Origin of the sequence: Rhodococcus sp. HNM0563 (assembly GCF_012726195.1) — a bacterium.
Classification (GTDB): Bacteria; Actinomycetota; Actinomycetes; order Mycobacteriales; family Mycobacteriaceae; genus Rhodococcus.
In genome coordinates, this window is the sequence record NZ_JAASAF010000014.1 from 1 (window position 1) to 91,319 (window position 91,319).

General features: G+C 64.5%; 81 protein-coding genes and 1 pseudogene. 36 read left to right on the forward strand and 46 right to left on the reverse strand.

Going from position 1 to position 91,319, the window contains the following annotated elements; genetic code table 11:
- Nucleotides 1-21: 21 nt before the first annotated feature.
- A complete protein-coding gene (locus HCA61_RS24450) occupies nt 22-678 on the forward strand; it encodes a CoA transferase subunit B (RefSeq protein WP_169690789.1) in 657 nt (218 codons plus the stop codon).
- Nucleotides 679-741: 63 nt separating this feature from the next.
- On the opposite strand, the gene HCA61_RS24455 is transcribed toward HCA61_RS24450, so the two are convergent.
- From HCA61_RS24455 to HCA61_RS24465, 3 genes are all read right to left on the reverse strand, one after another.
- Nucleotides 742-960, reverse strand: a complete 219-nt coding sequence (locus HCA61_RS24455; RefSeq protein ID WP_169690790.1) for a helix-turn-helix transcriptional regulator — start codon at nt 958-960, stop codon at nt 742-744.
- Nucleotides 960-1,592, reverse strand: a complete 633-nt coding sequence (locus HCA61_RS24460; protein WP_169690791.1) for a hypothetical protein — start codon at nt 1,590-1,592, stop codon at nt 960-962. The genes HCA61_RS24455 and HCA61_RS24460 overlap by 1 nt, the downstream gene beginning before the upstream one ends.
- Nucleotides 1,593-1,777: 185 nt before the next feature.
- Nucleotides 1,778-2,506: an MOSC N-terminal beta barrel domain-containing protein gene (locus HCA61_RS24465; protein WP_169690792.1), complete on the reverse strand. Its 729-nt coding sequence runs from the start codon at nt 2,504-2,506 to the stop codon at nt 1,778-1,780.
- A 58-nt stretch (nt 2,507-2,564) separates the two neighbouring features.
- On the opposite strand from HCA61_RS24465, the gene HCA61_RS24470 reads away from it, so the two are divergent.
- Together HCA61_RS24470 and HCA61_RS24475 are read left to right on the forward strand one after the other, a co-directional pair.
- Nucleotides 2,565-3,563, forward strand: a complete 999-nt coding sequence (locus HCA61_RS24470) for an LLM class F420-dependent oxidoreductase (RefSeq protein WP_169690793.1) — start codon at nt 2,565-2,567, stop codon at nt 3,561-3,563.
- A 90-nt stretch (nt 3,564-3,653) separates the two neighbouring features.
- The gene (locus HCA61_RS24475; RefSeq protein WP_169690794.1) at nt 3,654-4,550 is read left to right on the forward strand and encodes an alpha/beta hydrolase; all 897 of its coding nucleotides are present in this window, start codon (nt 3,654-3,656) and stop codon (nt 4,548-4,550) included.
- A 15-nt stretch (nt 4,551-4,565) separates the two neighbouring features.
- On the opposite strand, the gene HCA61_RS24480 is transcribed toward HCA61_RS24475, so the two are convergent.
- Nucleotides 4,566-5,747 carry an MFS transporter gene (locus tag HCA61_RS24480; protein WP_169690795.1) on the reverse strand — a complete coding sequence of 394 codons (1,182 nt, stop codon included), beginning with the start codon at nt 5,745-5,747 and terminating at the stop codon, nt 4,566-4,568.
- A 141-nt stretch (nt 5,748-5,888) separates the two neighbouring features.
- On the opposite strand from HCA61_RS24480, the gene HCA61_RS24485 reads away from it, so the two are divergent.
- The gene (locus HCA61_RS24485) at nt 5,889-7,268 is read left to right on the forward strand and encodes an amidase (protein WP_346777642.1); all 1,380 of its coding nucleotides are present in this window, start codon (nt 5,889-5,891) and stop codon (nt 7,266-7,268) included.
- A 12-nt stretch (nt 7,269-7,280) separates the two neighbouring features.
- Here the strand turns inward: HCA61_RS24485 and HCA61_RS24490 are convergent, their stop codons facing one another.
- Nucleotides 7,281-8,468 carry a CoA transferase gene (locus HCA61_RS24490; protein WP_169690796.1) on the reverse strand — a complete coding sequence of 396 codons (1,188 nt, stop codon included), beginning with the start codon at nt 8,466-8,468 and terminating at the stop codon, nt 7,281-7,283.
- A 284-nt stretch (nt 8,469-8,752) separates the two neighbouring features.
- On the opposite strand from HCA61_RS24490, the gene HCA61_RS24495 reads away from it, so the two are divergent.
- The 12 genes and pseudogenes from HCA61_RS24495 to HCA61_RS24550 all read left to right on the forward strand — a co-directional run.
- Nucleotides 8,753-10,372 (forward strand): helix-turn-helix domain-containing protein, encoded by a 1,620-nt coding sequence (locus HCA61_RS24495; protein ID WP_169690859.1) that lies wholly within the window; start codon nt 8,753-8,755, stop codon nt 10,370-10,372.
- A 163-nt stretch (nt 10,373-10,535) separates the two neighbouring features.
- Complete coding sequence (locus HCA61_RS24500; protein ID WP_169690797.1) at nt 10,536-11,975, forward strand: solute carrier family 23 protein; 1,440 nt, start codon at nt 10,536-10,538, stop codon at nt 11,973-11,975.
- An 87-nt stretch (nt 11,976-12,062) separates the two neighbouring features.
- The gene (locus HCA61_RS24505) at nt 12,063-12,977 is read left to right on the forward strand and encodes an FAD binding domain-containing protein (RefSeq protein ID WP_169690798.1); all 915 of its coding nucleotides are present in this window, start codon (nt 12,063-12,065) and stop codon (nt 12,975-12,977) included.
- Nucleotides 12,974-13,648 (forward strand): (2Fe-2S)-binding protein, encoded by a 675-nt coding sequence (locus HCA61_RS24510; protein WP_169690799.1) that lies wholly within the window; start codon nt 12,974-12,976, stop codon nt 13,646-13,648. The genes HCA61_RS24505 and HCA61_RS24510 overlap by 4 nt, the downstream gene beginning before the upstream one ends.
- Nucleotides 13,645-16,155: an aerobic carbon-monoxide dehydrogenase large subunit gene (gene cutA / locus HCA61_RS24515; RefSeq protein ID WP_169690800.1), complete on the forward strand. Its 2,511-nt coding sequence runs from the start codon at nt 13,645-13,647 to the stop codon at nt 16,153-16,155. The genes HCA61_RS24510 and cutA overlap by 4 nt, the downstream gene beginning before the upstream one ends.
- The gene (locus tag HCA61_RS24520) at nt 16,152-16,832 is read left to right on the forward strand and encodes a carbon monoxide dehydrogenase subunit G (RefSeq protein WP_169690801.1); all 681 of its coding nucleotides are present in this window, start codon (nt 16,152-16,154) and stop codon (nt 16,830-16,832) included. The genes cutA and HCA61_RS24520 overlap by 4 nt, the downstream gene beginning before the upstream one ends.
- Before the next feature lie 197 nt (nt 16,833-17,029).
- Nucleotides 17,030-19,132: a hydantoinase/oxoprolinase family protein gene (locus HCA61_RS24525; protein ID WP_169690802.1), complete on the forward strand. Its 2,103-nt coding sequence runs from the start codon at nt 17,030-17,032 to the stop codon at nt 19,130-19,132.
- Complete coding sequence (locus tag HCA61_RS24530; protein ID WP_169690803.1) at nt 19,129-21,081, forward strand: hydantoinase B/oxoprolinase family protein; 1,953 nt, start codon at nt 19,129-19,131, stop codon at nt 21,079-21,081. The genes HCA61_RS24525 and HCA61_RS24530 overlap by 4 nt, the downstream gene beginning before the upstream one ends.
- A 3-nt stretch (nt 21,082-21,084) precedes the next feature.
- Entirely contained in the window at nt 21,085-21,930 is an 846-nt protein-coding gene (locus tag HCA61_RS24535) for an NmrA family NAD(P)-binding protein (RefSeq protein ID WP_169690804.1), read from the forward strand.
- Nucleotides 21,931-22,008: 78 nt separating this feature from the next.
- Nucleotides 22,009-22,788, forward strand: coding sequence for an enoyl-CoA hydratase (locus HCA61_RS24540; protein WP_206040564.1), 780 nt, complete (start codon nt 22,009-22,011; stop codon nt 22,786-22,788).
- A gap of 66 nt (nt 22,789-22,854) precedes the next feature.
- Entirely contained in the window at nt 22,855-24,369 is a 1,515-nt protein-coding gene (locus HCA61_RS24545; protein WP_169690806.1) for an acyl-CoA synthetase, read from the forward strand.
- A 58-nt stretch (nt 24,370-24,427) separates the two neighbouring features.
- Nucleotides 24,428-24,982, forward strand: a pseudogene (locus HCA61_RS24550) (acyl-CoA dehydrogenase family protein); the annotation flags it as partial.
- A gap of 3 nt (nt 24,983-24,985) precedes the next feature.
- Here HCA61_RS24550 and HCA61_RS24555 read toward each other — a convergent pair.
- Nucleotides 24,986-25,462 carry a MarR family winged helix-turn-helix transcriptional regulator gene (locus tag HCA61_RS24555; protein WP_169690807.1) on the reverse strand — a complete coding sequence of 159 codons (477 nt, stop codon included), beginning with the start codon at nt 25,460-25,462 and terminating at the stop codon, nt 24,986-24,988.
- A 58-nt stretch (nt 25,463-25,520) separates the two neighbouring features.
- The gene (locus tag HCA61_RS24560) at nt 25,521-26,426 is read right to left on the reverse strand and encodes a DNA-3-methyladenine glycosylase 2 family protein (RefSeq protein WP_169690860.1); all 906 of its coding nucleotides are present in this window, start codon (nt 26,424-26,426) and stop codon (nt 25,521-25,523) included.
- Between the two features lie 91 nt (nt 26,427-26,517).
- Here HCA61_RS24560 and HCA61_RS24565 point away from each other — a divergent pair, with 91 nt between their 5' ends.
- Nucleotides 26,518-27,042, forward strand: coding sequence for a ribonuclease H (locus HCA61_RS24565; protein WP_169690808.1), 525 nt, complete (start codon nt 26,518-26,520; stop codon nt 27,040-27,042).
- Between the two features lie 18 nt (nt 27,043-27,060).
- Here HCA61_RS24565 and HCA61_RS24570 read toward each other — a convergent pair whose 3' ends face one another.
- The 9 genes from HCA61_RS24570 to HCA61_RS24610 all read right to left on the reverse strand — a co-directional run bounded on the left by HCA61_RS24570 (nt 27,061) and on the right by HCA61_RS24610 (nt 36,358).
- Nucleotides 27,061-27,816 carry an ATP-binding cassette domain-containing protein gene (locus tag HCA61_RS24570; protein ID WP_169690809.1) on the reverse strand — a complete coding sequence of 252 codons (756 nt, stop codon included), beginning with the start codon at nt 27,814-27,816 and terminating at the stop codon, nt 27,061-27,063.
- Nucleotides 27,813-28,880 (reverse strand): iron chelate uptake ABC transporter family permease subunit, encoded by a 1,068-nt coding sequence (locus HCA61_RS24575; RefSeq protein WP_169690810.1) that lies wholly within the window; start codon nt 28,878-28,880, stop codon nt 27,813-27,815. Before HCA61_RS24575 ends, HCA61_RS24570 begins: the two co-directional genes overlap by 4 nt.
- Nucleotides 28,873-29,853, reverse strand: a complete 981-nt coding sequence (locus HCA61_RS24580; RefSeq protein WP_169690811.1) for an iron chelate uptake ABC transporter family permease subunit — start codon at nt 29,851-29,853, stop codon at nt 28,873-28,875. The genes HCA61_RS24575 and HCA61_RS24580 overlap by 8 nt, the downstream gene beginning before the upstream one ends.
- A gap of 76 nt (nt 29,854-29,929) precedes the next feature.
- Nucleotides 29,930-30,934, reverse strand: a complete 1,005-nt coding sequence (locus HCA61_RS24585) for an ABC transporter substrate-binding protein (RefSeq protein ID WP_169690812.1) — start codon at nt 30,932-30,934, stop codon at nt 29,930-29,932.
- Nucleotides 30,935-31,069: 135 nt separating this feature from the next.
- Nucleotides 31,070-32,626, reverse strand: coding sequence for a long-chain fatty acid--CoA ligase (locus tag HCA61_RS24590; RefSeq protein WP_169690861.1), 1,557 nt, complete (start codon nt 32,624-32,626; stop codon nt 31,070-31,072).
- 39 nt (nt 32,627-32,665) lie between these two features.
- On the reverse strand, nt 32,666-33,250 hold the full coding sequence (locus HCA61_RS24595) for an alpha/beta fold hydrolase (RefSeq protein ID WP_169690813.1): 585 nt from the start codon (nt 33,248-33,250) through the stop codon (nt 32,666-32,668).
- A gap of 79 nt (nt 33,251-33,329) precedes the next feature.
- Nucleotides 33,330-34,382, reverse strand: a complete 1,053-nt coding sequence (locus HCA61_RS24600; protein WP_169690814.1) for a 3-keto-5-aminohexanoate cleavage protein — start codon at nt 34,380-34,382, stop codon at nt 33,330-33,332.
- A 56-nt stretch (nt 34,383-34,438) separates the two neighbouring features.
- Nucleotides 34,439-35,287, reverse strand: coding sequence for a TauD/TfdA family dioxygenase (locus HCA61_RS24605; RefSeq protein WP_169690862.1), 849 nt, complete (start codon nt 35,285-35,287; stop codon nt 34,439-34,441).
- Nucleotides 35,288-35,383: 96 nt separating this feature from the next.
- Nucleotides 35,384-36,358 (reverse strand): quinone oxidoreductase, encoded by a 975-nt coding sequence (locus tag HCA61_RS24610; protein ID WP_169690815.1) that lies wholly within the window; start codon nt 36,356-36,358, stop codon nt 35,384-35,386.
- 199 nt (nt 36,359-36,557) lie between these two features.
- Here HCA61_RS24610 and HCA61_RS24615 point away from each other — a divergent pair, with 199 nt between their 5' ends.
- The 4 genes from HCA61_RS24615 (at nt 36,558) to HCA61_RS24630 (ending at nt 40,497) form a co-directional block, all read left to right on the forward strand.
- Complete coding sequence (locus tag HCA61_RS24615; RefSeq protein ID WP_169690816.1) at nt 36,558-37,568, forward strand: AraC family transcriptional regulator; 1,011 nt, start codon at nt 36,558-36,560, stop codon at nt 37,566-37,568.
- A gap of 186 nt (nt 37,569-37,754) precedes the next feature.
- Nucleotides 37,755-38,102, forward strand: a complete 348-nt coding sequence (locus HCA61_RS24620; RefSeq protein WP_169690863.1) for a carboxymuconolactone decarboxylase family protein — start codon at nt 37,755-37,757, stop codon at nt 38,100-38,102.
- A 29-nt stretch (nt 38,103-38,131) separates the two neighbouring features.
- The gene (locus tag HCA61_RS24625; protein ID WP_169690817.1) at nt 38,132-39,505 is read left to right on the forward strand and encodes an MFS transporter; all 1,374 of its coding nucleotides are present in this window, start codon (nt 38,132-38,134) and stop codon (nt 39,503-39,505) included.
- A gap of 116 nt (nt 39,506-39,621) precedes the next feature.
- Entirely contained in the window at nt 39,622-40,497 is an 876-nt protein-coding gene (locus HCA61_RS24630; RefSeq protein WP_169690818.1) for an amidohydrolase family protein, read from the forward strand.
- Between the two features lie 105 nt (nt 40,498-40,602).
- Here the strand turns inward: HCA61_RS24630 and HCA61_RS24635 are convergent, their stop codons facing one another.
- The gene (locus HCA61_RS24635) at nt 40,603-42,267 is read right to left on the reverse strand and encodes a class I adenylate-forming enzyme family protein (RefSeq protein WP_169690819.1); all 1,665 of its coding nucleotides are present in this window, start codon (nt 42,265-42,267) and stop codon (nt 40,603-40,605) included.
- 261 nt (nt 42,268-42,528) lie between these two features.
- Between HCA61_RS24635 and HCA61_RS24640 the strand changes: the two genes are divergently transcribed.
- The 5 genes from HCA61_RS24640 (at nt 42,529) to HCA61_RS24660 (ending at nt 48,088) form a co-directional block, all read left to right on the forward strand.
- A complete protein-coding gene (locus HCA61_RS24640) occupies nt 42,529-43,953 on the forward strand; it encodes an ABC transporter substrate-binding protein (RefSeq protein WP_169690820.1) in 1,425 nt (474 codons plus the stop codon).
- Between the two features lie 62 nt (nt 43,954-44,015).
- The gene (locus HCA61_RS24645) at nt 44,016-46,286 is read left to right on the forward strand and encodes an ABC transporter permease (protein ID WP_169690821.1); all 2,271 of its coding nucleotides are present in this window, start codon (nt 44,016-44,018) and stop codon (nt 46,284-46,286) included.
- The gene (locus HCA61_RS24650) at nt 46,279-47,022 is read left to right on the forward strand and encodes an ABC transporter ATP-binding protein (protein ID WP_169690822.1); all 744 of its coding nucleotides are present in this window, start codon (nt 46,279-46,281) and stop codon (nt 47,020-47,022) included. The genes HCA61_RS24645 and HCA61_RS24650 overlap by 8 nt, the downstream gene beginning before the upstream one ends.
- A complete protein-coding gene (locus HCA61_RS24655) occupies nt 47,019-47,723 on the forward strand; it encodes an ABC transporter ATP-binding protein (RefSeq protein WP_169690823.1) in 705 nt (234 codons plus the stop codon). Before HCA61_RS24650 ends, HCA61_RS24655 begins: the two co-directional genes overlap by 4 nt.
- Nucleotides 47,720-48,088 carry a hypothetical protein gene (locus HCA61_RS24660; protein ID WP_169690824.1) on the forward strand — a complete coding sequence of 123 codons (369 nt, stop codon included), beginning with the start codon at nt 47,720-47,722 and terminating at the stop codon, nt 48,086-48,088. Before HCA61_RS24655 ends, HCA61_RS24660 begins: the two co-directional genes overlap by 4 nt.
- 20 nt (nt 48,089-48,108) lie before the next feature.
- On the opposite strand, the gene HCA61_RS24665 is transcribed toward HCA61_RS24660, so the two are convergent.
- The 12 genes from HCA61_RS24665 to HCA61_RS24720 all read right to left on the reverse strand — a co-directional run bounded on the left by HCA61_RS24665 (nt 48,109) and on the right by HCA61_RS24720 (nt 61,088).
- Complete coding sequence (locus HCA61_RS24665) at nt 48,109-49,287, reverse strand: AI-2E family transporter (protein WP_169690825.1); 1,179 nt, start codon at nt 49,285-49,287, stop codon at nt 48,109-48,111.
- 26 nt (nt 49,288-49,313) lie between these two features.
- Nucleotides 49,314-49,802 (reverse strand): DUF1269 domain-containing protein, encoded by a 489-nt coding sequence (locus HCA61_RS24670; RefSeq protein WP_054712398.1) that lies wholly within the window; start codon nt 49,800-49,802, stop codon nt 49,314-49,316.
- A gap of 104 nt (nt 49,803-49,906) precedes the next feature.
- The gene (locus HCA61_RS24675; protein ID WP_169690826.1) at nt 49,907-51,622 is read right to left on the reverse strand and encodes a SulP family inorganic anion transporter; all 1,716 of its coding nucleotides are present in this window, start codon (nt 51,620-51,622) and stop codon (nt 49,907-49,909) included.
- Nucleotides 51,622-52,275, reverse strand: coding sequence for a GAP family protein (locus HCA61_RS24680; RefSeq protein ID WP_169690827.1), 654 nt, complete (start codon nt 52,273-52,275; stop codon nt 51,622-51,624). The genes HCA61_RS24675 and HCA61_RS24680 overlap by 1 nt, the downstream gene beginning before the upstream one ends.
- A 56-nt stretch (nt 52,276-52,331) precedes the next feature.
- Nucleotides 52,332-52,649, reverse strand: coding sequence for an SHOCT domain-containing protein (locus HCA61_RS24685; protein WP_169690828.1), 318 nt, complete (start codon nt 52,647-52,649; stop codon nt 52,332-52,334).
- Between the two features lie 14 nt (nt 52,650-52,663).
- The gene (locus HCA61_RS24690) at nt 52,664-53,086 is read right to left on the reverse strand and encodes a DUF6325 family protein (RefSeq protein WP_169690829.1); all 423 of its coding nucleotides are present in this window, start codon (nt 53,084-53,086) and stop codon (nt 52,664-52,666) included.
- Nucleotides 53,083-55,005, reverse strand: coding sequence for a glycosyltransferase (locus HCA61_RS24695; RefSeq protein WP_169690830.1), 1,923 nt, complete (start codon nt 55,003-55,005; stop codon nt 53,083-53,085). Before HCA61_RS24695 ends, HCA61_RS24690 begins: the two co-directional genes overlap by 4 nt.
- Entirely contained in the window at nt 55,002-56,927 is a 1,926-nt protein-coding gene (locus HCA61_RS24700) for a hypothetical protein (protein WP_169690831.1), read from the reverse strand. The genes HCA61_RS24695 and HCA61_RS24700 overlap by 4 nt, the downstream gene beginning before the upstream one ends.
- Before the next feature lie 126 nt (nt 56,928-57,053).
- Nucleotides 57,054-58,343, reverse strand: a complete 1,290-nt coding sequence (locus HCA61_RS24705) for an NAD-dependent epimerase/dehydratase family protein (protein ID WP_169690832.1) — start codon at nt 58,341-58,343, stop codon at nt 57,054-57,056.
- An 80-nt stretch (nt 58,344-58,423) separates the two neighbouring features.
- Nucleotides 58,424-60,322, reverse strand: a complete 1,899-nt coding sequence (locus HCA61_RS24710) for an alkyl sulfatase dimerization domain-containing protein (protein ID WP_169690833.1) — start codon at nt 60,320-60,322, stop codon at nt 58,424-58,426.
- Between the two features lie 66 nt (nt 60,323-60,388).
- On the reverse strand, nt 60,389-60,841 hold the full coding sequence (locus HCA61_RS24715; protein ID WP_054712409.1) for a DUF6069 family protein: 453 nt from the start codon (nt 60,839-60,841) through the stop codon (nt 60,389-60,391).
- Between the two features lie 19 nt (nt 60,842-60,860).
- The gene (locus HCA61_RS24720) at nt 60,861-61,088 is read right to left on the reverse strand and encodes a hypothetical protein (RefSeq protein WP_054712439.1); all 228 of its coding nucleotides are present in this window, start codon (nt 61,086-61,088) and stop codon (nt 60,861-60,863) included.
- A 178-nt stretch (nt 61,089-61,266) separates the two neighbouring features.
- Between HCA61_RS24720 and HCA61_RS24725 the strand changes: the two genes are divergently transcribed.
- Entirely contained in the window at nt 61,267-61,665 is a 399-nt protein-coding gene (locus HCA61_RS24725; RefSeq protein WP_169690834.1) for a hypothetical protein, read from the forward strand.
- 39 nt (nt 61,666-61,704) lie between these two features.
- Here HCA61_RS24725 and HCA61_RS24730 read toward each other — a convergent pair whose 3' ends face one another.
- Nucleotides 61,705-64,323: a LuxR C-terminal-related transcriptional regulator gene (locus HCA61_RS24730; RefSeq protein ID WP_169690835.1), complete on the reverse strand. Its 2,619-nt coding sequence runs from the start codon at nt 64,321-64,323 to the stop codon at nt 61,705-61,707.
- Between the two features lie 221 nt (nt 64,324-64,544).
- On the opposite strand from HCA61_RS24730, the gene HCA61_RS24735 reads away from it, so the two are divergent.
- Complete coding sequence (locus HCA61_RS24735) at nt 64,545-65,162, forward strand: SulP family inorganic anion transporter (RefSeq protein ID WP_247274053.1); 618 nt, start codon at nt 64,545-64,547, stop codon at nt 65,160-65,162.
- A 30-nt stretch (nt 65,163-65,192) separates the two neighbouring features.
- Nucleotides 65,193-66,158, forward strand: a complete 966-nt coding sequence (locus tag HCA61_RS24740) for a TIGR00341 family protein (RefSeq protein WP_169690837.1) — start codon at nt 65,193-65,195, stop codon at nt 66,156-66,158.
- A 66-nt stretch (nt 66,159-66,224) separates the two neighbouring features.
- Here the strand turns inward: HCA61_RS24740 and HCA61_RS24745 are convergent, their stop codons facing one another.
- Nucleotides 66,225-67,538: a bifunctional o-acetylhomoserine/o-acetylserine sulfhydrylase gene (locus HCA61_RS24745; protein ID WP_169690838.1), complete on the reverse strand. Its 1,314-nt coding sequence runs from the start codon at nt 67,536-67,538 to the stop codon at nt 66,225-66,227.
- 473 nt (nt 67,539-68,011) lie between these two features.
- Between HCA61_RS24745 and HCA61_RS24750 the strand changes: the two genes are divergently transcribed.
- Nucleotides 68,012-68,782, forward strand: a complete 771-nt coding sequence (locus HCA61_RS24750) for an IclR family transcriptional regulator (RefSeq protein ID WP_240960118.1) — start codon at nt 68,012-68,014, stop codon at nt 68,780-68,782.
- On the opposite strand, the gene HCA61_RS24755 is transcribed toward HCA61_RS24750, so the two are convergent.
- The 8 genes from HCA61_RS24755 to HCA61_RS24790 all read right to left on the reverse strand — a co-directional run bounded on the left by HCA61_RS24755 (nt 68,761) and on the right by HCA61_RS24790 (nt 77,453).
- The gene (locus HCA61_RS24755; protein WP_169690839.1) at nt 68,761-69,423 is read right to left on the reverse strand and encodes a TetR/AcrR family transcriptional regulator; all 663 of its coding nucleotides are present in this window, start codon (nt 69,421-69,423) and stop codon (nt 68,761-68,763) included. The two genes, HCA61_RS24750 and HCA61_RS24755, sit on opposite strands and share 22 nt — an antisense overlap.
- A gap of 29 nt (nt 69,424-69,452) precedes the next feature.
- Nucleotides 69,453-70,601, reverse strand: a complete 1,149-nt coding sequence (locus HCA61_RS24760) for an acyl-CoA dehydrogenase family protein (protein WP_169690840.1) — start codon at nt 70,599-70,601, stop codon at nt 69,453-69,455.
- Nucleotides 70,598-72,268, reverse strand: coding sequence for an AMP-binding protein (locus HCA61_RS24765; protein ID WP_169690841.1), 1,671 nt, complete (start codon nt 72,266-72,268; stop codon nt 70,598-70,600). Before HCA61_RS24765 ends, HCA61_RS24760 begins: the two co-directional genes overlap by 4 nt.
- A gap of 30 nt (nt 72,269-72,298) precedes the next feature.
- Nucleotides 72,299-73,030 (reverse strand): SDR family oxidoreductase, encoded by a 732-nt coding sequence (locus tag HCA61_RS24770; RefSeq protein ID WP_169690842.1) that lies wholly within the window; start codon nt 73,028-73,030, stop codon nt 72,299-72,301.
- Between the two features lie 31 nt (nt 73,031-73,061).
- On the reverse strand, nt 73,062-73,856 hold the full coding sequence (locus HCA61_RS24775) for an enoyl-CoA hydratase-related protein (RefSeq protein ID WP_169690843.1): 795 nt from the start codon (nt 73,854-73,856) through the stop codon (nt 73,062-73,064).
- A gap of 171 nt (nt 73,857-74,027) precedes the next feature.
- Nucleotides 74,028-74,804: an SDR family oxidoreductase gene (locus HCA61_RS24780; RefSeq protein WP_169690844.1), complete on the reverse strand. Its 777-nt coding sequence runs from the start codon at nt 74,802-74,804 to the stop codon at nt 74,028-74,030.
- 66 nt (nt 74,805-74,870) lie between these two features.
- The gene (locus tag HCA61_RS24785; RefSeq protein WP_169690845.1) at nt 74,871-75,803 is read right to left on the reverse strand and encodes a diiron oxygenase; all 933 of its coding nucleotides are present in this window, start codon (nt 75,801-75,803) and stop codon (nt 74,871-74,873) included.
- 123 nt (nt 75,804-75,926) lie between these two features.
- Complete coding sequence (locus tag HCA61_RS24790) at nt 75,927-77,453, reverse strand: MFS transporter (RefSeq protein WP_247274058.1); 1,527 nt, start codon at nt 77,451-77,453, stop codon at nt 75,927-75,929.
- Nucleotides 77,454-77,588: 135 nt separating this feature from the next.
- Between HCA61_RS24790 and HCA61_RS24795 the strand changes: the two genes are divergently transcribed.
- Complete coding sequence (locus HCA61_RS24795; protein WP_169690846.1) at nt 77,589-78,236, forward strand: TetR/AcrR family transcriptional regulator; 648 nt, start codon at nt 77,589-77,591, stop codon at nt 78,234-78,236.
- A gap of 14 nt (nt 78,237-78,250) precedes the next feature.
- Here HCA61_RS24795 and HCA61_RS24800 read toward each other — a convergent pair whose 3' ends face one another.
- Nucleotides 78,251-79,303: an adenylate/guanylate cyclase domain-containing protein gene (locus HCA61_RS24800; RefSeq protein ID WP_169690847.1), complete on the reverse strand. Its 1,053-nt coding sequence runs from the start codon at nt 79,301-79,303 to the stop codon at nt 78,251-78,253.
- A gap of 140 nt (nt 79,304-79,443) precedes the next feature.
- On the opposite strand from HCA61_RS24800, the gene HCA61_RS24805 reads away from it, so the two are divergent.
- The gene (locus tag HCA61_RS24805; RefSeq protein ID WP_169690848.1) at nt 79,444-80,229 is read left to right on the forward strand and encodes a DUF6319 family protein; all 786 of its coding nucleotides are present in this window, start codon (nt 79,444-79,446) and stop codon (nt 80,227-80,229) included.
- An 82-nt stretch (nt 80,230-80,311) separates the two neighbouring features.
- Nucleotides 80,312-80,974, forward strand: a complete 663-nt coding sequence (locus HCA61_RS24810) for a serine protease (protein ID WP_169690866.1) — start codon at nt 80,312-80,314, stop codon at nt 80,972-80,974.
- Nucleotides 80,975-80,981: 7 nt separating this feature from the next.
- Here HCA61_RS24810 and ilvD read toward each other — a convergent pair whose 3' ends face one another.
- On the reverse strand, nt 80,982-82,700 hold the full coding sequence (gene ilvD, locus HCA61_RS24815; protein ID WP_169690849.1) for a dihydroxy-acid dehydratase: 1,719 nt from the start codon (nt 82,698-82,700) through the stop codon (nt 80,982-80,984).
- Nucleotides 82,697-83,269 (reverse strand): TIGR03086 family metal-binding protein, encoded by a 573-nt coding sequence (locus HCA61_RS24820; RefSeq protein ID WP_169690850.1) that lies wholly within the window; start codon nt 83,267-83,269, stop codon nt 82,697-82,699. The genes ilvD and HCA61_RS24820 overlap by 4 nt, the downstream gene beginning before the upstream one ends.
- A 134-nt stretch (nt 83,270-83,403) precedes the next feature.
- Between HCA61_RS24820 and HCA61_RS24825 the strand changes: the two genes are divergently transcribed.
- The 3 genes from HCA61_RS24825 to HCA61_RS24835 are packed head-to-tail and all read left to right on the forward strand — an operon-like array spanning nt 83,404 to nt 86,456.
- Nucleotides 83,404-84,399 carry an aldo/keto reductase gene (locus tag HCA61_RS24825; RefSeq protein WP_169690851.1) on the forward strand — a complete coding sequence of 332 codons (996 nt, stop codon included), beginning with the start codon at nt 83,404-83,406 and terminating at the stop codon, nt 84,397-84,399.
- Between the two features lie 40 nt (nt 84,400-84,439).
- Entirely contained in the window at nt 84,440-85,780 is a 1,341-nt protein-coding gene (locus tag HCA61_RS24830; RefSeq protein WP_169690852.1) for an MFS transporter, read from the forward strand.
- Entirely contained in the window at nt 85,755-86,456 is a 702-nt protein-coding gene (locus HCA61_RS24835) for a GTP pyrophosphokinase family protein (protein ID WP_169690853.1), read from the forward strand. The genes HCA61_RS24830 and HCA61_RS24835 overlap by 26 nt, the downstream gene beginning before the upstream one ends.
- Here HCA61_RS24835 and HCA61_RS24840 read toward each other — a convergent pair whose 3' ends face one another.
- From HCA61_RS24840 to HCA61_RS24855, 4 genes are all read right to left on the reverse strand, one after another.
- On the reverse strand, nt 86,457-88,922 hold the full coding sequence (locus HCA61_RS24840; RefSeq protein ID WP_169690854.1) for an ATP-dependent Clp protease ATP-binding subunit: 2,466 nt from the start codon (nt 88,920-88,922) through the stop codon (nt 86,457-86,459).
- Nucleotides 88,923-89,114: 192 nt separating this feature from the next.
- On the reverse strand, nt 89,115-90,035 hold the full coding sequence (locus tag HCA61_RS24845; RefSeq protein WP_169690855.1) for a hypothetical protein: 921 nt from the start codon (nt 90,033-90,035) through the stop codon (nt 89,115-89,117).
- On the reverse strand, nt 90,036-90,593 hold the full coding sequence (locus HCA61_RS24850) for an LpqN/LpqT family lipoprotein (protein ID WP_169690856.1): 558 nt from the start codon (nt 90,591-90,593) through the stop codon (nt 90,036-90,038).
- Entirely contained in the window at nt 90,590-91,096 is a 507-nt protein-coding gene (locus HCA61_RS24855) for a hypothetical protein (RefSeq protein ID WP_169690857.1), read from the reverse strand. Before HCA61_RS24855 ends, HCA61_RS24850 begins: the two co-directional genes overlap by 4 nt.
- Nucleotides 91,097-91,319: the final 223 nt, after the last annotated feature.

The window sequence follows — 91,319 nt, forward strand, 5'->3', positions numbered from 1 at the left end:
CGCCGGAAAGGGAGCGTGAGCATGAGCACCAGTGTGGACACCGCCGAGACCGTCGGGTGGTCGCGTACCGAGATGGCAGCGCGTGCCGCGCAGGAACTGTCTCCGGGTGAGTACGTCAACCTCGGCATCGGTTTGCCGACTCTGATCCCGAACTACCTGCCCGAGGGTGTGCGAGTGACGTTGCATTCGGAGAACGGCATCCTTGGCACGGGCCGGTATCCGACGGACGAGGAGATCGATCCTGATCTGATCAATGCCGGTAAGGAGACGGTGACGGTCAATCCGGGTGCGGCGTTCTTCGATTCCGCGTTGAGCTTCGGCATGATCCGTGGCGGCCACATCGACACGGCTGTGCTCGGTGGCATGGAGGTCTCGCAGACCGGTGATCTGGCGAACTGGATGGTGCCGGGCAAGATGGTCAAGGGTATGGGCGGTGCGATGGATCTGGTGCACGGTGCCCGCAAGGTGATCGTGTTGATGGAGCACACCGACAAGCAGGGCAACCCGAAGATCGTGGAGAAGTGTTCGCTTCCGTTGACGGGTGAGGGTGTGGTGCAGCGGATCGTCACGAATCTTGCCGTCATCGACGTGACAGACAATGGTCTGGCCCTGCGTGAGTGCGCGCCGGGTGTGACCGAAGAGCAGGTCCGCGCAGCAACAGGAGCGCTTCTGGCTTGACAGCCGGACCACCAGCGATACCCGGGACCCACAAGGACCCGGGTATCGCTGTTTTTTGGACGGTCAGTCGACCGAGAGAATATCTCCCACAGAACAATTCAGAACTCGGCACAGTGCTGTCAGAGTCGAGAACCGGATGGCGCGAGCACGACCGTTCTTCAACACCGACAGGTTCACGACGCTCACCCCCACCTCGTCGGCCAACTGCGCCAACGTCATACCTCGGTCGGCGAGCAGTGTGTCGAGGTGGCAGCGGACGGCATGCTCTGTTTCGGGTGGCATCAGACGAGACCCTCGTTGTCGCGGGCCATCCGGCTTCCGATGCGCAGGGCGATGGCCACCGCCGAGAGAGCCATGCAGAACACGTAGCCGTACCAGAATTCAGGCCCGAGTCCTGCGAAGTCGAGCATCTCCCGAGCCTCCACATCCCGCAGCAGCATATTGGTGCCGAGAGTTCGGGGTATCTGAGGAACGAGGATCGCGGCGATTCCGGTGACGGACGCGATCCAGACGAGTCGAACCGCGAGGCGGTCGAACAACCGGCCCCGCACGAAGCGCGCAACCATCCACGTCAGCAGCGCCAGTATGGCCAGATAGCCGAGCGTCTGCAGTCCCTCTGCGCTGCGGAGGAATCCGACGGTGACGGGGGAGAGTGTGCCCGTCGATACCTCGATGGTCGAGGGTGACCCCAGTTGCATCCCGACGCCGTCGAGCGAGGTCAATGTCCGAGGCTCGTCGAACTCGACGCGGGCTGTGACGATCCCGGAGTTCAGTTCGTGGAGAAGTCGGGTGACGTAGGTGAAGAGGACGACGCCGCCGGTGAGGGCGAAGACCGCGATCGACGCCCACAGGTCGCGACGATCCTTCTTCGATGTGTCGGTCGGTGTGATCGGTCCGGTGTCGGTCGTGTCCATGTCGTCTCCCGCGCCTCGTGGGGTTCATATCGATTATCGATGCATCGATAATCGTTATACGCATCGATAAACGATATGTCCAGGGGTTCGGGTTCGGCGGTGTCCGGAACTTTCCTCCGATAGTCCGGGTTTCCGCAGGTCATCGACCCGTCGAAACCCGTGGAACCGGAGGAAAGTTGTCGGCCTCAGATTGTGTCGACCGGGTCGCCGCAGTGGATGGCCCCCGGCGCACTGACCTGGGCATACACGCCGACGCACGGTGCTTCCTTCCCACCCTCACGGGTCAGCACGCGATTGCGCGACATGACGGTTCGCAGCATCTCGCGTCGAGCCGGGATCTCTTGGTGATCGAGCGTCACCATCACGCACCGATCCGTGCGCTTGTTCGGTTCGATGACGACGTCACCGAGCGCGAGCTGAACACCTAACCAGTCGTTCTCCACGAACCCGTCCATGCCCTCGGTGTCGACGACGATCGTCGGCCGGAACCGGCGAACCGCAACCTCGATCGGATCGCCTGTGTCCAGCGCATTCACCGACGACGAGGTGACCACATGCAGGGGAGCGGCATCGTAGGAGCGGGTTCTGGCTTCGAGCCGCACCGGATGCCCGGTCAGATCCGACAACATCTCATCGACGCCCGGGTCGTCGCCTCTCATCACGATGCCGTCGGGGAACGTCAGCTCCAGCGATGCCGGGTCGCGCGGGTCGGTGTCGTCCGTCAGACGCGCACCGCACGTCAGCAGCACCCCGAATCGACGGAACTTCTTCGCAGTCGCCACGACTCCGGACTCGGCGTCGACGACCGCCCACACGTGATCGCCGCGAAGGCCGTCGGCTTCGATGGTCGCCGTTGTCAGCTGCTCGCCGCCGAACGACTTGACCGGATACCGCCACAACTGACCAATGCGCACAAATCCCCAGCATACGGATGCTGTGTGACCCGCGGGAACGTGCTCTAGGGTGACGGCCATGACGGATACCGAGCAAGCGAACGAAGCGACGGGGCGTGCCACACGACGGTGGGGGCTGACCGTTCCCCTCGACGGCATCCCCCTGGCCGATCAGCGGAGTCTCATCGAAGAACTTCCCGACCTCGGTTACACCGACGTGTGGTCGTCCGAAGCGAATGTGGCCGACGCTTTCACACCGCTCGCACTCGCAAGTGCGTGGGCGCCCACGTTGCGACTCGGTACCGCCATCGTTCCCGTCTACACCCGAGGCCCGGCCACACTCGCGATGTCGGCTGCGACCCTGGCTTCCGCTGCTCCGGGCCGGTTCGTGCTCGGCGTCGGTACATCGTCGAACGTGATCGTCGAGAAATGGAACGGCATCCCTTTCGACGAGCCCTACAAGCGCGCCCGCGACACACTGCGTTTCTTGAGGTCGGCATTGGCCGGTGACAAGGTGACCCAGCAATACGACACCTTCTCGGTCGACGGGTTCCGCGCCGGTATGGTCGCGGACCCCGTTCCGCCCGTGTTGCTCGCGGCACTGCGACCGGGGATGCTGCGGCTCGCCGGACGGGAAGCCGACGGGGCGATCGTCAACTGGTTGTCGGCGGACGACGTACGCACTGTCGCGCCGTACGTCCACGAAGGCGGTGGCGGCAAGGAGATCGTCGCCCGGATCTTCGTGCTACCCGGATACGACACCGATACCGCCCGTGCGATAGGCCGGCGCATGATCGCCGCATACATGAACGTGCCCGTCTACCGGGCGTTCCACGAATTCCTCGGACGGTCCGACGAGTTCGCAGGCATGTGGAGATTGTGGGCGGAAGGCGATCGTAAGGCCGCGCTCGACGCGATCCCGGACAGCGTCGTCGACGATCTCATCGTGCACGGGCATCCGGATGCATGCCGTGAGCACATCGAGCGGTACACGGAGGCGGGGGTGACGACGCCGGCGATCCTGCTCGTCGCGCCCGGCGATCCGACGCCGATGGTGAGGGCCCTCGCACCGCGCTGACGCCCTGCGGGTAGTCACGATCCGGTTGCGGCGGTTAACGGAAGGGAACGCGGAGACGAATAATCGGGCAGGTCGCTGCAAGGAGTGTTCATGCCCGATTCACCTTCCCGGTTCACCGTCGCGGCCGACGACGGTGTGCCGCTCGTCGCGTATGTGGATGGTCCGGCCGATGCCGCGCTCACTGTCGTGTTCGTCCACGGCCATTGCCAGGACTCGTCGTGCTGGGACGGTGTCGGAGACCGATTGGGTGCGCCCGGAATCCGGACCGTGAGCTACGACCAGCGTGGCCACGGCCGCTCCGGGATCGGCGACGTCGAGTCGTTCACCTTCGACCAGTTGGCGCGCGACCTCGACTCGGTGCTTCGTGCGCTGGTGCCGCGTGGTCCCGTGGTGCTGGCCGGATACTCGATGGGCGGCATGGTGTCGCTGGCCTATGCCCGGCTGCACCCCGGTTCGATCGGGGGCCGGATCGTCGGTTTTGCGTTGGTGTCGACTGCCGCCGGCGGGCTCGCCGAAAACGGTGTGGGCCGGTACCTGACGCATCCTGCTGCGTCTTTCCTGCACCGCGCAGTACTGCGCGCGCCACGAACCATGGAACGGTCGAAGCGCGCAGGCGGCGCGGTGTGCACGATGCTCGGGCGTCGCCGTCCGGCGGAATCGTGGCTTCGCATGCTCGGAATGGTGCTGGCGAACGAGACATCGGTCGTCACCTGGTCGCGGCTGCTGGCGGCGTTCGCGGTGCTCGACGAATTCGACGCGATCGGCGCGCTCACCGGCGTCCCCGTCGTTGTGGCGGCGGGAACGGCGGATCGGTTCGTGCCCATCACCCATTCGGAAATGATCGCCTCACACTTACCCGGAGCCGAGTTGGTCCGGATCCCCGGTGCGGGGCACCGCGTGCTCTCGGAGAGCGCGGGGGCGGTGGCCGGGGCTCTCGACAACCTGCTCGAGCGGGTTCGCAACGCTACACTCTCTGCCGCAGGTTGACGTGGGAGGACGACTTCACGTCCGTGCTTCGACGGGGGATCCCGTTGCGGCATGTATCCGCCCGATGGCCAGGCCCGCACACATCAACGCGGCAGCTGCGGCGAAGCACGCACCGAATCCCAGGTGCGGGGCAGCGAGCGAGATGACGAACGGCACCGCGAAACCGAGATAGATCAGGCAGTAGAAGACCGCCACGCTCTGCGCCAGCTCGTCGGCCGGAGCGATGTGCTCCACTGCGACGAGGCCTGAGATCAGCAGGATGCCGTAACCCGCGCCGAGCAGAACAGCTGCGGCGACGATCACCACAACCGACCACGGCCCGTCGGTGTATGCGGTACCGGCGCCCGCGGCGAATCCCAGTACGCCGATCCCGACCCCGATCCGCACCCCGAGACTCTCGTCATGTCGGGCTATGCGCCGCGCCAAGGGCTGGATCAATGCGCCGGTGAGCAGAGTGAGCGCGGCGATCGTGCCGGTGAATGCAATGGATACCTCGCTCACGGTGTCGGATACGAGCGGCGGAAGCGTCACGAAGGAGACCGTGGCACATCCGAACACCCACGGAGCCCACGGCACCACACCCCACCGGAACCGCGGGTTCGACAAGATGGACAACCGCCACGAACCCTGCACCGTGCGCGGCACGTGGTCGTCGGGAACCGACCACACCAGCACCAGGGCCACTGCCATGAGGGCGATGTGCACGACATAAGCCAGCAATTCGGGCGCGGGCAGCCATTGCGCGATGAGCCCGGCGAACAGCGCTCCGCAGCCGAAGCCTGCCGACAGCGATACCGCGGCGCGACGTGCTCCCACCCCCGCACCTGCGTCAGCGCTGAGCTCCTTCATCCAGGCGGTGCCCGCGCCGAACGCCATCCCCGATGCAAGGCCGGCGAGGACCCGGCCCAGATACAGCAACAGCGGTAACTCGGCGCCGAGAAGCAGTACCACCGACGACGCGATGCTCACCGGGACCATCGCGAGGATCACCGGACGTCGGCCGATCCGATCGGCGACCCGGCCGAAGTACAGCAGCGCGGGAATCAGCCCCAGGATGTAGGAGCCCAGCATGGCGGTGAACGAGCCACTGCCCAGACCCAGATGCTCGCGGTAGACGAGCTGCATCGGAGCGAACTGATTGGCGCCCCAGCTCACCGCGAACACGGCGAACGACAGACGAGCCCACGGCACAAACATGGACCGATCCTGTCAGGTGCCTCGCCGCGCTGACGTATCAACTGTTCACAGTGCGACCGTCGCGATCCTGTGGACACTGGACGTTGGCGGCCCGGCCGACCCGCACCTAGCGTTCACGTCCATCGGAACGAAGGAGGATGCGTGGAGACGAGCGGTCGTGTGACGGCGGGTACCTGGGTCGGAGCGGACGCCCACACGATTGCCTGTGCAGTGCGCCGGCGAGAGACCTCGGCACGTGCAGTCGTCGAGGAGCATCTCGCGCACATCGAGGACCGCAATCCGAGGCTGAACGCACTTGTCACCGTTGCCGCCGAGCAGGCCCGGCGCGACGCAGATGTACTCGACGACCGGATCGCGCGCGGTGAGCGGACCGGCCCGCTGTCCGGGGTCCCATTCACCGCGAAAGACCTGATCACCACAGCCGGGGTCCGCACCACGGCAGGGTCGCGCGCTCTCGCGCAGAATGTGCCCTGCGCCGACGCGCCGGCTGTCGCGGCGATGAAGGCGGCGGGGGCCGTTCTGATCGGGAAGACCAACACCCCGGAGTTCGGTACGTCCGGTCTCACCGACAACGAGTTGTTCGGACCGACGGTGAATCCGTTGGGAACCGCTGATCTGCCGCGTTCCCCGGGCGGGTCGAGTGGCGGGGAAGCAGCCGCGATCGCCTCGGGCATGAGCGTGCTCGGGCTGGGCACGGATTTCGGTGGATCGGTACGGTGGCCCGCGCACTGCACAGGGCTGACCTCGATCCGCCCGACCGCAGGTCGGGTATCCGGGGACGGTCAGTACCCCGGTGTGCGGTCCGGCGATCATGTGCTGGCGAATCCCCACACGGTCCACGGGCTGCTCCAGACCATCGGCCCGATGGCGCGCAGCCTGAACGACGCCGCCCTCGTGCTGCGGACGGTGTCGACGCCGCACGTCGCGTGGCTCGATCCGGCGACGGTCGACGTCGGCGAACTCGACATCACCTGGGCGCCGGGCGAGGGCACCGTGCCGGTCGCCGCAGACATCGTGGCGGCAGTGGAGGAGACGGCAGGCCGGCTTCGTGCTCGCCGCTACCGCGGATCGGCGCTGCGTGACGGCAACGACCTGTTCGGCCGGCTGCGTGCAACGCAGACACACGCCGACATCAGGGCCCTCGCCACGCCGGACGAGTTCGGCGCAAGCATCCGGGCGATGCTGTCGACCGCCGAGACCTCACCGAGCCTCGACGTCGAAGAACTGTGGGCGGCGCGCACGCGCTTCGTGCACCGGTTGCTCGCCGAGATGGGCGATCTGCTCGTGCTTCCGGTCGCATCCATCGGTGCTCCCCTCCTCGGCCGTGACCGGTTCGACGTCGACGTTCGTTCCCTCACGTGGCAGGAGGCGCTGGCGAGCTGCCGCACGATCAGCGTCGCAGGCTTCCCGTCGGTGGTGGTGCCGGTGGGACAGACGAGCGACGGCATGCCGATCGGTGTGCAGCTCGTCGCCCGCCCATTCCACGAACACGTTGCGCTGGCAGCGGCAGCGACACTGTGAGGAGGCCCCGGATCAGATGACCCCGGATCGGTGCAGGGATTCGAGCTGGTCACCGGAGACCCCGAACTCGGCGAGCACCGCGTCGGTGTCTTGCCCCAGGGTCATCGGCGGGGCGTTCCGAATCGGCAGCGTTTCGGAATCGACCCAGAACGGTCCGCGAATCAGGGGCATTTCCTTACCGTCGGGGGTGGGCACGTTCTGAACCATGTTCAGTGCCTGCACTTGCGGATCTGCGAACGCCTGATCGACGGAATGAACTGGACCACAAGGTATTCCGGCTTCCCGCATGGCCGATACCCAGTCGGCTGCCGTTTTTTGTGTCAGTAGTTCGAGCAGTTCCTTCGTGAGCCTGTCGCGGTGCTCGAGGCGGGACTTGCCGGTGGCGTACTCGGGGCGCGCCGCGAGATCGGGGTCGCCGAGTACCGAGCAGAGAGCTTCCCAATGCTTGTCGGAACCGGTTGCGATGATGATCGGATAGTCGGCGGTGTCGAAGCAGCCGTACGGGGTGATGGTCGGGTGGGTATTGCCGTTGGCTTCGGAAACCCTTCCCGTGCTGAGATAGTCCTGCGCCTGAAAGGTCATGATCGACAAGGCCGATTCGATCAGTGAGGTCTGTACATGGTGGCCCTCGCCGTCGCGCGACCGCGCGACGAGCGCGGCTGTGATACCCAGTGCCGCATAGATTCCCGACACCGTATCGATGATGGGTATGCCCACTCGCATGGGTGTGTTGTCACCTGAGCCGGTGACGGACATGAGTCCTGACATGCCCTGCGCGACCTGATCGAGTCCCGGCGCGAACTGGTCGGGTCCGGTGGGCCCGAAGCCGCTGACGCTCATCACGATCACGCCGGGGTTGTCGCGTCGAAGTGATTCCTGGTCGAGCCCCATCGCGGCAAGGACTCCGGGCCGGAAGTTCTCGACGACCACGTCGACGTCGGAAGCCATACGGCGCAGCAGTTCACGCCCTTCGTCGGTCCGCATGTCGAGCGCCACAGAGCGTTTGCTCCGGTTGACCGATGCGAAGTACAGGCTGTCGGATCCGTCGAACGGAGGCCACTGGCGCGAACTGTCGCCCCCGCTGATGGATTCGACCTTGATGATGTCGGCGCCGAAGTCGGCGAGCAGTGACGTGCACAGGGGGCCGGCGAGGGCTCGGGACAGATCGAGAACGCGGACGCCGTGGAGTAGAGGCTTCATCGTCACGACGATGGTCGAGAGGGATGCCTCACCGCGACGGCGACAATGTACAAGTGGGCGCGTACGATTTCGGCGCAATCTGTGGCTGGTGTTCCGAAGGTCGGCGTCTAACGTCGAGGATCGACCACGCTCTTGTCGGGTGTCGGTGTTGACGGCCCCGTCCCGGGGAATCTATGGTCATGGTCTCGCGCCCGGCGGGATGGACGACTGGCAGGTGAGCGGGTGTTGCTGTGATGGTGCGGAAGACGAATGCCTCCCAGAACGGCGACTCCGGCGCCCATCGGATGACCGTCGACCCCCCTTCGTTCGCCGACGTCGTTTCATCGGGACTGCTGGTCGACCCGACGGTGATCGCGGGCGACCCGGCGACCGCACGCGACATCACCGCTGTCGCCGTGATGAAGCTTCCGGAGATCGGGCCGTGGTTGCGTCCGAACCAGCTTCTCGTCACCTCGACCACGGTGCTCGCGCGCCTCGCAGGAACTATCGGCGATTTCACGGCGCGGTTGGGCCGGAACAAGATCGCAGGCCTCGTGGTTCGGCTCGACGAAGGCTGTGAGCTTCCGGGCGGCATCGCGGATGATGTCGCCTTTCCGATAGTGACGACCTCGGACGACATCGTCGCCGGCCACGAGTTCGCTCAGGGTCTCGCAGAGATGGCGAAAACGCAGGTCGATTCCGTCCTGAGAGCCGATCATCTGCGCCGAGGGCTCCTCGAGATCGTGATGGCGGGAGGGGGATACAAGGCGCTGGCCGATGGTGTCGCGCAGAGCCTCGGCGGTGCGGTACTGATCACCACGCCGGACGGCCGCCAGACCTGCCGTGCCGGAGCCGACGCGGACTTCTGCTGGCTGGCATCGACTGCTGCCCTGGACTCGACGGGCCGGGTCCGCACGGATGCCCTCGACGGCGGGCTCGGGTTGCACCGCTTCGACGACGAGTACGTGGCGATCGCAGCGATCTCGGCGAACGGCATCGACCACGGCCGTCTCGTACTGTTCTGTCCGGGACGCACTCTCGCGAGTGAGGATCTGTACCTCGTCGAGCAGGCCGCGACGGTATGTGCGCTTGTGGTGAGCAGGGAACTGGCAGTCTCCGCAGTCGAGGAGAAACACCGCGCCAACTTCGTCCGCGACTTGTTGCGCGGGCGCGGTGGCGACCCCGAGCAGGTCATCGTGCACGCGCAGATGTTCGGCTGGAATCTCGACCGGAACATCGTGGTGGTCGCGGTCGAACCGGACGTCCTGGACGACGATGCGTCGGCTGCGCCCGCGCGCCTGCCTGTCATCGAGCGGCAGGCGAGGGCGTTCGTCGGCGCTGTCGCCGGACGTGATCCAGGAGCGGCCGTGACCGCGCTCGCGACGGAGATCGTGATCGTCATGGGTGAAAGCAGCGACACCATGACGCTCGTCCACGAACTCGTTGCCCAGGTGCGCGGTGCCGGAGGCGGTGGCCGTCTGCCGTTCGGAGTGGGGGTCTCGCGGGCGGCGTCGTCGACGGCCGACCTGCCCGCGCTCTACAGTCAGGCCAGGACCGCGCTCGAGGTGGGGCGCAAGATAACCGGTGCGTGGGCCGTCACCCACTTCGACGATCTCGGTGTATATCGGCTGCTCAGTCTCGTCGAGGACACCGACGAACTCGAGTCGTTCGCGCGGGAGACGCTCAAAGACCTCACCGACGAGACCGCAGAGGCGCAGGACATGCGTCGCACCCTCGAAGTGTTGCTCGCGACGAACATCAACATCGCAGAAACCGCGCGCCAGTTACATTTTCATTACAACACGTTACGCTATCGGGTCGCGAAGCTCGAGAAGATGTTGGGCCCGTTCACCGCGCATCCCGAGCTGCGTCTCGACCTCTCGCTCGCCCTCAAGATCATCGCGATGCGCGGGATCAATTCCTGATATTGCCAATATCTGCCGTCTCGCACTGGCAGATTGTTCCCATCCTCGAACGTCCCCACTCAATTAACGTTTGCGCCTATCCGGGTGCATGTGTGAGCGGCAACACAACCGTAACAATCCACGTCGACTCTCTTGGCACCACACTCTGCCTGAAAGGTCCGCCATGGCCATATGGACGTTGCACGGAGACGGAAAGACAATCGAACCGGGAGGGGTGGTCGCACCGAACGAAAGGCTGAACTGGGGCCGCACCATCGGGCTCGGCGGTCAGCACGTGGTGTCGATGTTCGGTGCGACCTTCGTCTTCCCGATCATCATGGGCCTCAATCCGCAGCTTGCGGTGATGCTTTCAGGGTTCTGTACGTTGTTCTTCCTACTCGTCGTCAAGGGCCGCATCCCCAGCTATCTCGGGACCTCGGCGGCGTTCGTCGGCGGCATCGCGGCGATCCACGCGCAGGGCGGCACCAGTGCGGAAGTGACGGGCGCGATCATGGTGTCGGGTCTGGTGCTCGCGGCGATCGGCGTCGCGATCCACTTCCTCGGCGGTTCGGTGGTGTTCAAGGTTCTGCCGCCGGTCGTCACCGGCGCGGTCGTCATGCTCATCGGATTCAATCTGGCTCCGGTCGTGGCGGGCACTTATTGGCCGCAGGATCAGTGGGTGGCGCTGATCGTCATGATCGTGCTCGTCATTTCCAGCGTCGTCCTCCGCGGTTTCCTCGGCCGGGTCGCGATCTTCCTGTCGTTGTTGTTCGGCTACGCGCTGTCGTGGGTGCTCGACCTGGTCACCGGACCGATCACCTCGTACGACGCGACTGCCGACGCGGTGACCGAGCACTTCCGGGTCAACTGGGACGGTGTCGCGTCGGCATCGTGGTTCGGGCTGCCGCCGTTCACCGACGAAGCGAACGGCATCGTCGGCATCCACGCGCCGTCGTTCAGCCTCACGTTCATCGTGCTCGTCCTGCCCGGGGTGATCGCCCTGATCGCGGAGAACGCCGGCCACGTCAAGGCCGTCGCGGAGATCACGAAGACCGACCTCGATCCGATGATGGGGCGCGCGCTCGCCGCGGACGGCCTCGCCACCGCCATGGCAACGGGCGTCGGCGGCTCGCCGACCACCACCTATGCGGAAAACATCGGTGTCATGGCAGCGACGAGGGTGTACTCGACCGCCGCCTACGCCGCGGCAGGCGTGATCGCGCTGCTGCTCGGGTTCTCCCCGAAGTTCGGTGCCGTCATCTCGGCGACACCGGGTGGAGTACTGGGCGGGATCACCGTCGTTCTCTACGGCATCATCGGCCTGCTCGGTGCCAAGATCTGGAAGGAGAACGGTGTGGACTTCGGTAATCCGATCAACCTCATGCCTGTCGCCGCGGGCCTGATCATCGCGATCGGCGACACGTCACTGCAGTTCACCGACACCTTCTCGCTAAGCGGCATCGCGCTCGGCACCATCGTCGTCATCGTGCTCTACCACGTGTGCCGCGCGATCGCGCCGAAGGACAACTCCGATGACACCGATGACGGTATGGGCCTGCATCGCGAACCGGACGCAGATCCGGACGGCGGCACCGCGAGGAGCCGAGTCGAACAGCCGGCGTGACCACTATTACTTTTGACAGAGCGAGAGCGTGAGCGTTGTCACTTCTTCACGACACGCCGATCACACGATGCGGGCAGGATCTACAGAATGAAACCGTCGCCACTCACTTATCACCGGCCCCGGTCGATCGACGAGGCCTGCGAAATCCTTGCGCGGGTTGCCCCTGAGGGCAAGGTGCTCGCCGGTGGTCAGTCGCTGGTTCCGCTGCTGTCGATGCGGCTGGCCGCGCCCGCACACGTCGTGGACATCGGGTCCATACCGCGCTTCGCCGCGGTGACGGCTTCGCCGGAGCTCGGTGTCACCTTCGACGCCCTGGCGACACACAGCGTGCTCGAAGCCGACCCGGGGGCGGCGGCAGTGCAGCCGCTCCTCGGCCGTGCGCTGCGCCTGGTTGCGCACCCGACCATCCGTAACCGCGGCACCACGGTGGGGTCCATCGTCCACGCCGATCCTTCCGCGGAGATGCCGGCCGTGCTGGCGTTGCTGGGTGGCACACTCACGGCACGATCGGTGCGCGGGGTCCGGGAGATCAAGGCCGACGCCCTGTTCGCCGGTCCGCTCGAATCGACTCTCGAGCCCGACGAGATCGCGACAAGCGTCACGGTGCCACCTGCCCGCCCCGGCGTCGGCACCGCGATCGACGAGATCGCCCGCCGCCACGGCGATTACGCCCTCGTTGGGGTGGTGGCACAGGTGGAGATCCAAGACGGCCTCGTCGTGGGGGCTCGGATGACCTATGTGTCGGCGGGGGAACTCGGACAGGTTGTCGACTACAGCGACACCCTGCGCGGAGCATCGGCAACGGACGACCGCGATCCCCAGTGGCAGCAACTCGCGGAGGTCGCACGCGAGACCGTCGAGACCGACGCCGATATCCACGCGACCGCCCGCTACCGGTCGCAGCTGGTCGCGGCACTGACCGCACGAGTCGGCTTCGCCGCCGCGCAGGACGCCGCACACGACGGGATCAGAATGCCGATGCCGACAGGAGGAATGTCATGACGAGCACGATGCCGCGTGGAAGCCGAGGCCGCGCGCCGGAACGCACACTCGACGAACAGGTGAGCGAGCTGGAGGCCGAGACCGGCGAACAACATGTCGCTGTGACGTTCACGCTGAACTCGGTGACACAGACGGTCGTGCTGCCGTCGCGGACGCTCGCCTCCGACGCGATCCGGCACCATCTGCGCCAGACCGGCACCCACGTCGGATGCGAGCACGGCGTGTGCGGAGCGTGCACGGTCCTGCTCGACGGCAAGCCCGTGCGCTCGTGCCTCGTGTTCGCGGCGAGCCTCGAAGGCCGTTCGGTGACGACGGTCGAAGGACTCGTCGAACCCGACGGCACGCTGCACCCCGTGCAACAGGCGTTCATCGACTGCCACGGCCTGCAATGCGGCTTCTGCACACCGGGTTTCGTCACCACCATCGCCGCGTACCTCGAGGAGAATCCCTCGCCCTCCCGGGAAGAGGCGACCGAGGCGATCGCGGGCAACCTCTGCCGGTGCACGGGATACCAGAATATTCGGGCAGCGGTGCTACGCGCCGCGGAGATCACCAGGGAACGCGCAGGCGGCTCACCGCTCGGACCGGACGACGACGCGGCGCGCGCGTCACTCGACGACAAGGTCCGCGGCACCACCGGCCCCGTAGGCGGAAAGGCAGGACGAGCATGACGAGCACCACCGACGCTTCGACCGGCACGGCCCCGGACCTGGCGCCGCACGGCGTCGACAGTGTCGGGGAGTCGGGTAGGTTGTTCGGCACCCCGATCCCGCGCAGTGAGGACCGCCGACTGCTCAGTGGCGAGGGCAGGTACCTCGACGATCTGGGGCGAGGCGCCCTCATCGCAGCGTTCGTCAGGTCACCGCACGCCCATGCCCGTATCACCGACATCGACATCGATGCCGCCCTCGAGGTGCCCGGGGTGCACGCGATCTACACATACGACGATCTCGTCGACGACGGACCACAGATGGCGGAGAATCTGCCGCTGCTGATTCCGCATCCGGCGATCACCGCCCCTCGCAACGGGTATCCGCTCGCGAAGGACGAAGTCAATCATGTCGGCGAAGCCATCGCGATGGTGGTCGCCGACAACCGATACATCGCCGAGGACGCGTGCGCCCTCATCGACGTCACCTACGAGACTCTGCCCGAGGTAGTGGGCATCGACGTGTCCCGCCGCGCCGAGCGCAGCGTCCACCCCGATGTGCCCGACAACGTCGCCGCACACCTGCAACACGGATTCGGCGACGTCGACGCAGAACTCGCAGCCGCACCGCACCGTCTGACGCTGAACCTCGAGATCGAGCGATCGGCCTCGATGCCGATGGAAGGCAAAGGTGTCTACGCGCGCTGGGACGACGACGAGAAGGCCCTGACCTTCTGGACTTCCACACAGACTTCGACTTCCGCCCGCGCCGCGATCGCCGCGCGGCTCGGCATGGCGCACAACAAGGTGCATTGCATCGCCCCCGACGTCGGCGGCGGCTTCGGTGTGAAGATCGTGCACCCGTGGCCCGAAGAGGTGATGGTGACGTGGGCTGCTCGCAGGCTCGGCCAGGCAGGCATCTCCAACGAGGTGAAATGGGTCGAAGACCGTCGTGAACACTTCATCTCGAGCGCGCACGAGCGCGGACAGCTGCACGAGGTGACCGTCGGGTTCGATGACGAGGGACGGCTCTTGGCCTTCGATTTTTCCATCTGGCACGACAACGGTGCCTACCTCCCGTACGGCATCATCGTCATCCTCAACACCTCCACTCAGGTTCTCGGCCCGTACAAGCCGAAATCGTTCCGGGTGGATGCCTATTCGCTGTACACCAACACGGTCATCGTCACTCCCTATCGAGGTGCGGGCCGGCCGCAGGGTGTGTTCGCGATGGAACGATCGATGGATGCGATCGCGAAATACCTGGGCAAGGACGTCATCGCGGTGCGGGAGGCCAACCTCATCCGACCCGAGGAGATGCCGTACGACTTCCATCTCACCTTCCAGGACGGCCGCCCGCTCATCTACGACACCGGCAACTACCAGGCCGGCATCGACAAACTCAAGGAACTCATCGACTGGGACGGCTTCGCCGAGTACAAGTTGAAGGCGAAGGCCGAAGGACGCACCGTCGGAATCGGTATCGGCGCCTACGTCGAAGGAACCGGCCCCGGGCCGTACGAGGGCGCGCATGTGCTCGTCGAGACGTCGGGCAAGGTGAAGGCTGCGACCGGCCTGACCACCCAAGGCCAGGGCCACCAGACGTCGTTCGCGCAGATCGTCGCCGACGATCTCGGCGTTGCCGTGTCGGATGTCGAGATCGTGACCGGTGACACTCGCCGGTTCGGATATGCGGTAGGCACGTTCGCGTCGCGCGGCGCGGTGATGTCCGGTTCGGCGTTCCACGTTGCGGCGCAGATGGTTGCCGAGAAGGCGAAGAAGATCGCCGCCGAGCACTTGCACATCGACCCGGCGAAACTCGAGTTGCGCGGCGGGCACGTGTGCGTCCTCGGCACCGAACCCGGGGCGGAGGGCACATCGATCCCGCTCGGAGTGGTCGCGGTGCTGTCCAATCCGTTGCGTTACGCGTTCGACGACGCTTCCCGGCAGGCAACAGGTTTCGCCAAGGCCGATACCGACATGACGGTGCCTCCCGTCCGCGAAGGAGAGCAGCCCGGACTCGAGGCCACCGGGTACTATTCGCCGCCCACCTCGACGTTCGCGTCGGGTATACATGCGGCGATCGTCGAAACCGACCCCGTCACCGCGGAGATCCATGTGCGGAAGTATGCGGTGGTACACGACTGCGGCAACGTGATCAACCCACGGATCGTCGAAGGTCAGGTGATCGGCGCAGTGGCTCAGGGAATCGGCGGCGCACTGTACGAGCGGATCGTCTACGACGAGCACGGCCAGATGCTCAACGCGTCCTACATGGACTTCCTGATGCCGTTCGTCACCGAGATGCCCGACTCCCTCGAGATGGATCACACGGTGACTCCGTCCGCACTCAACCCCCTCGGGATGAAGGGCGCGGGGGAAGCGGGCGTGATCCCGACGTCGGCCGTCATCGCCGCCGCGATCGAGGATGCGGAGGGCATCCCGATCACGTCCATGCCGATTTCCCCCTCGGAGTTGTTCGAGCTGCGTCTGATTCACGCGGCAACCCGGAGCAAGGAGAACGAATGAGAATCGCCGGTACCGCGCAACTGTTGGCACCGCCGGAGGTCGTGTACGACAGCCTGCAGGACGGCCGTGTTCTCGCGGCCACCATCCCCGGTGTGCAGTCGCTCGAACAGGTCAGCGACAACCACTACAAGCTGTCCATCACCGCGGGGGTGGCGTCGATCAAGGGCACCTACGACGGTGAAGTCGTTCTGTCCCAGCAGAACAGGCCCGACTCGTTCGTGATGACCGCATCGGGTTCGGGTGCGCCGGGAACGGTCAAGGCCGATGTGACGGTCAGACTCGAAGAGCGCGACGGCGGCACCGTCCTGAGTTACGACGCCGATGCAGTGGTGGGCGGCATGGTCGGTGGCGTGGGCCAGCGGATGATCACCGGTGTCGCGAAGAAGATGGCGGGGGTGTTTTTCAACGGCATCGACGGAGTGATCGCCAACGGCATCCCGGAACCCGCAGCGGGCGGATCCGTTGCCGATACCGCGCCCGCCGGAACCGTGAGCGCAGGCGCCGAGAGCGTAGGAGCGGCGGTTGCCGCGGCCGGGGGCGCCCCGATGCCGGTGGCTGCCGCGTCGCAGCACACGGACGCCGGTACGCCGGTTGCCACTGTCCTGGTCTCGGCCGCGGTGGGTGCGGGTATCGCGCTCGCCGGTGTCGTGCTGGGCGGGATTCTCGCCCGAAGGTAGGGCTGTGCGACACGAACGGAAAACGGCACCCCGGGCCCGCTGGCCCGGGGTGCCGTCGTCTGTACAGCGGCCGATGCAGAACCCCCCAACAAGCCGGAGAGAGTTCGGCGAAATGTGACAAAGAAACAGCGTCGCGCAGCGGGTGGAATGGCAACAAGCGTCAGGGAAGAACCGGCGAGACGAACCCAGGAGGAAGCGTGGGATCCAGGAAGATTCGGGTCGGTATCGATACCGGCGGAACATTCACCGACATCGTGGCAGTGGACGACGAGTCCGGTGCGATCGTCACGACGAAAACCCCGTCGACCCCGGCGGACCCGGCGGTGGGATTTCTCGCCGGCATCGAGAAGGTGCTCGCGAAACTCGGCGAGACCGGCGACGCGATCGGAGCCGTCAGCCACGGCACCACCGTTGCGACCAACAAACTGCTCGAAGGTAAGGTCGGCCACCTCGGATTCATCACCACCGAGGGCTACGAACACGTACTCGAGATCGCCCGCCAGTCCGTCCCCGACGGCTACGGCAACTCCTATTTCTGGGTCAAGCCCGACCGCATCGTGCCTGCCGACCGGGTCAAGACCGTCGGAGGTCGACTCAACTTCGAAGGCAAGGAAATCCGACCGCTCGACGAGGACGATGTCCGTGCCGCAGCCCGGTTCTTCCGGGAGAGTGACGTGCGCACCATCGGCGTGTGCCTGATGCACTCGTACGCGAACCCGGACCACGAGCGCCGCGTTCAGGAAATTCTGCTCGACGAGTATCCCGAGGCGACGGTGAGCATCTCGAGCGAGGTGCTGCGCGAGTACCGTGAGTACGAGCGGTCCATCACGACGCTTGTCGATGCCTCCGTCAAGCCCAATATCCGCAGCTACGTCGGCAACATCGCGAATCGCCTGCGCGAGTTCTCCTCGCTCGGCGGCGAATCACGCGACATCCCGTTCTACGTGATGAAATCGAATGGCGGTGTGCTGTCGGCGAAAGAGGTTGTGAATCAGCCGATCACAACCGTCCTGTCCGGTCCCGCTGCCGGTGCGCTCGGAGCGGCGCTCATCGCGGGTGTCGCGGGAGTCGATCAGGTGCTCACATGCGACGGCGGCGGCACCTCCACCGACGTCACCGTGGTGGTCGGCGGCGAGCCCGCTCTGACCACCGAGGGCCGGGTCGGCGTGTACCCGTCGAAGATCCCGATGATCGACGTGGTCACCGTCGGTGCCGGTGGCGGTTCGATCGCGTGGATGACTCCGGAAGGCACCCTCCGTGTCGGCCCGCAGTCGGCAGGCGCCGATCCCGGCCCGTTGTGCTACGGAAAGGGTGGCGACGAGCCGACCATCACCGACGCACACGTGTTGCTCGGCCGCATCCCGCCCCACCTGCTCGGCGGCGAGATCCCCCTCGACACCGAACTCGCCCGCAAGGGTGTCGAAGAGCTCGCCCACCGGCTCGGGCTCGAATTCGAAGCCTGCGCCACGGGCATCCTCGAAGTATCGGCGTGGAACCAGGCCAATGCGTTGCGGCAGGTCACCGTCAAGCGGGGGCTCGACGTCCGGGACTTCACGCTCGTCACCTTCGGCGGTTCCGGATCGTTGCTCGCGTGCCGCCTCATCGACATCCTCGGTCTCAAGGATGTCCTGGTCCCGCTCAACCCCGGCAACGTCTCGGCGTTCGGCCTGCTCACTGTCGACGTCCGTAACGACTACGTGCAGACGCACGTGAGCAGGCACGACCGGCTGCGGGTCGCTGAGCTGCAGACCGGACTGGACGCGCTTGCGGTGGAGGCCGAGCGCGCGCTCGCCGACGAGGGGTTTGCTCCCGACGAGCGTCGCTACGCACGCTCGGCAGACCTCCGGTACCTCGGACAGGCCTTCGAGGTGCGGGTACCACTCGGCGACGGACCGGTCACCCAGGAACTGATGGACGAGGCAGCCGCACGGTTCCACGAGGCCCACCGAGAACTCTACGGATACGACTTCTGCGGCGATCCACACCAGCATGTCGAGTGGGTCAATCTCCGGGTCAGTGGTATCGGGCCCATCAAGCGTCCCGAACTGAAGGAGATCGCCGCAGGCCGCGGCGCCGACGTCGCGATCACAGGCACCCGCGAGGCGTACTTCGACGAGTGGGTCACCACCGCGGTGTACGACCGGACCCTGCTCGGCGCAGGCGACGAGCTGGACGGGCCAGCCGTGATCGAGGAGTTCAGCTCCACCATTCCCGTCCACCCCGGATTCCGCGCGCGCGTCGACGCGTTCGGGAACATCCGCATCACCAAGACGTCCGATTCGAACGGAGCGAACCGATGACCGCGATCCTCGATTCCGCCGCAGCTCAGGCGGCGAAACCCTATCGGCTGACCGACGCCGGGGGAGCGGCACCCGATCCGGTGCTCGTGGAGATCGTCGCCGGCTACCTCGCGAGTGTCGAGATGGAAGTGGAGACCTCCATCTCGCGGACTTCACGGTCGCCGATGATCCGCGACGCCCACGACTTCCGCGCGGGAATCCACGACCGGAACCTTCGCAAGCTCACCGGCCGTTCGTATTCGGCGCTCGTGCACCCCGTCGCGCGCGACTTTCCGCTCGACACCATGAAGCCCGGCGACGTGTTCTTCCACAACGACGTCTACCTGTCCGAAGGTGGCATCGGCCATCTGCCGGACCTGTGCGTCACGGTGCCGGTGTTCGCAACCCGCCCCGGTGACACGGAACCGACGGTCGTTGCATTCGTGCAGGCGTTCGGCCACCACGACGACATCGGCGGTTGCTGCCCGGGATCGATGCCGTCGGGTGCCACGACGGTGTTCGAAGAGGGACTGATGGTTCCCCCGATCAAGTTGTGGGACCAGGGCGTTCCCAATGAGGCAGCACTGCGCATCATGACCCGCAACTCACGGACACCCGACGCGCTGGCCGCGGACCTCGACGCGGAATGTTCCGCGTGCCTCATGGGCGCGCGACGGCTTACGGAGTTGTTCGAGCGGTACGGTGTGGAGACCGTGGAGTCCTGCTTCGACGCGATGATGGACGCGACGACGGAGACCTACCGACGCGAGATCCTCAGCAAGATCCCGAAGGGTGAGTACACCTGGGAGGATTACGCCGAGCACGACGGTGTCGACGAGCCGATGCTGCACGTGCAGCGGATCACTCTGACGAAGACGGGGCCGGAGGACGAGGGCGGGGAGCGCCTGATCCTCGATTTCACCGGCACCGGCCCGCAGGCCAAGGGCCCGATCAACCACTGCGGCGACTACGCCGACGGCAACTTCCTCATCAAGTGGCTGGCTCCGATTCTCCGCAACCTGGCAGACACCCCGGAACGCATGGCCGAGCTCGACGTCAACGAGGGTGTCGTGCCGTTGATCGAGATGAAGTTCCCGGAGAAGGGCACGCTCATCACGCCGATCTTCCCGGCACCCACCAACGCGCGCACGTTCGTGATTCTGCGCCTGCTCGGTGTGCTGGCCGGTGTGGTCGCCAAGGCAGTCGACGGCAACATGCCTGCCGACCAGGAGACCATCCGCTACACCGGTGTGTACGGCGAAGATTTCGAGGGACACTCCTACCTCATGCGTGAGGTCCTGGGTGGTGGCTCGGGTGGACGTAACTATGCGGACGGTGAGGACACCATCCACGTTGTGCCCGACTCGCGCAATCTGCCGACGGAATTCACCGAGAGCCGGTTCCCGTTCATCGTCGAGAAGCTCGGCCTGGCAATCGATTCCGGTGGCGCGGGACGGTACCGCGGCGGCCTGGGGTACGAGAAGCACATCCGGATGCTCAAGGACGCTCACTTCATGTCCATCGCCGACCGATCGATTCTCTCGTGCTGGGGCGTCAAGGGCGGCAAGGCAGGACGACCGTTCTCCGTCGTCCTGAATCCGGGTACCCCCGACGAACGCGAATTCGACGCGCTCACCGATGCCGAGCCCATCAAGGCGGGCGAGGTGGTCCGAATCCGCACCACCGGTGGTGGCGGCTGGGGCGATCCGCTCGACCGTCCCGTCGACGAAGTGGTCCGAGATGTGCTGTGGCGCAAGGTCTCGGTGGACGGCGCACGGGACGACTACGGTGTGGTGCTGAAGGAGACTTCGGTCGACGCGCCGGTCGCGGACGTCACGGCAACTGATGCCTTGCGTGAACGGATGCGCTCGGAGCGCGCTACGGAGGAGCCGTTCTTCGATCGTGGCCCCGGCTACGAAAGGCTCTCCGGGGGAGCCAAGTTCGCCGAGTACGACTTCATCGGGAACTGACCCGTGGTTGCCCTCGAGTACCGCGATCCGGAGCTCCGCGGCACCGATCTGGCAGTGATCGGTGCCGCCGGGAAGACGGGAACCGCCGTCGTGGCAGCCCTCGAGGGGCAGGCGTCCGTACGCCGGGTGGTGCATACCGCCCGGCGTACGGACGATCGGGCCGTCGACCTCGAGACCGGAGCCGGCCTCAGCGAGGCCCTTTCGGGATGCCGTGGTGTGTATTTCATCGCCCCCAACGTGCATCCCGATGAGCCGGCGTTGTTGCGCCGGGTGCTCGCGGCTGCTGTGGAGGAGGGTGTCGACCACGTCGTCTATCACTCCGTTGCGTGGCCGTATTCGCCCGGGATGCCGCACCATCTGGACAAGGCAGGTTGCGAGGACATGCTGCACACGTTCGGCGGCGTGCGGTGGACGGTGTTGCAACCGTGCGCGTACGCGGAGAACTTCGCCGCGGTGCTCGAGGGGTCGGTGCGCACACTCGAGGTGCCGTACGACCCGGATGCACGGTTCTCGTTCGTCGCACTCGCAGACGTGGCGGCGGCTGCAGCCCGTGTCCTCGGCGAGGGCGCCGACGTCCACCACGGTGCTACCTATGAGCTCGGTGGTCCGGAGTTGCTCAGCGTTCGACAGTTGTGTCGTCGAGCGCGTAGGTCGGTGATGGTATCGCAGGTGTCGGTCGCCGACTGGATGGAGCGCCACGGGCGCGGACTCACCGGCGACGCGCGTGCACGCCTGGCCGCGATGTTCGACTTCTACGACCGGCACGGATTCGTTGCCGGTAGCGCGCAGTTGCACGCGCTTCTCGGCCGTCCACCTGCTCGGATCGGTGAGTCGGCCGCAGTGAAGTGATGCCCCGGAGCGGTGCGGTGGTGTAGTAAGGGGACTGTGACGGATCCCCATGCGAACGGCAGCTCAGCCGATGAGTCCCTGCCCGCGTCCGTGCTCATCGCGGTCGCCGAGTCCTCCAACATCGGTGTGCTCACCCTCAACCGCCCGGACCAGCGGAATCCGCTGTCGGTGGCAACCATGCGGGAGGTGACGCTGGGCCTGCGGGCGTTGTCTGCGGAATCCGCGGTCCGGGTGATCGTGGTCCGGGCGGAGGGGCCGGTGTTCTCTGCCGGACACAACCTGCGAGAGATGATCGGCCGGACCTTGGAGGAGGAGCGGGCTGTCTTCGACACGTGCACCGAAATGATGCAGACAGTGCAGGCGATCCCGCAGCCCGTGATCGCCTCGGTGCAGGGCACGGCGGTCGCGGCGGGGTGTCAGCTGGTAGCGGCATGCGATCTCGCAATTGCGTCGTCCGCCGCGGTGTTCGGCACGCCGGGTGTGAAGATCGGACTCTTCTGCTCGACGCCGATGGTGGCGGTGAGCCGGGCGATCGGGCGCAAGCGTGCGCTGCAGATGTTGCTCACGGGCGAAACGATCAATGCGCACACCGCCGCAGACTGGGGTCTGGTGAACTTCGTCGTCGACCCGGAAGAACTGGAGATCGAGACGGCGACGCTTGCGGCGAAGATCGTCGGCGCGTCTCCCGCGACGGTCAAGATCGGCAAGGAGGCGTTCTACCGCCAGATCGATCTGCCCCAGGACAAAGCCTACGAGGCGATGGGCGAGACGATGGCCCAGAACGCGATGATCTGCGATGCGCAGGAAGGCATGACGGCCTTCGTGGAGAAGCGGACCCCGGTGTGGCAGGGCCGTTGAGAGGCTTCGGCACCCGGTCGATCCTGGGTCTGGACCGATTGTTGGACGTCCTATAACCTCGTCGATATGAGTCCCGATCCTCGCTCGAGCACTGTCGATGCCATCGTCCGCCGCTCTGCCGGACGCTTCCCCGATCGTGTCGCGTTGCGGTTCGAGGCCCGCACCGTCACCTACCGCGAACTCGACGACGCGGTGTCCCGCGCTGCTGCACACCTGCTGTCGTTCGGTCTCGGCCCGGGCGATCGGGTTGCTGCATACGGCACCAACTCCGACGCCTACGTCATCGGGTATCTCGCCGTCGCGCGTGCAGGGCTCGTGCACGTGCCGATCAACTACGCGCTCCGGGGTGAAGAGTTGGTCTATCTGCTCGGGCAGTCGGGTGCGCGGGCGATACTCGTCGACCCGGCGCTCCGGGAGAACATCGACGCGGTGCGCTCGGATGTGCCTGCCGAGATCGTCCTGCCCCTGCGCGACGAAGACGGGTCGCTGCTCGCCATCGCTGCAACCGGCGACGTCCCCGCTGTCGATTCCGCTGCGGCCGACACCGATCTCGTGCAGCTCCTCTACACCTCGGGCACCACATCGAAGCCCAAGGGCGCCATGATGACTCATCGCGCGCTCGTGTTCGAATACACCTCCTCGATCGTCGCGCTCGATCTCGCAGCCGACGACAATCCGCTCATCTGCATGCCGCTCTACCATTCGGCGGCGATGCACGTGTTCATGCTCCCGTATCTCGCGATCGGCGCAACGATCCGCTTGTTGCCTGCCCCCGACATTCCGCAGGTGCTGCGCCTGGTGGAGGAAGAATCGATCGGGTCGCTGTTCCTCGCACCGACCGTGTGGGTGCCGCTCGCCAATCACCCCGACCTCGATACCCGCGACCTGTCGTCGCTGCGTAAGGCGCAGTACGGTGCGTCGATCATGCCTGTCACGGTGCTGAACCGACTACGCGAGCGCTACCCGGACCTGGCGTTCTACAACTGCTTCGGCCAATCCGAGATCGGCCCGCTCGCGTGTGTGCTGCGCCCCGAGGAGCACGAGGAGCGACCGTCGTCGTGCGGAAAAGCGATCCTGTTCGTCGAGACCCGCGTGGTCGATGCCGAGGGCAACGATGTTCCCGACGGGGAATCGGGTGAGGTGTTGTACCGGTCGCCGCAGCTGTGCATCGGCTACTGGGACAATCCCGAGGCGACGGCAGAAGCGTTCCGCGACGGATGGTTCCACTCCGGCGACCTCGTCACGCGCGACGCCGAAGGATTCATCACGGTGGTCGACCGCATCAAGGATGTCATCAACACCGGCGGCATTCTGGTTGCCTCGCGCGAGGTCGAAGACGCGATCTACACGCACAACGCGGTCGCCGAAGTTGCAGTGATCGGAACGCCGGACGAGAAGTGGATCGAGGCCGTGACCGCGGTGGTCGTGCTCAAAGATGGAGAGACCGTCACCGAAAGCGAACTCATCGATCACGTGAAGCAGCGTCTGGCGCCCTTCAAGGTGCCCAAGGCGGTTCGGTTCGTCGAGACCCTGCCGCGAAACCAGAGCGGCAAGCTTCTCAAGCGCGAGCTGCGTTCGTAATTAGCCGAATGTCACCTTCGGTCACTTCAACTAGCCGAAGGTGACGTTCGGCCACACGGTGGGCCGCGTGCTCGACAAGGTCGGCCAGCACGCGGCCGACACCTCCGAGTTGTCGTTCGTCGATGTACGAGTGCCGGTATCGAACCTGCTCGGTGAGTCCGAAGGTCTCGGATTCGGCCAGCTCATGGCGCAGCTCGTGCAGGAGCGGCTCATCATCGGCGCGCAGGCCGCAGGTGCGATGGAACGCGCGGTCGAGGAGACCGTCCGTTACACCAAGTTGCGGGAGGCCTTCGGGCACAGTCTGTTCGAGTTTCAGAACACCGCATTCGAACTCGCCGAGTGTCAGACCATCGCGCGCACCAGCCGGGTCTTCCTCGACTACTGCATCGAGAAGCACTTGCGATCGGAGTTGGATGCGTCCGATGCTGCCATGGTCAAGTACTGGCTCACCGACAAGCAGTGCGAAGTGATCGACCGGTGCGTGCAGCTACACGGTGGCTACGGGTACATGCGCGAGTATCTGATCGCGCGGATGTACGAGGACGCACGCGTTCAGCGGATCTACGCAGGAGCGAACGAAGTGATGAAGTCACTCATCGCGCGGTCGCTGTAAAGGTCACCGCGGTCGAACGACTCGGTCATTGCCGGAGTGATGCTCCACCAGCTTGGTGAGCATCGCAGCCAGCTGGGTGCGTTCGTCCGCATCGAGTGGGGCGAACGCCACGTCCTGCACCGCGGTGAGCGTGAGCTCGAGGTCGAACAACCGGTTCCGCCCTCGACGGGTGAGACTGATGATGTTTCGGCGTCCGTCCTTCGGATCGGGAGCACGTTCGACGAAATGCCGGTCGACGAGTGCGTCGAGGACGGACACGACGTCGCTGCGGTCGAGGCCGCACCGGCGTCCCAACTCGACCTGGCTGGACGGCCCGTATTCGTCGAGCGCGGCGAGGACGCGGTAGTGGTGTCCGCGAGCATCGGAGGCGTCGAGCCGGTCGAACACGACGCGGTGGACATGTCGCGCAGCCTGACTGAGAAGGAAGCTCGGAAGGAGCTCGAGTCGGGCCGGACCGGTTGAGGCATCGGTGGCGGGCATGCGACGGAGTCTACGTTCGGCCATGTACGTGAAGCGAGTTTCGTGCGGTGCGCCACGCTCAGCGGCCGCGGTGATCGGTGATCGCCGTTCTGGGTCCGCGTTTCGGGATCCGGGAGTACCCACCGGATTCGGTGATCAGGCGCACCGCCCGATAACGATGAGGACGTAGTGGCTCGAGATACTCGACCATGCCTTCGTCATCGAGCGGTCCGCCGAGCAGTGACCAGCCGACGACGTTCGCCAGGTGGTAGTCGCCCACCGACAGTGCGTCGGCGTCGCCGAACGCGCGCTGCGCGACCTCGGCGGCGGTCCACACTCCGATCCCCGGCAGGGTCTTCAGTTTCCGCTGGGCTTCGTCCGGGGTGTCGTCGCACAGACGCTCGAGACGGTCGGCGAGCTGCGCGCACCGCACGATCGTGCGGGCCCGGGCGGGGTCGACGTTTGCCTTGTGGAACTCCCACGACGGGACGCGGCGCCACACCTGCGCGCTCGGTGGCACGCGCATGCCCGCCGGTGCGGGGCCCGGTGCCTGGTCGCCGAACCGGGTGACGAGACGGCGCCACGATGCGAACGCGGCTACGCCGTGCACTCGTTGTTCGAGGATGGCCGGGACGAGCGATTCGAAGACGCGTCCGGTGCGGGTGATCCGCAGGGCGGGGAGTCGCCGGTGGGCTTCGACGAGCGCGGGATGCTCGGGTGCGAAGCCGGACGGGTCGTCGTGTGCACCGAGCAGGGCGGGGAGTTGTTCCTGCAGTTCGGCCGAACCCGGTCCCCACAGTTGGGCGCGTGCCCCGTTCGGGCCGTCCTGGGTCAGGCGGTAGGTCACCGGCCCGGAATCCATTCGCGACACCCGCCACACCGCGGTGCCGTCGGTGCGGTGACATGGATCCCACGCGCCACGCTGGAGAGGTCGGAGGGTCGACACGAGGTCGACCGGCCATGGCACTCTTATACGGGTGTCCATGGTGAACGTGGACGCAGGCACCGAATCACCGTACGCCCGTGAACGAAAGTCGGGTTTAGACGGTGTCGGAGGGAAAGGCTATGGTTCGCGCATGATCATCGTGAGCACCGACGGATCCTGCTTGCGCAATCCCGGTGGCGCTATCGGGTGGGCGTGGGTCAATCACGAAGGCCCCAGCGCGTCGGGTGGTGATCGCTCCGGTACCAATCAGATCGCGGAGTTGCGGGCGTTGCTCGAGGCGCTCCGTGCTCATCCAGGGCCAGACCCGCTGCTCATCGAATCCGATTCCCAATACGCGATTAAGTGCGCGTCCGAGTGGCTGCCCGGCTGGAAGCGCAAGGGCTGGAAGACAGCAGCGGGCGCCCCGGTGAAGAACCTCGACCTGGTTCGCGACATCGACCGCGAGATCTCCGAGCGTAAGGGCCCGGTGCGCTTCCGTTGGGTGCGCGGGCACGTCGGCAACCACTTCAACGAGGTCGCCGACAAGCTTGCCGGTGAAGCGGCGCGAGAGGCCGCGGCGCGGCCGGGCCCGATCGAGGTGGCGAAGGTCGCGCCGGCCGTGGTCAAGCCCAAGAAGACGGCCCCCGCTGCAGACGTCGAGATGACGCTGTTCTGAATCGGTGAACCGCTCGGGTCAGTAGTACACGGCGAGGCGGCCGTTCGGCCCGTCGACACAGGTGACGGGGGTATCGAACACACCGGTGAGGACTTCGTCCACCAGAATCTCGTCCGGGGTCCCGAACTCGACGACCTTGCCGTCCTTCATCGCGCAGATCCGGTCGGCGTAGTGGCCCGCGAAGTTGATGTCGTGCAGCACGATGACCACGGTGCGCCCGAGTTCGACCGCGACTTTGTGGAGGTGCTGCATCATCTGGACCGAGTGCTTCATGTCCAGGTTGTTCAGGGGTTCGTCGAGCAGGATGTAGTCGGTGTCCTGGCACAGCACCATGGCCACGTAGGCGCGCTGGCGCTGCCCGCCGGAGAGCTGATCCAGGTAGCGGTGTTCGAGGTGGGTGAGTCCGAAGAACTCGATGGCCTGGGTGATGGCCTCCTCGTCCTTGCGGGTGAGGCGGCCCTTCGAGTGCGGGAAGCGACCGAAGCCGACGAGCTGACGAACCGTCAACCGGGTGACGAAATGGTTCTCCTGGCGGAGCACCGAGACGATCTTCGCGAGATCTTTCGACTTGGTGCTCGAAACGTCGTAGCCGGCGATCTCGATGGTTCCGGCGTCGGCACCGAGCAACCGGCCCACGATCGTCAGCATCGTCGACTTGCCTGCACCGTTGGGTCCGACCAGCGCGGTGATGCCACCTTTGGGGATTGTCAGATCGATCTCGCCGATCGTGACCGTGCTGCTGTACTCCTTGCGGAGTCCCTTGATCTCGATCACAATCTGCCCTTCCGGAGAATCACGTAGAGGAAGGCCGAACCGCCGACGGCCTCGATGATGATGGACACGGCGCCCTCGGCGTAGAAGATGTTCTTGAGCACGAAATAGGCACCGCCGAGGATGACGAACCCGGTCAGGATCGCCACCGGGAACACGTAGCGATGCTCGTGGGTGGTCGCGAACTGATAGGCCAGGGTCGCGACGAGGAACCCGAGGAATGTCAGGGGACCGACCAGCGCGGTCGTGGTTGCCATGAGCACCGACACGAGAAACAGGATGAGGATGATCTCGCGGCGATGGTTCAGGCCGAGGTTCGTGGTCACGTCCTTGCCCAGCGCAATGATGTCGAGTCTGCGCGAACGCCACCACAGGATCGCTGCCGACACGACGCACAGTGGGACCGCCAGCGGGAGATAGGACGAATCCGCGTTGGACACCGACCCGAACAGTTTGGCGGTGAGAATGTCGAACTCGCTGGGGGTGAGCATGCGTTGCATGAACGTCGCCACGGAGCCGAGACCGCCACCGAGGACGATGCCGACGAGCAGCATGACCTGCAGATTTGCGTACTTACCGGACAGCAGCCAGCCGTAGAGCATCAGGGAGAAGCCCACCATGAGCACCACCATCAGGGCGAACTGCGCGACCCCCTGGAACAGCGTCACCCCTACCGCGCCGAGGAAGAAGACGGCGGCGGTCTGGATCGCGACGTAGAGGGCTTCGAACCCCATGATCGACGGCGTGATGATGCGGTTGTTGGTGGCAGATTGGAACGACACCGTCGCGACTGCCTGACACACGACGACGAGCACGATCACGAGGAGGCTGCCCGCACGCATCTGCGTGATCCGCCAGTATCCAGCGGTCCCGAACGGGACAGGGTTGTTCCAGGTCACGATGCCCACGGCGATCAGAACCGAGAGAATTGCGAGGGTGCCTACGAGAATCCAGTAGCGACGTTGCTGCCGCGCGGTCGCGAAAGCTCCGGAACCCGTGTGCCCGGACTCGACCGAGGGGACAGCGGCGCTGACAGGAGCGCTCGATTCGATGGTTGTCTCAGGCATTGCGGCGGCTCCGGAGAAGCAGAGTGATGAAGACGACGGAGCCGACGACGCCGAGGATCAACGACACCGGGATCTCGAACGGCATGATGATCGTGCGCCCGATCAGGTCGCACACGGTGACGATGGCGATGCCGAGCAGGCACACCCAGGGGAGGTTGCTGCGCAGGTCGTCGCCGCGGAACATCGAGACGATGTTGGGGACGATGAGCCCGAGGAACGGAAGGGCGCCCACCACGACCGTCACGACTCCGGTGGCGATGGCGATGAGTCCTGTTCCCAGCAGGATGATGCGGTTGTAGTTCAGTCCGACGTTCGTGGCCACGTCCTCACCGAGACCGGCGACGGTGAACCGATCGGCTACGACGAACACGAGCACTGCGACGATGGCGACGATCCAGAGCACTTCGTACTGGCCCTTGATGATCGACGTGAAGCTTCCGGCGAACCAGATGCCCAGGCTCTGAAGTTTGTCGGTGGCGAGGGCGATGTAGGTGGTGATGGACCCGACGACAGCACCGAGCATGATGCCGACGATGGGGACGATCAGCGACGACGACAGTTGCACTCGTCGGAGGAACAGGAAGAAGACCATCGTTCCGATGAAGGCGGCGACGATGGCGCCGATCATTCGGGGCATGAGGCCCGCGGTGGGGAAGACGATGAGCATGATCAACAGGCCCAGGCTTGCCCACTCGGTAGTACCGGTGGTGGTCGGTTCGACGAAGCGATTCTGGGTGAGCAGCTGCATGACGAGGCCGGACATCGCCATCGCCGCACCGGCCAGTACCAGGGCTATCGTGCGGGGGATCCGGGTGATGCTGAACATCTCCCAGCCGAAATCGCCGCCGAAGATGTCGAACACACCGGTGAACAGCGACGCGATCAGCAGGACGCAAACCCCGAGGAAGCCCAGGAGGAGCTTCCAGTCGAAGAGCGTGTCCCGCGTCCGGGAGAGTGGAGCTTGCGTGGTCATGTCGTTCTCTGCTCTGTAATCACGTCGGCCGTGTGCCCGGCCATCGGGCCGGGCACACGGCGTTCGACGCTGTGACTCAGTTGTTCTCTGTGCTCGGCGCCGCGTTCTTCTCGAGCAGGTCCGCAAGCGAGTTGAAGAACTCCGTGTACGTCTGGATGCTCTCGTTGGTGTAGGTGTCGGCGGGCAGGTAGATGATGTTGCCGTCCTGGACCGCAGGCACGTTCTGCAGTGCGGGGGAGTTCTCGAGCACCGTCGCGGCGGGCTGGTAGCCGGCTTCATCCGAGGCGACTGCGGCGTCGCGATCCATGACGATGATCAGGCCCGGGTTGGAGGCGGCGATGGCCTCCACGGAGATGTCGTCACCCTGGTGGTCGTCGGTTCCTTCGGGAACTTCGAGCGCAGGGGTGAGACCGAAGATGTCGAACATGGGACCGATGGTGCGGCCGGTGCTCGGGGTGACATAGCCGATCTCGCCGCCGGAGACGATCAGGCCCATGACGCTCTGCTCGGGAGAGTAGGCGGCCTTGACCCGCGCGATCGACTCGTCGAACGCATCGCTCAGTGCCTGCGCCTCGTCCTGCTTCGAGAAGATCTCTCCGAGGACCGTGACGCCGCGCTTGAGTTCGGTGTCGAACGCTTCATCGTCGCGAGGAGCGACCTCGACGATGGTCGCGTCCGGTGCGAGTTCCTGGAACTTCTCGCGGTACTGCGCGTAGCGGCCGCCGTTGATGATCAGGTCGGGTTCGACGGCGACGACGGCTTCGAGGTTGGGTTCCCGGTGCGAGCCGAGATCGATGATGCTCTCGTCCTCTGTGTAGGAGATCGTGTCCGGCATCAGGGTGACTGCGCCTGCGGCGAGAGGGATGCCCCACGTGTCGAGCGTCTCGAACGTGCTGTTGTCGGTGGCGACCACGGACTGCGGGGGCACGGTGACCGTCTGGGTACCGAAGTTGTCCTCCACCGTGATGGTGGTTGCGGTGTCGTCGGTGGTCTCGGTGGCGGGATCGCTCGAACATGCAGTCAGGGCCAGGGCAGCCAATGTGCCGAGGACGGCACCTCGGTACAGGCGGGATGCGTTCATCAAACTTCCTTGCTGCTTGCTTACAAAGGATGGGTAAGGCCTTTGGAACACCTTATAAAATGGGTAGCATAACCTAACCCGGAAGCTTTGCTAGCTCTGCCTCGGATTCCCTCGTGACCTGGTGTTATTGGCGCCCTATCTTGTGGCGAGTTCGCGCTTGAGGATCTTGCCCGTCGCGGTCATCGGCAGGACCGTGGTGAACTCGATCGATCGCGGGTACTTGTACACCGCCATCTGATCCCGGCACCACGCGATGAGTTCGGCCTCCTCGACCTGCTTGCCCGGTTCGAGGATGACGAACGCCTTGACCTCCTCGCCGTGGGTTCGATGAGGCACGCCGATCACCGCTGCGAGCGAAACCGCGGCGTGCGTGATCAGTACTTCCTCGATCTCCCGTGGGTACACGTTGAAACCGCCGCGCACGATCAGGTCCTTTGCGCGGTCGACGTTGTAATAGAAGCCGTCGGAGTCCCGTCGGGCGAGGTCGCCTGTGCGCAGCCATCCGTCGCGCATCACCTCGGCGGTCGCTTCGGGGCGGCCGAGATAGCCGGACATGACGTTGTGTCCACGCACTGCGATCTCGCCGACAGCGTCGAGGTCGGTCACGGTGTTCCACTCCGCGTCGACGAGGCGCGCTTCGATTCCCCACACCGGGACGCCGATCGACCCGGGGCGGGGTTCGCGCTCCGGGTCGCTGAACAGGGCCAGCGGCGAGGTCTCGGACAATCCGTAACCCTCGAGGATCTGAACCCCGAACCGCTCGGAGAACCGGGTGAGGATTTCGACGGGTAGCGCCGCTCCACCCGAGATCGCACGCCGCATCGTCGCGGCGATCCGGTCGACGTCCACACTCTCGTCCAGTGCATTGAGCAGGCCCCAATACATCGTCGGCACGCCGGCGAAAACGGTGATGCCCTCGTCCGTCATCAGTCTCAGCGCTGCGCGTGCCTCGAATCGCGGTAGCAACACCAGAGTGCCGCCTACCGACAGTCCCGCGTTCATCGTCACGGTCTGACCGAAGGAGTGGAACAGGGGGAGCGTCACCAGGTAGGTGTCGTGGCGGATCGGGTTGCTGTCGAACAATCGGTTCGCGGTGACGGCATTCATCACCATGTTGGAGTGGGAGAGCTGCGCGCCCTTGGGCTTTCCGGTGGTACCGCTCGTGTAGAGGATGACTGCGATATCCTGTGGTTCGCGCACCACCGTAGAGAATGCGTCCGAGGTTTCCGCGAGTGCAGCTTCGAGATCCGAAATATCGCCGGTGCCAGTTCCGGTTCCCGACTCGTTGCCCGCGACGAACATGTTGCGGCACTGTGTTGCCGACTCGAATCCCGCTCGGCCGAACTCGCCGATCGGCAGGTCCGGACCGCCCTCGAAGCAGAAGTACGCTTTTGCTCCGGAATCTTCGAGGTGGTAGGCGATCTCGCGACCCTTGAGCATGATGTTCAGCGGCACCACGACCGCGCCGGCCTTGAGGATGCCGTAGTAGACGATCGGGAATTCCGGCACGTTGGGGAACGACATGGCGACGGTGTCGCCGGGTTCGATGCCTCGCTCGATCAGGAGGTTGGCGACCTGGTTCGAGCGGGAGTCGAGTTCGGCGTAGCTGACGCGAGTGTCGCCGAACACGAGTGCGTCACGGGTCGGGTACCGCCGGGCGGAATCTTCCAGGAGGACAGACAAATTGAGTATTGTGGAGTCGCTTTCAGGATCGGATTCGGGAGAGAGGGGTCATGACGTGACTGCCTCGGATCGGTCGAGCAGTTCCTGCAGGAACTCGTCGGCCTTCGGCCACTCGCCGAATCCCGACGCGGGGTTGAGGTGTCCGACCTCCCCGAGATCGACGAACCGGCTACCCCACACCTCGGCCAGGCCCGCGACCCTACGCTGCTCTGCGAGCGGGTCGTTGCTGCTCGCCGCGACGATACTGGGGAAGGGGAGACGGCGTCGGGGGATCGGAAGCCAGCCACCGGCTTCCAGATCATCCATCGTGGGATAGTTCTCGGGTAGCGGGGACTCCAGATCGGCGGGCGTCGCGAGTAGTGCACCGAGTATCGGTCTGGTCGATTGCTGCGCCCAGTGCACAGCGATCAGGACACCGGCGCTGTGCGCCACAAGAACCACAGGTCCGTCGATCTCACTCACCACCGCGTCGAGCGCGGCGATCCGGGCCGCCAGACTCAGCTTGTCGTGCTCGAGCGGGGGTACCGTGCGCACCCGGTCGAGGCGATCGGCAAGCCGGGTCTGCCAGTGGTCGGCGACGTGGTCGCGCAGACCGGGGACGATGACCACGGTCGGTTCGGAATAGTTGTTCATTATGTCGTCCGTACTTTCCGTCCATATCGGACGCGACCCGGGCCCGGCGTGAACGGCGGGCCCGGGTCGCGGTGATGGGTCAGGCGTGCTGCGTGAAACCGACCTGCCCGGGCCGTCGGTTCGGTGCGTACCCGAGCTTGGCGAGGGTTTCGTCGGCGTCGCGGTAGGTCTCGCCGATCTTGTAGATGTCGCGGGCTTCCTTACCGGTGGCGACTTCGCGGCCGAGTTCGCCGGCGATGCGGACCAGTTGCTGGATCTGCTGGACAGAGGTCATCTTCTCGCCCTTGCGGCCCCAAATGGTGTCTTCGTTGCCGCAACGGTTGTGCAGACCCATCGCAGTCGCCATGGTGTTGACCGGAAGGACCGAGCGCATGAGCGTTTCGAGGGTCAGGCAGGCACCGTCCGGAACACGCTGCACGAAGTTCATGATGTTGTACGGGTTGGGGCCGTCGAAGCCACCGCCGATGCCCACCCAGGTCAGGTTGAGAGGTCCGGTGTACACCCCGCGGCGGATGAGACGCTCGACGGTCTCGAGTTGCGGGATGGACGAGAGCTGGAAATGGGGCTGGATGCCGGCTGCCTGCAAACGTCGCAGGTGCTCCTCTACCCACTCGGGACCGGCGGGAACGGTCATTTCGCGGTATGCCGCAGCAAGTTCCGGACGTTCCATCGAGGTGCCCGCGATGTCGTCCGCGGTCATGAGCTCCATGATGTTCATCTGGCTGGTGTTGATCGCGATCGTGACCTGATCAGGCTTGGGGTCGAGCTCGGCGAGCATGTGCCGGGTGTCGTCCGAGAGCCATTTCGCGTCGGCGCCTTCACCTTCCGGAGCGAAAGAGATGGACCCGCCGACCTGCAGAATCATGTCCGGCACGGCCTCGCGCAGGCCGGCGAGGAGTTCGTTGAACTTCGACAGGCGCTTGGAGCCCTTGCCGTCGAGTTCCCGCACGTGGATGTGCAGCACGGTTGCGCCGGCCTCGTAGCAGTCCACCGCCTTCTGGATGTGCTCTTCCATTGTCAGCGGCAGGTCTTCGCGAAAGTCGTTCGGCTCCCATTCGGGTCCGTACGGCGCGCAGGTGATGACCAGCTTTTCCTGGCATTCGGGGAAGAGGGCATCGTCGTGGAAATGCATGGCAGTCTCCTGTGGATCGAAGTGGAAAGTCCTGGGTAGAAAAAGGATCGGTGTGATCAGAAGGGGCGGTCGCCGATGATTCCGGCGCGTTCCATCTTGCGGACGGCAGGCCAGTAATCCTGGACTGCGTAGTGCTGCGTGCACCGGTTGTCCCAGATCGCGACGCTGTTCGGTGTCCATCGCCACCGCACCTGATATTCGGGGATCGTCGCCTGGCTCTGCAGGTATCGGAGCAGATCGCCGGCCCCGGGTGCGTAGTCGATACCGCATCGGACATTGTCTGCGTTGTGGAAGTTGGTGAAGTGCGTGGTGAAGCTGTTGACGAAGAGGACCTTCTCGCCCGTTTCCGGATGGGTACGGACGACGGGGTGCTCGGCGTCGGGGTACCGCTCTTTCAGCTCGAGGCGCTTCTCGATCGGGAGTCGCGCACCGAACGACGCTTCGATGCTGTGTCGCGCACGCAGGCCGGCGATCTGTTCCCGGACACGCTCGGGCAGCCGCGCGTAGGCGAGCGCCATGTTCACCCAGATCGTGTCGCCGCCGATAGCGGGACCTTCGACGCATCGCAGGACGGATCCCATCGGCGGGTTCTCCCGCCAGGTGGCATCGCAATGGTAGGAATTCTCGAATGCCTCGGGCGGGCTGTCGAGGTCCTTGTAGATGCGGACCAGACCGGGATGCTCCGGATCGCTGCCGAGCACCGGATGATCCTCGAGCCGGCCGAAGCGTTCCGCGAGCGTCACGTGCTCGGCCCGGCTCATGTTCTGGTCGCGGAAGAACAGCACCTTGTGTTCGAGTAGCAGTGCCTTCAGTTCGGCGAAGAGCGCGTCGTCGCGAGACACCTCGGCCAGGTCCACGTCGTGAAGTTCTGCGCCGATGCTCGCGGTCAACGGTTGTGCGTTCATCGGAATCCGGGAGGCGGTGTCGGTGCAGGGTTCCGCACGGTCGACTGTGGTGGTCATGGCGGTTGTCCTCCTGTCCATGACGATGGGTGGTGTGGGTCAGACCGAGAACACAGAGGAGCCGACGCTGATGCCGGATTCCAGTTCACGGTGAGCGAGCTCGGCTTCTTCGAGCTTGTACCGTTGGTTGATCTCGACCTCGATGCGTCCTGCGGCGACGTGTCCGAACAGCTCGTTCGCCAGTTCGGCGCGCTCGGCAGGGTCGGCGATGTAGTCGGCGAGCGCGGGGCGAGTGACGAACAGCGAGCCCTTGACGGCGAGTTCCATGGCGTTGATCGGAGGGATCGGGCCGGAAGCAGTACCGAAGGCCACCAGCAGGCCGCGGCGGGCGAGGGAGTCGATCGAGGACTGGAAGGTCGACTCGCCGATGCTGTCGAAAACCACTGGCACACCCTTGCCGTCGGTGAGCTCGCGCACTCGCTCGGCGACGTTCTCTCGCTTGTAGACGATGACCTCACTGCACCCGTGGGCTCGCGCCACCTCGGCCTTCGCGTCACTGGACACGGTACCGATGACGTTGATGCCCAAGTGCTTTGCCCACTGGCAGAAGATCAGACCGACGCCGCCGGCCGCTGCATGCAGCAGAACGGTGTCCCCGGAATTCAGCGGGTGGATGCGGCGCAGCAGGTACGACGTCGTCAGGCCGCGCATGGTCATTGCGGCTGCGGTCTCGAAGGGGATCTCGTCGGGAAGGGCGATCAGATGCTCGGCCGGCATCACGCGTTCGGTGCTGTACGCACCGAGCGGGCTGCCCGTGTAGGTGACACGGTCGCCTTCCTTGAAGTCTGTGACACCCGGGCCGATCGCCTCGATGACACCGGCTGCTTCGACGCCCATTCCTGCGGGTAGCGGGGCGGGGTACATACCGGTGCGAAAGTAGGTGTCGGCGAAATTGAGGCCCACGGCTTCGTGCCGGATCCGGACCTGGCCGGGTCCAGGTTCGCCGACCTCCACTGACTCCCACTTCAGGACCTCGGGGCCGCCGGTTTCGTAGAATCGGATCGCCTGTGCCATCTGTTCTTCTCCTCTGATGTCGCTGCGCCTGATGTCACCGCGTCGTCGGTGTTCCGCCACCTCGGAGGGTTCGTGTGACGCTGATAACACGACAGTAATCAGGTGTCGTGGGTCATACTTACCCTCAGGGGGCATATTTATTGCCGATTCGGGACAGGTAGCCGAATCTGCGCTGTGGCAAAGAAGGGAGGGGTCGACGATGGGATCGGCGAAACCTCTGGCGCGCTACGCGTCGCTGACCGGCTACATCGACCTGGGGCGTTCGTTGTCGGTCGACCCGGTCCAGTTGATGCGCAGCGTAGATCTCGATCCGGCGGGGCTCGAACTCCAGGATCGCTGGATGCCGGCCGCGTCGATCGTGCGACTGCTCGAACTCTCGGCTGCGGCGACCGGTCGGCAAGATTTCGGGCTCAGGCTTGCCGAACGGCGACGGCTGTCCACTCTCGGCCCCCTGAGTATGGGCATTCGTGAGGAGCCGGATGCCCGGAGTGCGCTGCGGATGCTGATCCGCTATCAGCACACTTACAACGAGGCATTGTTCATCGAGATCATCGAACGTGGCGGGCTGGCGACCGTCGTTCTCCGTGTCGAGACCGGCGAGCCGATGCCCGTCCGTCAGTCGGTGGAGCTCGCCCTCGCTGTGATCTGCCAGCTATTGCAGCACCTGCTCGGAGAGCGATGGCGGCCCGTATCGGTGTGCTTCGAGCACGAGCGACCCGCCGACGACAGCACCCACCGCCGCATCTTCGATGCGCCCCTCACCTTCGGCGCTGACTACTCCGGAATCGTCATGTATGCGAACGACCTGGATCAGCCGAATCGCCTGTCCGACCCATTGCTCCGCGGCTACGTACGACAGGCCCTCGACGAACTCGCAGCTCCGGAGGCGCCGACCCTCGAGCAGCGGGTGCGCGAGCTCGTCGAACTGCTACTGCCGACCGGGCGCTGCTCCGTCGAGCAGGTTGCGCAGAGTCTCGGCGTGGATCGGCGCACGGTCCACCGGCACCTGGCCAAATCGGGGCAGACCTTCACCGGGGTCGTCGACGCCACTCGCGCCGAACTCGCCCGGCGGTTGGTGGCGAGCCGGCGGCACACTTTCACGGAGATCTCCGAAATGTTGTCGTTCTCGGCGCCGAGTAGCTTCTCCCGGTGGTTCGGTCAGCAGTTCGGCATGAGTCCCCGTGAATGGCGCAACCGCTCCGAAGAGTGACTGTCCCGAAATGTGAAGAACTACGTCCCGGCAGGATAATTAATCGCATTCGGTGAGGGATAACGTGATGTGCACCACGTTCGCCGTGGGATGGCGTGCATGACACACCACACTTCGACCCCTGCGTGAAACGAGTGCCGCGTGACCACGAAATCCGATTCGATCCCCACCCCTACCCTCGACGCCATGCGCCGGGATGGAAAATGGAATCCCTTGTGGGACACACTGTCCGACTGGGATCCGGAGTGGACCGAGCAGTTCATGGCGATGAATGCCACCCCGATCGAGCGAGGGATCTTCACGCCTGAGTTCGTCGAACTCCTCAGCATCGCGATCGACGCTGCCGCTACCCACATGTACGCCCCCGGCGTACGGCGGCACATCCGTGCTGCGCTCGATCTCGGAGTCTCTCGCGACGAGATTCTCACCGTTCTGCAGATGGTCAGCGTCCTCGGAATCCATGCCTGCAATCTCGGCGTTCCGATCCTCGAGGAGGAACTCGACGCACATCAGGCGCGCCAGGCAGCGTCCTGACCACCCCTTCCCCCACTCGAGGAGCTCTCATGGGAAACACTCCCACCTCGATCGGCACCTCCGTCGAACTCGGCCCCGACTCTTCGGCCGATGTACTAGGCTCCGATCGCATCGACTCTGCTCAGCCCCGCCGCCGCCCCGTCTATCCCTGGGTGGTCTTTGCGCTGACGTTCGCGTTGCTGCTGTCCGATTACATGTCGCGCCAGGTGCTCAGCGCGGTCTTCCCGTTCCTGAAGGCCGATTGGGACCTGTCGGACTCTCAACTCGCGTCGCTGACCAGCATCGTCGCGCTGATGGTGGGTTTGCTGACCTTCCCGCTGTCCCTGCTCGCAGACCGCTGGGGCAGGGTTCGCAGCCTCGCCGTGATGGCGGTGATCTGGAGCATCGCGACGCTGTTCTGCGCGGTAGCAGCCAACTACGAGCAGATGCTCGCCGCTCGCTTCCTGGTGGGCGTCGGCGAAGCAGCGTACGGCAGCGTCGGAATCGCATTGGTGCTCAGTGTCTTTGCACCCCGAATCCATTCGACCCTCAGCGGTGCATTCATGGCCGGCGGCTCGTTCGGTTCGGTCGTCGGCGTCTCGCTCGGCGGTGTCATCGCTGTGCACCTGAGCTGGCGATGGTCGTTCGCGGCGATGGCAGTGCTCGGACTCATTCTCGTGGCGCTGTTCCGCCTCGTGGTCACCGAGCGCCGGTTGGCCGCACACGCAGTCGACCAGGATGTCGCGTCACCTGCGCGCCCGGACGCGCCCCCGATCCGGGTCCCCGTCTCGACCCTGTTCACCAACCCTGCGGTCTGGTGCGCGTACCTCGGTGGCGGTCTGCAGATGTTCACCGCGGCCGTGCTGCTGTCGTGGACCCCCAGTTTCTTCAACCGCGAGTACGGCATGGCCCCGGACAAGGCGGGCGTGATCGCCGCGGCCTTCGTGATGCTGATCGGCACCGGCATGGTGGTCTGCGGCATCATCACCGACCGGGTCGGTCGCAACAACCCGTCCGGGAAGTGGTCCAGTGCCATCGCGTACTGCGCCATCTCGCTGACGTCCCTCGGAATCGCATTCCAATTGGAACCCGGTGCGGCGCAATTGACGCTCATCGCGATCGGTGCCTTCTTCTCTGCCGGTTCCTCCGGCCCGACTGCAGCGATGGTTGCCAGTCTGACGCACCAGTCGGTGCGAGCGTCCGGCCTGGGGACCTTGACCGTCGCCAACAACATCCTGGGGCTGGCCACCGGACCGTTCATTGTCGGCATCCTCGCCGACCGACTCGGCCTCATCGGCGCACTGCAGTTGACCCCGCTGGTGTACGTGCTCGCAATCGTGGCGCTGTTCTTCGGTCGACGGTTGTACGCGGCAGGGCTCGACAAGCTCGCGATTCAGAGTGCGGCCGCAGCGGCAAAGGCCTGACTCTGCGATCCGTAGCATGACGGGGCCGGGTGCGGATCGCTTCCGCACCCGGCCCCGGCCGGTGCAGGCCCCTCCATCCGAAGGTTGTTCCGATACATCATGTGTACGGTCGCAGTGTGAACGAGATCGATCAGGTTGCGGAGTTCCGTCGACGGCACGGCATCGATGAGCTCATCGATGTCCACACGCATTTCATGCCGAAGAACGTGATGGACAAAGTCTGGGAGTACTTCGACACGGCAGGACCGCTCGTCGGACGGACCTGGCCCATCACCTACCGGCACACCGAGGAGGAGCGCGTCGAGCGACTGCGTGCGTTCGGTGTCAAGTACTTCACGTCGATGCTCTACCCGCATCGGCCGGAGATGGCGGCGTGGCTCAATTCGTGGTCGGCCGATTTCGCCTCCCGAACCCCGGACTGCCTGCACACCGCGACGTTCTATCCCGAACCGGGCGCGGCGTCCTATGTCGCCGAGGCGATCTCGTCCGGTGCGGTCGTGTTCAAATCCCACATCCAGGTCGGCGACTACACACCACTCGATCCGCAGTTGGCGGACGTGTGGGGACTGCTCGAGGACGAAGGGCTACCGATCGTCGTGCACTGCGGGTCGGGGCCGGCTCCCGGAACACACACCGGACCCGATCCGATGGCCGAACTGATGCGCCGGTACCCGAACCTCGCGGTGATCATTGCCCACATGGGGATGCCGGAGTACGAGGCCTTCCTCGACCTCGCGGACGAATACCCACGCGTGTACCTCGACACCACGATGGCGTTCACGGACTTCGTGGAAGCGGACATGCCGTTCCCCGAGGCGGCACTGCCCAGGCTCGATACCCTCCGGTCGAGGATCCTTCTCGGCACCGACTTCCCCAACATCCCGTACGGCTACCTCCATCAACTCGAGGCGGTCGAGCGGTTCGCGCCGGATTCCGCGTGGGTACGTCAGGTGTGCCATGACAACGCCGCCGCGCTGTTCGGCCTGGGATAGCAGCGCCCGCCCGATGCAACGGAAAAAGGCAGATACAGACCTTCCGGAGTTCTGTATCTGCCTTTTTCTCTTGTGAAGACGTTCGGTTGGGCGACCCGATCGGTGTCAGACGGTGAGGTCGCGCCGGATGATCTTGCCGGTCGCGTTGCGCGGCAGCAGATCCTGCGTGATCTTCCAGGTCTTCGGGATCTTGAAGTAGGCCAGACGTTCCTTCAGGAAGTCCCGAAGATCGTCTTCGGTGGCACTGCTGCCTGCGTGAAGTACAACTACCGCACCGACCTCCTGCCCGAGGTCGTCGTCGTCGACACCGATGACTGCGCATTCCTGGACATCCGGATGCTCGTCGAGGGCCTGCTCGATCTCGGTCGGGTACACGTTCTCGCCGCCACGCAGGATCAGATCCGAGCGTCGGCCGGTCAACCGGAGTCTGCCGTTCTCCAGCGTTCCGAAGTCGCCGGTCCGCAGCCAGCCATCGGAAGTGATCGCACCGTCGGTCGCGGCGTCGTTGTTCCAGTAGCCGAGCATCACGAACGGGCTACGGACACAGATCTCACCCTCGACACCCTCGTCGACCTTCTCTCCGAACGGGTCGCGAATCTCCATGCTCACGGTGAGGATCGGACTGCCGAGCGTGCCGGGGAACGCTTCGATCTCGGGTGCGGTTGCCACCGCAATTGCGGTGCTGCACTCGGTCAGGCCGTAGCTGTCCACCAGTGCTTGCTGAGCGAAGGGGAACTTCTCCTGCAACCGCTTCTTGAAGGCAGGCGACGACGGCGCCGATGCCAGCGCGAATGCACTCAGTGACGACAGGTCGTACTTGTCGGTGTTCTCATGGTCGAGCATGCGTGACGCCATGGTCGGGACGGCGCCCCAGTTGGTGACCCTTTCGCGTTCGATCAAGGCGAAGACCTTGTCGACGTCGAAGGCGCCCTCGGTCATGACGAGAGCGCTACCTGTGGCGAGCCGGGGAACAGCGAGGTTGTGGAGGCTCGCGATGTGGAACAGGGGCGACGTCAGAAGGTAGCGGAGGTCGCTCGGCGTGGAATCGTCGTACGGACGCCCGTACATGGCCGACATCATTGCATCGTTGAAACGGTGGTAGTCGATGACGGCTAGCAGATTTCGCTGGGAGTGCACTGCGCCCTTGGGCCGGCCGCTCGTGCCGCTGGTGAACAGGATGACGGCGGGATCGTCTTCGGCGACGTCGGCTGCCGGGAGTTCGGCGCCGGATGCCGCGGCGACGATCCGAGGCACATCCTCTTCCATCGTGAGCAACTCGAACCCGGACACTTCCGCCTTGGCGAGCAACTCGGCGCGCTTGGCGTCGGCGACGATCACCTTCGGCTTCACGAGGTCGACACCGTAGGCGATCTCGGCGGGCACCCACCACGAGTTGAGCCCGACAGAGATCGCGCCGAGGGCCTGTGCCGCCCAGAACGCGACGATCCACTCGGGAGAATTGGCTCCGAGGAGTGCGACCCGATCGCCCTTGCCCACGCCGTAGTCGTCGCGCAGGGTTGTGGCCAGCGCAGCGACCGCGTCGGCGTGCTGCGCGAAGGTCATGCGTCGATCTGCCGTAACGATGTAGTCGCGGTCTCCCCACTCCTTCGACTTCGCGATCACATCGCTGACACGCCGGTCGCGATTGACCATCACCGGGATGCGATTACCACGAACTTCTTCCACGGCAATCTCGAACCGTCCGCCGGGTCCTGTCAGCTGGGATACGACCTTCTGCAGCATCTGTTGGACGTCCGCTGGTGCTGTCACTTCGATCGCCTTTCGTCGGTGTCGCCGTGGGGGTTGAACAACTTTGCGGGGCGACGATCTCATGCTCGGTGTCCAGTATGGCGTGATCGCTACCACTGACCGGGAGTGGGCTGTGGTGACGATCACTTGGGAGTCTCACTCACCGGGAGTCCGGGATGTCCGTTGCGTGACGGTGGTTACTTTCGCCGCACCGACATGCCGCCGCGAGGTCCCGATCCTCGCCATTTTCGGCGCGCGCCCCGGACGAAGGAGCTCCACATCGTGAAACGAAGTACTGCGGCCAAACTGGTGGCCGGTTTGGCTGCCACCATGGCGGTGACCTCGGCCTGTGCGTCGGATCGAGGGACGGATCCGGCTGCTGCCGGCCTGGCCCCGGTCGCTGCCGCGGAAGCGACCGCCGCGCCGTCCGACGTGAAGTTCGGAACTCTGGAGTCTCCCTGTGGTGCAGGAGATGCCGCCGGCGCGACCGATCAGGGTGTCACCGACAAGGAAATCCGTATCGGCTACGGCGACGACAGCGGCTACACCAAGAGCCCGGGCCTGAACAAGGAGATGGGCGACGCTGTTTCCGCGATGATCGACTGGTGCAACGAGCAGGGCGGCATCAACGGCCGGCAAATCGTGGGCACCTACTACGACGGCGCGATGACTCAGGCGAACGCCGTCATGCAGAACGCCTGCGGCGCCGAGTTCATGCTGGTCGGGCACGGTTTCGCAATGGATCAGACGTCCGAGCAGACCCGTGTCGCCTGCAACCTTGCGGCGGTCCCGGCGTTCACTGTCTCCCCGGATGCGGCGAACGGGCCGATGACCTTCCAAGGTGTGCCGTTCCCTGTGGACTTCGCCAACGGGTCGCAGTGGTTCCAGATGGCCGAAATGCACCCCGACATGCTGAACGACTTCGACGTCGTCAACTCCACGATGCCGACGATCATCACCTCGACCACCAAGATCCGCTCGATCGCGGAGGCGGCGGGCTTCCGTCTGAAGGACTGCGGCGTAACCCTCAACTACGAGGGTGAGTCCAGCTACGTCCCATTCGCCGAGAAGTTCAAAGAATGCGGCGTCAAGGGCTTGTGGACGTCGAGGTCGCCGGTGCCCGCCGAGTTCAACTTCGTCAAGGCTCTCGACCAGGTCGGAATCGATCCCATTCTCATGGGTGAGGCCACGTGGTACGGCGACGCTGCTCGCGAGTGGAACGGCGCGAACGGTGGTCTGCTCGACAACCTCAACGCCGGTATGACCTTCCAGATGATCGAGTCCGCCGACACTGTTCCTGCTGTGCAGGACTATGTCGACATCATCAGTGAGAAGGGCGGTAAGACCGCGCTGCTCGGCATGCAGGCGACCTCCTCGTTCCTGCTGTGGGCGACCGCCGCGGACGAATGCGGCTCGGATCTGACCCGCCAGTGCATGGTCGACGAACTGTCGAAGATCCACGAGTGGGACGGCGGCGGACTGCACGCGGTGACCGATCCGGGTGCCAACATGCCGGCGAAGTGTGGCCTGGTCACCACGATGACCGGTGCGGAGTTCTCGCAGGCATTCCCTGCGGAGGCGGGCACGTTCAAGTGCGACGACCGTTACCTGGTTGCGACCGACGCGAGCACTTGGGGAACCGAGCTCGGCCCCGACCGTATCTCGACGAAGTACCTGAATCCCAACGTCATCAGGCCGGTTTCCTGATCCGATGACGACCGGTGCCGGCGGCGTACGCGCCGCCGGCACCGACGAGCAGAGGTTTTCGTATGGACACCTTCTTGACCTTCACAGTTCTGGGATTGGTGCTCGGATCGGTATATGCGATCGCAGCATCGGGCCTTGTTCTCACCTACAACACATCGGGCATCTTCAACTTCGCACACGGCGCGCAGGCGATGCTCGGGGCCTTCGCCTATTGGCAGTTCAAAGTCGGCTGGGGCCTGCCCACTCCCGTGGCGCTACTCATCGTGCTCGGCCTCCTCGGCCCGCTCATGGGCCTGTTCCTCTACACGGTCATCATGCGCGGAATGCGTGACACGGCCGAGGTGACGAAGATCGTCGTCACCGTCTCGATCCTTCTCGGCATGGTCTCGATCTCGCACTGGTTCTGGCATCCGGAAGAACCGCGCACCATGGCGATGTTCTTCGGTGACCAGAGCGGAATCGAGATCCTCGGCGTCGGCATCCGCTACCACGAACTGATCTGCATCGGCGTCGCAATTCTCATTGCAGTGGGCCTGCGCATCATGTTCACCCGCACCCGTACGGGCGTGGCGATGCGCGGCGTCGTCGACGATCCGGATCTGCTGCGGCTCAACGGACACGACCCGGATCGTCTCGCTGCGCTGTCGTGGGTGATGGGATCGACGCTCGCGGTGCTCGCCGGTATCCTGATCACCCCCATCAATGGCGGCACGCTCGAAGCCAACATGCTGACGTTGCTCGTCATCGACGCTTTCGCCGCAGCGATGTTCGGCCGCCTGCGCAGTATTCCTCGGACGTTCGCCGGAGCGATCTTTCTGGGTCTGGCGGCCACCTACGTACTCGCGTACTTCCCGACCTCCTGGAACTGGACGTCGAATTTCCGTGTATCACTGCCGATGATCGCGCTGTTCGTAGTGCTGATCGTGCTGCCTCAGGATCGTCTGCGCGGTGCGGTCACCCGAACCCGCGAGCGCTACCACGTGCCGTCGGTACGCAAGGCGGTGGCGTGGGCAGTGGCGCTGGTGATCATCGTCTACGCGATCCGCCTGCTCATGGTGACTTCGGCGGTGACGACGATGACGATCGGCATGACATTCGCGATCATCGCGCTGTCGTTGACGCTTCTCACCGGATACGCAGGCGAGATGAACCTCGCGCCGGTGTCGTTCGGTGCGATCTCCACGATCGTTGCGTTCCACTTCGGTATATCGGGTGCCGGACTTGCTGCCCACCTCAATTTGTGGGGCGTGGCGCTCGGCGTCGCCGCGGCCGCGGTGATCGGTGGTTTGATCGCGTTGCCTGCGCTGCGACTCCGCGGCCTGTATCTGGCATTGGCGACGATGGCGTTCGGCGTGTTCCTGTCGAACATGGTGCTGCGCGACACCACCCAGCGTGAACTCTTCGGTGTCCAGTTCTCGATCTTCACCGACGGCAACATCGCGATCCCGCCATTGAAGGTCGGACCACTCGATCTGCGCAACGAGACCGTGTTCCTCATGACCATGACGGTCCTTTTTGCAGTACTCGGCGTGGGCGTGATCGCCCTGCGCAACAGTGGCTACGGCCGGCGTTTGGCCGCGATGAAGGACAGCCCTGCGGCGTCCGCGATGCTCGGGCAGAGCCTCGTCCGGCTCAAACTCGGCGTCTTCGCGTTGTCGTCCGGTATCGCCGGTCTCGGCGGACTCTTCATGGCGAGCGCGATGGGGTCGGTGTCGAACGAAAGCTTCTCGATCATGGTGAGCCTGTCATTGTTGATGCTCACCGTCGTGGCGGGCATCGGCTACGTCTCGGGTGCCTTGTTCGGCGGCCTGATGTCGGGTATCGGCTTTGCGGTCATCATGACCACGTTCGCGAACCTCGCGACGGCGCAGCCCGGGCACGCCGATATGTGGACGCTCTTCGGCAATATCGCGGCGGTGAGCCCGGCGCTGATCGGTATCGGCGTTGCGCTCAACCCCAGCGGTAGTGTGCACCAGGTGATCGAGGGTTACCGCACCCTCGCGAACGCGAAGCCGGTACTGGCCGGTGGCGCGGTCGTGGTCCTGGTGTCGTATCTCCTTGCGCTCGTCGGTGTGTTGGACAACTGGTGGTTTGCGTCGATCACCATCGCGACGGTGTTCATGCTCCCCGTCGTCGGACAATGGCTGATGCCCGAGGCCGTGCTCGGAGCAGAGGAAGCGAAGCGCCGTGAGCCGCTGGTGCCGGAGCGTGTGGGTGTGGACGAGCCCTACAGCGAGCAGGTGCGCGACGAGATCGACCGCGAACTCGGCATAGCGGAGTACCTGTCGACGCCTCCCGCACGGAGCGATAAGGAGCTGGTCACCAATGGCTGACACACCGATCCTCGAAACACGAGGTGTCACTGTTCAATTCGGTGGTCACAAAGCAGTCAAAGATGTGAGCATCCAGATTTCGAATGGGACGATCACCGGACTGATCGGCCCGAACGGTGCCGGCAAGACCACGTTGTTCAACACCATCACGGGACTACAGAAGCCGACGGCAGGCAAGGTGTTCCTCGACGGCCGCGACGTCACCTCCGCGCCGCCGTACAAGCGAGCCAGGCAGGGCCTTGCCCGCACCTTCCAGCGACTCGAACTGTTCGTGTCGCTGTCGGTGCGGGACAACCTGCGCGTGGCAGGCGACATCCACAACGCCAACACCCGGGCGCGTATCGATGTGGAATCCGAGACCGACCGGCTTCTCGAGCTCACTGGGCTTGCCGATATTGCAGGCCAAGACGTCTCAGACATCCCCACCGGACGTGCTCGTGTGGTGGAGGTGGCGCGAGCACTGATGACGTCACCACGGGTTCTGTTGCTCGACGAGCCCGCATCCGGCCAGACGGAGCAGGAAACAGAGCAGTTCGCCGAACTGCTCACCGGCCTTGCAGAACAAGGGCTTTCGATCTGCCTCGTCGAACACGACATCCCTCTGGTGATGAAGCTGTGCTCGACGATCCACGTGCTCGACTACGGCGCGATTCTGGCCAGCGGCGACCCGGACGAGATCAAGAACGATCAGGCAGTGATCAACGCGTACATCGGAACCGAGGAGGAGGCGGTATGAGCACCGAACCGTTGCTCGAACTCGTCGATGTACGAGCGGCGTACGGATCGATCGAGGTTCTCCGCGGCGTCGACATAGTCGTGGAACCGGGAACTGTCGTCGCGTTGCTCGGGCCCAACGGCGGCGGTAAGACGACGACGCTGAGGGTGTGCTCCGGAATTCATCCGGTGAGTTCGGGAGAGTTCCGACTGGCCGGAAACGTTGTCAACGGCGCGTCCGCGGCAGAATTGGCACGCCTGGGAGTCTGTTCGATCCCGGAAGGGAGAGGGGTCTTTCCGAACCTGACGGTGCGGGAGAACCTGTGGATCGCTACCGGAACCGGTGTGGCGCTCCCCGCTCTCGAAGAGGTCGCGTACACCCGATTCCCGATTCTGGGTGAGCGGCGAAACCAGCTTGCGGGCTCGATGTCGGGTGGCGAGCAGCAGATGCTCGCTTTGTCGCGCGCGTTGGGAACCAATCCGACCGTGCTGCTACTCGACGAACTGTCGATGGGTCTTGCCCCTCGAATCGTCTCGCAGATCTACGACATCGTCGGCGAGCTCGCAGCCGAAGGTGTTTCGATTCTCGTCGCGGAGCAGTTTGCGCGGGCAGTGCTTCCCATCGCGACCAGTGCCGCACTGATGCTGCAGGGTCGAGTGGTTCACACCGGTGATCCGGCGGAGATCGAAGAAGCACTGTCTACCAGTTATCTAGGAGGATGACCATGACTCTCGTCGACGAACGGCGTGAACAGTTCAAGAAGGATGTTTCGTCGCTGGGTCTTGATTCGGCCGGCGCCGGATCAGGTGGGGCGAAGAGCAAGTACATCGGCTTGGCGCTGATGATCATCGGTGCGGTGGCCACCTTCATCGTGTACATCGCGTCGCTGACGTTGTCGGATTCCCGCGACCTGCTCTCGTACCAGCTGTTGAGCATCGGTTTCGTGACGATCACTTTGATCGGCATGGCGGTGTATCTCGCGGCGGCGGTCACCCGCGTACTGAGCCTGTGGCTCGTCCGGCAGCTGCTCGAAAGCAACGCTCAGGCGGAGAGGATGGCAGAGGCGCTCGCGCCCAAGACATCTTGATGAGGTGACGGCGATGCCGGTCAGCCCGGGTCCTCGACGTGTTCTGCTGGTGGTTCTGCAGCATCGTCGAGGTTCCCGGGCTTTTCGGATCTGTCCAGGTCGGATGTGTCGGGGTCCGGTTCGGGGGCGTCGGATGAATCGCTGATCAGAGCATCGACCCATCGCGTGGACTGATCGATATCGATGAGCAGGGCCTTCACGAGCAGCGTCAACGGCACCGCCAGAAGTGCTCCGAGTGCCCCCAGCACCCACGACCAGAACACCAGCGACAGGAATGTCACTGTCACGCTCAACCCGACGGCGTCTCCCACGAACTTCGGTTGGATGATCGACTGGATCACGAAGTTGATGACGCTGTAGACCACGATCACCCACAACATGAGTTCCGGTCCGCCTTCGAGCAATGCGAGAAGCGCGGGAGGAACGAGTCCGATGATGAAGCCGATGTTCGGGATGTAGTTGGTGATGAACGACAGCAGCGCCCAGAGGATGGGAAGTGGCACACCCAGCAGCCACAGCGCAGCACCGTCGAAGACCGCCACGATGAGACCGAAGACAGTGGAGACGATCAGGTACTTGCGTGTGCCGCCGACGAAAGCAGAGAGCGCGTAGGAGATGTCGGGACGCATCCGGTCGACGACGCGCATGCGGCGCCCGATGGTAGTGCCATCGATGGCCATGAACAGCAGCAGAGCCATGATGAAGACGACGTTCGAGACGACTCCGAGGAGTCCTGCCAGCAGGTCGTCGAGCAATCCGACGAGTTTCCCGAGATCGAGACTGCTCAGCGCGCTGGCGATGCGATCGTCGTCGACTCCGGCATCGCTCAACCGCGCATGTACCCCGTCGAGCAAGTTGTTCATGCTGTCGGTGTACTGCGGCAACTCTGTGGCAAGTTGGGCTGCGGACAGGAGAAGTGCGCCGATCAAACCGAGCAGGATGGCGTACACGGCTGCCAACGCGGCCAGCATCCCTGCCCAGACGGGAATCCCCCGCCGCGCGGCCCACGTCTGAATCGGCTGCACCGCAATGGTGAGCATCAACGCCAGGAACAGCGGAGCGAGCAAACCAGATAGCGCCCTTGCCCCGGCAACCGCAACGACGGTGGCTGCCAGGGCAAGGAGAACGATCAACCCCCGAGGAATCGTCCAGGGCAGCGGTGCCGATTCTGTGTTCACAGGTGTGTATCGGGAGCCCATCCGGATTCCTCCTGGTCGACGCTGTGTTATTCGGCGAAGACTTCGCGCAGGGCTGCTTCCTGATCATGGGAGAGGTTCGTCGAGATCAATTCGGCCTTCTGCCCCTTGAACTCGTCGTGAACTCGATCGAGGGTCGCGTCGGAGGTCAAGACGAACAGGGCAGACGTGCCCGGAGTGATCTTCTCCTTCAACTGCTTGATGAAGCTGTCGTCGATTCCGACATCGGTCAGAGAACCGCTCAGGGCTCCGATCCCAGCTCCGACTGCGGCACCGATGAGAGGAATGAAGAACAGGATGCCGAAGAGCAGTCCCCAGAAGGCACCGCCCAGAGCGCCGATCCCGGCGAGGTTGTTCAGCTGGCGTGTCTTCGGTTTCTTCGCGCCTTCGGCCCAACTGACCACGGCGGCGTCGTGCACGGTGATGAGTTCCTGACGCTGCAGGTCTTTCAACGTCTCGACGGCAGTGTCGGCGCCGGTTTCGGTATCGAACTTCCATACGGTCAGGGTTCCGGCCATGGATTTCCTCGATTCGGTGACGTGGTGATGCTGTCGAACTCGACGCTATGGTGCGGCCCGGTTTCGGGTCTTCATACGGCGAGGGTGAGATCCTGCGGGACTGGTCAGTCCGTGTCGGTAATCGGGTCTGCGCCGGCAACGGCGGCACGGACGGTCGGATAGACCGCGATCGGTGTGACCGCGGAATTCGAATGGTCCAGCACATCACCGAATTGACCGATGTCGCGTGCGATACGTAGCGTGATGCCGTTGCCGGCGAGCGTGTCGCGTAGTTCGAAAAGCATCTGTGCGGCACTGACATCGATGAACGGGGACGTCTCCGCATCCAGGACGACGATCCGAGTCTCGGCGGTGCAGCGCGCCTCGATCTGCTGGTGCACGTAGTCGGAGTTCGCGAAATAGAGTCCGGACTCGACCCGGACCACGAGAACGTCGGACCTTTCGGCGGCAAGGTCGCTCGACGGGCGTGTTGTGACATCCACCCACCGGTCGCCCTCGCGGACCAGTGACGCAACGTGCGGTCGGGACGACCGGTACAGCAACAGCAACATCGACACCCCGATGCCGATGACGAGTCCGGGAAGCGTATCGAACAGCAGCACGCCGAGCATTGCCGCGATCGCCGCAGCGAAATCTTCTCGCGCAGCGACGCCGTAGATGCTGCCCAGCCGGTCGGTCCACACCCGGTAGAGGCGGCGCAGCGCAGCGAAATCGACCAGTTCGACGACCGCCGCAATCACGATGGCTGCGAGTGCGGCGTCCGGCAGCTGTTCGAACAGCCCGGTGAGGAACAGCAGTGTCAGGACCACCAGGGCGGCGACCACGAGGCCGCTGACCTGAGTTCGCGCTCCCGCGCCGCCATTGACAGCGGTCTTGGAGAGGCTGCCGTTGACGACCATGCCCGAGCTGAAACCGGATCCGAGGTTGGCGGCGCCGAGGCCCAGCAGTTCGCGGTTGGGATCGACGGTGTAGCCGTGCTTGACCGCGTACGTCTTTGCCGCGCCCAGGCCTTCGGCGAATCCGATCAGCAGAACTCCGACGGCGGGCCCGAGGAGGTCGATGTAGTCGTGGAATCCGAGCCCGTCGGGTATGCCCAGTGTCGGCAGACCAGAATCGATGTGCCCGACGATGGCCACTCCTTTGTCGTCGAGACCGAAGACTGCTACCGCAAGGATGCCGACGGCCACCGCGACCAGCGCGCCGGGGATGAGTGGCAGCCATCGTTTGAAACCCAGGACGACGACGAGGCAGAGAGCGCCGACTCCCAGGGTGCGCCACTCGGTGTCGCCGAGACCTCGGACGACGCCCCACGCCTTGACGAAGAAGTTCCCTTCGGCCGTCTCGATTCCGAAGAGTTTCGGCACCTGCCCGATGATGATCGTCAACGCGAGTCCGACGATGAAGCCCTTGAGCACCGGTTCGGAGATGAACGACGCGACGAATCCGAGGCGGGCGAACCCGGCGATCAGACCTACGATTCCGGTGGCAATCGCCAACCCTGCCGACAACGCGATGAACTTGCCGTCGTCGGCGCCGGCGATCGGAGCGATGATCGCCGCTGACAGTGCTGCGGTGGCCGACATCGGGCCCACGACGAGATGCTTCGAACTGCCTGCTGCCGCATACAGAATCAGAGAGGGGATCGCCGCGTACAGGCCTACCACCGGAGGAACCCCCGCGATTGTCGCGTAGGCCAGTGCCTCCGGGACGAGGACCGCCCAGACCGTCAGGCCGGCGATGACGTCGGGGCGGATCCATGATGTGCGGTAGCCCTGCAGCGATCGGAAGAAGGGCCAGTAGGTCGTGGTCTGCTGATTCACTACAGTCCACCGAGGCCTTTACCGAGGACGACCGCACCCATGATCAGCAGTACGATCGCCATCACCACATGGTTGTTCGCCTGCAGCCATGTCTTGGTCGCGTCGAGCGCGCTCGCCAACCGTTCCGCTGCCACCGCATAACCGAGGACGGGCACCAGCACCGAGCAGGCGGCCAGCACAGTGAAGACCAGCCACACCACTATCGCGTTACCGGAGGACAATCCGGCGGTGCCGATGGCAACACCCGCAGACACGCACAGGAGCAGGTTCTTGGGGTTGACCGCAGACAGGGCGAGGCCGAGACCGGTGGCCTTGACGAACGTGAACTCGTCGATGGCCTGCATCCACTTGGGAGGTGCGGTGTCGGACCGCGATTGCCATTGCTTGAATGCGAGGAGTATCAGGAGGAGACCGAGGACCACCTTGACCCAGCCGGTGGTGGCTCCGTCTCCGTCGTCCGGAGTGATCGAACCGGCCAGGAGAATGACGATTCCGGTGACCGCGAGGATCCCGACCAGCCAGCCGAGACCGAACCCTGCGCTTGTCGTTCGCGCGTTGCGCGACAACAACATCAGGATCACGGCAACAATGGGTATCGGTGATATCGCGACACCCACGGCCAAGGGGAGGATATCTCCGATTGCGGCGCCCATGGCGGTAAGTCAATCAGCGCTGCGACGCGGCCCGGATCGCCTGTATCGGGTGAATCTCATCCGAGGAGTTGCTTTTTCGCGGCTGCGAATTCCTCGTCGGACAAGACACCGGCGGTGTGCAGTTCGCCGAGTTGCTTCAGCTTCGAGACCAGATCGTCGGAGGGGGCGGGCGGTGCAGGAGGAGCCGGGGCAGGATAGTCCTGTGGTGGGGGAGGAGCCTGCTGCTCTGTGTAGGCCTGCTTCTCGGCTGCGCGCTGCTGACCGCGCCGGTTGATGGCGTTGGACGTAGCGGTAGCTGTGCCCGAGATGACTGCGGTGCGTGCGACGGTGCCGAGAAGACCCGGACGACCGACCCGTCCTCTGCGGAAGACCATGGGATTGCCTTTCTCTACGTTGCCGACAATGCGGCCTCGACCGCATCCCTCGGTACCTGGACATGCAGTTCGACCTCGCCCCCGGCCTTCCGGACCTCGCCGGCCAGTCTGCGTGCCCACGTCTCCTCGTACACGATGACCACTGCCGACGTGCCGAGCTCCATCGAAGAGCGGACGACGTCGAGGTCTTCATCGCTGACCAGACCGAGCGGGTCGACGGTGAGACCGTCGAGTCCGGTTTCGGAGAGTGGTTCGTCGATCTCGACCTGGGTGATCGAGCCGTCGTCGTCCTTGGCCAGATAGATGAGATCGAGCACCGTGGCATATCCGCGGTCGACCACTTCGGTGAACGCTGCGGTCACAGCTGGATCGATCCGCGTTCCGGGGAACGACAGGACGACCATTTCGACGGGTCCGATGGCGGCTGGCTGCGTCATGTGTCAGATCCTTCCGAAGATGCCCTTGTTCTCGCTTCACCTGATTCGGATGAGGTTCGGCCCGCGTGAACCAGTACGCGGAGTCGACGCAGGTTGCGTGGTATTCGGGGGTGCATGGGAGGGTAGATCAGGCTCAGTGCCGAGCCGAGGGTGAAGTAGCTGCGCAACACACGGAAACCCAGATACATCGGAATGTACTTCACGGAGCTGGGTCGCCAGATCAGGCAGACGACGACGGTCATGATCATGGACATGCCGAGCAGAGTTGCGACGATGGGTTGCCACCGCATCGCGGTGAATGTGGAGTGGAAGGCGAATCCGGTGATCACCGCGAAGAGAAGCAGCGGTGCCAGCATCGCCCGACGGGCCGCATTGACGAGGTTGAAGGGAAGGACGAAGGTTCCGGCCATCGTCTGCCGATCGAACAACATTGCCCTGTTGCGGGCGGTCAGGTGGTAGATGCTGCGGAACCAGCGTGTGCGCTGTTCGAGCAGATGAGCATACGAGGCGGGAGTTTCGCTGTAGTACACCGCGTTCGGATCGGAGACACTCTTGTATCCGGCTGCTGTGAGGCGCATGCAGATGTCGGTGTCTTCGCCGTTCATGCCCTGGACCATGCCGCCGACCTCGAGGACTTGGCTGCGCCGGTAGACAGCGAACATCCCCGGGATTCCCATGACCCCGTCATATCCGTCGAGGGAGACCTGGAAGAAGCCGTGTCGCATGTAGACCTCGACAAGCCGGCACTTGTCCATCCAGGTCTTCTCCTCCGCGGGCATCGGAATACCGCCCACGCAACCGACGTCGGGTTCGGCAAAGTGCCGCATCGCGTTCTCCAGGCAGCCGGGGCCGATCACGGTGTCGGCGTCGATGCGAACGATGAATTCTTCACGGATCCGGTCGATGCCCATGTTCAGCGCAATGGCCTTGCCCGGGGTGGGGCAATCCAGCACCTCACCCGTGATGTGGGTGCAATTCCGGATCTCTTCCTCGGCGGTCTCGCGAGTGGCGTCGGTGGAGGCATTGTCGACCACGTAGAGGTGAATTCGCCCAGGGTAGGTCGCTGCGCCGTCGTCGATCGAGGAAATGGTGGCGCTGATGCTGTGCGCCTCGTTGTGCGCCGGCACCAGAATTGCCGCTGGCGGGGCGAAATGAAGCTCGCGGGACTTCCTGAGGGTCCGGAATCCGAGGACCGCCGTGCATGCAGCGAGAATCTGCTGCATCAGGAACACCCCGGCACCGATGCCACCCAGAATCGCAAAGTTCTTCAACACCTCGACGACGTCGAAGAGGAAGTGGACCGCTACCGCAGCACCGACCATCGCGATGACCAGACAACACGCGAGTTTGAGGAATGAGGCGAGAGGGATGTGTGCGGGGACGGCGGGCAGCGGTCCCTGCGGAGGCAACTGGGCCTGCCGCAACAGTGTGTGGGGAAAGATTGCCAATGCCGCGAGCCCTGCAATCATCTGCCCGGCGAACACCGAAATCGAGACCACCCCCGCAGCGGACAGCAGACCGCCGATGAAGTCGACAACTATGCAGAACACAGCGAACTTCCCGAGAAGACTCACCCCGATGAACAGTCGACGCCAGCCATTCGAATACGCGAACAGGGCGTAGGTGAGAAAGAACAATGCGATGAACATGCGCAGTGGAAACTCGACGTTGCCTCGCCCCTCGGGAAACAACACCAGATCGCGGGGCACATCGGCGAGTCCGGAGTGGATGAGGAAAGTGCGCACGCACATGACGAGAATGGAGATCCCGACAAAGACGATAAGGAATCCGTTGGTCCCGCTGGCAGGTCGATTGACGGCATAGTCGGCAGGCGCGCTGTCGACCGATCGGAAATGATCCGCGATGGGTGCGCGGTCACCGTCCCCGGTCTGTGGTCGGTCCTCCGACACATTGGTCATCGTGGGAGGTCCTGCCGCGGTGGAGGATCAGTCGCTACGGTGCCGTCGCCGTCGATGGTGAAGCTGCCCTGCTGAGTGATCACCTGTGCGACCTCGTGCCCGAATGTCGGCAGTTGGGTGTGTCCTATGCTGCCTAGAGCTTGGATCATCACACCGCCGGCCCCGCTGGTGCTGGTCGCCGTCTCAACGAGAAGACCGTTGTCGAACGTCGGGATGTCGAGTGCAGCGTGATCCGGGCCGGCGACGATCCGCCCGTCGCTCAGGTTTGCCGGAGAAGTGACGTCCGGCGTACTGCCGATGACGATGAAGGGCCGACCAGTTGCCGGATGCTCGTTCCATAGGAAGTCGGGATTCTCATTGGCGGGTGTGAATTTGGTGATCGTGGGGATGATCGCGTTGAGTTGTTCGACCACCCGATCGCCGGCGTCCTCAGGCACATAGACGGCGAACCCGGGCGCCAAGGTCCAGGGTACTGTGGTGAAGCCCGCACCGGGATCGGCTCCAAGATCGAGAGTGGAGTCTGCCTGTAATTGGATGGGGTAACTGGTCACCCGCACGTCACAGCCTCCGAGATCGCGGTCGCGTTCGACCGACAGCGTCATCGCGTTCTCGAGCAGTTCGCGACCCGGTGGCAGTGGGATCGTCACCCTCCCTGCCGTGTCGTTGAGTCGATGGCTGGCGACCAGTGCTCCGTTGAGTTCCACGTTGAGGATCCAGGTCAGGTCCGGAGGTGAGGCCGGGAGTTGAAAGTTGGCGGAAACCGACTGCGGTAGACGGCCTTCCGGTAGGTCGGAGAGGGAGTATCCGATCTGCCAGCGTCGGGTCTCGGTGATCTGGCCGACGGATGTATCGGCTCCCAGCGCTTCGAGTGGCACCCGATCGCCCCCGAGAGGTGGAGTCGATATCGCCCTGGGGTCTGCATCCGCACCATCGGCGGTGGTGACAGTGGGGCTTGTGAGATAACGCGAGATCTGCCCACCGTCCGACGTCGTGACAGCCAACACGGGAGAGTCGGAGAGCCGGCCGACGACAATTCCTTCGGCTGCGTCGTCCGGCCCTGCCCATCCCTCCTCACGAAGGGCGTCGTCCGGACCGACCAGGATGGTGCTGCGTCCATCCGGTTCGGGCACGTCCGATGCGAAGGTGACCTCGTGGCCTGCCCGGGTGAGCGCGATACCCATTTGCGCGGCAGCAGTGCGCCATTCGGTGCCGTCGTCGGCCAGGACGATGGTCATGTCGCGGTCCCAGGACACCACGGCATCGCGAACCGTGTGAACCGGCTCGGTGAGGGCGGCCTCGACCATCGAGTCGGGACCTAGGTGGACCAGTAATCCTGAGGAATGGTCTGGGGTGCAGGTTTCGTCATGGCGGGTGCCCACCGCACGGACCTGAACACGGACTTGGCCGTCGGCCGCGATCTGATCTGGTACGTCGATGTAGGCGTCGACTTCGTTTTCGCCGGTGGCGAGCTTATTGTTGAATACCTGCTGCCCGTCCATTGACACCGACAGGAATACCGTGCTGTTGTCCGGTATTTGAGAGGTCCCTGCGAGATGCAGGCGCGTCTGGCTGCGCTCGGAGTCTGCGGGCAACGTCACAAGGTAGCTCGTCGAGGGTGAATCGTCGGTCAGCCATACTCCGTCGGCATGGCCCGATCCGGCCAGCGTCTTGATGAAGTGACGGTCTGCCGGTACGTGCAGACTGTGATCATCGGCGTCGCGAGTGAACCATGTCGGCCGTAGGAGGAAGAACGCCAGTAGCGCCACCAGGGCCACTGCGAGCACGACCCACGCTGACTTCGGGACCGAACGTCCCTTCTCGCCGGCGAAGTACTCGGACGTCTCCGAGCTGTCATCACCGGCCGGGTCGGGGTCCGGCTTGTCCGTCGCCGGTGTGCCGTCGTTGTGTTCGTCGTCGCTCAAGTGTCGCTCCCCTCGCAGGTGGACCTACGGTGTCCGTCCCGGACGGCTCGGCGGATATGAGACTTGGGGCGACGCCGTCTGCGTACCGCCGCGCGATCTGGAACCGCGCCATCCACAGATTCCGATTCAGTGCAATCGTGTCCTACCCTGATTCCCGGAGTTGTCGTTGCAGGCCGAAAGTTCATTCTCGTTCTCCCCCCGACGAGGGTTTGCGATCATTCGACTGTGAGCACGCTCGGCGGACGCCTGTCGATTCCTGTTCCAAAAGGATGTGCACGGGATGCGATCCCGCTCGACGCGATCCGCGTACCTCTGAGCGATCTCGACGGACTCTGTGAGCAGGCCTGTCGCGAGCTTGATAGGTTGCAGCCCGAGCGTCACAAGTTGGTCGTTTCGTACCTGGAGCTGGTTTTCGTCGGCTTCCCTGCGTGGGTTGGACACGGATGTTACTTCGGCGCCGAGCAGGTCGGCGACGAGGTGCGCCAGATCGGACACTCGGTGCGTCTCGGTCACCTGGTTCATTACACGCACCCGCTCCGACACCTCCGCACCCGATTCCACTGCCAGCCGGATGCAGCGGACTGTGTCGCGGATGTTGATGAAGGCGCGGGTCTGTCCACCCGTCCCATGGACGGTGAGGGGATATCCGATCGCGGCCTCGACGAGGAACCGGTTGAGAACGGTTCCGTAGTCTCCGTCGTAGTCGAATCGATTGATGAGCCGTGGGTCGAGCGCGGTCTCGTCGGTCTGTGTGCCCCACACGATCCCCTGGTGGAGGTCGGTGATGCGGAGACCGTCGTTGTTCGCGTAGAACTGGAAGAGCAACTGATCCAACGATTTACTCAGGTGGTACACGCTGCCCGGTTGTGTGGGATACAAGATCTCCCTGCTGTGATTCCGACCCGTGCGGTCGGGGTATGAGACGGTCAGATACCCCTCGGGGAGATCCATCGGCACCGATTCGTAGCCGTAGACCCCCATCGTGCCCAGATGCACGATATGGGTGTCGAGTCCGAGCTCCACCACGGCTGCGAGGAGATTGTGGGTGACGGCCACGTTGTTCTGGATGGTGTAGCGCTTGTGGGCCGGTGACTTCATCGAATAGGGCGCTGCACGCTGTTCGGCGAAATGCACCACGGCATCCGGTCGCTTCGTCGCGAGAAGTTCCGTCAACGACGAATAGTCCTCGGAAAGATCCATTTCCACGAAGTCGATCTCACTGCCTGTGACGTCCCTCCACGATCGGAGGCGCTCGGGCAGTGGCCGTATGGGTGTCAGTGACCGAACCCTGAGTTCATCGTCGATGCGTCGCCGCACGAGGCTGTCGACGATCGTGACGTCGTGTCCGTGTGCGGAGAGATGAAGTGCGGTCGGCCAGCCGCAGAATCCGTCGCCGCCAAGGATGAGCAGGTTCATGGGTCGCCTCTGCCGGATAGTGAGTATGACGGCACGGCCCCTGACGAGTGCACGAAACGTCAGGGGCCGTGCCGTGGTGTCTACGGTGTCACGATCGCGAAGTCCGGGTCCGGAGAATCGAGATATCCGACCAGCTCTGCCAACACGGCGACATTGCCGTCTGCCTCGACCGATCCGTCCTTGACCATGGCATTCAGATCCGCGCCGCCGAGCAGGGCTTCGTGCAGTTCTCGATTCGTGAGTGTGAAGGTGGCATCTGGCGCCGGGAGATCCGCGTCCCCGAGGTCGAAGTGGACGAGCAGCCCGTTTCGCAGTTGAGCTCGATGGGTGATCGATTGATCGCTTACCCGCCAGTCGATCGTGATCTGCGCGTCCCATGCTCGGGGGCCGTCGACCCTCAAAGCGAGGGCGTCGAAGACCTGCTCGACGGTGAGTGCACCGGCAATGTCGGGGGATGCGGTCGACAGCGGTGTGCCGATGCCTCCGTTGCGGAGTTCGTACGCGCCCATCAGGAAGAAGTTCCTCCAGGTTCCGTTCTCGGAACCGTAGCCGAGTTGCTCGAGGGTGTCGGCCTGGAGCGCTTTCGCTTCGGTGTTGTCGGGATCGGCGAAGATGACGTAGTTCAGTACCTGTGCAACCCAGCGGAAATCGCCGTCATCGTACGAACCTCGTGCTTTCGCGATGACTTCCTGCGCGCCACCCATGAACTCGACGTGTCGCTTCGCGGATGCGACAGGCGGGTGCTCCCACAGGTTGGCCGGGTTGCCGTTGAACCAGCCCATGTAGCGCTGGTAGATCGCCTTGACGTTGTGGCTGACCGAGCCGTAGTAGCCGTGCGTATGCCAGGCCGTCTCGATGGCTGGGGGCAGGTCGATGTCCTCGGCGATCTCGATACCCACGGAACCTTTGTTCATGGCGCGGAGCGTCTGGTCGTGGAGGTAACCGTAGAGGTCGCGCTGCACCGACAGGAAGTCGGTGATGCGCTCGGTATCCCACGTCGGCCAGTGATGCGACGCGAACAGCACATCGGTGCGGGATGCGTAGCGGTTGATCGACTCTGTCAGGTACTTCGACCACACGTGCGGGTCGCGGACCAGCGCACCGCGCAGCGTAAGGAGGTTGTGCAGCGTGTGGGTCGCATTCTCGGCCATGCACAATGCACGTTTGTCGGGGAAGTAGAAGTTCATCTCCGCGGGGGCCTCGGTGCCCGGCGTGAGTTGGAATTCGACGCGCACCCCATCGATCACCTCGGATTGTCCGGTGTGATCGATGTGGACGGTCGGGGAGATGAGCGTCGGCGTGCCGGTGGAGTTCGTGGGTCCGAGACCAGCACCGATGGATCCCTGAGCGCCACGCGGAAGCGCTGCCCCGTACATGTACGCGGACCTCCGCGCCATCGCGGTCCCCGCGTACACGTTTTCGGCGACCGCATGTTCGACGAACCCGACCGGGGCCACCACGGGGCAGCGCCCCGCCTCGACATCTTCCTCGGTGGTGACACCTTTGACGCCACCGAAATGATCGATGTGGCAGTGCGAGTAGATCACGCCGGTGACGGGACGCTCTCCTCGGTTCGCGCGATACAGGCCCAGCCCTGCGGCGGCGGTTTCGGTGGAGATGAGCGGATCGATGATGATGACGCCGGTGTCGCCTTCGACGATGGTCATGTTCGACAGATCGAGTCCGCGGATCTGGTAGATACCCTCGGCGACCTCGTAGAGCCCCTGCATTGCGCAGAGCCTCGACTGGCGCCACAGACTCGGGTTGACGGTGGGCGGGCATTCTCCTTCGAGGAACGCGAAGGCATCGCTGTCCCACACGGTGTTCCCCGACGCATCCTTGACCACCCCGGGGTCCAGGGAGGCGATGAACCCGCGCTCGGCGTCGGAGAAGTCCTGATTATTCGAGAACGGTAGGGTCCGTTGTGCTTCCGAATTCTTGTTCGACACAGTGGTTGTGGCGTCCTGATGATGCGTCATGTATCGATCGTGCTGCCGTCTCCGTGCAGTGCCATCACCTAGAGCAGGTGAATTCGCCGTGGCTCCTCATCGACCGATAGGCCGGGAGATCGCTGCCGATCGCGCGACACCCGACAGGAGTGACACGATTGCGGTACCGACGACGAGGTAGAGCACGGCGCTGCATACCTTCGAGGCCAAGGTCGCGTCGAACATGAAGGGCCACAGCGCGACGGCGACGGTGGCGAGAGTACAGATCCAAGAGAAGAAGCTCGTGGCACTCGGTGTCGACACCATGAGCAGGTGGAGCAGGCCTGTCGCGACCAGTGCCGCAATGGCGGCGAGCACCGCAAGGTTGGCGGCCTGGGATCGCCCGAACAGTATTTCCGGGGTGATCACCGGGACGTCGAGCAGTTCACGGATGACGAGTAGTCCCACGACGGCCGCGAGAGCTGCGACGACGGCGGTAGCGAGGCCACCCGACCACAGCTTCTTTACGTCCACTGCGTTCGTCGTACGGTCCGGATTGTACTGGGACATTCAGCGAATCCTCTCTCGATCAGTCGGGAAGTCGGCTCATTTCGATGAGGGTGATCCCCAGTGCATCGAATCGTGCTAGTACCCCGCGTAACTCGGTCGGACTCGCGATCGAGCCGTAGAGCATGGTGTACGCACCGGGAATGTCGGACACGTTCAGTTCCGGAAACGCGGTGAGCGTGCGTTCGGACAGCGTGCCGGCGACGGTGAACGAATATCGCACGCCCTTCGGCCACGAATCTGGCTGCATCGCCGCTCCTCTCGTGGTGCACCCCACAATGTCGCGCCCGGCGTCGACTGCGCTTCACCCGTAAGTGGTGAACCTCGAGAGATCACCTGTCGCGGGCGATGTGAGATCCCGGGAGCCCGCGTGCAATGGGGCGTGGCGGACCGTCCCAGGTCCGAATCACACACGAAGGGAATCGACTATGTCTTCGTCCGATGGAGGCGTCAAACAAGGCTTCGCCGCCGGTACGTCGATTGCGGCTGCGCTCATTCTGCTCGTCATCGGCGTGGTATCGATCCTGCAGGGGATCTCTGCCATCGCCACCGACGAACTGTTCGTGGTCGGCGCCGAGTACATATTCGAGTTGAACACGACGGCGTGGGGCTGGATCCATCTGATCGTCGGCATTCTCGTGGTCATCACCGCGTTTGCGCTGATATCGGGGGCCACCTGGGCACGATTCACGGCGATCGTCCTGGCCTGCCTGTCGATCATCGCCAATTTCTTGTGGCTGCCGTATTACCCGATGTGGTCGATCCTGATCATCGCCTTGGATATCGTCGTGATCTGGGCCGTGTCGACGTGGGACCCTGATCGCTGAGCTCATGTCCGGCCTCTCGGGCTGACCGGTACGGCTGTACTACAGCAGACCGGTCAGCCGAGCGGCTGTGATGGCATCTCCCCTCGACGACACTCCCAGTTTTCCGTACACGCCTCTCAGATGTGTCTTGATGGTGTTGACCGACAGCGCCAGAGCGTGCGCAATTTCCTGAGTGGTCTGCGGAGAAGGCAGCTGTTTGAGCACGCGCGCTTCGGCGGGCGTGAGAACGACGTTCGTCGAAGCATGGGGCGCGTCGGGGTGCGTCCGGATGCTCTCGACGAACGGATCCAGCCTGCCGAAGCGGCCACTGTGGGTGTCGAGCAGCGCCACCGCGCCACCGATGGTGAGGAACGGCCGGATCAGGTGCTCGGGTTCGGCGAGGGTGAGCGCGGTCTCGAGGTCGTCGTACGCCCCGAATTCGTGGTCGGACGCTGCACGGAGGACCGCTCGCAATACATGGGCTTCGACCTCGCAGACCCCATGGTCGAGCCTATGGTCCAGGACGGAATCCAGCAGTTCCCGGGCACGTGCCGAGCGTCCACGAGCATGTTCGACAGTTGCAGCAGCAAGGTCGAAGTGGGGGCGCCGCCCCAGAACTCGTGTTGCCTCCTCGATGATCCGCTGGGCCTGATCGAGTTCGTGGACGGCCACGAGTACTCGGGTGGCGAATGGAATGATCGGCACGGACCTGGCACTCATCCGCGAGTCGGCCAGAGCGGTCAGCACCCCGTCGGCGATGTTGCGAGCAGCTGAGACCTTGTCGGTGCTCTGGTGGAAGGCAATGAGTTGCGACATCGCGTAGCTGTCCCACCCTGCGAGAGGCGACGACAGTCCATCGATGCCGACGGACATTCCGAGTGGCCGATCGATTCCTTCCGGCGGCCTGGTTCCGCGAAGAAAGTGATGGTAGCGGCACATCACTGCGCACCGGTCGGCATCGCCCGACCCCGACAGACCGACACTCCGCGCGTACTCGACACCGATGAGGGCGCGCGCACCCATCGCGGACACGTGCCCGCGAGCCCCTTCGTTCAGGGCGAGCAGCATGAGCGCCTCCAGATGAGGGCGAATGCTGCCGGCGTGCTCGGCCAGGCTGGCGGCGGCGCGGAGGCGATCATTCGTGCCTGGATCACCGCGCATCATTGCGCACTTCGACTGCTGGACCGCTACATAGGCCTCGATATCGCGATGGGCCCCGGGTGCTACCGGCGCGGAGACCTCGACGACCTCGTCTCCGAGTGCGCTGCGGATGTCGATTTCGACGGCGTGATGGAAGCGGTCCAACACTTCTGCGGGGCAGATGGCGGACGAGCGGACGGACGTGGCGTGGAGAAATGCGTCGGCTTCGACCGGGACGCCGAGAGCCAGCGCATGCACGCTACGTAGGAGATGGACGAAGGGGTCGTCCGCGATGTCGGTTGGTGCGGAATCCAGGGCCTTCAGAAATGCGGCACCGTGCGGTCCGAACACTGCTTTGGGCCCCAGGTCGAGGATGCATTTGGACAGCGCGTAGCGATCTTGCGCGGCGGTGACATATCGGATGGCCTGGACCGGTTCGTCGGCCCGGGAATACCAACCACCTGCCTTGAGTTCGAGCCTGCGGACCCCGTCACGGCCGAGCGTCCGGTCGAGTTCCGCTTTGAGGTGTGAACGCATCAGCGGGTGGTAGCTGTAGATTTCCGATCCGGCGCTTCCGGTGTGCGACATCGGAAAATTTGCGGCGAGGATCTCCGCGAGTATTCGTGCCGCCTCGGGGCCTGCGAGTTCGGTGGCGAGATCTACATCGAACGAATCGGCAACCGCTGTTCGCATCAGGAACTCGCGTTGCTCCGCGCTGATGGTGTCGAGTAGTTCTCCTACGAGGAAATCGGATATTGCCGGGTGATCCGATGCGGTGGCCGACTCCAGGACCTCTCTGCTGTCGCCGCGCGCCGACAACAGGAGCGCGATGAAGCGGACCATGGCGGCCCACCCACCGGTGAGTGCCACGACCGCATCGAGCTCGGCGTCCGTGACCACGACATGGCCCGCCGTGAGCGTACGGCGGGTCTCGTCGCGGTCGAACGCCAGGACGGCGTCATCGAGCCGTACAAGAGCTCCGGTCAGATCCAGCTGGTGCCACGGTATCGGCGGTGGAAATCTGGAGGTCAGCACCACGGTGGCGTGCTCGGGAAGTATCTCGAGAAGATGCGCCAACCCGGACAGCGTCAGCGGATCGTGGACGGCATGAGCGTTGTCGAGGACGAGCACGACCGGACCACCGATCTCGCCGAGCCACTGCGCGAATATCTCCGCCCGCGTCCTCGGTGCCTGGTCGCCGTGGCAGGGTGGGCAATCGCCGAACGACCGGTGTAGTTCGTCCCAGAATGCTCGGGGATTGTTGTGTTCCTCGGAGATCGTCGCCCATGCGACCTGTGTCTGCGATGCCGGCAGATGAGAGCAGCGCAGCCATTCGGTCACGGCCACGGTCTTGCCGGTTCCGGCCATGCCGCACACGAGCACGACACCCCCGCCGAGCGTCCGGGCCCGCTCGAAGTGGGCGCACAGTTGGTGCCGGTGGACCGGCTCGGTTGCGAGCCGGGGTATCGATCGAACGCCTCGGCCCGCGGCTCCTGTAGAACTGTCGTCGCTGGTTGTGAGCAGCACCGCGGCTCCCATTCGAGAAACTGTCAGATTTCTTCTCCCAGGATCTGTCCCCGCGTCCGAATTTATCGCAGTCGAACCGATCTCGGGGGATGAACGGAATGAGTGCACGGTCCAGCAAGGATCCACAACGATGGCATTTCATCCTCGCCGGGTGAGCCGAGAGGAGAGTCGCTCTCACTACGGTGGTGTGTGCCGCCTGACGGTGGGTGCAGGCCACGAGCCGAGGAGGGACAGTGCCGGCGAAGCAAGCCGGTCCGCGGCGTGCCCACACCTGGCGCGATGCCGTGGCCGGACTGGGCGGGGCAATCTCGTCGATCCCGGACGGGATGGCGTGCGGCTTGCTTGCAGGCGTCAATCCGGTCTACGGCCTCTACGCAAGTTCATCCGGTGCGTTCTTCGGAGGGCTCGCCACCGCTACCCCCCTGATGGTCGTGACCACGACGAGTGCGGCCGCCCTCGCAACGGGCTCGGCTCTGGAAAGTGTTCCCGCCCAGAACCGCGACGCGGCGCTGGTCCTCCTGACGATCCTCGGGGGCCTGCTCATGTGGGCAGCAGTGGCACTGCGCGTCGCTCGCTACGCACGCTTCATCTCGCATTCCGTGATGATCGGTTTGGTTCGACGATGTCGCGCAGGGTCGAGAGACCGGTGGCCTCCCGACAGGCCTTCCGATGCCCGAAATGCCCGAACTTTCGCTGCTGGCCCCCGGATTGATCGCGGCGCAGCATCTGTCGTGCTCATCGTGCTGGTTCAAGGCGTCGGCGTCGGTGAATCCGTACCAAAATCTCTGAACGTCGCCCTGCTCGTGCTGCTCGCGGTAATGCAGTTCGGTAAGGCGCTGAACACTTTGTGATTTCGTCATCCGATAGAGCGGGGATCGGCCATGAACGTACTGGTTCCGGACAGTCAGCGACGGACGCTCGACGAACTCGTCGATCGCCTCGATCTCAGCGCGGGAGAGTCTGCATCGAAACGCTCGGCATTCTGGATCATGCTGACGTTGTCCGCGGTGATCGCCGCATCGGGTGTGGCGGGCGATTCGACCGCCACGGTGATCGGCGCCATGATCGTCGCGCCGTTGTCGGTCCCCATTCTCGGTGTCGGACTGGGGATTGCGACCGCGCGGGGACGATTGATCGTCCGCAGTCTGCTCCTCGTACTCTTGGGAATCGTTCTGGTGGTGGCGATCGGATTCGTCGTCTCGCAGTTGCTGCCCAATCCGACGAACGTACTGTCGAATTCTCAGGTGGTCGGCCGTACGTCTCCGAAGCTGATGGATCTCACCGCCGCGCTGGCAACCGGGTTGGTCGGCGTCATCGCCATCACCCGGCGCGACGTCGGAGACGTGCTTCCCGGTGTGGCCATAGCGATCTCGCTGGTACCGCCGCTCGTCGTGGTCGGCGTGTGTCTCGGCTCGGGCGCGCCGGGGCTCGCGCTCGGTGCGTTCGTGCTCTTCGCCTCGAACATGGTGGCGATGATCGTGACGGCGACGGTGGTGCTCGTCGTCGTGGGATATGCACGCGAGGCCGGGGCCGGCGAAGCAAGACGAGGCTGGGCCTATGCAGTTTTGGCCGCAGGCTTGATCACCGTGGCGGTTCCGATGGTGGTGAACTCGTTGTCGTCGCTGTGGGCCGGTCAGATCGCCGATGCCGCACGGATCTGGCTCGGCGACGAGTCCGTTTCGCAGGTCACCGACGTGTCGTTGCAGCAACGGACGGCGCTGGTCCATGTCCTGTCGCCCGAGAAACTTCCCCCGGTGGACGAACTCCAGTCGGCGGTGGACGACCTCGTACCGTGGCACCCGGAGGTCGTGATCGTGCACACCTACGGCGGCCGTTTCAGCGAGTGACGAGGCGGGCCGGGGAGGGACGCTCAGCGCGTGCCCTCCCCGGCCCGTGTGCACGAGTCTGCCGGATCAGCTTCCGGCGGCCTCGAGACCGACGGTGATGTCGGCGAGGATGTCGTCGATGTGCTCGATACCGACGGCGAGGCGGACGAGTCCGGGAGTGACGCCGGCTGCCAGCTGTTCCTCGGCGGACAACTGCGAGTGTGTGGTGGACGCCGGATGGATCACCAGTGAGCGCACGTCGCCGATGTTGGCCACGTGGCTGTGCAGGGTCAGCGCGTTGACGAACTTCTTACCGGCGTCGATGCCGCCTGCGAGTTCGAACACCACGATCGCGCCGGCACCCTTGGGAGCCACTTGCTGTGCGCGATCGTACCAGGGCGACGACTTCAGGCCGGGATAGGCGACAGAGCTGACCTCGGAACGCTGCTCCAGGAACTCCGCGACCTTCTGCGTGTTGGCGACGTGGCGCTCCATGCGCAGGCTCAGGGTTTCGAGCCCCTGCGAGATGAGGAAGGCATTGAACGGTGACACCGCCGAGCCGAGGTCGCGCAGGAGCTGGACACGCGCCTTGAGGGCGAACGCGGGTGCGCCGAGATCGGCGTAGACCACACCGTGGTAGCTGGGGTCGGGAGTGGTGAATCCCTCGTGGCGACCCTGTGTCCAGTCGAACGTGCCACCGTCGACGATGACGCCGGCGATTGCCGTGCCGTGTCCGCCGAGGTACTTGGTGGCCGAGTGGACGACGATGTCGGCGCCGTGCTCGAGCGGGCGGATCAGGTACGGAGTGGCGACCGTGTTGTCGACGATCAGCGGCAGGCCGCTGTCATGCGCGACACCGGAGACGCCGCGGATGTCGAGGATGTGGTTCTTCGGGTTGGCGATGGTCTCGGCGAAGAACGCCCGGGTGTTGGGGCGGATGGCTGCACGCCACTGCTCGAGATCGTCGGGATCCTCGACGAAGGTGGTCTCGATGCCGAGTTTGGTGAGCGTGTAGTGCAGCAGGTTGTACGTGCCGCCGTACAGGTAGGGGCTCGCGACGATATGGTCGCCGGCCTGGGCGACGTTGAGGATCGCGAAGGTTTCGGCGGCCTGACCGGAGGAGAGCAGGAGCGCAGCGACGCCGCCTTCGAGCGCGGCGATGCGCTGTTCGACCGCATCCTGGGTGGGATTCATGATGCGGGTGTAGATGTTGCCGGTCTCGGCGAGGCCGAACAGCGCGGCAGCGTGGTCGGTGCTGTCGAAGGTGTAGCTCGTGGTCTGGTAGATCGGAAGCGCCCGGGCTTTGGTGTCGCCGCCTGCGGGCTGTCCTACGTGGATCTGCTTCGTCTCGAAGTTCCAGTCGGCGGCCGGATCGACAGCGTCGGGCGTGGTGTCACTCATGGGTTTCGGGCTCCGGTTTTCTCGGGTGGTTCTGAGGACTCGTGATGTCAGATGATGTGCCGACCTTGCGGTCCGCGACCCAGCGCAGCGATCTTCGAGCCGGCCGGGTCGTGGACCGGAGGGTGTGGGTGCGGGCGGTCAGCGGGCCTGGCACCCGCAGATACACAGTTTTCGGGCATGGACATGCGCCGACGGATGTCCCGGCGACTGTTCGTACGTCCTGCTCACGGTCGTGACGATAGTCGTAATCGATGACCTCTACCAGTGCGCACGCAAATACCTGCGACGCGCCGATGTTTTTGCATCCGTAGCGCACATACAATCTGTGTGCTCTACTTCTCGTCAGGGGGGCGATCCTTGCGTCTGTCGTGCAGTAACCAATTTCAGTTCTGCTCGTGTTCCGCACCCCACCACTAGCAATGGAGGGCACGTTGACTGTCATCGATTCGGAGTTCGCGCAGGCCGACGCAACGATGCTGCGCACCCCACCACCCTCGATGGTCGAGCGGATGACACGCATCCTGGAGACCTTCGACGCAAGCATTGCGCGGCTCACCCTCGAAGAGGTGACGTTCCGATCAGGGCTTCCCCGATCGACCGTGCACCGAATCCTCGAACAACTCGTCCGCCTCGACTGGCTCGAACACAGTGCACTCGGCTACGGGCTCGGATCCCGCGCACTCGGCCTCGGCGGCGACATCGACCGCGACCGGCTCCGTGAATGCGCGGCACCACACCTCCACGAACTGGCGATGCAAACCGGTGGTGTCGTGCATCTCGACGTTCTGGACGGAGGACAGGCGTACTGCCTCGACAAGGTCGGTGGCGCAGGCGCTGCCAGGCTGCCGACACGGGTGGGTGGCCGTACGGCGGCGTATGCAACATCGGGCGGCAAGGCCATGCTCGCGACGCTCGACCCGGAACAGGTCGACAGCCTGTACCCCTCCCGACTGGCCGCGGCCACGCACCACACGATCACCGACCGGGTGATCCTCCATCAGGAGCTGAATCGGGTCCGTAAGCGCCATGGCATTGCGTTCGACCGCGAAGAATCGATCGTCGGAATCGGTAGCGTCGGCGCGCCCCTGCGCGGCACCGGCGGAATCGTCGCGAGTGTGTCGCTGGCCGGTGGCGTGCGCGCGATACAGCTCGAATGGATGGCACCGCTGGTCGCCGACTTCGCCCGGAAGATCTCCAGTGCGCTCGCGTGCGGCGGCGAGGATCAGCGGACCAGGTGGGCGTAGGAGTCGCGGCGTTCGGCAGGCAGAATCGTGTTGAGCACGAAACGGATCTGCAGGCGGATGTACTCGTCCAACGAGTAGAGAGCACCGAAGTGCCAATGCTTGAGCGCCCATCCGTGCGCAAGAAGCAGTAGGTCGAACACCATGAGGTCGACGTCGACGTCGTTCAGCAGGCCTGCGGCAATGCCGTCTTCGAGAACGTCGCGCAGTGGCGCCGACGTCGACACCTCGAGCTCTTTGATGCGGTCGCGTCCCGCACGGTCGAGCGTGCGGCTCTCCCGGTAGGTCAGCGTCACGGCATCGATGTTCTCGTCGACGATCTCGATGTACCGCCGTATGCCAGCGACGAGCCGCTCGACAGGGTCGGCGCCCGCGGTTTCCATTGCGGGAACCAGCTGGTCACGGAACGACTCCAGGATGCTGATGATCGTCGCGAGGAGGACGTCCTCCTTGCCCCCGAAATATTTGTAGATCAGGCCGACACTGACGCCCGCTTCGTCGGCGAGCGCCTGCATCGACATCTGGTGGAACCCGGTCCGCTGCATGACCGTCGCGGCGGCGCGAAGGACCTGACGCCGCCGCGAATCCGTCCGTACCGCCCGCACCGCGTCGTCGACGGACAGTTCGTCCTGGTCGCTGGTCATGTCTTGCTCCTGTCGCGCCGCCGTTCTCGTCAGATCCCGAGATCCTTGGCGATGATCGTCTTCATGATCTCGGTGGTACCGCCGTAGATCGTCTGGATGCGGGCATCGACGAATGCCCGCGACACGGCGTACTCACGCATGTAACCGTAGCCGCCGTGCAATTGGAGGCATCGGTCGGCGACACGCACCTGCAGTTCGGTGGTCCACCACTTGAGCCGTGCGGCGCGGGCGGCAGTGAGCCTGCCGTCGACGTGCTCGGCGACGCAGTCGTCGAGGAATGTGCGGGCGATATCGAGTTCGGTGGACAGTTCGGCCAGCACGAACTGGGTGTTCTGGAAGCCGGACACCGGTTTACCGAAGGCCTTGCGTTCCCGCACGTAGGCGAGCGTCGTCTCGAAGACACCTTCGGCTGCGGCGACCGCGCCCACTGCGAGCGACAAGCGCTCCTGAGGCAGATTGTGCACGAGTTGATAGAAGCCCTGCCCCTCGTCGCCCAGGCGGTTCGCGACGGGCACACGCATATCGGTGAACATCAGCTCACTTGTGTCCTGTGCGTGCAGGCCGATCTTCTCCAGGTTGCGGCCACGCGAGAAGCCGGGGGTGTCGGCCTCGACCACCAGCAACGTCAGTCCTTTGTGCGGGTCGGCGGAGGTGCGGGTCGCGACGACGAACAGGTCACCGTTCTGGCCGTTGGAGATGAACGTCTTCGATCCGTTGACGATGTAGTGGTCGCCGTCGCGTACCGCCGACGTGCGGATACCCGTCAGGTCGCTACCCGTTCCGGGTTCGGTCATCGCGATGCCGAGGACCGTCTCGCCGCTGACGACGCCGGGCAGCCACCGTGCCTTCTGCTCGGCGGTGGTCATGTCGGTGAGATAGGGCAGTACCACGTCGTTCTGCAGTGAGAACGCGATACCGGCGGAGGCGTGACCGGCCCGGTTGACCTCGTCGATCAGGATGGCGTTGTAGCGGAAGTCGTCGACGCCCGGGCCGCCATACTCGTCGGGGACGCAGAAGCCGAGCAGCCCGAGTTTGCCTGCCTCGGTGAACAGGGAGCGATCGAGGCGGCCGGTGTGCTCCCAGTCCTCGTGGACGGGCGTGATCTTCTCGCGTACGAAATCTCGTGCGACCTCGCGGAACTGGAGATGCTCGGAGTCGTGGATCAGGGCGCTGTTCATGAGATCATCCCGGAGACAGTAGGGGCGGTGAACCGGCCGTCGGCGAACTCGCTCGCGGCCGTGGCAGTCGCCTTGTAGTGCAGCTTCTTTCCTGTCGCCGAGACCGGGAGAGAATCGACGAACCGGTATGCTCGCGGCCGCTTGAACGAGGACAGCAGCGGGTGTGAACGGCAGTGACCGTCGAGAGCGTCGATGGTCAGATCCGGGTCGGATGCGACGATGTACGCGACGACGATGCGACCCCACCGTTCGTCCGGTACACCGACGACCAGGGAGTCCTGTACACCCGGATGCTGATTGAGTGCCTCTTCGACCTGAACAGGGTGCACGTTCTCCCCGCCGGAGACGAGCATGTCGTCCTTACGGCCGACGATGGTGACGAACTCGCCGGCATCCCAGGTTGCGAGGTCTCCGATGTGCAACCAGCCGTTGCGGAACTTGGCCTTCTCCTGGTCCGGGGAGTCGAAATAGGCGTTGGAACATTTCGGTGAGCGGACGATGACCTCGCCGACCTCCTCGTCATCGCGCGCGACCACGTCGTCCGGATCGGCGAGCCGGTCCGGGTACACGTGCACCACGCGAACGTCGTCGTCGGTGCAGGCGCGGCCCGCCGTGCCCGCGTGATCCGGGAGATCGGACGGACGGAGGAATGTGTTCCAGAACCCCTCGGTGCTCCCGTAGCCGTTGAAGATTCGCGGGTTGAGGACCTCCTGGTAGCGGAGCGCGGCGTCGCGTTCGAGGGGGGCACCCATCGTGACGATGCCGCGGAGCGTCGACAGGTCGCGGGGACGTTGCTCCTGCGCGGTGGCGAGCATCGCGAGGTTCGTCGGCGCGCCGACGAGGAAGGTCAGTCCGAGTTCTTCGACGAGATCGAGTACCCGATCGGGATCGAAGGTACGTAGCGGCACGACTTGCCCGCCGATGTAGAACGTCGGGTTCGGCCCGCCGGAGTACAGGCCACCGCGGTGGAACCACGGGGTCATGTTGAGTGTTTTGTCTTCGGGGCCGAGGGGGAAGTGCATGATCACGTCGTGCGCGCTGAGCACTTCGATCATGCTGTTGAGAGGGACTCCCTTGGGCATGCCGGTGGTGCCGGACGTGTACAGGCGAGTGGTCTCGTCCCAGACGGTCCGGTGCAAGGGCGGCAATGCGACCCGGTCTGCCGGTAGATCCCGGTAGCGCATGACCCTGGCTCCCGTGGCGGAGACGAGCTCGCCGTCGCCGACTGCGATCACCACATCGGGGGTATGCGAGGAATTGTCGAGGGCCTCCTGCACAGTCGAGGCGAGCTCGGTGTCGTAGACGAAGACCCGTGGCGCGCTGGTGTCGAGCACGAACGCGGTTTCACCACTGGCGAGGCGGAAGTTGACGGGCGAGCCGACAGCGCCGACAGCCTGGACAGCGAGGTACAGCTCGGCGAACTCGATGCTGTTGAACAGCTGGTATGCAACGACGTCGCCGCTCCGGACTCCTGCGTCGGCGAGCCCGGTTGCGATCCGGTCGACTTGTTCGCCGAGCTGCCGGTAGGTCCACTGCCGCCCGGTGTCGGGGTCGGTGAGGGCGACCCGGTGCGCGTAACGCCCGGTGTTGCGCCGGAATCCGTTGAGATACGTGAAGTCGTTCTCGAAGTACTCCCGGTATGCCCGGGCGTTGTACGACGCGGTCATGGTTCTCGTCCTGTTCTGGTGGGTGAGTGCTCAACCGGCCATGGTCAGGCCGCCGCTGACGCTGATCACCTGGCCGGTGATGAACGATGCGGAGTCGGAAGCGAAGAACAGAACCGGGGCGGCAACCTCGTCGGGGCGGGCGAGCCTGCGAAACGGAATCGCTTTGATCAGTGCTGCTTTGAGCTTCTCGTCCTGGGCCTGGAACAGTGGCGTGTCGGTTGGGCCGGGGCACACGCAGTTGACGCTGATGCCGTGCCTGGCCATCTCTCGCGCAAGCGATTTGGTGAGTGCAATGACACCACCCTTGGCTCCGGCGTAGATGGATTCACCCGAGCTGCCGACGCGACCGGCGTCGCTGGCGAGGTTGATCACCCGGCCGCCGTCCCCTGCCTCGATGATGCCGGGCAGGAAGGCGCTGCAGATGTTCACCGGACCGAGGTAGTTGATCGCAACGACCTTCTGTGCAAATTCCGGTGTGGCATTGAGGAATTGGTCGGTCCTGTCCCATCCGGCAGCGTTGACGAGGATGTTGGGGACGCCGACCTGCGCGTGGGTGTGTTCGCGGAGTGTGTCGACCTGGGCGCGGTCGGAGATGTCCACGGGCAGCGCGGTGATCAGGTCCGGGTGCTCCTTCGCGGTGGCCTCGGCAGCTGCGAGATCGAGGTCAGCGGCGATCACTTTGTCGCCCTGCGCGGCGAAGGCCAGCGCGATGGATTTGCCGATACCGGAACCGGCTCCTGTGACGAGTGCGATGTTGCTCATGCGAAGTGTCCTCTCGAGGTGGGATCTGCGGTCAGGCCCTGACGTACTTGGCGAATTCGGCAGGGCGCTTCTCTGCGAACGCCTTCGCTCCCTCGAGGCCTTCGTCGGACTTGCCGAACAGGTCGAGTGCGGACATTGCGAGGTTGCTCAGGCCTGCTTGATGATCGGTGTCGGCGTTGAAGGACTGCTTGAGGAATCGGATCGCGGTAGGACTCTTCTCCGCGATCTCGGCGACCACGGCCTTGGCTTCGTCGAGCAATTTGTCCTGGGGGACAACCCAGTTCACGAGACCCCAGCGCTCGGCGGTGGGGGCGTCGTACTGCCGGCACAGGTACCAGATCTCGCGAGCGCGCTTCTCGCCGACGATGCGTGCGAGGAAGGCAGAGCCGAAGCCGGCGTCGAACGATCCGACGCGGGGCCCGGCCTGTCCGAACTTCGCGTTCTCCGAAGCGATGGTGAGGTCGCACAGGACGTGCAGGACGTGCCCGCCACCGACCGCGATGCCGTTGACGGCGGCGATGACCGGTTTCGGGACGTCTCGAATGAGCTTGTGGAGGTTGCCGATCTCGAACATGCCGCTCTCGGTGGGGCCGTAGTCGCCCGTCTCGGCGCGCTGCTTGACGTCGCCGCCGGTGCAGAATGCCTTTTCTCCGGCTCCGGTGAGGATGATGCCCGAGACGCGGGTGTCCGCCCATGCGGAGCGGAATGCCTTGATCAGTTCCTCGACGGTCTTGCCCCGAAATGCGTTGTAGCGCTGGGGTCGGTTGATGGTGATGATCGCAGCGGCGCCGTCGATTTCGTAGGTGATGTCTTCGAAGTCGGTCATGGTGACTCCCTTGTCGAATGAAATGAATGAATACTCATTCACTGAGTCTGAAGGTACATTCACTGAGGGAGAGTGTCAAGGGTCACAGCGAGGTGGTCGGGAGTGCAGACGAAAACGCCCCCGGCTGCGCTGGCGCCGAGGGCTGGGTTGCGGATAGGAGATGAGTGGTCGTTACCCGGGATTGAGTGCCATGAAGCGCGCAGGCACCTCGCCGCCGCCGTGGACGGCGAGATCGGCTCCGTTGACGTACGACGCGAGCGGCCCGGCCAGGTACAGGCACGCGCCCGCGATGTCCGAGGGGGCTGCCATCCGCTGCATGGGCAGGGTCTTCGTCACCGCTGCTCCGCCGTCCTCGCCGTACACGTGAGCTGCGGCTTCGGTGCGGATCAGGCCGGTGGTGATGTGATTGACCCGGACGGTCGGTGCCCACTCGAGCGCGAGTGCCTTGGTGAGGGCGAGGAGGCCGGCCTTCGCTGCGGTGTATGCGGCGGTGCCGGGCTGCGGGTCGTGCGCAGACACGCTTCCGATATTGATGATCGACCCGCCGGCGGCCTGGGTGCTCATGACACGGTTCGCGGCCTGTGCCGCGTAGAAAGGTGCAGAAAGGTTGAGGGAGACGATCCGATCGAAGAATCGCGTCGAGACCGTCGCAGCGTCCGCGTCGGGGGAGCCGCCCGCGTTGTTGACCAACACGTCGAGGCGGCCGAACCGCGTTGCCGCCGCGTCGACGACCGCTGCGGCCTGGTCGGCGTCACGGATGTCGGCGGCGAAGAACGAGGCCGTCCGACCGTCGGCTGCCGGGAGGACGTCGGGTTCGGACCGTCCGCACACGAGGACGTCGGCGCCGGCCGCGAGGAAGGTCTCGGCGATGGTGAAACCGATCCCCTTCGTGCCGCCGGTGACGACAACTGCCTGTCCGGTGAAGTCGGCCGGGTTCGGGATGCTCATGGAATCGGAGAGTAACGGCGCGACCGATCGTTCGGCCGCGCCGTTCCGCTCAGTGGGCCGCCTCGGTCAGAGCAGATGGACCTTCTTGTAGAGGATCTTCGACGGCCCGCCGACCAGTCCGACGTTATCGAGGAACGTCATGAGCTTGGCACCGGACTTGCGCACCTTGTCGTGATGGTGCTTGTTGTTCGCGGCCTCCGCGAGCGCGCGATCGCGGTCGAGTCCCGCATTGGAGTACACCCGCGGGTGAATCATGCTCTTCATGACGAAATATACGACCGCTGCTGTCTGGAAGCGCTCGAATGCGAGACGCGCGCGGCTCGCACCGGTGAGTCGCCGAGTAACTTCTTCGCGAGCGAACCGGATGTGCCGGGCCTCCTCGAGCACGTGAATCTTGCTCACTGCGCGGGTTACAGGCTGTACGCGCTCGTCCCGCATGAAGTCGCGCTGCATCATGTCGAGGATTTCCTCGGCTGCCATCACCGAAGCGTAGGCATTGGCGCCGCGGAAGTAATGGCCCCACAGTCGTCCGAGTTGGTGGATGTACCGCGGAGGTCCGTAACCGGGCATCCCGAGGCGCTCGCCCGCTCGCGCGAACATCACGGAGTGCCTGCATTCGTCGGCGACTTCGGTGAGTGCGAACTGCACGTGCTTCGAATGCTTGTCGCGGTCGTAGACGTCGCGCAGCAGCATCTGCATGAGCAGGACCTCGAACCACAGGCCCACTCCCGACACGCTCGCGGCTTCATGCTTCGTCAGTGCGATGCGCTGCTCGTCGCTGAGTTCGTCCCAGAGGGCAGTGCCGTAGAGCGTGCTCCATTCCGGCGTCATGCCGAACTTGTCGTCGGGGATCGGTGCGTCCCAGTCGACCTCGATCACCGGGTCGTACGACTTGCGGGCGGACGATGCGAGCAGGCGTCGCGCGGTGTCCTCGCGGTCGGAGATCGGGAGTCCTGGAACGAAACCCTTGCTGTTCTCGCGGGTGAGCGATGCGGTCATGCCTCCACCTTTAAGTGTGACGATGGGTAACTGTTAATCGAAGGCTACAGTGATCGCGCCCACGACACAATGCCCACCGCCGAACCGGCGATGGGCATTGTGGGCTCGGAAGAGGAGCGAAGTTCAGGTGCGCGAAGGTGCCCAGAAGGCCGCGCCGACTGCACCGACCAGCAGAATTGCTGCCAGCGCGAACGAGGCGTGCTGCATGCCTTCGAGGAAGGCGTCCCTGGCGAGTGCGGCGAGTTGTTCGCCCTGGGTACCGGCCTGCTCTGCAACCTGAAGGGCAGCGGCAAGCGAATCTTCCACCGCCCCACGCGCCGGTTCCGGGATCATCTCGGCGGTCGGTGCGATCCGGTTGCCGTACGCGGCTGCAAGAACACTGCCCGCTGCAGCGACACCGATCGCCGCGCCGATCTCGCGCGTCGCGTCGTTCACGGCCGATGCGACACCCTGCTGGTCCTCCGGGGTGTTCGTGACGATTGCGTGCGTTGCGGGTGCCGTGCAGAGTCCGAACCCGATGCCGGTGATCAGCATCGTCAACGCGGCATCGAGATACGACGACTCTGCGTCGAGGAAGCCGATGAGGATCAGCGACACCCCGATCAGACCCAATCCGAGACTGATCAGCACGCGCAGGCTGATCCAGCGAAGTAGGGCGGGCACCGTGAAGGACAGGACCATCACGACCGCGAAGATGGGTGCCAGGGCGACCGAAGCCATCAGAGGTGAGTAGCCGAGGATGAGCTGGAAATACTGCACGATCAGGAAGAACATGCCGAACCCCGCGAGGAACTGCAGGTTCAGGCAAGCGGCGCCGACGCCGAATGCGCGGTTCGTGAACAAGCGCATGTCGAGCAGCGGTTCGGCGGCACGCAATTCGGCGAACACGAAGCCGGCGGCGGCCACGAGGCCTATCGTCACGGCGCTCAGGGTGAGCGGGTCGAGCCAGCCTCGGTGAGGTCCTTCCATCACCCCGAGGACGAACAGTCCGATGGCCGCGATCGCCAGAATGCTGCCACCGAAATCGAAGCGCCCCGGATTCTCTGCCCGCGACGATGGAATCGTCAGTGCGATCGCGACCAGTGCGACGGACGCGATCGCGAATCCGCCGAAGATCAGCTTCCAGGAGGCGTATTCGAGGATGACCCCGGAGACGATCATGCCGACGACTGCACCAGAAGCTGCCACCCCGGCCCAGATGCCGATCGCTCGTGCGCGGCGATCCGGCGGGAAGCCCGTCGTGATCAGCGACAGTGTGGCCGGCATGACAAGAGCTGCCCCGACGCCGGCGATACCGCGGGACACGATCACCCACGTAGGCCCATCGGTGAGCAGGGGCAGCGCTGATCCGAGCCCGAAGACGACCAGGCCGACGACGAGGATTCCGCGCCGGCCGAACCGGTCGCCGAGTGCGCCGCACGGAAGTAGCAGCGCGGCGAGCGCGAGTGTGTAGCCGTCGACGATCCAGGTCAGCTCACTCTGCGTCGCCCCGGTGTCTACCGCGATATCGGGCAACGCAGTGTTGAGCGCCGCCATCGCTGCGATCACCGCGGACACCGAAGCGCACGCGACGACGAGCAGCCACAGTTGGGACCGGGTCATGCGGGCGGTGGGGATCTCGGACCTCGGAGGTGCTGATGCTTCGGGCACGGTTGCCTTCCGAACGTGACGGTGGTTTGCCTTGACTGCAATGATTTGGGCGAACGATAAACGAGACTGCCGGTATCGTAGCGGAACCGATAGTTCCATAACTAGGCCCTGACCGAGACGAGAGAAACTGTGGGTGTGAACGCGCGCGAAGATGTCGGTACATCCAGAGAACCCGATCCCCGCAAGGTGCGGTCTCGGGCACGGCTGCTCGACGCGGCCACCGAGCTGCTCGCTACGGGCGGCGCCGACGCCGTCACGATCGATGCGGTGACCACTCGCGCCGGGGTGGGCCGGGCCACGCTGTACCGGCATTTCGCAAACGGCACAGAACTCGTTGCCGCGGCCTTCGCGCGGTTGATCCCGCCTGCGCCGCCCGTGCCGGAGAACGTCGGCCTGCGCGAACAACTCGTCGAACTACTCATCGGCCAGGCGCGGATCGTCGAGGACGTGCCGATTCCCCTTGCCGCGATGTGCTGGCTCGGAATGGGGCCGGAGCTCGTCCACGCCAGCCGGCCGGCCGACCCGGAAGCACAGGAACGCCCCGAACTACAGTCGCTGCGCGAGCAACTCGTCGAACGCTACCGTTCGTCGTTCGACCGCGTACTCGGGGCGGAATCCACACGCGAGGAACTCGGCGAGTTCGACTACGACCTCGCACTCATCCAGCTGGTCGGGCCGATTGTTTTCAACCACCTCGTCACTCTGCCGCCCATCGATCGCACGGCATGCGAACAGATCGTCGACGACTTCCTTGCTGCTCGTCGTGCAGCAACACGGAAGTAACGCGGGAGCGCTGGTCAGCGCGTCCAGCGCCGTCGATCCGGTGCTCGCAGGACGAACGGCCGCGATCGGCGGAAGTCTTTGACCCTGAGCCTGCGCAGCGGCTGGATCCGGAATTCGTCCGGATCGAGTTCGGCGGCGAGCTTCTCGTCCAACAGGATCGAGCCGGGCCGTGCCGCGCCGGTGAGACGGGCGGCATTGTTGACGACGGAGCCGAACAGGTCGCCGAAGCGTGCCAGCACCGGCCCCCACGCCATGCCCACCCGGAGTTCCGGGGTGTCCTTGCTCGCGCCGAAGGTCTCCTGCAGCTCGAGCGCAATACGTGCGCCGTCGGCCGGATCCTCGGCCGCGAACATCACCTCGTCGCCCACGGTCTTGATGATCCACCCGTGGTGACCGGCAATGGCCGCGGTGACCTCGGATTCGAAGTACTCGAGCAATTCGTTGAGTTCGCCCGCGTCGATTCGACGGGTGAGCTGGGTGTAGCCGACCATGTCGGCGAACCCGACCACGACCTCGCGCAGGGGTGCATCTCCCTCGGCGCGCCAGACGGAACGTTCCGTAGTGCTGACGATGTGACGCCGCCAGATGTGGCTCTGCAAGGTCTCGGCCCGCATCGACAACTGCTGTACGAGAGCATCGATGAGATCGGGCATCTCCTGCGCAGACACGTCGGAATGCTCTTCGACGAGATTGTCGAAGAGGTGAGTGTTGAACAGGGTCAGTTCCCACTCGGCGAGTCGTGAGATCGATTGGCCGAGAGATCGGGCCGCCGAGAGCTCGAGATTCTCGTCGATCACGCCGCTACCGACGATAGCTGCGATATCGCGGAGTGCACCGACGTCGCCGTCGGTGAACATCTCTGCGTCGGGCTCGGGGTCGACGGTGAATCCCAATGCCTGCCAGAGTCGCCGAACCCGCGCCGGAGACATGCCCGCCATCGTGGCGACCTCGTCGACCGTGTAGCGGCGTTCGCCCCCGAGCAGGCTGCGTTCGAGTTCTCGCTGAATGGCGGCGAGCATGTCGGGGCCGGGTTGCGGTCGTTGCTCCGGCGAGTTCACATACGTCATCCTTCCTTGTCGTGGCGGGGAGCACACGCCGGGCTCCCCGGTGACAGACGGCCAGGGTGTGTCCGGACGGACAGAGTGTCGTACACGTGTGCGACAGTGGGCGCCGTCGATCGCACCGTAGAGCTGAGAAAGGACGTGGCATGCCGCCCCGTAGACGTGCGGACCATCTGACCGAGGAGCAACTCACGGAATTGAGCGCCGCCCTCGCGGAGGGGCGCCGCGCCACGGTATATCTCGTCGAGGGGATTTCCAGCCTGGGGATCGAACCGGGTACGTCGGCACGTGTCATCTCGATCGACGGGACCACGGTCACGATCCGTCCCAAGGGGGTCAACGACGAGCTTCCCTTCGAAACCGACGAACTGCGTTTCACCCGGGACGTAGCGACGAAGACGCCGTCGAAACCGGCCGCTGCGAAACCGGCCGCTGCGAAACCGGCCGCTGCGACGAGAGCCCCCGCCCCGAAGTCCTCGACGACGCAAACTCCCGCAGCAACCACTCCGGTTGCGAAAACAGAACCCGCACGGCCCACTCCCCGGCCCGCAGTCAAGGAGAAGACCACAGTGAGCTCCCCTTCCGCGAATCCGCCGTCCGCGGCGGCCGCAGAGCCCGCGAAGCCCAAGGCCCCCGCCAAACGCAGCGCCAAGAAGCCCGCCGCACTCAGCATCACCGTCACGATCGACCCCGAGAACGACTGGACGGTCGCTGTCGCGCAGGGCACGCGGAAGATCGGGAAGCCCGCCGTGGTCGCGCCCGACGCCGTCGAACGCGCCGTCAAGGAACTCGGCGACGAGACTGCGATCGAGGCCGTGCACTCGGTGATCGACGAGGCACGCCGAACCGTGGAGGAACGCGTCGCGCAGTTGAGCCGCGAACTCGAAGAGGCGCGGAAAGCGCTCGAAAGCCTCGGTTCCAACCCCGCATAGTCCGTAATCCTCTAGTACTGTGACGGCGCTCTAGTACGCTGACCGCGGAAGCGGTCGGGGCAGACCGCGTTGGAGGGGCATGATGTTCAGAAAACTTGCTGTGGTATTCGCAACCGCGATTGCCCTGGTCGGCAGCGGTGCGGCGGTTGCCACGGCAGCCCCTTCCGCGGTCCTCGGCGGCGGATCGGGCATCACGCTCGGCCACGGCGACGAGAGCATGTACGACTGCACGCTCACCACGATCGGGCACGACGCTGCCGGTCGGCTCGTCGGACTCACAGCCGCGCACTGCGGCGACCCAGGCATGACGGTCAAGTCCGAGCACAACATGGGCGCCGGAACACTGGGCCACATCGTCTCGACCAACGAGACCCTCGATTACGCGGTCATCGAGTTCTACGGCGACAGGGTCACCCCGGTCAACCGCATCGGCAACGTGACCATCACCGGACTCGGAACCCCCGCCGGATTCCCGAACATCGCCTGCAAGGAAGGCCGCACCACCGGCAACACGTGCGGCATTGTGTGGGGCGACATCTTCGGTGCGCAGGAAACATGGACCCAGGTCTGTGTCATCGAGGGCGATTCGGGTGCGCCGCTTGTCGTCGGTACCACCCTGGTCGCGATGGTCAACGCCTACCTGCTGGCACCGTGCGTCGGTCCCGAGGTCGGCACGAACATCGATGTGATCATGGCCGACATCGATGCGCGCGGCAGCGTTGGAGCAGGGTTCCGGCCGATCTGACCGGAGGTCATCCGCACACAGCGCCCTGTGACGCGGACCCGACGAGTTTCGTGTACTTCGCCAGCACCCCCTTGGTGTAGCGCGGCGGCAGTGGCTTCCAGTCCTGCCGCCGCTCCGCCATTTCAGCGTCCTCGACGAGGACATCGAGCAGGCCGTTCGCCACATCCAGCTTGATCCGGTCGCCGTCGCGCACGAACGCGATGGGGCCGCCGTCGACGGCCTCCGGCGCGACATGTCCGACGCAAAGGCCCGTGGTGCCGCCCGAGAATCGGCCGTCGGTGAGCAGCAGGACATCCTTGCCGAGACCGGCGCCCTTGATGGCGCCGGTGATCGCGAGCATCTCGCGCATCCCCGGGCCACCCTTGGGACCTTCGTATCGAATGACGACCACGTCGCCTGCGGTGATGGTGCCGTCCTCGAGGGCGTCCATCGCCGCTCGCTCGCGTTCGAAGACCCTCGCGGTGCCTTCGAAAACGGACTCGTCGAAACCCGCGGACTTCACCACTGCGCCTCCCGGCGCGAGGGATCCGCGCAGGATCGTGATGCCACCGGTGGGATGGATGGGATCGCTCAGCGCACGCAGCACCTTCCCATCGGGATCGGGCGGGGCGATCCCCGCAAGATTCTCCGCGACGGTCGCGCCGGTGACCGTGAGGCAGTCGCCGTGCAGAAGACCGGCGTCGAGTAGAGCTTTCATGATGACCGGAACGCCACCGATGTGGTCGACGTCCTTCATGACGTGCCGACCGAAGGGTTTGACGTCGGCGAGGTGGGGGACACGCGCGCCGACCCGCACGAAATCGTCGAGTGTGAGATCGACGTCGGCTTCGTGAGCGATCGCCAGCAGATGCAGCACCGCATTGGTGGATCCGCCGAAAGCCATCACCACCGCGATCGCGTTCTCGAACGCTTCCTTGCTGAGGATGTCGGATGCGGTGATGCCGCGGCGCAGCATCTCGACGACGGCCTGTCCGCTGCGGCGTGCGAATCCGTCGCGACGACGGTCGGTGGCCGGTGGCGACGCGCTACCGGGCAGCGACATACCGAGCGCTTCCGCGGCGCTGGCCATGGTGTTGGCCGTGTACATGCCGCCGCACGCGCCCTCGCCGGGGCAGATCGCGCGCTCGATTGCACCGAGATCCTCTTCGGACATCAGTCCGCGCGCGCACGCACCGACCGCTTCGAACGCGTCGATGATCGTCACATCGCGTTCTGTGCCGTCGGACAGTTTCGCGATGCCGGGCAGAATCGATCCCGCATACAGGAACACCGACGCGAGGTCGAGCCGCGCAGCGGCCATGAGCATTCCGGGCAGCGACTTGTCGCACCCGGCGAGCAGCACCGAACCGTCGAGTCGCTCGGCCTGCATGACCGTCTCCACGCTGTCGGCGATGACCTCGCGGGAGACGAGGGAGAAGTGCATACCCTCGTGGCCCATCGAAATACCGTCCGAGACGGAGATGGTGCCGAACTCGAGCGGGTATCCACCTGCCGCGTGCACACCGTCCTTCACGGATTGTGCGAGACGGTCCAGCGACAGGTTGCACGGTGTGATCTCGTTCCACGACGACGCGACCCCGATCTGGGGTTTGGCCCAGTCGTCGTCGCCCATCCCGACGGCACGCAGCATTCCGCGTGACGCGGTCTTCTCCATGCCGTCGGTGACGTCGCGGCTGCGGGGCTTGATGTCTATGTCGATGTCTATGTCGGCGGGCCGGTCGTTCATGACGCTCCTCCGGTTCGGGGGTCGCGACCGGTGAGGGCGATCAGCCGGTCCTGTACGGGGGCGTCGTCGGGAATCTGCACGGGTGGCCCGAACAATCCGCTCGATGCGAGTACGTCGCGCTGAGATTGCAGGTCGGTCCACACAGCGTCCACCAATCCGGGGTTCAGGCGGTCGCCGTCACCGACCGCACGTGCCAGATCCCAGGTGTGTACAGCGATGTCGCTGACCTGTTGTTTGAGATAGTCGAGACACGACACGGTGCCGTACGAGAGGTGTACGGGCTTGTCGAGCGGGGTGGCAGCCCACGCTGCGGTGGCCTCTTCCGCGTAGCGGTGCCATTCTGCGGCGAGGTCGTCGCGGATCGGTTCGAGCTTGGCTTCCGCGTCTGCGACGGTGTGCCCTTCCAGGATGGGCGCGACCCAACGCTGTTCGTCGACCATGTGTCGCACGAGGTCGGCGACATTCCACTCCGTGTCGGGCGTGGGCGCCGTCCAGTCTGTGATGTGGGCGAGGCGCGTGTCGAATTCTCGTCGGGCAGTGAGCTGAAGGTCGAGCCAGTCGATCGCCATGGGACCAGCGTAGGCGCGGCACAGTTGCGATCATGGTGATTCGGAATCCTGCGATGCGCGGCGATGTGCGGAAGGATCGATCGGCGTGCCGTGCGCGAAGGCACGAGTGCCGCCGACCTGAGGAGAATCCGCCGATGACCGTTCCCGCCGTCGAACTCGCCCCCGGGCTCACCGTCAGTGCGCAGGGCTACGGAGCGATGTCCGTCGCTCCTGTCTACGGGGAGGTCGATCCTGCGGACGCGCTCGCGACGCTTCATCACGCGGTCGACATCGGAGTCACCTTCATCGACACCGCTGATATCTACGGCAGCGGACTGAGCGAGCAGGTAGTCGGGAAGTTGCTGGGTACGCGTCGCACCGAGGTGCAATTGGCCACGAAGTTCGGACTCGTCGGAAACCCGGCAACCGGAAATCGGGGGATCAACGGGCGTCCCGACTATGTGCATGAGGCAATCGACGAATCGCTCCAGCGGCTCGGTGTGGATGTAGTGGATCTGTACTACCTGCACCGCGTCGACCCCGAGGTCCCGATCGAGGAAACGGTGGGCGCGATGGCCGAGCTCGTGAAAGCCGGGAAGGTGCGCCACCTCGGCCTGTCCGAAGCGACCGGTGACGAGCTGCGACGTGCGCACGCTGTGCATCCGATCGCCGCGATCCAGTCGGAGTGGAGCATCGTCTCGCGCGATGTGGAACGCAATGTGGTGCCGACTGCTGCTGAGCTCGGTATCGGTTTTGTTCCGTTCTCCCCGGTCAGTCGAGGTTTGCTGACCGACGCGTTCGCGCCGGGGCAGCTCGGAGACGGCGACCTTCGTCATCGGTTCCCGCGTTTCGACGCAGAGGCGCTTCCGAAGAATCTCGAATTGCGGGCGAAGGTACGCGCCGTCGCCGATGAAGCAGGCGCCACCGTCGCGCAGGTCGCGCTGGCGTGGCTCGACGCGAAGGCTCGTGTTTTCGGTCTGCCGTCGGTCTCGATTCCCGGTACCCGTTTTGCTGCGCGCGTCACAGAGAACGCAGGCGCTGTGGACGTGGTGCTGTCGGACGAGCAGCTCGGGCGCCTCGACGCACTTGCCGGTGAGGTGGTCGGCGAGCGGGCTTCCGACCCGACGTGGGTGTCGCTCGGACGAGAGTAGTTAACCGACCTAACGAACTCTGGCGTATCGTGTATATCCCATGAGGTCATGGCTGGTCTGGGGTGTCGGGGTCTTCGCCTACCTGGTCGCGGTCCTGCACCGCACGACATTCGGTGTTTCGGGCCTGGCCGCGACCGAGCGCTTCGACATCTCCCCGTCCGTGTTGTCCGGGTTCGTGGTGTTGCAGCTCATCGTCTACGCGGGCATGCAGATTCCCGCCGGAGTTCTGCTGGACCGATTCGGGTCGCGCAAGATCATCGCGTTGGGTGCCGCCATCATGGCGGTGGCCCAGTTCGTGCTCGCTGTCACCGACTCGTTGCCCATCGCGTACGCCGGTCGTGTGTTCGTCGGAGTCGGTGACGCTCTCACGTTCATCTCGGTGCTGAGGCTGGTCCCGGTGTGGTTCGCTCCGCGCCGGGTTCCGGTGGTGTCGCAGTTGACGGGCATCCTCGGGCAACTCGGACAGGTGCTGTCGGCTGTTCCGTTCGTGCTCATCCTGTCCGGACAGGGATGGACCGCTGCCTACGCCAGCGCCGCGGCGTTGGGGGTCCTCGCCTGCGTCCTCGTGGTCGCGGTCGTACGGAACGCTCCGACCGGGGAACACCCGGAGGTCCCGGCCGCGGGACTGCGCAACGTGCTCGGTCAGATCGGCGGCGTGTGGCGTCGACCGGGGACACGCCTGGGGTTCTTCACCCACATGGGCACCCAGTTCTCGGTGACTACGTTCGCCCTGATGTGGGGTGTGCCGTACCTCGAATCCGCGCAGGGCCTGTCGGCCGCGGCAGCCGGCTCGATGCTCACGGTCTCGGTCGCCACCGCGATCGCGGCCGGCCCGATTCTCGGCATTCTCACCGGCCGCTTCCCGAACCACCGATCCTGGCTCGTGCTGTCGATCATCATCGCGTGCGCGACCGCGTGGACGATCGTGCTCGCCTTGCCAGGGCCCGCGCCGATCTGGCTGCTGGTGCTGCTCATCATCGTTATCTCTGTCGGCGGCCCGGGGTCGATGGTCGGATTCGACTACGCACGCACGTTCAACCCGTCGACTGCGCTCGGGACCGCGCAGGGCATCGTCAACATCGGGGGCTTCCTCGCGACGCTGCTGGTCGTCCAGACGATGGGTGTACTGCTCGACGCGTTCGGCGGCTACGGCTTCGATTCGTTCCGGGTCGCGTGGCTCGCGCAGTATCCGATCTGGGTGATCGCACTCGCTGGAGTGCTGATCACACGCAAGAAAGCGAGACGTGAAGCGGGTGTGCATCCGCGCACATTGCGTGAGGTGCTGCGGCGACGGGAAGTCACTCGCCGCGAACAGCTGGCAGACTCGATGGCGGAACACATCGAGGAGGAACCGAGTGACAACGACGGTGGACGGCCCTGAACAGGGCGTGCCCCTACCCGACGAGCCGGAGGATGACTCCGCTCGTCCTCTGGCATCGCTGCAGGATCTGAAGAACGAACTCACTCGGTTTCTCATGGTCTACAAGTTCGGCATCGACGAGATGATGACCAAGATCAACATCTTGCGCGACGAGTTCACCTACGCCCGCGACTACAACCCGATCGAGCACGTGAAGTCGCGACTCAAGTCGCCCGAGTCGATCATTGCGAAGGCACGTCGCAAGGGTGCTCCCCAGACGCTCGAAGGCGTGCGTGAGCACGTCCGCGACATCGCCGGCATTCGCATCACGTGCAGCTTCACGTCGGACGTCTACCGCATCATGGACATGATCACGCGACAGGGCGACGTCGGCGTGGTCGAGATCGAGGACTACATCGCCCGGCCCAAACCGAACGGCTATCGCAGTGTCCACGTGATCGTCGAGATCCCCGTGTTCATGTCCGACCGCATGGAGTCGGTCTACGTCGAACTTCAGATCCGCACGGTCGCGATGGACTTCTGGGCAAGTCTCGAGCACAAGATCTACTACAAGCACGACCGCGCGGTGCCGGATGCACTGCGTGAGGAACTCCGTGTTGCTGCTGAAACCGCCCGTGACCTCGACGTGAAGATGGAGGCGCTGCACGACCGGGTGCATGGGGACGCCGCCAGCTGATCAATCCGCCGCCGATGAGTCGCCCTCGGGATCTTGCTGCTCGTCTCCACCGGTGACCGCCTCGAGAACCAGACCATCAGGACCGGTGTCGACTCGCACCGTGTCTCCCGCGCCGAGCGTTCCCGCAAGCAGCAGGTTCGACAGCCTGTTGTCGAGTTGCTTCTGGATGGTTCGCCGCAATGGACGAGCACCGAACTCCGGTGCGAAACCGGTGTCCACCAGCCAGTCGACCGCGCTCTCAGTGATGTCCAGTTCGACGTCCTGGGCTCGCAACCGTCGCCGGGTTCCGTCGAGGATCAGGTCGACTATCTCGCGCAACTGCGCCTTGTCGAGCCGGTGGAACACCACCGTCTCATCGATACGGTTGAGGAACTCGGGCCGGAAATGGGAGTGCAGTCGCTCCATCAGCTTCGAGGTCAGGGTCTCGATGTCGCCGCTGGTGTCGGCCAGGATGAGGTCGGACCCGATATTGCTGGTGAGAATGACAATGGTGTTCTTGAAATCCACTGTGCGGCCTTGAGCATCGGTGACGTGGCCGTCGTCGAGGAGCTGGAGAAGCACGTTGAACACATCGGTGTGCGCCTTCTCGATCTCGTCGAACAGAACCACCGAGTACGGCTGGCGGCGAACCTTGTCCGTGAGCTGCCCTGCCTCCTCGTACCCGACGTAGCCCGGGGGAGCCCCGACCAGGCGGGAGACGGTGTGCTTCTCCTGGAATTCGCTCATATCGAAGCGAATCATCCGGTCCTCATCACCGAACACGGCCGCGGCAAGTGCCTTCGCGAGTTCGGTCTTGCCGACCCCGGTGGGGCCGAGGAACAGGAACGAGCCGATCGGCCTGTTCGGGTCGGACAGGCCCGAGCGCGCCCTTCGCACCGCTTCGGCCACTGCTGAGACTGCTTGTTCCTGCCCGACCACGCGAGCGTGGAGCACGTCCTCGAGGTCCAGGAGCCGTTGGCGTTCTTCTGCCGTCAGTTCGGAGACCGGGATGCCGGTCTGTCGCGAGATCACTTCGGCAATGTCGACGACTTCGACCTGCGGTGTCGACGCCGAGCCGCTCGATCCGACGCGCTCTTCGAGGGCGGCGATCTCGTCCTTCAACTCGCCGGCTTTGGCGTAGTCCTCGGCAGCGACTGCAGTGTCCTTCTCCCGCTCGAGGCGCGCCAGTTCTTCCTCTTGCGAACGGGTGTCCGCATCGGGCGTTTTGGTGCGTAGACGCACTCGAGCCCCGGCTTGATCGACCAGATCGATCGCTTTGTCGGGCATGAAACGGTCGGTGATGTAGCGGTCGGACAGTTCGGCTGCAGCCACCAGTGACTCGTCGGTGTAGTGCACCTGATGGTGTTCCTCGTAGACATCGATCAGTCCGCGCAGAATCTCGATGGTGTCGTCCACCGACGGCTCGGACACCATCACCGGCTGGAACCGCCGTTCGAGCGCCGCGTCCTTCTCGATGTAGCGGCGGTACTCGTCGATCGTGGTCGCGCCGACCGCGTGCAACTCTCCGCGCGCGAGGGCCGGCTTGAGGAGATTGCCTGCATCCATCGAACCTTCGCCACCACTGCCCGCGCCGACGATCGTGTGCAACTCGTCGATGAAGAGAATCAGCTCGTCGGAGTGTTCGCGAACCTCGTCGAGGATCTTCGTCAACCGCTCCTCGAATTCGCCGCGATACTTGCTCCCCGCGACCAGCGAACCTACGTCGAGCGCGACGACGCGCCGATCGGCCAATGTCGACGGCACGTCCCCATTGACGATTCGTTGCGCCAAACCCTCGACGATCGCGGTCTTGCCCACGCCGGGATCACCGATCAGGACCGGATTGTTCTTGCGACGACGGGACAGGATCTCGACGGTCTGCGCGATCTCGTCGGCGCGCCCGACCACAGGGTCGACGTTGCCCGCACGCGCCTCAGCGGTCAGGTCTCGGCCGTACTCGTCGAGTGTGGGGGTAGTGCTCTGCGATGTGTCGCGCCGACCACCGGTATCGAGTTTGGCGCCGGCCAGCGCATGAGCAGCCGGGTTCTCGCTGTTCGCCGCAATTCCGTAGAGGATGTGCTCGGGACCGATGTAGCTGATACCCGACTGTCCCGCCTGCTGCTGGGCAACCCGCAGTGCACGCTTGGTCGCAGGACTCAGCGTCACCTGCTCGCCCTCGTTGCCTTCGCCACCGGCGACGGAGCGCATCTGTTCTGCGACCGCATCGGGATCCAGCCCCAGACCACTGATCACACCGCGGGTCGGGTCGTTGAGCGTGGCGGCATACAGGAGATGTTCGGGGGTCAGCTCCGCGCTACCCCATGCCGTGGCTGCCTTCCTGGCCTCGGCGACGAGCTGCTTGGCATCGTCGTTGAGCAACCGGCTCAGGTCCACCCGTTGTACCTGCGGTTGGCGGAGTCCGCCGGAGCTGAAGAATCGGTCGAAGATGTCGTCGAACGGATCGCGAGAAAGCCAGTTGTCTGTCATTGTCACTCCACGGGGTTGACCTGAACATCGGTTTCCGCAGGAGGCCCGGCACGCACCTACGTTGCGGCACACATCATTTGCGGATACGTGCTTCACCGCGCCGACAACAGATGCGTGTCGACCAATGAGTTCGATCGTAGCCCCCGAACCTACGATTTGTGTGCGGGTCGGCGGATCCGGGCGAGACCCGATTCACCACCGCGTCTCGACTCCACGCGCCGCTCGGAACCGATCGAACAGCGGCGCCGGCCGCAGAAGGTCGACGGAGTCGGGTCGGGCGACGAGGTGCCGATCTTCCGGCCGGATGTGCAGGCGCCGGATCAATTCGAAGAGCGCGTTGGGTTCGCTCACCAGCGCGTACGCAGTGAGAGCAATCTCGTCCTCCTCGTCGAACGGCACGAGTCTCGCGGTGGGTACCGGACCGGGCACGCGCAGTCGGATCATCGGGTAGTGGATGGTTGCACCCCTTGCGTGGACTGTGTACACGTCGGGCACAACATCCTCGATGTCGTCCCACTTTACGAATGTGTCGTAAGTGCGAACACGGAGTCTGCGGATCGTCGCGCGACGTCTGATGCCGTCCTCGTGCAATCTCAGCACCGTGGTGCTGCGGATCCGCAGCGGGAGCAGTGCGATCACCAGCGTCGAGACGGCGGTCGAGGCGATGAACGGAACGTGCTCGGCCACTTCGTCGCGTGGGATCAATACTGCGTCTGCGTGTGTTGCCCAGGCGTAGATCATGACAGCGCCGGCCGGTGCCGCCAAGGCTGCAATCAGGGTGGCCAGAAAGGGTGTCTTTCTCCCCGTGGGTATTTCGATGCAGGGGCCGTGTTCGATGTCCGCGTGCGGTGTAATCCGGCGGCTCAGTCCTATCGAGAAGAATCCGGAGGCCTCGATGAGCGAGTATGTCAGAAACGCAAAGGCAATGGCGGTGAAGATGCCCAACCACCAGATTCCGATGTCGTCGTCCGAGAGTATTTCGGGAAAGTGGACGGCGATGAAGACGAAGCCGCACGCGGATGCCAAGCCCGCGGCAAGCCTGAAGTGGCGGAATCTCTGAGGCCAGTTGGGTATCGCCAGGGCCTCCGCGTGCACCATTTCTTGGTTGTCCATCTATCGATCCATTTCGGTGTGCGTATCTACAACCATCAATCCGCGGTGAATCGTCGATGCGTCGGAGGTGAGTGTCACGTCGGGCTCAGCCCGTGTGGTAACGGTCAGTTGGGTGAGGTACCGGTCGTATTCGACATCGACGACGAGGAATCGAGTTGTTGCGTCGAACCAGGCATCACCGACGTGGTAGATGCCTCGTGTGGCAACCGAGCGGTGGGTGTCGAAGTCGCTGGTGTCGGAGTGAATTTCGGTCCACTCCGGAAGTGACCGGCATTCGGATGCGGCGGCATGGAGGAGTTCGTCGGTGGGACGCCAGCGTGAGAGGCGGCCGTGGAGCAGCACCGCGTTGGGAGTCCACTCGTTTTCTGTGTGTTCGGGCGCGACGAGGACCGCGTATGCGTGGGGGAACACTTCGTTGGGTACGGGGGTCCACCCGGCCGGAGTTGGGATCGTGACGTGTGGGTGTCCCGGTTCCTCGGGAGTGCAGGCGATGAGCTCGACTTCGTGACTTTCGAGGTATGTGCGGAGGGTTTCTGGGGTCGGGTTCTGAGGGTTCACGCCTTTCCCCTCTGAGTGCGTGCGGCGAGGAGACGTTCGCGTAGCGGGGGTGGCCGCAGGAATTCAATCGAACCACAATCGCTCAGAATGCTTCGCTCGTCGGGGTTCTCGTGGAAGAAGCGGAGTAATCTGTAGATGGTATTCGGTTCCCCGGTCAGGCGATAGACGGGAACTTCGAGGCCGCTCACTTTGTCTCCGGTTCGGGGATCAACGACCACACCGTCGATTCTGATCACAGGGTGGCGTGTGGGGGAATTGCTGTTCGGCCCGGAATAGAGGGTTGGGGTGATCGATTCGATGTGGTCCCACTCGATGACCTTCTCGGTTGTACTTGTGAAGAAGGGTATGTGGCGACACACCACGAGATGAAGCCCGTTGGGGTAGATCCCGAGGGAAGTCGGCGTTCGGATGACCAGAGAGAGGATGAAAATGGCGAGTGAGAGTGTTCCGAGAACGGTCGCACCCACTGGCCCACCGATGCGTAGGAACACCTCGTCGAGCAAGCTGAGTTCGCTCTGATCCTGATTGTGCGGCAGCAGGGCGGGAAGTGCGGCAATCGGGATGCTGCTCAGTAGAAGAGTCAACAGTAGATCTCGCTTGTGCGGGACAAGGATGCCCATTCCGTGGTCTCTGTTCTGATCCCGGGATACCCTGCGTGTCAGGCTGAGTTGAGTCCAGCGGTTCACAGCAACCCCGCCTGCAGGGCGAGATACGGATCAACCCCAC

Bases quoted from the DNA above. Each gene is read 5' to 3' on its own strand.
- HCA61_RS24555 (WP_169690807.1), bottom strand. From the start codon at position 25,462: ATGCCCGCCACCGATGCCTCAACCGGTCCGGCCCGACTCGAGCTCCTT.
- HCA61_RS24450 (WP_169690789.1), top strand. From the start codon at position 22: ATGAGCACCAGTGTGGACACCGCCGAGACCGTCGGGTGGTCGCGTACC.
- HCA61_RS24645 (WP_169690821.1), top strand. From the start codon at position 44,016: ATGGACACCTTCTTGACCTTCACAGTTCTGGGATTGGTGCTCGGATCG.
- HCA61_RS24650 (WP_169690822.1), top strand. From the start codon at position 46,279: ATGGCTGACACACCGATCCTCGAAACACGAGGTGTCACTGTTCAATTC.
- HCA61_RS24680 (WP_169690827.1), bottom strand. From the start codon at position 52,275: ATGGGCGCCGCAATCGGAGATATCCTCCCCTTGGCCGTGGGTGTCGCG.
- HCA61_RS24685 (WP_169690828.1), bottom strand. From the start codon at position 52,649: ATGGTCTTCCGCAGAGGACGGGTCGGTCGTCCGGGTCTTCTCGGCACC.
- HCA61_RS24830 (WP_169690852.1), top strand. From the start codon at position 84,440: ATGAGGTCATGGCTGGTCTGGGGTGTCGGGGTCTTCGCCTACCTGGTC.
- HCA61_RS24455 (WP_169690790.1), bottom strand. From the start codon at position 960: ATGCCACCCGAAACAGAGCATGCCGTCCGCTGCCACCTCGACACACTG.
- HCA61_RS24610 (WP_169690815.1), bottom strand. From the start codon at position 36,358: ATGGCACAGGCGATCCGATTCTACGAAACCGGCGGCCCCGAGGTCCTG.
- HCA61_RS24615 (WP_169690816.1), top strand. From the start codon at position 36,558: ATGGGATCGGCGAAACCTCTGGCGCGCTACGCGTCGCTGACCGGCTAC.
- HCA61_RS24670 (WP_054712398.1), bottom strand. From the start codon at position 49,802: ATGGCCGGAACCCTGACCGTATGGAAGTTCGATACCGAAACCGGCGCC.
- HCA61_RS24715 (WP_054712409.1), bottom strand. From the start codon at position 60,841: ATGTCCCAGTACAATCCGGACCGTACGACGAACGCAGTGGACGTAAAG.
- HCA61_RS24690 (WP_169690829.1), bottom strand. From the start codon at position 53,086: ATGACGCAGCCAGCCGCCATCGGACCCGTCGAAATGGTCGTCCTGTCG.
- HCA61_RS24620 (WP_169690863.1), top strand. From the start codon at position 37,755: ATGCGCCGGGATGGAAAATGGAATCCCTTGTGGGACACACTGTCCGAC.
- HCA61_RS24820 (WP_169690850.1), bottom strand. From the start codon at position 83,269: ATGGCGATCGACTGGCTCGACCTTCAGCTCACTGCCCGACGAGAATTC.
- HCA61_RS24475 (WP_169690794.1), top strand. From the start codon at position 3,654: ATGCCCGATTCACCTTCCCGGTTCACCGTCGCGGCCGACGACGGTGTG.
- HCA61_RS24710 (WP_169690833.1), bottom strand. From the start codon at position 60,322: ATGACGCATCATCAGGACGCCACAACCACTGTGTCGAACAAGAATTCG.
- HCA61_RS24625 (WP_169690817.1), top strand. From the start codon at position 38,132: ATGGGAAACACTCCCACCTCGATCGGCACCTCCGTCGAACTCGGCCCC.
- HCA61_RS24845 (WP_169690855.1), bottom strand. From the start codon at position 90,035: ATGGACAACCAAGAAATGGTGCACGCGGAGGCCCTGGCGATACCCAAC.
- HCA61_RS24595 (WP_169690813.1), bottom strand. From the start codon at position 33,250: ATGAACAACTATTCCGAACCGACCGTGGTCATCGTCCCCGGTCTGCGC.
- HCA61_RS24545 (WP_169690806.1), top strand. From the start codon at position 22,855: ATGAGTCCCGATCCTCGCTCGAGCACTGTCGATGCCATCGTCCGCCGC.
- HCA61_RS24765 (WP_169690841.1), bottom strand. From the start codon at position 72,268: ATGACCGCGTCGTACAACGCCCGGGCATACCGGGAGTACTTCGAGAAC.
- HCA61_RS24560 (WP_169690860.1), bottom strand. From the start codon at position 26,426: ATGGACACCCGTATAAGAGTGCCATGGCCGGTCGACCTCGTGTCGACC.
- HCA61_RS24565 (WP_169690808.1), top strand. From the start codon at position 26,518: ATGATCATCGTGAGCACCGACGGATCCTGCTTGCGCAATCCCGGTGGC.
- HCA61_RS24520 (WP_169690801.1), top strand. From the start codon at position 16,152: ATGAGAATCGCCGGTACCGCGCAACTGTTGGCACCGCCGGAGGTCGTG.
- HCA61_RS24810 (WP_169690866.1), top strand. From the start codon at position 80,312: ATGTTCAGAAAACTTGCTGTGGTATTCGCAACCGCGATTGCCCTGGTC.
- HCA61_RS24470 (WP_169690793.1), top strand. From the start codon at position 2,565: ATGACGGATACCGAGCAAGCGAACGAAGCGACGGGGCGTGCCACACGA.
- HCA61_RS24785 (WP_169690845.1), bottom strand. From the start codon at position 75,803: ATGACCGCATCGCTCACCCGCGAGAACAGCAAGGGTTTCGTTCCAGGA.
- HCA61_RS24580 (WP_169690811.1), bottom strand. From the start codon at position 29,853: ATGACCACGCAAGCTCCACTCTCCCGGACGCGGGACACGCTCTTCGAC.
- HCA61_RS24605 (WP_169690862.1), bottom strand. From the start codon at position 35,287: ATGAACGCACAACCGTTGACCGCGAGCATCGGCGCAGAACTTCACGAC.
- HCA61_RS24510 (WP_169690799.1), top strand. From the start codon at position 12,974: ATGACGAGCACGATGCCGCGTGGAAGCCGAGGCCGCGCGCCGGAACGC.
- HCA61_RS24665 (WP_169690825.1), bottom strand. From the start codon at position 49,287: ATGGGCTCCCGATACACACCTGTGAACACAGAATCGGCACCGCTGCCC.
- HCA61_RS24585 (WP_169690812.1), bottom strand. From the start codon at position 30,934: ATGAACGCATCCCGCCTGTACCGAGGTGCCGTCCTCGGCACATTGGCT.
- HCA61_RS24495 (WP_169690859.1), top strand. From the start codon at position 8,753: ATGACCGTCGACCCCCCTTCGTTCGCCGACGTCGTTTCATCGGGACTG.
- HCA61_RS24840 (WP_169690854.1), bottom strand. From the start codon at position 88,922: ATGACAGACAACTGGCTTTCTCGCGATCCGTTCGACGACATCTTCGAC.
- HCA61_RS24660 (WP_169690824.1), top strand. From the start codon at position 47,720: ATGACCATGACTCTCGTCGACGAACGGCGTGAACAGTTCAAGAAGGAT.
- HCA61_RS24800 (WP_169690847.1), bottom strand. From the start codon at position 79,303: ATGACGTATGTGAACTCGCCGGAGCAACGACCGCAACCCGGCCCCGAC.
- HCA61_RS24480 (WP_169690795.1), bottom strand. From the start codon at position 5,747: ATGTTTGTGCCGTGGGCTCGTCTGTCGTTCGCCGTGTTCGCGGTGAGC.
- HCA61_RS24600 (WP_169690814.1), bottom strand. From the start codon at position 34,382: ATGCATTTCCACGACGATGCCCTCTTCCCCGAATGCCAGGAAAAGCTG.
- HCA61_RS24805 (WP_169690848.1), top strand. From the start codon at position 79,444: ATGCCGCCCCGTAGACGTGCGGACCATCTGACCGAGGAGCAACTCACG.
- HCA61_RS24825 (WP_169690851.1), top strand. From the start codon at position 83,404: ATGACCGTTCCCGCCGTCGAACTCGCCCCCGGGCTCACCGTCAGTGCG.
- HCA61_RS24775 (WP_169690843.1), bottom strand. From the start codon at position 73,856: ATGACCGACTTCGAAGACATCACCTACGAAATCGACGGCGCCGCTGCG.
- HCA61_RS24695 (WP_169690830.1), bottom strand. From the start codon at position 55,005: ATGACCAATGTGTCGGAGGACCGACCACAGACCGGGGACGGTGACCGC.
- HCA61_RS24705 (WP_169690832.1), bottom strand. From the start codon at position 58,343: ATGAACCTGCTCATCCTTGGCGGCGACGGATTCTGCGGCTGGCCGACC.
- HCA61_RS24725 (WP_169690834.1), top strand. From the start codon at position 61,267: ATGTCTTCGTCCGATGGAGGCGTCAAACAAGGCTTCGCCGCCGGTACG.
- cutA (WP_169690800.1), top strand. From the start codon at position 13,645: ATGACGAGCACCACCGACGCTTCGACCGGCACGGCCCCGGACCTGGCG.
- HCA61_RS24500 (WP_169690797.1), top strand. From the start codon at position 10,536: ATGGCCATATGGACGTTGCACGGAGACGGAAAGACAATCGAACCGGGA.
- HCA61_RS24505 (WP_169690798.1), top strand. From the start codon at position 12,063: ATGAAACCGTCGCCACTCACTTATCACCGGCCCCGGTCGATCGACGAG.
- HCA61_RS24490 (WP_169690796.1), bottom strand. From the start codon at position 8,468: ATGAAGCCTCTACTCCACGGCGTCCGCGTTCTCGATCTGTCCCGAGCC.
- ilvD (WP_169690849.1), bottom strand. From the start codon at position 82,700: ATGAACGACCGGCCCGCCGACATAGACATCGACATAGACATCAAGCCC.
- HCA61_RS24655 (WP_169690823.1), top strand. From the start codon at position 47,019: ATGAGCACCGAACCGTTGCTCGAACTCGTCGATGTACGAGCGGCGTAC.
- HCA61_RS24530 (WP_169690803.1), top strand. From the start codon at position 19,129: ATGACCGCGATCCTCGATTCCGCCGCAGCTCAGGCGGCGAAACCCTAT.
- HCA61_RS24460 (WP_169690791.1), bottom strand. From the start codon at position 1,592: ATGGACACGACCGACACCGGACCGATCACACCGACCGACACATCGAAG.
- HCA61_RS24745 (WP_169690838.1), bottom strand. From the start codon at position 67,538: ATGAGTGACACCACGCCCGACGCTGTCGATCCGGCCGCCGACTGGAAC.
- HCA61_RS24730 (WP_169690835.1), bottom strand. From the start codon at position 64,323: ATGGGAGCCGCGGTGCTGCTCACAACCAGCGACGACAGTTCTACAGGA.
- HCA61_RS24780 (WP_169690844.1), bottom strand. From the start codon at position 74,804: ATGAGCATCCCGAACCCGGCCGACTTCACCGGACAGGCAGTTGTCGTC.
- HCA61_RS24740 (WP_169690837.1), top strand. From the start codon at position 65,193: ATGAACGTACTGGTTCCGGACAGTCAGCGACGGACGCTCGACGAACTC.
- HCA61_RS24770 (WP_169690842.1), bottom strand. From the start codon at position 73,030: ATGAGCAACATCGCACTCGTCACAGGAGCCGGTTCCGGTATCGGCAAA.
- HCA61_RS24760 (WP_169690840.1), bottom strand. From the start codon at position 70,601: ATGAACAGCGCCCTGATCCACGACTCCGAGCATCTCCAGTTCCGCGAG.
- HCA61_RS24575 (WP_169690810.1), bottom strand. From the start codon at position 28,880: ATGCCTGAGACAACCATCGAATCGAGCGCTCCTGTCAGCGCCGCTGTC.
- HCA61_RS24755 (WP_169690839.1), bottom strand. From the start codon at position 69,423: ATGACCAGCGACCAGGACGAACTGTCCGTCGACGACGCGGTGCGGGCG.
- HCA61_RS24720 (WP_054712439.1), bottom strand. From the start codon at position 61,088: ATGCAGCCAGATTCGTGGCCGAAGGGCGTGCGATATTCGTTCACCGTC.
- HCA61_RS24750 (WP_240960118.1), top strand. From the start codon at position 68,012: ATGCTGCGCACCCCACCACCCTCGATGGTCGAGCGGATGACACGCATC.